The organism is Pigmentiphaga daeguensis (assembly GCF_039523035.1).
Taxonomy (GTDB): domain Bacteria; phylum Pseudomonadota; class Gammaproteobacteria; order Burkholderiales; family Burkholderiaceae_B; genus Pigmentiphaga; species Pigmentiphaga daeguensis.
On record NZ_BAAAEN010000015.1, the window covers coordinates 56,789 to 153,900 of the forward strand.

A 97,112-nucleotide genomic window follows, 5' to 3' on the forward strand; every position below is an offset into this window, starting at 1 on the left:
GTCAGCCGGATGGCGGAACTGGCGTTGCCCAGGAAGCCCTGCACGCGCTTGGACTGGATCATGCCGAAGGACGCGGCCGAATCGGCAACGCGCTCGCGGCGCACCGACTTGGGATCGATCTTGGCACGCATCAGCATCAGGTCGAGCGTGGCCTCCATCGAGCCGCCCGCCGATTGCACGCCGATGACCTTGCCCGCCAGGTCCTGGGGCGTGCGGATCGGGGCGTCCTTGGACGAGATCACCGCGAACGGCGAACGCTGCGCGATGGTGGCGATGGCAATGACCGGGGCATTGCTGTTGACGCGCGCCATCATGTAGTTGGCGCCGCCGGTGCGGCCGGTCTGCACCTGCTTGGCCGCGGTCAGCTGGACGACCTGGGCCGCGCCGCGCCCGGCCTCGATCTTCAGGTCCAGGCCTTCCTTGGCGAAATAGCCGGCCACCGATGCATACAGCACCGGCGAGAAGGCCAGCGAGAACGACGACGGCGTCAGGAAGGTCAGCTTGCCCTTGCCCTGGGCGTGCACCACGGACACGAGGCCCGGCAGCGGCAACAGCGTGGCGGCAGCGGCAGCCGCGCTGCCGAGGAATTCACGACGTTTCATGAAAGGACTCCAGTTGCGGCCACCGGCGATCGCGGCGGCCTGGCCTGGCGCGGGAGGCATCCCGCCGGCGGATGAGTGGGAGAAAACCGGAAGGTCCGGTTTGTACCATAGATAAAACGATGATTTATATATGGCATGAATACATAGTAGGTCACACTTGGAAACCGGTCTATGGGGTAAACCCGAATTCAATCAGTCGCATGAATGGTTGCCGGCGGCCCGCAATCCGTTACCGACCTGACGCGGAGCTTGCCGCACCACCGGCTCCAGACCGACTAAAATCCCGGCCATGAATATCGTATTGAACGGGGAACCGCGCACCATCGAGGCAGCCTCCTCGGTGGCCGATCTGATCCAGGCGCTGGGCTACGCGGGCAAGCGCGTCGCCATCGAGCGCAACGGCGAGATCGTCCCGCGCAGCGCGCACCAGCACACCCTTATCGCCGATGGCGACCGGCTCGAAATCGTCGTCGCCGTGGGCGGAGGCTAGGATCACGATGAACATGACCACTCCCTCTCCCGCCCTGCCGCTGCCGGCCGATCCGGCCCTGGCCGCCGGGGAACTGCCCAAGGCCGCCCGGCCGGGCACGCACATCCGCAGCTTCGTCCACCGCCGCGGCCACATCACGCTCAGCCAGAAGGAAGCGCTCGAGACACTGACGGATACCTGGTCCCTGCCCTATACGGACCGGCACATCTCGTTCGCCCAGGTCTTCGGCCGCGAGGCGCCCACGGTGCTGGAAATCGGCTTCGGGATGGGCGAAACCACGGAAAAGATCGCCTTGGCCCAGCCCGAGCGCAACTTCCTGGGCGTGGAGGTGTTCAACGCCGGCGTCGGCGCCATGCTCCGCCGCATCGAGGACTCGGCCCTGCGCAACGTGCGCATCATCCAGCACGACGCGGTCGAAGTCATGCGCGACATGATCCCGCCGGCTTCGCTGGCGGGCGTGCATATCTATTTCCCCGATCCCTGGCCCAAGAAGCGGCACCACAAGCGGCGCCTGATCCAGCCCGCCTTCGTCGAGCTGCTGGCCAGCCGTCTCGCGCCCGGCGCCTATCTGCATTGCGCGACCGACTGGCAGCCCTATGCCGAACAGATGCTGGAAGTGCTGAGCGGCGAGCCGCAGCTGTGCAATACCTGCGAAGGCTATGCCGAGCGCCCGGCCTGGCGACCCCAGACCAAGTTCGAAACCCGCGGCCTGCGGCTGGGTCACGGCGTGTGGGACCTGATCTTCGAACGGCCGCCCGTCTCCCGCTATTCTCCCCGGGCCGATGCCTGACCGCCACGCCCGGACCTGACGGGGAACGGCGCCATGATACGGTCCATAGCCCGGGGGCTGGCGGTATTGCGCGCGATGAACGGGCGCATGCACTCCACGCTGGCGGACCTGCACCGGGACACGGGCCTGCCCAAGCCCACCGTCTTCCGCATCCTGGAAACCCTGCGCGACGAAGGCTACGTGCGCGAGGTCGACGCGCGGGGCAGCTACCAGTTGACCGGCAAGGTCCGCGACCTGAGCGACGGCTGCTCGGAGCGCCTGCTCATCGTGGACGCGGCCATTCCCTGCATGATCCGGGCCACGCGCCGGATCAAGTGGCCGCTGGGCCTGTCGACCCTGGACGGCGACCGCATGGCCGTGCGCTACAGCACCATGCCCTACAGTCCCCTGGCCTACCTGCCCACCACCTACGGCCGCCGCCATCCGATGACGCAATCCTCGGTCGGCCTGGCCTACCTGGCCTTCTGTTCGGAGCCGGAACGGCGCTTCCTGCTGCCCCAGGGAGCTCCCGCCGGACTCCTGGCCGTCCTGGACGCCACGCGGACCCGCGGATACGCGGTCCGGCAGGCGACCGTGGAATGGGACAGCGCGACCTGCGCCGTGCCGGTAGCCGAGGACGGCGAACTGCTGGCCGTGCTGAGCATGACCACCTTCGGCTCCACCATGACGCAGAGCTTCCTGGACCGCCACATCCCCATCCTGCAGCAGACCGTCCTGGAGATCCTGGCCGCGCAGGCGCCCCTGCGGCACGTGGATCAGGCCGACGAAGGCCCCAGCGCGCCGCTGCCGGCCAAGGCCTCGATCTCCTCCGCCGAATAACCGGCCTCGGCCAGGATCTCGGCGCCGTGCTCGCCCAGCTTGGGCGCCGGCCTGGATGGCACGTCGTCCCGGCCGCTCATGCGCGTGGGATCGGCCAGGTCCCACATCTTTCCTTCGGTGGGATGCTCGACCTCGCGCAACAGCCCCGAGGCCACGATGTGCGGATCCGTGCGTAGGCTGTCCAGCGTGTTGTAGGGCATGGCGGGAATGTCCGCTTCCTTGAGCAGCGCCAGCCATTCGGCGGTGGTGCGCCGGGCGATCGCCTCGGCCCGGATGCTGAAATACTCCCGGCTATGGGCGGCGCGGGCCTGCTTGGTATTGAAGCGGGGATCGGTCTGCATCTCGGGATGCCCCATGACGCGCATCAGCGCGAAGGCCTGGGCATCGGTGTTGGTCGTCAGGCAGACGTAGCCGTCCGACGTCTTGACGGGACTGGCCTGCGGATCGATCAGACGCAGGTCGCCGGGCGGAGACAGCGGCGGCTCAAAGGTCGCGCCGTACAGATGCTCGCTCAGCATCAGGGCCGCCATGTTCTCGAACATGGGCACTTCCACGCACTGGCCCGCGCCGGTGCGTTCGCGCTGGAACAGCGCCATCATGACGGCGTTGAGCGCCATCAGGCCCACGGTGCGGTCGGCCACGACATAGGGCACGTAGCGCGGCTGGCCGGTCGCCATCTCGGATAGCGCGGCCACCCCCGCCCCGCCCTGGATGATGGAATCGTAGGCGGGCGTGTCGCGGTACGGGCCGGGGCCGAAGCCCACCATCGCGCAGTACACCAGCCGGGGATTCGCGCGCGCCGCGCTGTCGTAGTCCAGTCCCAGGCGCTCGACCGCTTGCGGCCGCATGTTGATCAGCAGCACGTCGGCGCGCGCGACCAGCCGCATCACGGCCTCGCGGCCCCGCGGCTGCTTCAGGTCCAGCACGATGCTGCGCTTGCCGCGGTTCAGGTGCAGGAACTTGCCCGACATGCCGGGCGTGGGGGAAGGCCCGGCGATCCAGCGGATGACGTCGCCATCGGCGGCCTCGACCTTGATCACGTCGGCCCCGTGGTCGGCCATGATCTTGGCGGCGTAGGGCCCGACCACCGCCGAGGTGAGATCGAGGACGCGAATGCCGGACAGGGCGCGCCGGGCGCCGGAAGCGGAATGATCGGACATGACGGAAGGCCGCGCTGCGCGGCCGGAAACGACGGACCTGCGCAGCATAGCCCCGCCGGACCGCGCCGTGCCGGGCTTTCTTGGGCTATTTCGGCAGACGAAACGGCGGCATCGCCGTTCCGGTCGGTTTCCCTAGTGGGCCGCCCACTGGATGGTGCTCAGGTCCACGCCGTCCTGGTACATCTCCCAGAGCGGGCTGAGTTCGCGCAGCTTGGCGACCTTGCCCTTGATCAGGTCGACGACGAAATCGACTTCCTGCTCGGTGGTGAAGCGGCCCAGCGTGAAACGGATGGAGCTGTGCGCCAGTTCGTCGCTGCGGCCCAGGGCGCGCAGCACGAAGGACGGCTCCAGCGACGCCGAGGTGCAGGCGGATCCCGACGACACGGCGACGTCCTTGATCGCCATGATGAGCGATTCGCCCTCGACGAAGTTGAAGCTCATGTTGAGGTTGTGCGGCACGCGGTGTTCGAGGCTGCCGTTCACGTAGACCTCCTGCATCTCGGACAGGCCGGCCAGCAGCCGGTCGCGCAGCTTGCCCACGCGCGCCGATTCCAGCGGCATTTCCAGCTTGGCCAGGCGGAAGGCCTCGCCCATGCCGACGATCTGGTGCGTGGCCAGCGTGCCCGAGCGCATGCCGCGCTCGTGGCCGCCGCCATGCATCTGCGCCTCGATGCGCACGCGCGGCTTGCGCCGCACGTACAGGGCGCCTATGCCCTTGGGCCCGTAGAGCTTGTGCGCGGTCACCGTCAGCAGATCGACCGGGAAGGACTGGACGTCGATGGGCACCTTGCCCGCGCCCTGGACGGCATCGCAGTGGTACAGCACGCCGCGCTCGCGACAGAGCTTGCCGATGGCCTCCACGTCCTGGATCACGCCGATCTCGTTGTTGACCAGCATGACCGAGACCAGGATGGTATCGGGGCGGATGGCGGCCTCCAGGCGCGCGAGCGGCAGCAGGCCGTCCTCGTCCACGTCCAGGTAGGTGGCCTCGAAACCCTGGCGCTCGAGCTCGCGGAAGGTGTCCAGGACCGCCTTGTGCTCGGTCTTGACGGTAATGATGTGCTTGCCGCGCTCGGCGTAGAAATGCGCCGCCCCCTTGATGGCCAGGTTGTTGCCTTCGGTGGCGCCCGAGGTCCAGACGATCTCGCGGGGGTCGGCGTTCAGCAGCGCCGCGACGTGGCCACGCGCGGTCTCGACCGCTTCCTCGGCCTCCCAGCCGTAGGCATGGCTGCGCGAGGCGGGATTGCCGAACTTCTCGTACAGATAGGGCACCATGGCGTCGACGACGCGCGGATCGACCGGCGTCGTGGCGCTGTAGTCCATGTAGACGGGAAGGCGCATGGGGGCTTGGGGCATGTTTCGCTCCTGGAACGTGCGGTATTGCGGATGGCCGCCATAGTAGCCTGCCCCTCCTTCCCATAAGGTAATACCCCGGCTGCCAGCATTGACACCCGGGCCGGCGCGCTAGCCGATGGACAACTGGGTCTTGCGGACGGCGACGAGCGGCATGAGGACTCCTGGGACGTCAGGGCATCAGGATGATCTTGCCGATGGTTTCGCCGGCATCGAGGATGCGATGGGCATCCCTGACGGCGTCCAGCGGCATGCGGGTGGCCGCAGGCGGCGTGATGCGCCCTTCGGCCATCAGGCCGATCAGGCGTTCGGTGGCTGCGCGCCGCGTGCCGCGATCGTGGTCGAAGCTATGGATGGAAAAGCAGCGCAAGGCCAGGCTGCGGCCCACCAGCTTGCGCAGCTCCCCGAAGATCTCCGGTTGCGGTGGCCCGCCCACGATGTTGTAGGACACGGCCATGCCGAAGGGGGCCAGCGCGTGCAGGCAGTCCACCAGGACGCCGGCGCCGATGTGGTCCAGGGCCAGCTCCACGCCCGCGCCATCAGTCAGCGCCATGACGCGCTCCGGGATGGATTCCCGCAGGCGATCGATTACGTGCGTGGCCCCCATGGCGGTGGCAAAGGCCGCCTTCTCGGCGGAACTGACCACGCCGATGACCTCGCTGCCTTGCTGCCGGGCCAACTGGATCACGGCCGAGGCCACACCGCCGGCGGCGCCCGTCAGCAGGACGCGCCGCGCCTGCACGCCCGGATTGCAGCGATTGAGCAGTGCATCGGCCATCAGGAAGTTGGGCAGGCTGAGCGCGGCCTCGAAAGAGATGGCCGCCGGCAGTTCGAACGGCGCATCGGCCGGCACGCAGATCGCCTCGGCATAGCAGCCACCGCGCCGGACTAGTTCCCGCGCGCTGACCAGCACGCGCCGGCCGGCCAACTCCGGCGCGACGCCTTCGCCTACCGCGTCGATCACGCCGGCCATCTCGCCTCCCGGCGTCGCCGGCAGTGGCGGCATCCATTTATAGGTGCCGTTGCGCATCAGCACGTCCGGCCGGCCCACGCCTATGGCGCGCGCCGCGACGCGGACCTGGCCCGGCCCGGGCACCGGCGCCGGCACATTGGCAATGACGAGTGCGTCGGGCCCGCCGGGCTGGTGGATCTGCACGAGTTTCACGGTTCCATGCCTTGAAGTCTGAGAGTGGGCGCAGTTTAGAGCCGGGATATGTTCTTGTCCCTCGCCACGGCCGGATAGCTCGCGACGGGTACGCCCAGGCTCCTGGATGCGCATGATGTCTGCTCCTGGTTCTTGCTGGGATGGATCGGGTGCCGGCTGCGCGGACGGCCGCACGCTAAACAAGCCCAAACACCGCTCCATGCGTTGCGCAAACGCCTCATAGAATCACGGCGCGATTGCGCATGAACCGCAGTGGGTGCATGCTCCGCGTGCTACTCGACCACTGCACGATATGGGGGATATATGAGCAAAAGGCTTTGCGCTGAATTCCTGGGTACGTTCTGGCTGGTATTGGGTGGCTGCGGCAGCGCGGTCCTGGCCGCGGCGTTTCCGGAGTTGGGCATAGGATTCGCCGGCGTCGCGCTGGCCTTCGGCCTGACGGTGGTGACCATGGCCTACGCGGTCGGACACATCTCCGGCGGGCACTTCAACCCGGCGGTCACCGTGGGCCTGGTGGCCGGCGGCCGCTTCCCCGCCAAGGACGCCATCCCCTACATCATCGCCCAGGTCGTGGGCGCCATCGCCGCCGGCGGGGTCCTGTACCTGATCGCCAGCGGCAAGGCGGGCTTCGATGCCAGCGCCGGCTTCGCTTCCAACGGCTACGGCGAACATTCCCCCGGCGGCTACACGCTGGCCGCGGCCATCGTCTGCGAACTGGTGCTGACGGCCTTCTTCCTGATCGTGATCCACGGGGCGACCGACAAGCGCGCGCCGGCCGGCATGGCGCCGCTGGCCATCGGCCTGACGCTCACGCTCATCCACCTGATCAGCATCCCGGTCACCAACACCTCGGTCAATCCCGCCCGCAGCACCGGCGTGGCCGTGTTCCAGGGCAGTTGGGCGCTGGAACAGTTGTGGGTGTTCTGGCTCGTGCCGCTGATCGGCGGCGCGATAGGCGGCCTGATCTATCGCCACCTGCTGGAAAAAGAAACCAACTGACACGGGGCGTTCTCGAAGCCCGGCGATAATGGCGGACGGGGACCTTCCCCGCCCTTCGCCTGACTCCGGACACCGATGAATCCACGCCTGACCGCCTTCGGCGGATGGAAGCCGCTATTCTGGGCGGCCGCGCTGGGGATACTCCTGCTATCCCTCCTGCCTTCCGCCACTCCCCTGCCCACCACGGGGTGGGACAAGACCAATCACCTGCTGGGCTTCGGCGTACTGGCCGCGCTGGCGCGCTTCGCCTATCCCGGCCCCGCCTGGCCGCGCCTGCTGGGCCTCCTGGCCTATGGCGCGCTGATCGAGATCCTGCAATCCCTGACACCCGACCGGTCGGCGGAATGGGCGGACCTGTTCGCGGACAGCCTGGGCATCGCGATCGGCTGGTGCGCGGCCTGGGTGGCCACGATCGGATTGCAGCGACGGGCCTGAGGCCTGGGACTTTCCCTCATTGGAGCGCCGGATTCCCTCATGGCTGGACTGGCCGTTGAGGGGCGAAAACGCATTCCTATAATGAGACACACCTTGTCCGGCATGGCCGGACTCAGCAGGGAGCGATCATGGCGATCCAGGCAGAAGGTGTGGAGCATTACCCCTCGTTCGAACGCATCATCGACATCTGGTTGTCGTTCGTTAACCCCGGCGCCGTCCATTCCGCGCAGGCCATCGCCCGGGAGTTCGGGACCTCGCGCAGTTCCACCTATCGCTACCTGCAGATCCTGCGCGAACGCGGCCTGATCGAGGACGTGGACGGAGCGGGCAACTATCGCCTCGGGTCGGCCTTCGTCAATCTCGTGCGTAGCTGCGAGGATCCCAGCACCTCGGCCTCCATCGCCGAACCCTTCGTGCACGAGCTGGCCACGACGAGCGGTGAAACGGTGCTCTTCACGACGCGCATCGGCGATCGCGTGATCTGCACGGTGGCGCTGGAAAGCCGGCAGGCCGTGCGGGTCTCGGTGGACCCGGTCCGCAACGTGCCGCTGCACCTGGGCTCCTCCGCCAAGGTGCACCTCGCCTTCCTGGAGGAACAGGAGCGCGCGCGCGTCCTGCCACGCCTGCGCGCGGCCAGGCCGGCAGGCAGGCCCATCGACCAGCAGGCGCTGGAACGGTCCCTGGCGGCCATCCGCGAACAGGGCTACGCCATCAGCGACGGCGAGATCGAAGCCGGCGTGCGCAGCGTATCGGCTCCGGCCTTCTTCCCGTCCGGCTCGCTGATCGGCGCGATCACGCTTGCCGCGCCGGCCTTCCGTCTCCAGGACAAGGCGCTGAAACAGGCCGTGCTGCACGTGGTCGCCGCCGCACGCCACATCAGCGACGCAGCCTCGGCCACGCAGTCCCGCCGCGCGTCCGCCGCCTGAGCCATCGGAGTTCCCATGAAGCGGATACTGATAGAGAACGGCGTGGTCCTGACCATGAACCAGGCCGGCGACATCCACGAGCGCGGCTGCGTGCTGGTCGAGGATTCCCGCCTGGCATACGTCGGGCCCCGGGAAGGCCTGCCCCGCGACCTGGACGCGCGGCGCCACGACGCCGCCGGCCACGTGGTGATGCCCGGACTGGTCAACTGCCATACGCACCTGTGCATGATCTTCGGCCGCACGCTGGCGACCAATACCGACCTGTTGTCCTGGCTGGACCTGCAGATGCCGCTGATGCGCGCGCTGGACGCCGAGGCCATGCTGGCCGCGCAGACGCTGGGTTGCATCGAAAACCTGAAGAACGGCAACACGACGGTGGTGGAGAACCTGTTCGCCCCCCGGTCGGACTCGGTGTCGCCGGAAGACAGCGCCTTCGCCGCCATGGAAAACACGGGCATCCGCGGCGTGGTGGCCCGAGCCTTCGAGGCGATGCGCTTCGACCCTGCCTTCGTCGAGACCCCGGCGCAGCAGGCCCAGCGGATACGCAGCCTGCATGCCCGCTGGCACGGCCGCGCGCAGGGACGCCTGGGGCTGTCCTTCGGCCCGCTGCTGCCCTGGACCCTGGACGAATCCATGCTGCGCGCCAGCCGCGCGCTCGCCACCGAACTGGGGATCTGCCTGCACATGCACGTGGCCGAGTCGCGCGAGTTCAACCGCATCATCGAACGCCACTACGGCCGGCCGGTGCGCAACGTCGAACTGCTCCACGAGACCGGCTGTCTCGGCCCCGACGTGCAGGCGGTAGGCGTATCGGACCTTGCCCCGAACGAGATCACGCTGCTGGCCGAGACCGGCACCTCGGTCGTCCTCGATCCGCAGACCCGGCTCTTCTGGGGCACCGGCTTTCCCGCGCTGACCCCGTTCCTGGAAGCCGGCATCCACTGCGGCCTGGCGACCAACGGCCCCGCCGCCAACTGCGGCCAGGATCTGTTCGAGAGCATGAAGTACGCCTGCGCCACCGCCAAGACCGCGGCGGCCGATCCCCACGCGCTGGACGCGCGGCGGGCGCTGCGCATGGCGACGATCGAAGGCGCGCGCGTGCTGGGACTGGACCGCAGGACGGGGTCGCTCGAAGCCGGCAAGCAGGCGGACCTCATCACCATCGACCTGCGGCAGCCGCACCTGGTGCCGGCCTTCGACCTGGAACCCGCCCTGGTCTTCAGCGCGCGCGGCACGGACGTGCGCGACGCGATGGTGGATGGGGAATGGCTGATGCGGGGCCGCCGCCTGACCCGGATCGACGAAGCCGCCGTGCTGGCCCGCGCCGAGGAAATGGCGGAGCGCGCCCTGGCCGGCTCCCAGGTGCGCCGGCCCCGGCACCGTACCCTGACCCCGCAAGGAACTCCCCATGATGATTAGGCTCGTTTCGATCGCGGTGGCGGTCGCGCTGTGGTGGCTGCTGTCGCTGGCCTTCCCGGCCTCGGTGCTGCCCGGGCCGTGGCTGACGCTCCAGACGCTGGCGCAGAACATCGCCGCCGGCAACGTCCTGGTCCACCTGTGGATGACCCTGGCCCGCGTGGCCGCGGGCCTTGCGCTGGCGATGCTGATAGGCGTGCCCATCGGCGTGCTGATGGGCCTGTACCGGCAGGTCGAGCGGGCCCTGGACCTGTGGGTGATGGTGGGCCTGACCGTTCCCAGCCTCTGCTATGCGCTGGTGTGCTTCATCTGGCTCGGGCTGAACGAGGCGGCCACCATCGTGGCCATCGGCATCACCGCGGCCCCCTCGATCGCCATCAACCTGTGGGAAGGGGTCAAGAACATCGACACCAGGCTCGTGGCGATGGCCCGCGTGTTCGAAGCCAGCCGCTGGACCGTGTTCCGGCGCGTGATCCTGCCCCAGGTCCTGCCCTACGTCATGGCCTCGGTACGTTTCGGCCTGGGCATCATCTGGAAGATTGCCGTGCTGGTCGAGCTCATCGGCCGCCCCAACGGCGTCGGCTTCCAGCTCTTCTACTGGTACCAGCTGGCTGACATGCCCCAGGTGCTGGCCTGGACGCTGCTGTTCACCATCGTGATGCTGATCATCGAACTGGCGATCCTCAAGCCGATCGAGCATCGACTCTTCTCCTGGCGCCCGAGGGTGGAACTATGAACAACGTCGTCTTCTCCGTCCGCAACCTGGTCAAGGAGTTCCCCGGCCGCGACGGCGCGGCACCGCTGCGCGTCCTCAAGGGGCTCGACCTGGTCGTGCACAGGAATGAATTCATCTGCATCCTGGGCCCCTCGGGATGCGGCAAATCCACCTTCCTCAACATCCTGTCCGGCCTCGACCCCCGCTACAGCGGCGAGATCGACGTGGGCGGCCGCAAGTTCAAGGCGGGCAAGCCGCCGCTGCGCATCGGCTACCTGTTCCAGGAGCCTCGCCTGCTGCCCTGGCTGACCGCCGAGCAGAACGTCGACTTCGCGATGCGCAGTTGCCGGATTCCCGCCTCGCGATGGGCCGGGCTGAAGGACCGCCACTTCCGCCTCACGCGGCTGGAAGCGTTTCGCGGCCACTACCCTCACCAGATGTCGGGCGGCATGTGCCAGCGCCTGGCGCTGGTACGCGCGCTGTGCGTCGAGCCCGACGTGCTGCTGATGGACGAACCCTTCAGCGGACTGGACGAACTGACCGCGCGGCGGCTGCGCGTGGACCTGCTGGACATCTGGCGCGACACCGGCAAGACCATCATCTTCGTGACCCACAACTCGTACGAAGCCTCGTTCCTCTCGGACCGCATCCTGATGATGTCCCAGGGCGAGGTGCAACAGGAGATCCCCATAACCGTAGCCCGGCCGCGGGACTACGACGATCCCGAGATCTTCGAGATCAACCGCCGCGTAGTGAAGCTGTTTCTCGAAGTCGCGGAAGCCGCGGCGCCCGCCACGCCCTGACCCGGGCGTATCCGCCGGCCCTGCCGGCCCATCATCTTCGTCAAGGAACTGGCATGTGGAAATCGCTGGCAATTCGCCTTTGCCGCCTGGCTTTGCTCGCCGCGGCAACCTGGTATCCGGCCGCGCAGGCCGCCGAACCGGTCACGATCCGGTTGGGCGACCTGGCGCAATCGGTCAACGGCATCGCCTCCGGGGTCATGGTGTCGCAGGGCATCGACAAGAAGTACGGGCTCAAGGTGGAGTACTCGGTCTACCCGACCCTGGACGGCCTGTTCACCGCGATCCGCGGCAAGCAGGTCGACATCGGCTTCGGCGGCTGGACGGCCTTCGCCCAGTTCCGCAGCAAGGGAGTGCCGGTGACGATGCTCTATCCGGTGGGCCGCGGCGCCTCGCTGGACGTGCTGGTCACCAAGGACTCGCCCATCCGCTCGCTGGCCGACCTGAAGGGCAAGCGCATCGGTTCGTACGCCGGCGCGGCGGGCACGGCCACGGTGTTGCTGCGGGTGCTGACCAGCAAGTATTTCGGTTATGACCCCGGCACCAGCGGCCAGTTGCAGTATGCCGGCCCCGGTCTCCTGCCCTCACTGCTGGAGAAGGGCGAGATCTCGGCCGCCCTGCTGTTCGACCCGCTGGCGGCCAAGGCGATCGCCTCCGGCAAGTTCCGCTCCATCGGCAACCTGGCCGACGTCTACAAGGAGAAGGTCGGCGAGGACTTCCTATGGACCGGCTATGCGACCAATGACGACTTCATGAAAGCCCGGCCCGAGGCGCTCGCCAATTTCGTCCGCGCCTGGATCGAGGCCGTGAACTACGTGAAGACGCATCCCGAGGTGTTCGTCGCCTACGGCAAGCAGTTCGGCTTCGACGCCGACAACGTCCGCATCCTGCAGGAACGGGTGAATGCGGACTACGTGCTGACCTGGAACGACGAATACATCCGCTACCTGGGGAACTTCGCGCGCCTGTCCAACGAGGTCATGGGCGCCGGCTTCCTCGACAGCGTCCCTCCGGCCGCGTTCACGACGCGCTTCGTTCCCAAGTGACCCCATCCTGGACCATCCCATGGCTTTCCACGACCTGCCCGCCCAATCTCCCATCTATCCCGAGGAAGCCGAGGCCTATGCCCGGCAGGCCTTGGCACTATCCCGGGAAGCGGCCGCGCGCACCCGCTGCGTGCCGGACCTGCCCTACGGCGGCGACTACTGGCAGAAGGTAGACGTCTACCAGCCCGACGCGCACCTGGACGGCCTGCCCGTGCTCGTGTTCGCGCACGGCGGCGCGTGGAGCCATGGCTACAAGGAATGGATGGGCCTGATGGCGCCCGCGATCGTCGCCACGCCGGCCGTCTTCGTCTCGGTCTCGTACCGGCTCGCGCCCGCCGTGCGCTTTCCCGCTCCGCTGGACGACTGCGTGGCGGCGCTGCGCTGGGTCCGCGACCACATCGCGGACTACGGCGGCAGTCCCGACCGCATCTACGTGGGCGGCCATTCCGCCGGCGGCCATCTGTACGCGCTGGCGACGCTCAGGCGCGACCTCCTGGAACAGGCCGGCCTGCCCGCCGACATCATCAAGGCCTGCTTTCCCGTCAGCTCGCAGTTGAACCTGGTGTTCGACGCGCCCGAACCGGGCAGCGGCGAAGCGCGCATCTACGAGATCTTCCTGGCTCGGGCCGATGACGCTCCGGCCGCCAGCCCACTGCACCAGGTGGAAGGCAACCGCACGCCCTTCTTCCTGAGCCATGGCGAACTCGACTTTCCGCGCATCATCGCGAGCAACCACCTGGCCGCCCAGGCCCTTGCGCGCCAACCCTCGGGCGTGACGAGCGAGGTCTATCCCGGACACGGCCATTTCGACACGGCACTGCGGCTGGCGGACCCGGAGCACCCATGGGTCCGGAAGGTATCGGCCTGGATGCGCGGCGGAACCGCGCCCTGAGGCCTCAATCGCGCGGCGCGTAGGCTACCGCCTTGATCTCGATCAGCAGATCGGGGTGCGGCAACTGGTGCACGGCAACCGTCGTGCGCGCGGGTCCGTCGTAGCCGAAGAACTCGTTGTAGACCTCGTTGTAGCCGGCGAAGTCGGCCATGTCGACCAGGAACGTGGACACCTCGACCAGGTCGGACAGACTCGCGCCCGCCTCCTGGAGAATGGCGGCGATGTTCTGGATGACCGCGCGGGTCTGCTGGCGAATGTCCCGGCGCACGCCGTCCGGCAGGATCTCGACGCCGGCATGGGTGTTGTCCGGCCGGCGCGAGCTGGTCCCGGACACGAACAGGAAAGGACCCGCCCGCCGGAAATGCGGGTAGCGGCCGAGCGGGGCCGCGCGGCCGGACACGACCGCGGATGAAGAAGATGCCATGAAGGGACTCTCTGCATGAAAACCCCTCGCGGCATGCCGCGAGGGGCCGGACGTACGTCCTAGTGCTGGAATTCGACGACCGCCGCGCCGCTGCCGAAGGCCGGCCCGTAGGCATGGGTGCGGGCCTTGCCGTACTGCCCGCCCAGGGCGCCCAGCACCCAGTAAAGATGCTTGAACCCCATGTCGACCCGGGCGGACTGCGCGTAGCCGGGCGCCTTCTCGCGCACCTGCGCCACATCGCCGCGCTCCAGCAGCGCCAGCATCTCGCGGTTGGCGCGATCCTCGTCGTCGTTGACGATATGGTCGGTCGCGATGTCGATGTCCTGGCGGAAGCTTGAACCCGACAGCCCCCCGACACCGATCACCGCGATGCGCTTGCCTTGCGCATCCGCCGCCTGGGCGGCCAGGCGGCCCAGGTTCTCGGTGGTCTGCCCGTCGTGATAGAGGTTGTTGGAGGTCAGCACCACCGGGATGTCCAGGCCGCGCAACAGGAAATGCGTGGCGACGATGCTGCCCGTGTCGATGGGGAAGGCATCGTAGTCCACCTCGCGCGACCGCACGCCGATCTGCGCCGTGGACGCGATGCAGGCCTTCGCCAGGTCGGTATCGACGCGGATGTCGAACGGCAGTTCGCCGTACTCGTGCCAGTTCTCGTCCACGTGCGAGCCCTGGATGCGGCCGCGCGTCTGCCACAACTGGTCCAGCACGGCGATCCATTGCGTGGAATAGATCAGCGCCACGTCGGGCTTGCTCGCGGCCAGGGCCTGGCCCGCGGCTTCATAGCCGCGGGCGATGGCCTCCCAGGGGGGGTTGTCCCGCCGCAGCAACGGCAGCGGCGTTCCCGGCACCAGAAATGCGCTTGCTATGGGCATGTTCTTCTCTCTCCAGGATTGCCTGCGTCAGGCCGCGGCCTTCGCCGGCGCATCGGCCAGACCGGCCTCGACCAGATTCCACTCCATCACGGCGTTGCCGGTGCCGATCACCGTGCCGTAGCCGTGCAGCTCGCCGGGAATGTTCGGATAGCCCATCGCCGCGAACATCCAGGTGAAGGCCCCGGACTTCACCTCGGCGAAGGCTTCCTCGATGAACTGGGGCTGCAGCTTGAAGTACTCGTCCACCTCGCCCCGGCGCAGCATGTCGATGACGCGCACGTCCCACTTGTAGCCGTCGAAACGCTCGGGATGCTCCCGCGTCATGTCCTCGGGCAGCTCCGGTTCCTCGTGGAAGTGCCAGTGCGACAGCGTGTTGGAGGCCAGCAGCACGGCGCGGCGGCCGGTCCGCTCGATGGCGCGGCGCGTGGCCTTGCCCAGGAGGTCCATTTCCTGCAGGCCTTCCTTGGTGTTCAGGTAGTACGGCGAATTGTTGGCGGACAGGCCCACGATGGGGATGTCCCACTGCGGCCGCATCATGTGCAGGGTGGTGATGGTGCCGTAGTCGACCCGGAAGTTGGGGTTGCGCATCATCTTCGCCACCAGCCCGGCCTCGCGCGCTTCCTCGCAGCAGGCCTCGGCCAGTTCCACGTCGACGTCCAGCTCGAAGCTGTAGCGGAACAGGTTGGGGAAAATGGGGTCGACCGATTTTCCGCTCAGGTGCGGCACGCCCAGGAAGTGATGGCCGACCTGGGTCATCCAGTGGGGCGAATGGACCAGCAGGACATCGGGCTTGAGCGCCTCGAGCGAGGCACGTGCCTTTTCGTACGCCCACCGCAGCGGCTCCCAGCCGCCTTGGGAACGCGGTTCGTTCTGCGGGGGGTTCTCGCCGTAGACCAGGTGTGGGGGATGCGGGGCAAGGTAGCCGCCGACGATGGAGCCTTTCATACGACCTCCTTCTTGGAACCGGCGCGCGGCGCGCGTCCGAACGGCCCATTCTTTCGCGGGCGCGTGGAAAGAACAATGCCGAGTCTGTCATGGCGGGACTGGCGTCCCGGATTCGATGCTGCGACGCAGCGTCGACGGTCATCCTGGATCCGATCTTCTTTCATACCATCTCCTTTGATTGCCCATGAAATGCCGGCAGGCGGCCGGCCTACCAGACACCGATCCGGATCCCGTGCGCCGGCTCGATGGTGTCCCGCGAGACGACGATGCGCGAGGATGGAACGGTCAGGCTGGTCTTGCGGTGCCGCAGCCAGTCGAACAGGTATTCCTTGTGCAAGGCAAGAACGCCGGCATGCCCGGGATTCGACGCCACGTCCCGCAACTCCATCGGGTCTTCCTGCATGTCGAACAGCTGAGGCGCGAACCCTTCCCAGTAGATGTACTTCCAGCGGTCGCTCCTGACCATGTAGCCCCGGCAGCGGCGGGCGTCCCGGCCCAGCAGCACCCGGGCCTCGCGAAAGGCATAGTCCAGCTCGCTCACGGCGGCGAATCGCCACGGCGCGCCGGCGCCCCCGCGCGAAAAAGGCAGCAGCGACATGCCTTCGATCACGTGGTCGGTATGGGGCACGTCGAACGCATCGGCCACCGTCGCCAGGAAGTCGATGGACTCGACGGGCCGATCCACGGTCGAGCCCCGGGTGTCGGGCCTGGCCCGGGGATCGACCATGATGAAGGGAATACGGGCGGAGGGATCATGGAAAAGATCCTTATCGCCCAGCCAGTGATCGCCCAGATAGTCCCCATGATCGGACGTGAAGACGATCAGCGTGTCCTCGTACTGGCCGGTGGCGCGCAGCGCTTCGAGCAGCCGGCCGAGATGGTCGTCGATCTGCGTGACCAGGCCCATGTAGGTGGGCTTGACGTGCGATGCCACCTTTTCCTGCGAGAATGCCGACGACTCGCCGTGCCGCAGATAGGCGCCATAGACGGGGTGGGGGTCGTCGCGCTCCGCCTCGTCGCGGCATGCCGGCAGGCAGTCCTCCGGGCCATACATGGCGTGATAGGGACTGGGAGCGATGTAGGGCCAGTGGGGCTTGATGTAGCTGACATGCAGCAGCCATGGACGCCCCTGCTGGCGGCGGATGAAGTCGATCGCCACATCCGTGGTGTAGGCCGTCTCGGAATGCCGCTCGTCGACCCGGGCGGCGTAGTGCGCATTGCGCATCTCCCAGCCGCTGGCCGGACGGCCCGCTTCGTCTTCGCCGGCGATCACGAAATCCGACCAGGGATCGGCCACGTCATATCCCGCGGCCCTGAGGTACTTCGTATAGGGATGTCCGGGGCCCGGATTGGCATGCCCCTCGTAGCGGTCGACCACCAGGAAGCCGCCTTCGAGCACCGGCGCCTCCGGCGGCACCTGCGCTCCCACGCGTTGCAGGCCGTCCAGGTCCGGCGCGAAATGCGTCTTGCCCGCCAACGCCACTTCCACGCCACGGGGCCGCAGCCAATCGCCGATCGTCGGCTGCCCGATCGACAGCGGCATGAAATTCCAGATGGCGCCGTGCGAGGTCATGGAACGCCCGGTATAGAAGGACATGCGCGACGGGCCGCACGTCGGCGCCGAGCAATAGGCCCGCGTGAACCGCACGCCTTGCGACGCCAGGGCGTCGATGTTGGGGGTCCGGATCGACGGATGGCCATAGCAGCCCAGATAGTCGGCGCGCAGCTGGTCGCACATGATGAACAACACGTTGCGGACCGGCGCCGCGGTGCTCTCGGGTCGGGTCATGGCGTTTCATCCTCGTCGGGCCGGGGGTCGAACTCCATGACGTTGCGCTTGATCGTCCGGATCACCTTCATCAGGACCGTCATTTCCGGTGGGGAAATATCGGCCAGGAATATCTGGTAATAGCCCAGCACCGCCGGCAGCGACCGCTCGAACAGGCTGCGCCCCTTCGCCGTCACATAGACCATGGTCTGGCGTTTGTCCTCGACCCCGTGGGACCGCGTGACAAGGCCGTCTTCCTCCATGGCATCGAGCAGGCGGCTCAGGTTGGAGCGCTCGATGACGGTAGTCTCGGCCAGCTCGGCCACGCTGCGCCCGTCCTGGTCGGAAAGCACGCTGACCACCCGCCACATCAATGGCGAGCAATCGAACGGCTTGAGTATCTTCGCCATGTTGTGGACGTGCTGGCGGTCGATGGCCAGCATGTAGTGCATGGGCCAATCGGCGACATGGAACAGCTCCGCTTCCGGCGTTCCCCTTCGTTCCTGCTTGTCTGGAGCGGGTATCAAGATTTTTTCCTCCGACGTGGCGGCGCGCCACTCGCTTGTTGAATCCCGGGCCCTACCTCGCCATCAGCCAACGCGGCAGCCCGGTGGCGATGTCCGGCATGAGCATGACCATGAACAGCATCAGCAGGCCGAACAGCACGTAGGGCACGGCCGCGGCGAAGATCTCCGTGGTGCGGATGTGGGCCGGGGCCACGCTGCGCATGGTGAAGAGCAGCATGCCGAACGGCGGGGTCAGCAGGCCCAGCTGCATGCATATCAGGTACATGACGCCGAACCACAGCGGATCCCATCCGAAGTGCGCCACCAGCGGCATGAAGAACGGCAGGGTCATCAGCATCATGCTTATCTGGTCGACGAAGCACCCCAGCACCAGGAGTATGCCCATCATGACGGCCAGCACGAGCCAGCTCGACAGCCCCGAGCCCTGGACCAGGCCGACCAGGCCGTTGGTCGCGCCCGAGAACGCCAGAATCTGCGAGAAAGTCGTGGCGCCGATGATGATGAAGAGGATCATGCCGCTGATGGCGGCCGTTCCGGTCAGCGCCTTGACCAGCATGCGCCACGACAGGCTGCGGTACAGCGCGCACACGAGCACGGTGCACAACGCCCCCAGCGCGGCGGATTCCGTTGGCGTTGCCCACCCGGCGGTCATCGAGGCGACGACCACCGCGAAGATGGAAACCAGCGGCGTCACGTGCACGACCAGGGGACGCCACCGCTCCCAACCCGCTACCTCTTCCCGGACGAAGCTGGGCGCGAGCTCGGGATTCATCTTTGCACGCACGACGATGTACAGCACGAAGATCGCCGACAGCAGCAGGCCCGGCAGGACACCCGCCAGCAACAGTCCCGAGATCGAGATATTGGCCAGGCTACCCAACAGCACGGTCAGCGCCGATGGCGGTATCAGCATGTCCACCGCGCCGATGGCCATGATGGGCCCCATGGCCATGCGCGGATGGTAGCCGCGCCGAAGCATCTCCGGCAACAGCAGGCTGCCGAGCAGCGCGGTCGTGGCCACCGTCGCCCCGGATATGGCGGAGAACACCGTACCGGCCACGACCGCCACGATCGACAGCCGCGCCGGAACGCGGCGCACCGCCCGGTCGAACGCGTCGATGGCCTTCATGGCCAGGCCGGTATGGAACAGCACCTCGCCCATCAGCAGGAAAAAGGGAATGGGCGTGAGCGAAAAGCTGGTGACCGACGCCACGCCGTTGCGCACCACCATCATCAGCCCAGGCGTGCCGCCGAGGTAGACCAGCGCGCCGACCAGGTTGATCGCAAGGAAGGCAAACCCGGCCGGCACCCCGACCAGCAGCAACACGGACAGCAGCCCGAACAGCAGCGTAAGACTTTCCCACCAGCTCATAGCAGGTTCTCCGGCTTGAGCAGCGAATCGCGATTCTCGGCGTCCGTCCGCTCTCCGACCACGGCCTGCCTGCCGCACTCGATGGCCAGCAGCGCGAAACAGGCGGGGAAGGGAATGTAGATGAACCATTCGGGAAAGACGATGCTCTTCATGACGACCGCTTCGGCCTCGTAGGCATCGAGCATCACCGCGACCGAGTAGCAGGCGATCACGACGCTGACGACGCAGCCGATCGCCGCCGCGATCCGGAAGATCGTGAATCTGATCCCCTCGGACAGCGTATTGAGCACATCCAGACGGATGTGCTGGCGGTTGTACATGAGCCATGGCGCGGCAATGCACGTGGCCACCGGCAGCAGATGCTCGGTAACGTCCATGGCCCCCGCGAACGACGGCAGCCCCAGATTGCGGGCGACGACGTCGTAGCTGACCAGGATGACCATGGCACCCACCAGCAATCCGGCGAGCAGGCCGAACGCATTCAAGATCCACACATAGATTTTCACGACAGCCCCTTGCCTCAGGGCGCCATCATCTGGCGCAGCTTGGCTCCGTGCCTGGGACTGGCGCTCAAGACCATCGCCCAGCCTGCTTCCTGCGACTTGGCCAGGAAAGCCGCCGAGTCCGCGTCGGACAGCCTGATGGGCTGTATGCCGGCCTCGGACTGCCTCTTGATATCGGCAGCCGCGTCGCGCAGCGATGCGTCCAGGGACATCTTCTCCAGCCAAGCCACCTGCTTTTGCAGGAAATCACGCTGCTCCGGGGTCAGGCTGTCCCACCGCCGGGCGCTGAACTGGATGCCCAGCTCGAGCGTGTAGAAACCCGGTTCCAATCGATACTTCGTCCGCTCCTGCCAGCCCAGGTCGAAGATGCCGATCGCGGGCCAGCCGTAGCCGTCCACCACCCCGCGCTCCAGGCCGGTGTAGACCTCGCCCGGCGCCATCTGGACGACCCCTGCTCCCAGCTTGACGAAGAAGTCCCGGAAGATGGGGGTGATGCGGATCTTCAGGCCGGATAGATCGGGCTTGTCTATCTTCTTGTTCAGATAGATGTGATAGGGAATGCGATCGCCGGCCGGTGCGCGCGAAGTAGTACAGCCCTTTCTGCCGCATGATCGAGTTGAGATAGTCGAGGCTGCCGTTCTTGCGGATTTCCGAGAAAGGCAGGGTCGCGTAGTTCAGCGCCAATCCCTCCGGAACGATGCTTGCCGTGAACGTGGCCGTGGTGTTGGCCAGATCGATCACCCCGTTGCGCAGCGCGGCCCCCTGCTCCATGGTCGGAATCGCCTTGGGGCCGCCTATGTACTCGATCCGGACGATGCCCTTGCCTTCCTCGTTGACCTTCTTCACGAAGCTCTCGAAGTTCCTGGAGAAGTACGTGCCCTCCTGGAAGGCGCTTACCGCCTTCAGCACGACCTCCGCCGCATGGGCGAACTTGGGTACGGTTGCAACGATCAGGCAGACGGCAAAGGGCAGTGCTCGCATCGCTTTCATGATTGCTCCAGGTCGAAACAAAAGGTGCGACTTAGAAGCCGGCAACCACCGGCTCATTTATATTTCGGTGAATTTTCACGATATTATTATTTATCAATGGCCAGCCAAGTCAATAAATCTGGCCATTATTCTGGTGAAAACACCTAGAAACCTGTGAATAATCAATCAAAATTACGTGATTATTCACGTAATTATTGAAATCACGGAGCAACGCCGGACGCGCGAACGCGAGCGCATTCCCTGGATGGGAAAGACGGTATGGGGGGGAGGGATTGGTGGGCGGTACTGGGTTCGAACCAGTGACCCCTGCCGTGTGAAGGCAGTGCTCTACCACTGAGCTAACCGCCCGAAGAGAACCTTCGGTTTGACTGCCGCATCCGCGACAGCCCATAACTATAGCATATCTTTTTTATGCAGTGGGAAGCGGTTCCCACTTCCTCCACAGGGTCTGCCCCTTGGATTCCTTGTCCAGGCCCGCCAGATAGGCCTGGTGGGCGGCCAGGTCGGCTTCGTCCACCGGCACCACCTGCAGGACCGAGGTATCGAAGGCGCCGAAGCTGGTCGTGGCCTGCCCGCCGGTATCGCCCAGGTCGATCACCAGGCTGTCCTGGCCGCGCGTCATGGCCAGCCAGACCTCGGCCAGCAGTTCCGAGTCCAGCAAGGCGCCGTGCAGCACCCGGTGGGCGTTGGAAATGCCGTAGCGGTCGCACAGGGAGTCGAGCGAATTGCGCTTGCCGGGATGCAGTTCGCGCGCATGCATCAGGGAGTCGACGACGCCCAGGCATTTGTCGCGGAAGCTGCCGCGCTGCAGCCGCGCCAGTTCGGCGTTCAGGAAGCGGATGTCGAATTCGGCGTTATGGATGATGACGTGGCCGTCCTGGATGAAGTCCAGGAATTCGTCGACCTTGTCCTCGAACCGGGGTTTGTCGGACAGGAACTCGGTGGTCAGCCCGTGCACTTCCAGGGCGCCCGGGTCGCTGTCGCGGTCGGGATTCAGGTAGGTGTGGAAGTGGCGCTGCGTGACCCGGCGGTTGACGATCTCCACGCAGCCGATTTCGATGACGCGGTGCCCTTGGAGCGGATCGAGGCCGGTGGTTTCAGTATCCAGGACGACATAACGCATGCGGGGGCACCAGAGAGAAAATTGCGGAGGCCCCCAAGTTTAGGATATTTGGCCGAGCGAGTCGTCGGTAACCGCTTGCGGCCGGCGGGGCCCCACCCCCTCAGGGGCTGACGTAGCCGGTTTCGGCTGCGCCGAAACTTCCCGCGCCAGGCAGGCAAAACGGGGCGGGCGTGAACTCGCGCGGGGACAGTCCCCCGGACTGTCCCTACTGCCGCGCTCACACATGCACGCCCTTGCTTCCCCGTTTTGCCCGCCTGGCGCGGCGGCTCCGAACAGCCCCTGAGGGGGTGGGGCCCCGCCGGCCGCAAGCGGTTACCGACGACTCTTGCTTCCCTAACCCACCGATTCCGGGGCCGGCGCAACCGGGGCGCCGTGGGGATCGGGTTCCAGCGGGTGTTCGCCCACCGGCAGCGGGCGCTTGCGCTTGCCGGCCACCAGCGCGTACACGCAGGGCACGACGAACAGGGTCAGGAGCGTGCCCAGGCTCATGCCGCCCACGATCACCCAGCCGATCTGCACGCGGGACTCGGCGCCCGCGCCCGTGGCCACCGCCAGCGGGACGGCGCCCAGCACCATCGCGCCGGTCGTCATCAGGATGGGGCGCAGCCGCAGCACGCTGGCCTCGGACACCGCCTCGATCAGCTCCTTGCCCTGGTCGCGCAGCTGGTTGGCGAATTCGACGATCAGGATCCCGTGCTTGGTGATCAGGCCCACCAGCGTGATCAGGCCGATCTGGCTGTAGATGGACAGGGTTCCGCCCGAGAACCACAGTGCCAGCAGCGCGCCCGTCATCGACAGCGGCACCGACAGCATGATGATGAACGGATTGCGCCAGCTCTCGAACTGCGCCGCCAGCACCAGGTAGATGAACGCCACCGCCATCGCGAACACGAGGTAGATGCTGCCCGACGAATCGCGGAACTCGCGCGACTGGCCGTTCAGGTCGGTCTGCGCGGTGGCGGGCAGCACGCGCGCGGCGATGCCGTTCATCACGTCCAGCGCCTCGCCCAGCGCGTAGCCGGGCGCGAGCGACGCCGAGATCGTGACGGCGCGCATGCGGTTGAAGTGGTTCAGGGTCTGTGGCGACACGCCCTCGCGGACCGACAGCAGGTTGGCAAGCTGCACCATCTCGCCACTACGGGGCCGCACGTAGATGTCGGAGATGTCGGCCGGATTGGAGCGGTCGCGCGGGATCACCTGCACCAGCACGTCGTATTGTTCGCCGTTGTCCTTGAAGCGCGTCACCTGCCGGCCGCCCAGCATGGATTCGAGCGTGCGGCCGACGCGGTCCACGTCGACGCCGATGTCGGCCAGCTTGTCGCGATTGACCTGCACCCGCAGCTCGGGCGTGTTCAGGCGCAGGTCGGTCTGCACGTTCTGCACGCCGGCGTACTTCGACAGCTCGGCCAGGAAAGCGTCGGTCATCGTGGCCAGTTCGGGATAGGACACCTGGCTCATGATGACGAATTCGATGGGCGAGGAACGCGGCGACTGGCCCAGCGACGGGGGATTGGTGGGGAAGGCCTGCACGCCGGGCAGCGCGGCGAACTTCGGCTGGAGCGAGCGGGCGACCTCCTGCTGGCTGCGGGTGCGCTCCTCCCAGGGTTTGAGCCGCAGCACGGCGTTGCCCTCGGTCACCACCGGGAAGCCGGCCACCGCCTGGTAGGCGGCCATCTCCGGGATGTCCTTGTAGATTTCTTCCATGCGCTCGAGGTAGCTGGTGGTGTAGCCGACCGTGGCGCCCTGCGGCGCGACGATCCGGCCATAGATGACCCCGCGATCCTCGACCGGAGACAGCTCGCTCTTGATGATCTTGAACAGGGGCACGCTGCAGGCGCCCACGGCCAGGCCCAGCGCGACCACCCATCCGCGATGGGACAGCGCGAAGGACAGCGCGCGGCGATAGCCGCGCGTGAGCGCGTTCAAGCCGCTCTCGATGAAGTTGTACAGCCAGCCGTGCGATTCCTGGTGGCGCAGCATGAGCGAGCACATCATGGGCGTGAGCGTCAGCGCGACGAAGCCGGACACCAGAACGGCGCCCGCCAGGGCCAGCGCGAACTCGATGAACAGGCGGCCCGTGCGCCCGGTGGCGAAGGCCAGCGGCGCGTACACGGTGACCAGCGTCAGCGTCATGGCGATGACGGCGAAGCCGATTTCGCGCGAGCCCAGCAGCGCGGCCTGCATGCGCGACTTGCCTTCCTCGATGTGGCGGAAGATGTTCTCGAGCACGACGATGGCGTCGTCCACCACCAGGCCGATGGCCAGCACCATGGCCAGCAGCGTGAGCGTGTTGATGGAGAAGCCGAACGCATACATGAGCGTGCAGGCGCCGATCAGGGACACGGGAATGGTGACGATGGGGATCAGGCTGGCGCGCAGGTTGCGCAGGAACAGGAAGATCACCAGCACCACCAGCACGATGGCCTCGCCGATGGTGTGGAACACCGACTCGATGGACTTCTCGATGAAGACCGAGGTGTCGTACGCCATGTTCAGCTTCATGCCGCTGGGCAGCGTGGCGTTCATTTCCTCGATCTCGGCCCGCACCGCCTTGGACAGGTCCAGCGGGTTGGCCGTGGACTGCTTGACCACGCCGATGTTCAGCGCCGGCTTGCCGTTGAAGCGCGAGGTGACGCGCTCGTCCACCGGCCCCAGGCCGACCGAGGCGACGTCGCCGACCCGCACGCTGTAGCCGCCGACGTTGGCGATGATGACGTTCTCGAACTGCTCCCTGGTGCGCAGGTTGGTGGCGGCGACGATGGAGAACTCGCGCGCCATGGACTCGATCCGTCCCGAGGGGATCTCGACGTTCTGCTTGCGCAGCGCGTCCTCGACGTCCTGGACGGTCAGGCGGTAGGCGGCCAGTTTCCCGCGATCGACGTTGATGCGCATGGCCGGCAGGCGTTCGCCGAACACCCGCACCTCGGCCGCGCCCGGCAGCACGGACAGCCGGGGCTTGATGAAGCGGTTGATGTAGTCCGAGGTTTCCATCGCCGACAGCGACCCAGATTCCACGGCCAGGTACATGACCGGCTGGGAGTCGGCCTCGACCTTGGCGATGATGGGCTCGTCGATCTCGTCGGGCAGGCGGCCGCGCACGCGCGCGACCTTGTCCCGCACGTCGGCCGCCGCCGCGTCGGGAGATATCGACAGGCGGAAGCGGACGTTGATGTTGCTGCGCTCGGACCGGCTGGTGGAGGTCATGACCTCCACGCCCTCGATGCCCGACAGGGAATCCTCCAGCGGCTTGGTGATCTGGGACTCGATCACCTCGGCCGACGCGCCCTTGTAGACGGTGCTGACGGACACGACCGGCTCGTCGATCTGCGGATATTCGCGCACGGTCAGGCGGGAATACGAGATCAGGCCCACCAGCAGGACCAGCAGCGACAGCACCGTCGCGAACACGGGCCGCTTGATGCAGACTTCGGACAGGACCATGTGCCGGGCCTCAGAGCGCGGACGCCGTGGCGCCGGCGAGCTTCACCGGCACGCCGTCGCGCAGCTTCTGCGCGCCGGCCACCACGATCACGTCGTCCTCGGCCAGGCCGGAGACGATCTCGACCATGGCTTCGCGCCGCTGGCCGACCTCGACCTGCACCCGCTCGGCACGCCCGTTCTGCACGCGGTAGACGAACTGGTCGTCGCCCACCGGAACCAGCGCCGCCTCGGGTACCGCCAGCGCCTGGGCAGGCGTATCCAGCAGCAGCTTCACGCGCGCGAACATGCCGGGACGCAACTGGCCGCCGGGGTTCTTGACCTGGGCGCGCATGACGATGGAACGGCCGCCCGTGTCGATGAGCGGGCTGATGGCGTAGACGGTGCCGCCGAAGGACTTGTCCGGCATGGCGTCGAGCGATATCTGCAGGGTCTGGCCGGTACGGATCTGCGACAGGTAGATTTCCGGGATGCGGAAATCCACCTTGAGCGGATCGATGGCCTCGAGCGCCACCAGGTCCTGGCCGGCGCCGATGTAGTCGCCCACCGAGACGTTGCGCAGCCCGATCACGCCGCCGAACGGGGCGCGGATGTCGTTCTTGTCGAGCCGGACCTGGGCCAGCACCATGGCGGCCTGCTGCACCTTCATGGCGTTGTCGGCCTCGTCCTTGGCCTGCTTGCTGATGAAGCCCTTCTGCTGCAGCTCGATGGAGCGGTCGTAGTTGCTCTTGGCCAGCGTGAAGTTGGCGCGGGCCTGCTCGAACTCGGCGCGCGGCACGGAGTCGTCCAGGCGGATCAGCACCTGGCCCTTCTCGACCCGCTGGCCCTCGGTGAAGCGGATCTCGCTGATGCGGCCCGCCACTTCGGGACGCAAGGTCACGGACTCGTTGGACCGCAGGCTGCCGACGGCGGTGATGCCGCGCTCGAACGGCTTGCGCGAGACCTTCTGGGCTTCGACCAGGATGGCTTGCGGCCCCTTGGCCTTGGCTTCGTCGGGCGCCGCCGCGCCCGCGGGGGCGCCGGCATGGAACAGGCGCGGGGAGAAATAGCCGACTCCCGCCCCGACGGCGAGGGCAACCACCACGGCGGGAACTAAGGAACTCTTCTGCATACTGGCGAGCGGCAAACGCAACAAGGTGTATCGCTCACTGTAGCATCGGACCATGACGATTGCGCGGGATCCTGCGCATTTCCAGCCCCGCGAAAACCCTCGCTTTCCTTCGCTACTCGACCTTGCCTATCCGGCGGACGGCCTCGGCCAGCACCTGGGCGTCGGCCTGCCAGTAGGCGGCGAATTCCGGCGCGTCCATGTACATGACCGGGCTGCCCGCGCCCTGGATGGTCTTCAATACCTTGGGATCGGCAGCCGCGGCCTTGGCGGCGGCGCGCAGGCGATCGACCACCGGCGCCGGCGTGCCGGCCGGGGCGAACACGCCGGACCACTGGGCGAACTGTACCGGGTGCCCCATTTCCGTCAGGCTGGGCACGTCGGGCAGGGACTCCAGGCGCCCGGTGCCCCAATGCGCCAGCGCCCGGACCTTGCCGCCCTTGATGTGCTGGAGCACCGAGGCCGGCCCCGTCGACAGGGCCTGGACCTGGCCGGCAAGCAGCGCCACGATGGCCGGCCCGGCGCCGGTATAGGGCACGTGCAGCAGGCGCAGGTTCGACTCGTTGCGCAGCATTTCCATCGGCACGTGCATGGTGCCGTAATTGCCCGAGGAGCCGTAGGCCACGTCGCGGTCGCCCTTCTTCTGCGCCGCGATGAACTCCTGCGCCGTCTTCCACGGACTGTCGGACCGCACCACCAGCACGGTCGGGTCGGCGGTGAAGCGCGCGATGGGGGTGAACTGGGACAACTGGTACATCGGCTCCCTGCCGAGCAGCTTGTCGGCCTCGGGCAGGATGGAGATGGACGACAGCGCCATCATGATGGTGTAGCCATCGGCCGCCGATTTGGCGACATGCCCCATGCCGACGCCGCCGCCGGCCCCTCCCCGGTTCTCGACCACCACGGCCTGGCCCAGGAAGCGGCTCATGGACTCGGCCACCGGCCGGGCAACGGTATCGGCCACGCCCCCCGGCGGGAAAGGCACGATCATGGTGATGGGCCGGGTCGGCCAGGATTCCTGCGCGGCGGCCGGCGCGCCGCCCAGGGCGGCGCAGCAGGCCGCCCAGACCAGCAAGGTGCGTTTCATGTCGTCTCCTCGTTTCCCTTCGGGTTGCGCCCGCCCCCGTGTATCCGGGGATGCCGGGCGGCGCGCGGCCTGCGCCCCGCGCCTTCAATCGACGGCGTTCTCCAGCACGCCTATGCCTTGCACTTCGATGCGGATCACGTCGCCGCGCTTGACGAAGCGGGGCGGATTGAAGCCTATGCCCACGCCCGCCGGCGTCCCGGTGGCGATCACGTCCCCGGGTTCCAGCGTGATGCCGGCCGAGATGGTCGCGATCAACGTCGGGATGTCGAAGATCAACTGCCGGGTATTGGCATTCTGGCGCAGCTCGCCGTTGACCCAGCAGCGGATGTCGAGATTGGCGGCATCCAGTTCGTCGGCGGTGACCAGCGCCGGCCCCATGGGGCAGAAACCGTCCAGCGACTTGCCCAGGAACCACTGGCGATGCAGCTTCTGCAGGTCGCGCGCTGTGAAGTCGTTGACGATGGTGTAGCCGAATACATGCTCGAGCGCGCGCTCGCGCGGGATGTTCCGGCCCGGCTTGCCGATGACCACGGCCAGTTCGGCCTCGTAGTCGAGCTGGGAAGTGACGCCCTCGTGCGAGGGAATGGCCGCGCCCGGCCCGATCACGGTGTTGTACGCCTTGGTGAACACCACGGGGGCTTCGGGCGCGTGCTCGCCCTCTTTCGCGCTGGAGTCGAAGCCCGATTTGCTGAATTCCGCGGCGTGTTCGAAATAATTCTTGCCCACGCAGAAGATGTTGCGCCGGGGGCGATCGATGGGCGCCAGCAATCGCGCGCCGGCCAACGGCCGGCCGGTGCCGCGCGGGACGAGGCTGGAACGGAACTTCCCAAAATCCTGCACCAGTTGGATCATGTCGCCGGAGAACCCGGGGACCAGGTCGGCCAACGGCCAATAGTGCCGCATGTCGGCATCGACGAGAACGATGGCGGGTTTGCCGTCGGCAATCAGGTGAGCGAATTTCATGGTGCTTGCACAGGTCCAATTGGTAAATTCATATACCAATATAAAACCAAAATGGATCTCCATCAAGCATATGGCGCTTCGATATTTGACCAATTGGTACCATTGGATTAAGGTAGCGGCAGAACGAGGGACAGCCACCATGGACGAATCCGCAGCGCACAGCCCCATTTCGCGCGCCCCTGGAGCCAAGGAGCTCATGCATCACCTGCTGGGGGAAATATCGAGCGGCCGACTGCACGTCGGCGTCAAGCTGCCGCCAGAGCGGGAACTGAGCCAGCGCTTCGCGATTTCGCGCGGATCGGTACGCCGGGTGCTGGCCGACCTGCGCACCCGCGGCCTGATCGTCCAGTCGGTGGGCAGCGGCACCTTCGTCGCCGAGGGCGCGCAGGCGCTGGCCGGCGGCCCGGCGCCCGCGCCCGAGGTCAGCACCAGTCCGGCGGAACTCATGGAAGCACGGCTGCTGATCGAACCCCTGATGCCGGCCCTGATCGCGCGCAACGCCAATGCCGCCGACTTCGCCCGCATGCAGCAATGCGTGGAGGAATCCGAGCTCGCCGCCAGCATCGAGGCTTTCGAGCACTGGGACGGCGAACTCCACAAGTCATTCGCCGAAGCCACCCACAACTCGTTCTTCCTCCAGATCCTGGAGCTGACCAACCGCGTCCGCGAGCAAGGCGAGTGGGGCCGCCTCAAGCGCCGCTCGCTCACGCCGGAGCGGCGGGCGCAGTACCAGCGGCAGCACCGCGCCATCGTCGAGGCATTGAAGGACCGCGACGCCGCCCAGGCGCGGGATCTCCTGCTGGGCCACCTGCAGCAGATCCGGCAGAACCTGTTCGACGCCTGACGCCCGCGGGCGGCTTATCGCGAAGGTTCGCGCCCGGTCCGCAGCGGATGGACCTCCCGGGCCGTGGCCACCGCGGCCCGGCGCGGCGCCTTCTGCTTTTTCCAGGCGGGGCCGATCAGCCGCATGCCCACCGTGCGCTTGACCGCGGACACCACGTACAGCCCGCCGCATACCGGCCACCAGCGCTCGCCAGCGCTTTCCATGAAGGCGTAGCGGCGCAGCCATTTCTCGGTGCGGCAGGCCGGCGCATAGATGCCGAAGCGGCCGCCCTCGACCTCGAACGACAGCAGCTTGAGCCAGTCCTTGAGCCGCGCGGGGGACAGGGGCTGGATGCCCGGCGGCAGGAAGGACCGGCGGCGGCCCAGCAGGCGGCCGGCGCCCCACAGGCTCCAGGGATTGAAGCCGGTGATCACCAGCCGCCCTTCGGGAATCAGCACCCGCTCGGCCTCGCGCAGGACCTGGTGGGGATCGTCCGAGCATTCCAGGGTGTGGGGCAGGACCAGCAGGTCCAGGCTCTGCGAATCGAACGGCAGCGCCTCCAGGTCGGCCACCACGAACACGTTCCAGCGCGCCCGCTGCGGCTCGGACGGCATCGCGCCGGCGACATAGCCCTTGAAGGGCATGCGGTTGGCGCGCAGCGCGTCCAGTTCGGCCAGGCCGGCCTGCATGGCGTGGAAGCCGAATACGTCGGAGACCGCCTCGTCCAGCCGCGCCTGCTCCCAGGCGAGCGCGTGGCGGCCGGGATCGGACGCCAGCCACGCGGCAAGCTCTACAATCGGAGAATCCTGGACGTCAGACGGCAGCATCGGAATGAAAGACTCGAAAGGAAGCAAGCGATCGGCCGGCCCGCAAGATACCGGTCCGACGGCCGGCATAACCGGCATTCCCGCCTTCAATGACAACTACCTGTGGTTGATCCGGCAGGGCACGCTGGCAGCCGTGGTGGACCCCGGCGACGCCGCGCCGGTCCTGGCCTCGCTGCAGCAGCAGCGTCTCCAGCTTCGTGCCATTCTACTGACTCACCACCACAAGGACCATGTCGGCGGCGTCCTGGAGCTGGTCGAACGCACCGGCGCCACGGTGTTCGGCCCCGCGGGCGAGAAACTGCCCCATTGCGACCGCCGCCTCGCCCAGGGCGACCGGGTCACCCTGCCCGAGCTGGACCTGGACCTGGAAGTGCTGGACGTGCCGGGGCATACCGCCGGCCACATCGCGTACGCCGGCCGCGCGGCGGGCGTCGAACCGCTGGTGTTCTGCGGCGACACGCTGTTCGCCTCGGGCTGCGGCCGCCTGTTCGAGGGCACGCCGCAGCAGATGAAGGCCTCGCTGGACAAGCTGGCCGCCCTGCCGGCCAAGACGCGCGTGTATTGCGCGCACGAATACACCTTGTCCAACCTGGCCTGGGCCGCCGCGGTCGAACCCGACAACGCCGCGCTCCAGGTGTGGCACCAGCAGGCGCGCCACCTGCGCGAACAATCCCAGCCCACCGTGCCGACCACGCTGGACCTGGAGCGCCAGGTCAACCCGTTCCTGCGCACCGCCGTTCCCGAGGTGGCGGCCGCCGCGTCGGCCCACGCCGGCAGGCCACTGGCCGACGCCGTCGAGGTGTTTGCCGCGCTGCGCGAATGGAAGAACGATTTCCGGTAGAGCGGCCGCATCTTGCCTCGATTTCCGTTCAATGCCCGCCAAAAGCTTCGAATTTGTAAAAGCGGGTTGACGGAAACCATTCTCGATTCGTACTATGCCGCGCTAAATGCACCGTGAGCCGCGCCGGTCCCCCGAGCCGGGGCCCCGCCCCTTCCCGGGATCCCCCGTGGCTCCAAATTGAAACTGCCTCGCTGGGCCCCGTCCTCCGGGACGAGGCCCAGCGAGGCATGTGGTCAAGGACACGAAACATGCTATTGCGCCCCCGCGGCGTCTGGAATCTGCGGGCGGGCGTCCGCGATGGTCGTCCAGCCTCCCTGTACAAAATCCTGATCGCCGGGTGCGTGATGGTCCTGGCGGGCTGCGCTTCGATGGAACGCCCCGCGGCAACCGGCCAAGACATGCAAGGTGTGGCGTCCGCCGCCTCCACCGGCACCGACAACCCCGCCGGCTTCTCTTCCTCCCCGCGAATCGCCCAGTCCCCCCGTACCGCCGGCCGACGCATCGACGCCCCGCTGAGCCTGCAAACGCCCGATGATGGCCTGGAGCCGCGCATGGTCGACCTGACCGTGCAGCCGGCGGATATCTGGACCCGCATCCGGCGCGGCTACGCGGTGCCCAACATTGACACGCCGCTGGTCAAGGAGTGGGAGAACTTCTACGCCTCGCGCCCGGACTATATCCAGCGCACGGCCGAACGCGCCGGCAAGTATCTGTACTACATCGTCGAGGAAATCGACCAGCGCGGCATGCCGACCGAACTGGCGCTCCTGCCCTTCGTGGAAAGCTCGTACGACCCATGGGCGCTGTCGCGCTCGCAGGCGTCGGGCCTGTGGCAGTTCATTCCCGCCACCGGCCGCGGCTTCAACCTGAAGCAGGACTGGTGGCGCGACGAACGGCGCGACCCCATCGCCTCGACCCGCGCCGCGCTGGACTACCTGCAATACCTGTTCGACTTCCACGGCGACTGGCACCTGGCGCTGGCCTCCTACAACTGGGGCGAAGGCTCGGTCAAGCGCGCCATCGACAAGAACACGGCCCGCAGCCTGCCGACCGACTACCTGTCGCTCGACATGCCGGACGAGACGCGCAACTACATCCCCAAGCTGCAAGCGATCAAGAACATCATCTCCAACCCGGCCGCCTACAACATCGCGCTGCCGTCGATCGACAACCAGCCCTATTTCGTCACCATCACCAAGAGCCGCAACATCGACGTGAAGCTGGCCGCCCAGCTGGCCGAGATGCCGCTCGAGGAATTCAAGGCGCTCAACCCGTCGTTCAACCGCGGCGTGATCCTGGGCAGCCACGAACCCACATTGTTGCTGCCGGCCGACCGCATCAGCATTTTCGAGGCCAACCTGCGCGCCTACAGCGGCTCGCTGTCGTCGTGGCACACGCATGAGCTGGCCCATGGCGAGACCCTGACCACCGTCGCCCGCAAGTACGGCACCTCGGTGGCGACGCTGCGCAAGGCGAACGGCCTGGGCACCCGCTCGCGCATCGGCTCCGGCGACATCCTCATGGTGCCCACCAGCCGCCAGGCCGAACCCACCCTGGTCGCCAGCGCCGGCATCACCCCCGTGCGCGCCACCGTCCAGAGCAACGGCCGCGCGAAAAAGACCGTCCAGGTCCGCACGTACAAGGTGCGCAAGGGCGACACCCTGAGCTCCATCGCCCGCCAGTACGATGTCTCGGTCGATCACCTGCGCGCCCTGAACCGCATCAAAGGCTCCGCCATCCCTGTCGGCCGCACGCTGAAGATCCAGTAAACTCGCACCTCCCACGCCCCCATCAGCCCCAGGCAGTTGCCCGGGCACCGTGGATCCGGCTCCGCCGGTCCACCAGTGCCGCCCCCTGGGGGCGCGCGCAGCGCGTAGGGGGGTACATTCTTTTTACAGGGACCCTCGACATGGGCTTTCTCGCCGGTAAACGCATCCTGGTCACCGGGGTGCTGTCCAATCGCTCCATCGCCTATGGCATCGCCAAGGCCTGCCGCCGCGAAGGCGCGGAGCTTGCCTTCACCTATGTGGGCGACCGCTTCAAGGATCGCATCACCGAATTCGCCGCCGAATTCGACAGCCAGCTCGTGTTCCCGTGCGACGTGGCCGACGACGCGCAGATCGAGGCCGTGTTCGCCGACCTGGGCAAGACCTGGACCAAGCTCGACGGCCTGGTGCACGCGATCGGCTTCGCGCCGCGCGAAGCCATCGCCGGCGACTTCCTGGACGGCCTGTCGCGCGAAGGCTTCCGCATCGCGCACGACATCTCTGCCTACAGCTTCCCCGCCATGGCCAAGGCCGCCCTGCCCCTGCTGCAAGGGCCGGAAGGCAACGGCACGGGCGCCGTGCTGACGCTCAGCTACCTGGGCGCCGAGCGAGTGGTCGACAACTACAACACCATGGGCGTGGCCAAGGCCGCGCTGGAAGCCGCCACCCGCTACCTGGCGACCTCGCTGGGCCCCAAGGGCATCCGCGCCAACGCCATCTCGGCCGGCCCCATCAAGACACTGGCCGCCGCCGGCATCAAGGATTTCTCGAAGATCCTGAACTTCGTCGAAACCTTCGCGCCGCTGCGCCGCAACGTCACCATCGACGACGTCGGCAATGTCGCCGCCTTCCTGCTGTCTGACCTGGCCGCCGGCGTAACCGGCGAAGTCACCCACGTGGACGCCGGCTTCTCCACGGTCGTCCCCGGTATAGGATAACCCCCCCTACGCGCTGAGGGGAAGCCCACCCCCTACGCCCTTCGGGCGCCCCCTCAAGGGGGCGGCGCTGGCGGACCGGCAAAGCCGGATCCGCGGCGCCCAGGATCAAAGCAAGAACGTGGTGCTCCGCACCGAGAACGACGATACAGACCACGACACGGTGGATCCGGCTCCGCCGGTCCACCGCCGTCGGCCCCCTGGGGGGCGCGCGTTAGCGCGTAGGGGGGGGCACATACCCCCCCCTGTCTATGCCGTGGCGTTGCAGCTTGTCGTAGAAAGTCTTGCGCGGGATGCCCAGGGTTTGCAGGGTGGCCTTGATGTCGCCCTGGTGGCGCGCCAGCGCTTCCCGGATCAGGTCGGCCTCGTAGCGCTCCACGCGCTGCGGCAGGGTCGCTTCGGTCTCGGGCGCCTCGGGCGCCGTCTCCTCCACCCCCAGCACCACGCGTTCGGCGTAGTGCATCAATTCCCTGACATTGCCGGGCCAGGCGTGGGACCGCAGGTGCTGGCGCACAGCCGGCGTGATCGCGGGCGGGTCGAGCTTGAAGCGGGCCGCCGCGCGGGAAACGAAGTACGAAAACAGCAGCGGGATATCGTCGCGGCGTTCGCGCAGGGGCGGGATGCGGACGGTCACCACGTTCAGCCGGTGGAACAGGTCTGCGCGGAACTGGCCGCGCTGCGCCGGGTCGCTCAGGTCGGTCTTGGTGGCCGCCACGACGCGCAGGTCCACCGGACGGACCTCGTTGGTGCCCAGGGGCGAGACCTCGCGCGTCTCCAGCACCCGCAGCAGCTTGATCTGCGCCGCCAGCGGCATGCTTTCGATCTCGTCCAGGAACAGCGTCCCGCCGCTGGAATGTTCGATGCGCCCGACGCGGCGGCGCTGTGCGCCGGTGAACGCGCCGGCCTCGTGGCCGAACAGCTCGCTCTCGATGACCGTATCCGGCAAAGCGCCGCAATTGAGTCCGACGAACGGCTGTCCATGCCGCGCCCCCCAGGCATGCAGGGCCTGGGCCACGACCTCCTTGCCCGCCCCGGTTTCGCCCAGCACCAGGACGTCGACGTCGGCGCTGGCCAGATGGCCCAGCGTCTTGCGCAGGCGCTGCATGACCGGCGTCTCGCCGATCAGCGGCAGGCTTTCGCCGGCGTCGCGGGCCAGCCGCTTCAGCCGCCGGTTGTCCAGCACCAGGCGCCGCTTGTCCAGGGCGTTGCGGGCAGCGGTGGCCAACCGCTCTGCCGGATACGGCTTGGCAAGGAAGTCATAGGCGCCCTCGTGCATGGCGGCCACCGCCATCTCGACATCGCCGTGGCCCGTGATCAGGATGACGGGCAGGTCCGGATCCCGTTCGCGCAGCCGCCGGAACAGTTCCAGCCCGTCGACCACCGGCATGCGCACGTCGGTGACGACCACGCCTTCGAAATCGGCCGGGACCCGCTCCAGCGCCTCGGCGGCCGAGGCGGCGGTCTCGACGCGGAAGCCGGCCAGTTCCAGGGTCTGCTGATTGGACTCCCGCATGGCGGGATCGTCGTCGACGAACAGCACGCGGTCGACGGCGGTGTCGGTGCCCGCGGTCGCGCGGGCGATGGGGAAGGAAGCGTTCACGAAACAGCCTCGGGAAGACGGATGGTGAAGCACGCCCCGCGCCCCGGCCCGGTCTGCACGGACAACGTGCCGCCGAAGTCGGCGACGATGTCGCGGCTGATGACCAGCCCCAGGCCGAGGCCGCGCGGCTTGGTGGTGACGAAGGGCGTGTAGAGGGCCGCCATGACGCTGTCGGGCAGGCCGGGGCCGTTGTCGCCGACCTCGATGGCGACCTGGTCCGCGTCGCGCACGGCGCGTATCCATATCCGGGGGCCGGGCGTCTGCTCGAGCGCCTCGATGGCGTTCTGCAGCAGGTTGACCAGCACCTGCTCCAGGCGCACGCGCTCGGCGCGCACCGCCAGGCCGTCGCCGATGCCGGCGCGTTCCAGCGCGATGCCGTGCCGGCGCATCTGCGCACCGACCAGCGTCAGCGCGCCGTCGACCACGGCGGCCACCGGCACGGGACCGGAGGAAGCGCCGGAGGATTTGCGCGAGAAGGTTCGCAACTCGTCGGTGATGACGCCTATGCGCTGGGTCAGCGCGGCGATCGACGCCATGTTGCCGCGCGCCCGTTCGACGTTGCCGCGGTCCAGGTAGGCCGCCGAGTTGTCGGCATAGCTGCGGATGGCCGCGACCGGCTGGTTGATCTCATGCGCCACGCCGGCGGTGATCTGGCCCAGGAAGGCCAGCTTGTTGGCTTGCACCAGTTCTTCCTGCAATTTGTGCAGCTCGGCTTCGGCACGGCGCCGGTCTTCCATCTCGGCCCGCAGTTGATCGTTGGCGGCGCGCAGCTCGCCCGTGCGCGCCGCCACGCGCGACTCCAGTTCCTGGCGCGCGGCCGCCTGGGCAAGCACGAGATCGTGGGCACGGTGCCGGCGATGCAGCCAGATCCCCGCCACGAACAGGGCGCACAGCACTAGCAGCGCGGCGGCCACGCGGGCCGATGCGGCCGCCCGCGCCATGGCCTCGCGGGTCGCGCCCAACAGGTGGAACTGCCACGGCGTGCCCGGAACGGGCTCCTGGACGTGCACGAACTCCTGGACGGCCTGTCCGGGCAGGCTCGCCACCACCTGCCCCGGGCGGTCCGAGGCCGCCTGCACCGGCAGGGATGCAAGCGGCGCATCGCCGAACTGCAGGCTGGTCCGCAGCGCGTCCCGCTGCGCCGCCGACAGCGTGCCGTAGACCTGGAAGCGCCAGTCGTCCCTGGACGACAGCAGCACGACGCCGTGCTCGTCGGTCACGAACACCGGATCCGGGAAGCGCCGCCAACCGGCCTCGACGCCGTCGAACTCCACTTTCACAACCACCACCCCCAGTGTCCGGCCGTCCTGCTCCAGTTGCCGGCTCAGGTACAGGCCAGGGTGATTGCTGACATTGCCGAGCGCGAAATATTCCGCCTGGCCGGCATGCGCCGCCCCCTGGAAATAGGGCCTGAAGGCATAGTCCGAGCCCACGAAACTGGTGGGCTGGTTCCAGTTGCTGGCCGCCATGCTCACGCCGCGAGGATCGAGCAGGTAGATGACGGCGGCGCCGGTATCCCGGCTCAGCGCCTCGAACTTGAGATTCAGGGCGCCATAGCGCGCCGGGTCGCCGGTGGCGAGCGCTGCCCGGACCTCGGAATCCTGCGCCAGCACGAATGGCAGCGAACGCTGCTTGTCGAGTTCGGCAGTCAGCAGCGCGACCTTCAGCGCCGCCGCGTTGCGGGCCGCCGCCGCGACCTCCGCGTAGGCCTGCTCGCGGCCTATGCCTCCGGCCGCCCACAGCGCGGCCGCCAGCAGCGCGGCGCCGATCAGGACGAAACAGGCCCATGCGCGGCCATGACCGGGAACCCGGAAGGAAGGCGACGCGGAGGGCGCGTCCGGGCGCGGCGCGAAAGACGAGGACATGGCGACGGACGGGAAGGCAATGTGCGGATTTTCGCACACCAAAACCATGAATGGGCGAAAAACCGCACAACCATCCCGGCAATAGGTGTTCAGCGGGAAAAAATATTCTATTGAATCAATGAGTTACGGATGCAAGACCGGCACCATGGGCCAGGCATGCCGATTGCATAACGAGCGTCAACGAAGCTCCAACGAGCTCGGCATCCGTTGAAAACGAGGCTGCGCGCGCCACGACACCCGGCGGGCAGGCAGCCACTGGAAGGGGACATCCCGATGATCGACATACCCGGCACGGAGCAGGCGCCCGTGCGCAAGAAGAAGTTCTACCAGATCCTGTACGTGCAGGTGCTGTTCGCCATCACGGTGGGCATCCTGCTCGGCCACTTCTACCCACAGATCGGGGAATCGATGAAACCCCTGGGCGATGCCTTCATCAAGCTGGTGAAGATGATCATCGCGCCGGTCATCTTCCTGACGGTCACGACCGGCATCGCCGGCATGCGGGACCTGCAGAAAGTGGGCCGCGTCGTGGGCAAGGCCATGATCTATTTCCTGACCTTTTCCACGCTGGCCCTCATCATCGGCATGGTCGTGGCCAACGTCGTCCACCCTGGCACCGGCCTGCACATCGATCCCGCCACGCTGGACTCGAAGGCGGTGGCCTCGTACTCGGCCAAGGCCCATGACCAGACCCTGGTCGGGTTCCTGATGAACATCATCCCGGACACGGTGGTCAGTGCCTTCGCCAGCGGCGACATCCTGCAGGTGCTGTTCTTCTCCGTGCTGTTCGGCATCTCGCTGGGCGCCGTGGGCGACAAGGGCGCGCCGGTCCTGAATTTCCTGCAATCCATCTCGTCCGCCTTCTTCAGGCTGGTCGCCATCCTGATGAAGGCCGCCCCCATAGGCGCCTTCGGGGCCATGGCGTTCACCATCGGCAAGTACGGCATAGGCTCCATCGCCAACCTGGCGCTGCTGGTCGGAACCTTCTACCTGACCTCGCTGCTGTTCGTGCTTGTGGTGCTAGGCGCGGTGGCCCGGTACAACGGCTTCTCCATCCTGAAGCTGATCCGCTACATCCGCGAGGAACTGCTGCTCGTGCTGGGTACCAGCTCGTCCGAGGCGGCCCTGCCCACGCTGATGGAGAAGATGGAACGCGCCGGCTGCTCCAAGCCCGTGGTCGGCCTGGTCATCCCCACCGGCTATTCCTTCAACCTGGACGGCACCAACATCTACATGACCCTGGCGGCGCTGTTCATCGCCCAGGCGACGGACATCCACCTGTCGCTGGTGGACCAGGTCCTGCTGCTGCTCGTGGCGATGCTCAGTTCCAAGGGCGCGGCGGGCATCACCGGCGCGGGCTTCATCACCCTGGCGGCGACGCTGTCGGTCGTGCCTGCGGTCCCGGTGGCCGGCATGGCGCTGATCCTGGGCATCGACCGCTTCATGTCCGAGTGCCGCGCGCTGACCAACCTGGTGGGCAACGCGGTGGCCAGCATCGTCGTGGCCCGCTGGGAAGGCGAGTTGGACAAGGAGCGCCTGGACCGGGCCCTGAGCGCCTCAGGCGCCCGCCAGATCGAAACCGACCTGGAAGGCGGCGACGCCCTGGTGGCCACGCACCGCTGATCGTATCGCCCCGCGGCCAGCCCGGCCGCGCCACGCAAAAGGCATGCGCGAGCATGCCTTTTTCTTTGTCCGTGACCGCCACCCGAATAATTAACGAATGAAACAATAAACACTCACCACCCCTGAATAATTCTAGGGTTTACACCTGATTCTGATTCATTTTTATTTAACTATATTAAATAAATGGCGATGAATTCCGCCATCCGCCGCGCCCCGAAGAAGCCCATCGACATTCCGCGCGGCCGCCCACGAGGAGGAGACAAGCATGAAGAAACTCTATCTGGCCGGCGGTATGCTCGCCGCCCTGGGAACGCTGCACGGCTGTGGCGGTTCCGACGATCCGGGGCCATCCGTTCAGGAACCCTCCGATCCGCCCCGCCTGGCCTGCGCCGAGATCACGGCGGCCGCGCTGGGGATCCCCCGCCTGGAACTGGACGCCCCCGAAACCGTCGCCGCGGCCGCCGCCGACAATCCCGCGCAGTCCGTTCCCGCCCACTGCCGCCTGAAAGGCCGGCTGAACCTGCGCAACAGCGACGTCGACGGCAAGACCTACGCCATCGGTTTCGAACTGCGCATGCCGGACACCTGGAACGGCCGCTTCTTCTTCCAGGGCGGAGGCGGCACGGATGGTGCCGTCAATCCGGCCCTGGGCGCGCTGACGGGGGCGGGCGCTTCCACCAACGCGCTGTCCATGGGATTCGCCGTCGCCAGCACCGACGGCGGCCATACCAGCGAAAGCGAACCCATCGTCGGCGGCTCGCTGTTCGGCCTCGACCCGCAGGCCCGCGTGGACTACGGCTATAACGCGGTCGGCACCGTCACCCCGACCGCGAAGGCCATCCTCAAGCGCTTCTACGGACGCGGCGCCGAGCACTCCTATTTCGTCGGCTGCTCGAACGGCGGCAGGCAGGCCATGGTGGCCGCCTCGCGCTTCGCCGACCAGTTCGACGGCATCGTCGCCGGCAACCCGGGCTTCAACCTGCCCCAGGCCGCCGTGCAGCACGCCTGGGACAACCAGGCCTTCGCCGCGGCCGCGCCGCGCACCGGCGAAGGCCGCCCCATCATCAGCCAGGCATTCTCGTTCCAGGACATGCAATTGGTGGCGGACCGGACGGTAGCCGCCTGCGACGCGCTGGACGGCGCGGCCGACGGCATGATCGACGATCCGGTGGCCTGCAAGGCCGTCTTCAAGCCCGAGACCCTGACCTGCGCCGGCGCCAAGACCGACGCCTGCCTCAGCGCGCCGCAGGTGGATGCGTTGAAGAAGGTATTCGGCGGCCCGAAGAACAGCAAGGGCGAGGCCTTGTACGCCGACTGGCCGTACGACGCCGGCGTGGCCACCATGGGCTGGCGTTTCTGGAAACTGGGCACGTCGACCACCGAAGTTCCCAATTCACTGATCGCGACCCTGGGCGGCGGCTCCCTGCCCTATGTGTTCACCACCCCGCCCACCCAGGTGCGCGGCACCGGCACGCAGGTCATCGACTACCTGTTGGGCTTCGACTTCGATACCGACGCGCCGAAGATCTTCGCGACCACCCCGGTCTACACCGAATCGCCGATGAGCTTCATGACGCCGCCCGATCCGACAAACCTGGGCACCCTGAAAGCCCGGGGCGGCAAGATGATCGTCTACCACGGCAACAGCGATCCGGTGTTCTCGGTGAACGACACCATCGCCTGGTACCAGGGCCTGCGCCGCGCGCACGCCGACGCCGCGGACTTCGCCCGCCTGTTCACGATACCGGGCATGAACCACTGCAGCGGCGGCCCGGCCACCGACAAATTCGACATGGTGGCGGCCATCGTGGACTGGGTCGAAAAGGGTGTCGCCCCGGCCTCGATCCCGGCCTCCGCCCGCGCCGGCTCCGACGCCCCCTGGCCCGGCCGCACCCGCCCCCTGTGCCCCTACCCCCAGCAGGCCCGCTACACCGGCAGCGGCTCGCTGGAAGATGCGAAGAACTTCCGCTGCGTCACGCCAGCCTCCTGAGCCGCACCCTGTCCCCCACAAGGGGGCCAGGCCAAAAAAAAGCCCCCACGCAAGTGGAGGCTTTCAGACCATGGGCACGGTGGATCCGGCTCCGCCGGTCCACCAGTGCCGCCCGGGGGACCCGGCGCCGGGCCATCCCAAGGCGGGTCCCCGCCCCCTCGGGGGGCTGCCGCGTAGCGGCTGGGGGCTCACCATGCCGGACGCGCGTAAGCGCGTAGGGGGACTAAACCATCAAGCCCGCTTAACTTTCTCGAGCATCTTGAAAATACCCTTCGGCGCCCCAACAAAAAGACGTTTGAAGGGCTTGCCCAGGCAACGGCGCTCAAGGGTGTTGCGGCGCGTGCGTTTCTTTTCCGCCATGTCGATCTCCAGTCATTGAATCCGGCTAACCCGCTATTCTAGCGGATTTTCTTCCGTTTCCGTCAAGCCGTTCAATGCTGGACCGCGCCGCCGGCGACACCGCCGACGACTTCCGTCGTTTTCTGCTCGGCCTTGCCCAGAACCCGCCCCAGGGCCTTTTCGGTCTGGTGCGAAACGACCCGCCAGGTATGGCCGACTTCGGGAATGGTATGGACGGCGATGGTGCCGACCGTCAGGGCAAGCGCGATGGCGACCAGCACCGCCACGCGCAGGCTGCGCGGCGGAGGCGGGACGTCGCCGAGCGTGGGCGGCGGGATGTACATCCCGGCCTCGGCTCCCAACAGGTCCAGAGGTGAGGATTTGCGCTTGCTCATAAGCAATATCGTAACCCGGCCGCCCTTTTGCCGCCGTACCTTCCTGTTACCCAATCTTGTCAAACGTTGCGATTTTCGCAGCATCCGCTAAACGGCTACGATTGAAGAATCGCCGGCCTTCTTCCGGCACGTGAAACGAACGATGTCCTCCGCCCCCAACTCCCCCGATGCCCCCCAGGAAACCGCCGCCGAACCCGAGATCCGGGTGGTTGGCGCGCGCCAGAACAACCTGAAGAACCTGAGCCTGACCATCCCCACCAACGAACTCGTGGTGGTGACCGGTGTTTCCGGCTCGGGCAAGAGTTCGCTGGTCTTCGACACGCTGTACGCCGAAGGCCAGCGCCGCTACGTCGAGACCTTCTCGCCGTACGCGCGCCAGTTCCTGGATCGCATGGACAAGCCGCAGGTCGACCGCATCGAGGGCATCCCGCCGGCCATCGCGATCGACCAGACCAATCCGGTGCGCACGTCGCGCAGCACGGTCGGCACCATGACCGAGCTGAACGACCACCTGAAGCTGCTGTACGCGCGGGCCGGCCGGCTGTTCTGCCGCCAGTGCGCACGGCCGGTGCAAAAGGACACGCCCGATTCCATCCACGCGTCGCTGGCCCGCCGCTCGGCCGAAGCCGGCGACCCGCGTCTGGTCGTGACCTTCCCGGTCCAGGTGCCGGCCAACTACAGCGAGGACGAGATCCGCGGCTTCCTGGAACGCCAGGGCTACACGCGGGTGCACGCCAAGCGCAAGGTCGGCACCGGCAAGAACGCGGTGCAACTGCTGGACGTGGTCCAGGACCGGTTCCGTTTCGGCAATGTCGAGCGGGCGCGGGTGATGGAGGCGCTGGACGCCGGCCTGCGGCTGGGAGCCGGCCGGGTGGACGTGCGCGTGGTGGACGAGGAAGGCCAGGAAACCGCGCTGTGGAAGTTCAGCGACGAAATCCATTGCGCCGACTGCGACATCGCCTATTCCACCCCGACCCCCAGCTCGTTCTCGTTCAATTCGCCGCTGGGTGCCTGCGAGGCCTGCCGCGGCTTCGGCCGGGTGATAGGCGTGGACTACGGCCTGATCATCCCCGACGAGAGCAAGACCCTGCGCGGGGGCGCCATCCGCCCCTGGCAGACCGCCAGCTACAAGGAATGCCAGGACGACCTGGTGAAATACGCCGCCCGCGCAGGCATCCCCCTGGACGTACCCTGGCGCAAGCTGACCGAGGCCCAGCGCGAGTGGGTGCTGCAGGGCACGCCCGACTGGAAGGGCGGCAACGACGCCTGGAAACACCAGTGGTACGGCGTGAAGCGCTTCTTCGACTGGCTGGAGACCAAGGCCTACAAGATGCACATCCGCGTGCTGCTGTCGAAGTATCGCGCGTACACGCCGTGCACGGCCTGCAACGGCGCCCGCCTCAAGCCCGACTCGCTGCTGTGGCGGGTGGGCACCAAGGCCGAGGCCGACCAGGTGCTGCCCGAGTCCGACGGGCGCTATACCCGCTTCCGGCCGGTGAACGTGTCCTGGAGCAACGCCACCCTGGCGGCCCTGCCGGGACTGTCCATCCATGACCTGATGCTGCTGCCCATCGAGCGGGTGCGCGCCTTCTGCGACGCCCTGCACTTCGAGGGCGTGATGGATGCGGCCACCGAACTGCTGCTGCAGGAAGTGCGCGCGCGGCTGAAGTTCCTGTGCGACGTGGGCCTGGGCTACCTGACGCTGGACCGCCAGAGCCGCACCCTGTCGGGCGGCGAAGTGCAGCGGATCAACCTGACCACCGCGCTGGGAACGTCCCTGGTCAACACCCTGTTCGTGCTGGACGAGCCGTCCATCGGCCTGCATCCGCGCGACATGAACCGCATCGTCGAGGTCATGCACCGGCTGCGCGACGCGGGCAACTCGCTGGTGGTGGTGGAACACGATCCGCAGGTCATGCTGGCGGCCGACCGCGTCATCGACATCGGCCCGGGGCCGGGCGAGCGCGGCGGCAACATCGTCTTCAACGGTTCGCCGGCGCAATTGCGCAAGGCGCAGACGCTGACCGGCGACTACCTGTCGGGCCGCCGCCACGTGGCGGCCCCGCGTCCCATGCCGGTCAACGCCAACACGCCCCGGCTGATCGTCGAGGGCGCGCGCGAACACAACCTGAAGAACGTGACGGTGGAGTTCCCGCTGGGGCGCCTGGTGTGCGTGACGGGCGTGTCGGGATCGGGCAAGTCGACGCTGATCCAGGACGTGCTCTACCCCGCCCTGCTCAAGCTCAAGGGCAAGCCCACCGAGGCCGCCGGCGCGCACGACCGCATCCTGGGCGACGACTGGATCACCGAGGTGGTCATGGTCGACCAGTCCCCCATCGGCAAGACGGCCCGCTCCAACCCGGCCAGCTACGTGGGCGCGTTCGACGGCGTGCGCAAGCTGTTCGCGCAGGCGCGGCTGTCCAAGGAGCGCGACTACACGGCCGGCATGTTCAGCTTCAACGCCGGCGACGGCCGCTGCCCGACCTGCGGCGGCACCGGCTTCGAGCACGTCGAGATGCAGTTCCTGTCCGACGTGTACCTGCGCTGCCCCGACTGCGACGGCACCCGTTTCCGGCCCGAGATCCGCGAGGTCACCATCGAGCGCAAGGGCCGGGCGGCCTCGATCTCCGACGTGCTGGAAATGACCGTGACCGAGGCCCTGGACTTCTTCGAGGGCGAGCGCGACATCCAGTACGGCCTGGCGCCGCTGGCCGACGTGGGCCTGGAATACGTGCGCCTGGGCCAGCCGGTGCCGACCCTGTCGGGCGGCGAGGCCCAGCGCCTGAAGCTGGCCGGCCACCTGGCCGAGGCGGCGCGCTCGGGCATTTCCACCATCGGCGCCAAACTGTCGAAGAAAGGCAGCCTGTTCCTGTTCGACGAGCCCACGACCGGCCTGCACTTCGACGACATCTCGCGCCTGATGGGCGCCTTCCGCAAGCTGCTGGCGGCCGGCCACACGCTGGTCGTGATCGAACACAACCTGGACGTGATCCGGGCCTCGGACTGGCTGATCGACCTGGGTCCGGAAGGCGGCGACGCCGGCGGGGAAATCCTGGCCACCGGCACGCCGCAGGCCATCATGGACCACCCGGCCTCGCACACCGGCCGCGCGCTGCGGGAATACGAAGCCGAGATCGGCAGCCTGGCCGACGCCCAGGCCGCGGCCGCCGCGCCGGCAACCGCCGTGGCCGAGCGCTTCGAACCCTATGTGGTGGCGCGCAACGACGAGCCCGCGGGCGTGCCGCTGCAGAACCTGCTGTCCCGCCGCCGCCACGCCGCGCGCGCGATCGAGATCAAGAATGCCCGCGAGCACAACCTGAAGAACGTCGACGTCGAGATCCCGCGCAACACCTTCACGGTCATCACCGGCGTGTCGGGCTCGGGCAAGTCGACGCTGGCCTTCGACATCCTGTTCAACGAGGGGCAGCGCCGCTACCTGGAATCGCTGAACGCGTACGCGCGCTCCATCGTCCAGCCGGCGGGCAAGCCGGACGTGGACGCCATCTTCGGCATCCCGCCCACCGTGGCGATCGAGCAGCGCACCAGCCGCGGCGGCCGCAAGTCGACCGTGGCCACGATGACCGAGACCCATCACTTCATGCGCCTGCTGTACATGAAGCTGGGTACCCAGTACTGCCCCAATTGCGACATCCCGGTCGAGCCCCAGACCTTCGATCTGATCGTCAGCCGCATCATGCGCGAGCTCAAGGGCCAGCACATAGGCGTGCTGGCGCCGCTGGTCAGCGCGCGCAAGGGCTATTACACCGACCTGGCCAAGTGGGCGTCGAACAAGGGCTACACCCACCTGCGCGTGGACGGCGCCTTCATCCCGACCGCGAAGTGGCCCCGGCTGGACCGCTTCAAGGAACACGACATCGACCTGCCGGTGGCCGACCTGGTGGTCGATCCGGCCAACGAGGCCGCGCTGCGGGCCGCCGTGCACGAGGCGCTGGAACACGGCCATGGCGTGATGAGCGTGGCCTGGCCACTGCAGAAGCTGCGCGTGGAGATGGCCAGCGGCGTCGAGGCGCCGGCGCCCGACCTGGAACAACGCGTGTTCTCGGTCAAGCGCGCCTGCCCCTCGTGCGGCCTGAGCTTCCCCGAGCCCGATCCGCGCATGTTCTCGTACAACTCCAAGCACGGCTGGTGCCCGTCCTGCTTCGGCACCGGCGTCAAGCTGCAGGGCTTCGACGCCGAGCAGACCGGCGAGGAAACCGCTTGGAACGCCTGGTACGAAGGCGAGGTCCAGCCCTGCGGCGATTGCCACGGGCAGCGCCTGAACCGCAACGCGCTGGCGGTGCGCTGGCGCGATCGCTCCATCGCGCAATTGTCGTCGCTGGCCGTGCGCGATGCCGGCGCCTTCTTCCGCGACCTGGAAACCTCGGGCCGCGAGGCCGACATCGCGCGGGACATCCTGGCCGAGCTGCGCAGCCGGCTGGAGTTTCTGGAAGAAGTCGGCCTGGGCTACCTGGCGCTGGACCGCGCCGCGCCGACGCTGTCCGGCGGCGAGGCCCAGCGCATCCGCCTGGCCGCGCAGCTGGGCTCCAACCTGCAGGGCGTGTGCTACGTGCTGGACGAACCGACCATCGGCCTGCACCCGCGCGACAACCGCATCCTGCTGAACGCGCTGTCGCGGCTGGAAGGCAAGGGCAACACGCTGGTGGTGGTCGAGCACGACGAGGACACCATCCGGCGCGCCGCCCACGTGATCGACATCGGCCCGGGCGCCGGGGTGCGGGGCGGCACCGTGGTCGCCCAGGGCCGGGTGCAGGACATCATCGCCAATCCCGCGTCGCTGACGGGCAAGTACCTGGCCCATCCCCTGCAGCATCCGCTCCAGCCCCGGCGCCCGGTGGGCGACGACACGCCGCGCATCGCGGTGCGCAAGGCGCGCCTGCACAACCTGCGCGACGTCGACGCCAGCTTCCCCGTCGGCCGGCTGACCGTCGTGACCGGCGTGTCGGGCTCGGGCAAGTCGACGCTGGCGCGCGACGTGCTGCTGGACAACCTGCAACGCCGCGTGGGCAAGGACGCCGCCGGGCAGAGCGGCTGGACCGGCTGCGCCGGCATCGATGGCTGGAAAGGCATCGACCGCGTGCTGGAGGTCGACCAGACCCCCATCGGCAAGACGCCGCGCTCCTGCCCCGCCACCTACGTGGGCTTCTGGGACACCATCCGCAAGCAGTTCGCCGACACGATGGAGGCGCGCATGCGCGGCTGGACCGCCGGGCGCTTCAGCTTCAACACCGGCGAGGGACGTTGCCCGGTCTGCGAAGGCCAGGGCATGCGCACCATCGAGATGAACTTCCTGCCGGACGTGAAGGTGCCCTGCGACGCCTGCAACGGCGCGCGCTTCAACCGCGAGACCCTGGCCGTGCACCTGCGCGGCAAGAGCGTGGGCGAGGTGCTGGCGATGGAAATCGACGATGCCGTCGAATACTTCGCCGCCCATCCGTCCATCCTGAACCCGCTGCAACTGCTGCAGAGCGTGGGGCTGGGCTACCTGACGCTGGGCCAGCCCTCGCCCACGCTGTCGGGCGGCGAGGCGCAGCGCATCAAGCTGGTGACCGAGCTGGCCAAGGCCAGGCTGGACGAAGGCACGATGCGCACCGGCCGCGCCTACAAGGCGCCGCACACGCTGTACGTGCTGGACGAACCCACCGTGGGCCTGTCCATGGCGGACGTGGAAAAGCTGATACGCGTGCTGCACCGGCTGGTGGACGCCGGCAACACGGTGGTGGTGATCGAGCACAATCTCGACGTCATCGCCGAGGCCGACTGGCTGCTGGACATGGGTCCCGAGGGCGGCAACGAGGGCGGCCAGGTGGTCGTGCAGGGCACGCCCGAACACGTCATGGCGCAGCGCGCGCGCTCGCATACCGGCCGGGTGCTGGCCGAGTTCATGGTGCCGCAGGAAGCGGCCGCCAAGGCGTCCTGAGCATGCGGCCGCAGTTGATCGAAACCATCCGGGTCGAGGACGACGGCCGCATGCCGCTGCTGCCCTGGCACCTGGAGCGGCTCGGCGCCTCGTGCTCCGAACTGGCCTACCACTGGTCGGTGGACGCGGTGCAGCGGGCCATCGCCCGGGCCGCCGCCGGGCTGCCCGAAGGCGTCGGGCATCGCATGCGCGTGCTCATCGCGGACAACGGCAGCGTCGAGGTCGAGGCCTCGGCGCTGCCGCCGCTGCCGCCCCGCCCCCGCGTGGCGCTCGCCCCCGAACGCCTGGACTCGGGCACGGCGCTCCTGCGCCACAAGACCACGTGGCGGCCCTGGTACGAAAGCGCGGCGGCCTGGCTGGCCGGCCACCCCGACCACTTCGACCTGCTGTACCTGAACGAACGCGACGAGCTGTGCGAAGGCAGCCGCACCAACGTCCATCTGCTGCTGGACGGCCGCTGGGTCACGCCGCCGGTATCCTGCGGCCTCTTGCCCGGCGTGCAGCGCGCCGCGCTGCTGGACGAGGAAAAGGTGGAAGAAGCCGTGGTGACGCGCGCCGACCTGGGCCGGGCGCAGGGGCTGCGGCTGTCCAACGCCCTGCGCGGCTGGTTCGACGTGATCCTGGATTAGCGCGCCGCCGGAAACACCACCCGCAGCACCTCATGCGCCGCCGCCAGCCCCATGGCGGCGGTCACGGTGACCGCCGAGCCGTAGCCCGCGCAGGACAGGCCCTGCGGCGCCCCGGCCGGCGCGTCCACGTCCTGGGACCAGGCCGCCGGAAGCCGCGCGGGCTGGTCCACCCACAGGGAACGCACCTTCATCTTCGGCACCCGGCGCGCCGGCTTGCCCGCGGCGGTCGATGCCTTGGGATAGCCGTGCTGGCGCCGGAGCTGGTTGCGGATCTTGGCCAGCAGCGCGTCGTTGACCGCTTCCGACAGGTCGCCCGCGCGCAGCGCCAGGGGATCCGTCTTGCCGCCCGCCCCGCCGCACACCACCAACGGCGCGCCGCTGCGCCGGACATGCAGGATCATGGCGATCTTGGCCGACACCTGGTCGGTGCAATCCAGCACTACGCTGGCCTCGTCCGCCAGCAGCCGCGCGACATTGCCGGGATCGAGGAAATCGTCGACCAGGTTCAGCACGCACTGCGGGGAGATGTCGCGGATGCGGTCGGCCATGGCCTCGACCTTGGACTGCCCCAGCGTGCGGCCCAGGGCATGGACCTGGCGGTTGATGTTGGATTCGGCGATGTGGTCCAGGTCGATCAGCGTCAGCGTGCCGATACCGCTGCGGGCCAGCGCCTCGGCCGCCCACGATCCCACCCCGCCCAGCCCCACCACGGTGGCGCGCGCGGCGCGCAGCGCGTCCAGGGCGCCCGCCCCGTACAGGCGGTCCAGCCCGCCGAAGCGGCGCTCGCTGTCGATGTCGCAGCTCATGACGGAAACTCCGGAAGGGGAAGGCGAGAAGGCATGGGAACGGCGCGCGCGGCCGGAACGAAGACGGCTCCGATGTTAGCAGCCCGCCGGACCGCCCTCTTCGCGGGCCCCGGGGGTTAGAATGGACCCACCACAAGAAACTGCCGCGAGACCACGGCGACATTTTTCCCGCCCCCTCCCATCTTGCCTGCACCCACGCCGCGCCAGGACGCCCCCGCCCCCGAGCCGCACGCCGCGCCGCTCGACGACCGCGGTGTCGCCGTCTTCTGCACGCTGGCGATCCTGAGCCACATGGCGCTGACCGGCGGCCGGGTGACGGTCTCGCTGGGCGCGCTGGCGCAGGGCGCCTCCAGTTTCACCGTGGGCGTGCTGATGGCGCTGTTCGCGCTGGTCCCCATGCTGTTGTCGGTCCACACCGGCCGCTGGGTCGACCACATCGGCGCGCGGCGCCCGCTGCGCATGGGCGTGGGCCTGCTGATCGCGGGCAGTCTGCTGCCCTTTCTCCTGCCCCGCACGCAGGTGCTGTTCCTGTCCAGCTGCCTGACCGGCATAGGCTGCATGGTGTGCCAGATCGCGGTGCAGAACGTCATGGGCATCCATGCCACGCCCGACCGGCGCATCCTGAATTTCTCGCGCCTGTCCCTGTCGCTGTCGATTTCCGGCTTCGGCGGCCCGCTGGTGGCCGGCCTGTCCATCGACCACCTGGGCGTGCGCTGGGCCTTCGGCGTGCTGCTGCTGTGCCAGCTGGGCGCGCTGGGATTGCTGCTGCGGCAGCAGCACCGGCTGCCGCGCGCCGCCGGCAACACCCGGCCGGCCTCGCGCGAACAGGTCAGCGACCTGCTGGCCAGTCCCACGCTGCGCCGCGTGTTGATCGCCACGGCCCTGTTGTCGGGCGCCTGGGACCTGAATTCCTTCATGGTGCCGATCTTCGGCGCCTCGATCGGCCTGTCGGCCACGACCATAGGCGTCATCCTGTCCGCCTTCGCCGTGGCCACCTTCGTCATCCGCATGCTGCTGCCGTGGATACAGCGGCGCATGGCGCCCTGGACCCTGCTGCGCACCGCCATGTTCACCGCCAGCGCGGTCTACGTGCTGTACCCGTTCTTCCGCGACGTTCCCATCCTGATCATGCTGGCCTTCCTGCTGGGCCTGGCGCTGGGCAGCGGCCAGCCCAGCCTGCTGGCGCTGCTGCACACGCATGCGCCGCCCGGCCGCGCCGCCGAGGCGCTGGGGCTGCGCATGGCGACCATCAACGGCGGCCAGTTCGTGCTGCCGCTGGCCTTCGGCAGCCTGAGCGCGCTGGCCGGCCTGGGACTGCCCTTCTGGACCGTGGCCGCCTGCCTGCTGGCGGGCGGCATCTTCAACCGCTCGCCCAAGCGCCCCGTGGCCACGCGGCGCGGCCCGGCCAACTGAGGCGCCAGGCCCGCGCCTAGGCCTGCTGGGCTCGTTGCACCATGCGCAGGGCACGCTGCCGCAGTTCGCGCGCCGCCGGCTCGATCCTGGGATCGACCATGCGGCCGCCGGTCTTCACCACGCGGCCGTCGACGATGACCGTATCGATATCGGCGGGCGTCGCCTGCAGGACCAGGGTGCCGACCGGATCCAGCATGGGGGCGGTCGCGACGCTGTCGCTGCGGATCAGCAGCAGGTCGGCCCGCTTGCCCGGGGTGATGGAGCCCGTCACGTCGCCCAGCCCCAGCGCCTTTGCGCCATCGGCCGTCGCCAGGCCCAGCATGTCGCGCGCCGACACCGCCTTGGCGGCCGGCGCCTTGCCCGTCTCGGCGAAGGACTGCGCGTTCAGGCGCGCGATCTCGGCGGCCAGGGCGGTGCGCATCTGCGTCATCATGCCGCCGCCGAAGGCCGACGGGATGTCCGTTCCCAGGCTGACAGGCATGCGGCCGCGCGCGGCCTTCCAGATTGCCGGATGCCCGTGGCCGCAGTGCAGTTCCGCCTCGGGGGTGCTGACCAGGCAGGCGCCCTGGTCCGCCGCCAGCCTGAACTCGCCGGCATCCAGGTCGTTGGCGTGCACCAGTTGCAGCCTGCCGTCCAGGAGGCCTTGCTGCGCCAGCGTGGCGATCAGCCCCTTCTTGCGCTGCGCGTAGATGGGCGCCGCGCAATGGAAGGACGTCAGTACCTGCAGGTCGCGCAGCATGCGCATGTCGGCGAAGGCGGGCTCCAGCGGCATGAAGTCGGGCCCGGGCAGGCAGGCTCCCAGCATCACGCGCCCCTGGTCGGACGACAGCCGCCCCACGCGCAGCGAACGGGCGTGCTCCAGCATGCGGCGCAGCGGCGCGTCCGAGCCCTGCGGCGTACGGGCGGCGATGGTGTAGGCGAAGATGGCCCGCACGCCGGAATCCAGCAGGCCGTCCACCGCCGCTTCCGCATGCTCGGGCGTCATGGCCTCGCGGTTCCAGTCCATCAACGTGGTGGTGCCCAGCGACATCTGCTCCAGCGCGCCCACGTACTCCGCCAGCCGCACGTCGTCCGGGCTCATGCGGTTGGAATACTTGAGCACCAGCGTGCTGTAGTAGTCCGCGAAGGTATGTTCCGTGGACACGCCGCGCTGCATGGTCTGGGCAAGGTGGATGTGGCCGTTCACGAATCCGGGCGACACGATCATGCCGGTGCCGTCGATGACCGCGGCGCCCGACGGCGCGGACAGGTTGCGGCCGACCTCGGCGATGCGGCCATCCACGACCAGGACGTCGGCCATCGGCATGTCGCCCAGGCGGGCGTCCATGGAAACCACATACCCGCCGCGCACCAGGAAATCGCGCCGGGCGGGGCGATCCGCCGCAGGGGCGGCTGCCGCCCAGGCCGGCCAGACGGTGGCCGCGCCGGCGGCGGCCTTCATGAAGCTCCTGCGTTCCATCTCCTCTCCTTTTTTTGTCTATAAGAATGATTTGCAATCGATAGCATTTATAATGCTATCGATTGCAAATGGACATCCTATCGTTTCCCCCAGCCCGCCGCCGGGCCGGCGCGGGCGGCCCTAAAATGAAGGCGTCTGCCGCCTTTTCGAACACCGCGTGTCCCCCGAGACGTTTCCCCCCGAATACCACCCGTTGCTGCTTACCGAAGCCCAGCGCCAGGCTTCCATGGACGCGGCCCTGAGCGCCTGGCGCCCGGGCGACGACGTCTGGCTGTACGCCTATGGCTCGCTCATCTGGAACGCCGGCTTCCCCCTGCAGGAACGGCGCCAGGCGGTCGTGCGCGGCTACCACCGTTCGCTGTGCCTGTGGTCGCGCATCAACCGGGGAACGGTGTCCGCACCGGGCCTGGTATTCGGCCTGAACCGGGGCGGCAGTTGCCGGGGCTTCGTGCTGCGCATCGCCGCCGCCGACGTCCGGCCCGTCTTCGCGGTCTTGTGGGAACGCGAGATGATGATGGGTTCCTACCTGCCCCGCTGGCTGCGTTGCGAGACCGCCCAGGGGCCCGTCGACGCGCTGGCCTTCGTGATCGACCGGCGCGGCACGGGCTATGCCGGCGGCCTGCAGGAAACGGAGCTGCTGGCTGCCATCCGCCGGGGCCACGGGCGCTACGGCGCCTGCGTGGACTACGTGCTGGACACCGCGCGGGCGCTGCGCACCCACGGGATACGCGATCGCGCGCTGGAACGCCTGGCGCGCCGCCTGGCCGCCACGGGCGAGGACGGCGGCGGCGACCCGGTATAGTGAGGGCTGTAGTCTTTTCTTTCCGCCGACCATGTCCATCGCCGACATCCGCCAGAACTACCAGCAGGGCGCCTTGCTGGAAGCCGACGCTCCCGCCTCGCCGTTCGAATTGTTCGGAGCCTGGTTCGGCCGCGCCGTCACCGACCAGTTGCCCGACCCCAATGCCATGACGCTGGCCACCGTGGACGAACGCGGCCGCCCGGCCGCGCGCACCGTGCTGCTCAAGGGCTACGACGAACGCGGCTTCGTGTTCTATACCAACTACCAATCGCGCAAGGGCCGGGACCTGGCCCACCTGCCCTATGCCAGCCTGCTGTTCTTCTGGCCCGTCCACGAACGGCAGATCCGTATCGAGGGCCGGGTGGAACGGACCTCGGACCAGGAGTCGGACACCTATTTCCACAGCCGGCCGCTGGCCTCGCGCATCGGCGCCTGGGCCTCGGACCAGAGCACCGAAATCCCCGACCGCGACGTGCTGCGCGCGCGGGAGACGCAATTGCGGGCCGAGCTGGGCGAGCATCCTCCGCGCCCCGCCCATTGGGGCGGATACCGCGTGGTGCCGGACTCTATCGAGTTCTGGCAGGGCCGGCCGTCGCGCCTGCACGACCGGCTGGTCTATCGTCCTCTGGCCGCAGGGGGCTGGCGCATCGTGCGCCTGGCGCCTTGATCGCCGCATGACCCCGCAGGACCAGTCTCCCGGTCCGGACGAGCCGGCGGACGACGAGAACGGCGCGCAGCGCTCGTTCTTCGACGACGCGCCCGCCAGGCCGCCCGCCAAGGCCAAGGGCCGGGCCAGGACGATTCCCGCCGCCGAGCATCCCGACGCGCTGCGCCAGCTCGGCGCCGCGATGCCCGCACAGTTGCACCTGGGAACCTCGTCCTGGGCCTTCGCCGGCTGGAATGGCATCGTCTACGGCGCCAAGGCCAGCGAATCGCTGCTGTCGCGCGAAGGCCTGCCGGCCTACTCGTCCCATCCGCTGCTCAATAGCGTCAGCCTGGACCGCACCTTCTACGCGCCGCTGACCGCCGAACAGTACGCCCACTACGCGAACCAGGTGCCCACGGGTTTTCGCTTCGTCGTCAAGGCGCCCAACCTGGTGACCGACGCCGTCCTGCGCGACGATCGCGGCGTGCCGGCCGGCCCCAATCCCAGCTTCCTGAACCCGGTGCTGGCCACCGACCATTTCGTGACGCCCTGCCTGGAGGGCCTGGGCACGAAGGCGGGCCCGCTGGTGTTCCAGTTCTCGCCGCTGCCCCCCGAGATCCTGGGCGATCCCGCCGGCTGGGTCGCCCGCCTGTCGGCGTTCCTGGCCGCACTGCCTGCGCTGCCCGCCTCGCAGGGCCACGAACGCCCGTTCTACGCGGTGGAGTTCCGCGACCCGCAGGCGGTCACGCCGCGCATGATGAAGATGCTGGCGGAGCGCGGCGTGCGCTACTGCGTCGCCATCCATGCGCGGATGCCGTCGGCGGCGCGCCAGATGCAGGCCGTGGCGGCGACCGGCCCCGGCCCGCTGGTGGTGCGCTGGAGCCTGCTGGCGGGCCAGCGCTACGAAGCGGCCAAGGCGCGCTTCTCGCCCTTCGACAAGATCCAGGTCCAGGATCCCGAAACGCGGCGGGTCCTGGCCGAAGCCGCGCTGGCCGCCCACGCCGCGGGCCAGCCGGCCTGGATCGTGGCCAACAACAAGGCCGAGGGCAGCGCGCCCCTGACGCTCGAGCTGCTGGCAAGGGAAATCGCGACACGCTCCGCGCCGCCCGGATAGAATGAGGGATTACAGCAACATCAGCCACGCAACCCGCGACCTGGGTGCGTCAGCCCTCCCCCCTGGATGCCCGCAGCTCTTCCGGACTTCGACTCCACCGCCTTCCGCTCCGCCCTGGGCCGCTTCGCCACCGGCGTGACGGTCGTCACCGCCATGGGCCCCGACGGCCATCCTGTCGGCCTGACGGTCAGTTCATTCAATTCGGTGTCGCTATCGCCGCCGCTGGTGCTGTGGAGCCTGTCGCTCACCTCCGGATCCCTGCAGGCCCTCGAAGCGGCCAGCCATTACGCGGTGAACGTGCTGGCGGCCGACCAGATCGACGTCGCCCGGCGCTTCGCCACGCGCGGCCATGCCGCCGACCGCTACGCGCACGTCACCTGGCGGCCCGGCAGGCATGGCGCCCCGCTGATAGACGGTTGCACGGCGTGGTTCGAATGCTATAACCGCAGCAGGTACCGCGAAGGCGATCACTGCATCTTCGTCGGCGAAGTCGAGCATTGCGGTCACACCGATGCCATGCCGCTGGTGTTCCATGCCGGAGGCTTCGACCTGACGCCGCAGCGCACGCGCAAGACTCCTTGACCCCATGACCGCCAGGCTTTCCATGCATCGTCGCACCGTCCTCGCCCTGCTCTGCGCCCTGTCCCTGACCGCCTGCAACGGCTATTTCGGCTCGTCCGACGATGACAGCGGCGGCGGCGGTGGAGGCGGCGGGGGCAACAGCGACGCCCAGGGCATCTGGACCGGCAACCTCACCAGCGACACCTTGTCGCTGAGCATGCTGGTCACGCCCAGCAACGAACTGTGGGCCATGTCCTGGAGCGAGGGCTTCAGCCAGGTGCGGCGCATGACCCGCGGCACCGGGTCCCTGAACGGCAAGGCCTTCACCGGCACGGGCAAGACCTTCGGCACCGGCGACACCACGGTCGAGACGGCCAACCTGACCGGGACGGTCACCAGCGCGTCCAGCTTCGACGGCAACCTGGGCCAGAACGTGACCTTCACGTCCAGCTTCAACAGCCAGTACAACGATGCCTTCGACCTGGCCAACTACGCCGGAACGTGGACGGGCCGCGACAGCACCAGTTCCGCCGTCACGATCACCGTGCAGTCCAATGGCGATTTCTCGGCCCGCTCGTCCATCAGCGGCCGGCCGGACACCTGCAACATCAACGGCGCGCTGGCCAGGGCTTCCTCGGGCAAGAACTACGCGACCACGACCTTCTCGTTCGGCAGCGCCACGAACTGCCTGAGCCAGCACGCGGGCGCCAGCATGCAGGGCGTGGCGATACGGTTGACGGAAAAGGACAAGCAGCCGCTGCTGCTGATCATGGCGACCAACAGCGGCCAGTCGGCGGGCTGGTTCGCCTACGCGCGCAAGCAGTAGATCAGGCCTCGCCCGACCCCACGGCCGCCCGTCCCAGGCGGTCGCGCACCGCCGTCCAGGCGGGCGCCGCGGGCGGCTGCTCGAACAGCAGGACATCCACTCCCTTGCCGTCCAGTTCGCGCAGGGTCGCGTACAGCGCCTGCGCATAGCGTTCGGGATCGGCGGGCGCCTCTAGCCAGCAGGCCGCGCCGCCCGGATCCTGGCGGGACCAGACCCCCGCCGAGCGGCCACGCGCCGCCTCGGCGGCGATCTCGTCCGCGAGCCGGCCGGCGTCGACCAGCCTGAGCGGCGTGCGCGGCGCATAGTGCGCCGACAGCGATCCCGATACGCGCGGCACCGGGCGTTGCGCGTCCATCTGGGCGCGGGTCAGCACGGGGCTGCCCAGCACCTCGGACAGGGCCAGGGCCGAGACATGGCCCGGACGCAGCAGGATGGGGATCTGGGTGGAGACGTCGACGATGGTCGACTCGATGCCGACTTCGCAGGGCCCGCCGTCCAGCACCAGCGGCACCGCGTCGCCGAACTCGTCGGCCACGTGAGCCGCCGTGGTCGGGCTGACCCGGCCGAAGCGGTTGGCCGACGGCGCGGCCAGGCCGCCGCCGAACGCGGCCAGGAGGGCCTGCGCGGCCGGATGCGAGGGACAGCGCAGCCCGACCGTGTCCTGCCCGCCCGTGACGGCATCCAGCACCCCGGCGGCGCGCGGCAGGATCAGCGTCAGCGGCCCGGGCCAGAATGCGTCCATCAGCCGGCGGGCGGCCTCCGGAATGCTGGCGGCCCAGCGCGACAGGTCGGCGCCGGCCGCGACGTGCACGATGACGGGATGGTCGTTGGGCCGGCCCTTGGCGGCGAAGATGCGCGCCACCGCCTCGGCGTCCGAGGCATCGGCGGCCAGGCCGTAGACCGTCTCGGTGGGCATGCCCACCAGTTGTCCGGCCTGGAGCAGCGCCACCGCTTGCGCGATGGCTTCCGGCGTGGGCGGCAGGATGCGCGCGCTCATGCGGCTACGGATAGGCGATGCCCAGCGCCGCCGCCACCTGCGCGGCACTGCGCTCGGCCTGCGCGCGGTCCGCGCCCAGGCAGGTCACGTGGCCCATCTTGCGGCCGCGCCGTGCCTCGGTCTTGCCGTACAGGTGCAGCTTGGCGGTGGATGCCTGCAGGGCCCGGCCCCAGGCCGGTTCGGCGGCCTGTTCGCCCGCCTGGAACCAGATGTCGCCCAGGATGTTGAGCATGACCGACGCGGCCAGCGCATCGGACGACCCCAGCGGCTGGCCCGCCAGCACCCGTACCTGCTGCTCGAACTGGCTGGTGACGCAGGCATCGATGCTGTAGTGGCCGCTGTTGTGGGGCCGTGGCGCGATCTCGTTGACGATCAGGCGATCGCCCGGCAGCACGAAGAACTCCACGCACAGCACGCCGCAATACTCCAGCCCGGCCGCGACCTGCAGCGCCGCGGCGCGGGCGCGGCGCACGATGTCCTCGGAAGCGCGCGGCGACGGCACGGTCGAGATCGCCAGGATGCCGTCGCGATGCACGTTCTCGGAGACCGGATAGGTCACCACTTCGCCGTCGAAGCCGCGCGCGACCACGACAGAGATTTCGAACTCCAGCGGCAGCCTGGCCTCGAGCACGCAGGGCACGTTGCCGAACGAGGCGAACGCGGCGCGCGCCTGCTCGGCCGACTCGACCCGGGCCTGGCCCTTGCCGTCGTAGCCCAGGCGCGCGGCCTTCAGGATGCCCGGATACAGCGAGGCGGGCGCCGCGGCGATGTCGGCCTCGGCGCGGATCTCGGCATAGGGCGCCACGGGCACGCCTATCGAGGCGATGTAGCCCTTCTCGGCGATGCGGTCCTGGGCGATGGCCACCGCGCCGGCAGCCGGACTGACCTGGCAGCGCAGGGCCAACTTCTCGAGGCTGGCGGCCGGGACGTTCTCGAATTCGGTGGTAACGGCGGCGCAGCGCTCGGCCAGTTGCGCCAGGCCGGCCTCGTCGTCGTAGCCGGCACGGATGTGCAGGTCGGCCACCGCGCCGGCGGGACAATCGGCGATCGGATCCAGCACCGCCACGCGGTACCCCATGCTTTGCGCGGCATGGCAGAACATCCGGCCCAGTTGGCCGCCGCCCAGCAGCCCCAGCCAGCCGCCCGGCTGCACCACGCGCGCCTTCGCCTTGCCTTCGCTCATGCCTGTCCCCCCGGAGGCAGCGCCATCGCGCGCGCGGCCTCGGTCTGGCGGGCACGGAAGGCCTCGAGCTTCTTGCGCAGCGCCGGATCGGTACAGGCCAGGTTGGCCACCGCATGCAGCGCCGCGTTGGCGGCCCCGGCTTCGCCGATGGCGAAGGTGGCCACCGGCACGCCCTTGGGCATCTGCACGATGGAAAGCAGGGAGTCCTCGCCGCGCAGGTACTTGGACGGCACCGGCACGCCGAACACCGGCACCGGCGTCAGCGCCGCCAGCATGCCCGGCAGGTGGGCCGCGCCGCCGGCGCCCGCGATGATGGCGCGCAGGCCCCGGCGGGTGGCCTCGGCGCCGTACTCGACCATGTCGAGCGGCATGCGGTGGGCCGACACCACGCGGGCTTCATGCGCCACGCCGAACTCGTCGAGCACGGCGACGGCATGCTTCATGATCTCCCAGTCGCTGGAGGAGCCCATGACGATGCCGATCTGCACCGCCTCGGGGGAAGAAGAGGAAGAAGGGGAACTGGACATGTGGGACCTTGCGGGCACCCGGCGTGCCGGGGCAGCGGGCGAGCGTCGAAAAGCGCGATTTTAACCCGCCACGGCATCGCCGCAGCGGGATGCCCGCCCCTTGGGCGATCCCGCAACAGGACCTAGCCGATCAACGCATTGACCAGCGCGCCGCCGCCCACCAGCCAGACAAACAGCAGCCCGGCCAGCAGCAGCGGGCGCAAGCCGGCGCGGCGGATGGCGCCGACGTGGGTGGTCAGCCCCAGCGCGGCCATGGCGATGGCCAGCAGCAGGGTATCGAAGTCGATCGCGGCCGACATCAGCCAGTCGGGAATCGACACCAGCGAATTGAATACCACCATGGCGATGAAGCCCACGGCGAACCAGGGAATGCACAGGCCGCTGCCCTCGCCCTTGCCGTCGGCCTTGCCGCGCGCGCACTCCCAGGCCAGCCAGGCGGACAGCCCCAGCAGGAACGGAGCCAGCATCATGACGCGCACCATCTTGGCGATCACGGCGGTGTCGGCCGCTTCGGTTCCCACCGCGCGGGCTGCGGCGATGACCTGGGCCACCTCGTGCACCGTGGAGCCGACGTAGACGCCGAAGCCGTGCGTGCCGCCCGGGATCAGGCCCCACTGCTGGTTCAGTTCGTACAGGAAAGGATAGAGGAACATCGACACCGTGCCGAACACCACCACGGTCGCGACCGCCACCGCGACCTGGTCGGCCTTGGCGCGCAGGACCGGCGCGGTCGCCATGACCGCGGCCGCGCCGCAGATGGAGCCGCCGGCGCCGATCAGCCAGGCCGACGTCCGGTCGAGCTTGAACACCCGCGTGCCCACCAGCCATGCCAGGCCGAAGGTCGACAGCAGCATGACCGCGTCGATGGCCACGCCCGCGGCGCCGACGCCGCCTATGTCCTGCCACGTCAGGCGCAGGCCATACAGGATGACGCCCGCACGCAACAGGGTCTGCTTGGCCACCCCCACCCCGGCCGCGCTGGGCGCGGCGATGCGCGGATAGACGGTGTTGCCCACCAGCATGCCCAGCACGATGGCCAGCGTCAGCGCGCTGAACCCCCGGCTGGCGAAGAATTCCCAGCCCGCCAGCCCCATCGCGGCCACCCCGATGGCCGTGGCCAGGAGGAGGCCGGGGCCCGCCTGCCGGAAGAATCCGGCCTTGCCCTGAGACGGGCGGCCGGCGGCGGCGATGGAGGTAGCAGACGAATTCGACATAAGCTAATAACTTCTGGAATGAACGCCCTCCACTCTAAGCACGCTCTTCGATCCGTCAAAACGGTTTATTTTTGTATATTCAAGCTGGAAAACCGGTAATTCGAGTTATATGGAAGCCCTGCGCCTGACCCTGCGCCAATTGCAGATATTCGCCGCCGTCGCCGACACCGGCAGCACCAGCGCCGCCGCCGCGGCCGTGGCGCTGTCCCAGTCCGCCACCAGCGCGGCGCTGAACGACCTGGAGCGGGCCCTGGACATGGCGTTGTTCGACCGGGTGGGCAAGCGCCTGGTGCTCAACGACAACGGCCGGGAACTGCTGCCCCAGGCGCGCGAGCTGCTGGACCGCGCCACCGCGATCGAACGCTGGGCCCGCGACGGCCAGGGCCACGTGGGCGTGCTGCGCATCGGCGCCAGCACCACCATCGGCAACTACGTGCTGCCCACCCTGCTGGCGGGCTTCCAACGCGACCTGGCGGACAGCGGCCAGCCGCAATGGACGGCTCATGTCGCCATCGCCAACACGCTGGCCATCGCCACCCAGGTGGTGAATTTCGAGCTGGACCTGGCCCTGGTCGAGGGGCCGTGCGAACAGCCCGAACTGACCGTCGAGCCCTGGCTGACCGACGAACTCGTGATCGTGGCCGGCGCGCGCGACCCCATCGTGCCGCCGGCGGGCGGCCGGGTCTCGACCGCCCAGCTGCGCGCCGCCACGTGGCTGCTGCGCGAGGAAGGCTCCGGTACCCGCGAGACCATACGCGAGGCGCTGACCCCGCACCTGCACCACATGAAGTCGGGCATCGAGTTCGGCAACTCGGAAGCGATCAAGCGCGCCGCCGCGGGCGGGCTGGGCATTACCTGCCTGTCGCGCTGGGTGGTCAGCGACATGCTGGCGACCGGGGAACTGGTCGAGCTGCCCACGGGGCTGCCGCGCCTCGACCGCTCGTTCTACCTGATCTCCCACGCGCGCAAGCTGGCCACGCCCGGCGTGCGGCGTCTGACGGCCTACCTGCGGGCCTTCGCGCAGGATACGGCGGCGTAGGCGCGTCGCCCCGGACAGCGCGGCCCCCCGAAGCGAAAAATCAAGCACAATCTCTTTTTGCTTACCGCTTCATAGCCATAGGATTCCCGGTATGGATGTCACGCTAGCCAATTTCGAAAGCGAGGTCTTGCAGGCCTCGCGCGACAAACCGGTCCTGGTCGATTTCTGGGCCCCGTGGTGCGGCCCCTGCCGGTCCCTGACCCCGACCCTGGAAAAGCTGGAGCGCGACTATGGCGGCGCCTTCAAGCTGGTCAAGGTCAACGTCGACGAGAACCAGCAGTTGGCCGCCCACTTCCAGGCGCGCAGCATTCCGCTGGTCGTCGCCATCCTGGGCGGCCGGCCGGTGGACCAGTTCACCGGCGCACTGCCCGAAGGCCAGATCCGCGCCTTCATCGACCGCCTGCTGCCGCTGCCGCACGAACAGGAACACCAGCAGGCCATGGCGGCCATGCAGGCCGGGGACGTCCCCACCGCCGAGAAGCACCTGCGCGCGGCGCTGGTCCTGGACGCGGCCTACGATCCGGCGCGCATGGACTATGTCGAGCTCTTGCTGACCACGGGCCGCCCCGAGGACGCCAAGGCCCAGTTCGCGCTGCTGACGCCGCAGGCCAAGGCCGACCCCCACTACGCCAACCTGGAGACCGCGCTGAACGCGGTCGAGCAGGCGCAGGATTCGCCCGAGGAAACCGAGCTGCTGGCCCGTATCCAGCAGAACCCCGGCGACCTGCAGGCGCGCCTGGACCTGGCCAACAAGCGCATCGCGCGCCGCGCCTGGGCCGGCGCGATGGACGAACTGCTGGAAATCGTCCGGCGCGACCGCAGCTTCCAGGACGAGATCGGCCGCAAGACCATGATCGCCGTCTTCGACATGGCCTCGGCCCAACCCGAGCTGGTCTCGCAGTACCGCCGGAAATTGTCGACGGTATTGTTCTGACCCCCAGGGGAAGCCCACCCCCTACCCGCTGACGCGGGCCCCCTCAAGGGGGCGGCGCTGGCGGACCGGCAAAGCCGGATCCGCGGCGCCCAGGGTCTAGTGCCAGTTTCTTGGTACGCCACACCGTTGCTACCGCGGGCAGCCAGCGATAGCAACCGTGCTTCAGTCCAAGATACTTTCTCTAGACCCAGGAAACCGCGGATCCGGCTTTGCCGGTCCGCCGGTTTCGCCCCCTGGGGGGCGCGCGTCAGCGCGTAGGGGGGGTCCTCTTCTTCTATTCGAGTTTTATGCCGGTTTCGGCCACGACCTTGCCCCAGCGCTGCGTTTCGTCGGCGACCAGCTTGGCCAGTTCGGCGGGTGACGAGGGGGCCGGGTCGGCGTAGACGCCGGACAGTTTCTCCGTCACGGCGGGCTCGCGCAGCGCGGTCGCCACCATTTTCGACAATGCATCCACGGCGGACTGGGGCGTGCCCGTGGGGGCGAACAGCGCGAACCAGCCGCCCGACTCCAGGCCCGACACGCCGGATTCGGCGAAGGTGGGAATGTCCGGCGCGAAGCGCGAACGCTGGGTGCCCGTCACGGCGATGGCCTTGATGCGGCCGTCCTTGAGCAGCGGCATGGCCGGCGGCAGGCCGGCCACCACCAGGTCCAGTTCGCCGCGCGCCAGCGCCGGCAGGGCCTCGGCGAAGCTGCGGCTGTACGGGATGTGCAGCAGCTTGAGCCCATAGTTGCTTTGCAGGTAGGCGGCGGCCAGGTGCAGGTTGGTGCCGACGCCGGGCGTGCCATAGCGCAGTTCCTTCTGCCTGGCCAGGGCCAGGAACTCTTGCGGGTTCGAGGCCGGCAGCTTGGGGCTGGCCAGCAGCACGTTCTGGATGCGGGCCAGCAGCGCGACGGGCGCGAAGTCCTTCTCGGGCTTGATGCGCCAGTCGGGATAGAGATGGGTCAGGATGCCGTGCGTGTCCTTGCCGCCCAGCAGCAGCGTATAGCCGTCGGCCTTGGCGTCGGCCACGGCCTCGGTGCCTATCTTGCCGCCGGCGCCCAGTTTGTTCTCGACCACGAAGGATTGGCCGGTCTGGCGCGACAACTGTTCGCTCACGACGCGCGCGATCAGGTCCGGCGCCGTGCCCGGCCCATAGGGCACGACCACGCGCACGGGCCGGTCGGGATAGGAAGGTTTCTGGGCCGCCGCGGACGCGCAGACGAACAGGGCGGCGAGCGCGCAACGCGCGATGGATCGGTGCATGGAAGTCTCCTCGTATACGCACGCCCGTGTCTTTCGAATGGAGGGTCCGGCATGCGCAGACTCGATGCTAAACCTCTAAAACTCAAAAATCTATACTTTTGATTTTTTGAGGTCTAGAATGGGCGCCGATGATCGAACCGCAGGAGCATCATGGCCCGCTTACCCATCACCATCGCCACCTGGGACTATGACCGGGTCCGTCCGCTGCTGGACGGCCGCGTCACCGTCGAAGGCTGCGAGGTCAACTACCTTCCCATGCCGGTGGAAGAGTGTTTCCATCGCGCCTATTTCCACGGAGAATTCGACGTCGCCGAGATCGGCTTCAGTCCGTTCCTGATCGCGCTGTCGCGCGGCATCGCGCCCTACGCCGCCCTGCCCGTCTTCCTGTCGCGCACCTTCCGCCACTCCGCCATCTACATCCGCAATGACCGCGCCATCGCCAGCGCGGCCGACCTGCGCGGCAAGCGCATCGGCCTGCCCGAGTACCAGATGTCCGCCGTGCTGTGGGTGCGGGGTTTCCTGAAGGACGAGTACGGCATCGAGGCCGCCGACATCGAATGGGTCCAGGGTGGCCTGGAACAGTACGGCCGCAAGGACAAGTTCCCGCTCAATCTTCCGCCGGGCTTCCCGCTGTCGAGCGCGCCCCAGGGCCGCTCGCTGTCCAGCCTCCTGGCCAACGGCGAACTCGATGCCGTCATCTCCGCCCGAGCGCCTTCCTGCCTGCTCGACGGCCACCCCCGGGTGCAGCGCCTGTACCCCGACTATCGCGCGGTCGAGCAGGCGTACTACGCCCGCACCGGCCTGTTCCCCATCATGCACGCGCTGGGCGTGCGTCAGGACCTCGCCCAGGCGCATCCGTGGCTGCCCTCCAGCCTGTACAAGGCGTTCGCCCAGGCCAAGGAAATCGCCGAGCGCGACCTGCGCGAAGTCACCGCGCTGAAGATCGGGCTGCCGTGGGTGACCGCCGAGCTGGAAGCGACCGAGGCGGTCATGGGCCGGGACTTCTGGCCCTATGGCGTGGAAGCCAACCGCAAGACGCTGGAAGCGATGACGCGCTATTCGTACGAACAGGGGCTGGCCGTCCGCCAACTGGGCGTGGACGAACTGTTCGCGGCCAGCACGCTCGACCCCGTCCACATCTAGGAGCCGTCCATGCCCGCGCAACTGATCTGCTGTTCGCACAGTCCGCTCATGCTGGCGGATATCGAGGCGTCCGACCCCGAGGGCCAGCGCGCCTTCTTCGACCAGATGGAAACGGTCTCGCGCGAGGTCCATGCCTTCGCGCCGGACCTGGTGGTGAGCTTCGGCCCCGACCATTTCAACGGCTTCTTCTACGACCTGATGCCGGCGTTCTGCCTGGGCCTGGCGGCACACGGCACGCGCGACTGGGGACTGCCCGGCGGCCCGCTGCGCGTGCCCACCGAGCTGGCGCTGGAGTGCGCCCGGGCGCTGCATCGGCAGGACCTGGATACCGCCATTTCCTACGACATGTGCGTGGACCACGGCAACGCCATCTCGCTGACGCAACTGACGGGCGCGCTGGCGCGCTACGACGTGCTGCCCATCTTCCTGAATTGCGCCGCCGATCCGCGGCCGTCCATGCGCCGATCGCGCCTGTTCGGCGAGGCCGTGGGCCGCTTCCTGGCCACGCGCGGCCTGCGCGTGACCATCATCGGCTCGGGCGGCCTGTCGCACGATCCTCCCACGCCGCGCCTGCGCCAGGTGCCGCACGACATCGCGCAACGGCTGGTCAAGCGGCATACCCCCACGGCCGAGGAACTGGCCGCGCGCGAGGCCCGCGTGATCCAGGCCGGCCGCGACCTGGTCGCCGGCAAGGGGCCGTGCATGCCGCCCGACCGCGACTGGGACGAGGCCTTCATGGCCAAGCTGTGCGCGTACGACGTCGATGCCCTGGATGCCATCGACGATGCCGAGATCGACCGCAAGGCCGGCTTCGGCGGGCACGAGATCCGGGCCTGGGTCGCGGCCGCGGCCGCCGCGCGCGCGATCGAGACCCATCCCATGCAGGTGCGCTACTACCGGATCATTCCCGAGTGGCTGACGGGCATGGGCATCGTCACCGCCGGCTGACCCACCGACCACGAACCGACCAGGACACACCATGGCCCCCATTGCCCATCGCACCGGCACCGCCCGCAGCGGCGACGTCGAGATCTTCTATCGCCGCTTCGGCGCCCCCGGTGCCACGCCCGTCCTCATCGCGCACGGCCTGTCCTACTTCTCGTACGACTGGACCGGCATCGCCGAGGCCCTGGCCACCGATCGCGAAGTGGTCGCCGTCGACCTGCGCGGCTTCGGCGACTCCACCCGCAGCCTCGAGCGGCACTACGACCTGCGCGACTTCGCCGGCGACCTCATCGCCGTGCTCGACCATCTGCAGTGGCCGCGCGCGGTGCTGGCCGGCCACTCCATGGGCGGGCGGATCTGCCTGTGCACCGCGCACTGGTATCCCGACCGCGTGGCGGCGCTGGCCTGCCTGGACTTCGCGCCCGACGTGGCCGCCGCGGGCCGCCGCAATGTCGCCCTGCGCATCGGCAACCAGCCAGACGTCTTCGTATCCGTGGACGAGGCACTGGCCTACCACGGCCTGCCCGCCGGCCTGCCCGCGGACGCTCCCGCCAGGAAACGCTACGAAGCTTTCCTGCGGCCCGTTCCCGGCGGCTACGAGCTCAAGCGCGACCTGCACTTCCGCGACAGTTTCCGCCAGACCCTGCAGGGCAAGCCCGCCGCGCCGGGACCGGACCTGTGGGCCATGGTCAGGGAACTGCGGATACCGGCACTGTTCGTGCGCGGCAGCCGGTCCGACATGTTCGAGGCGCCCACGCTGGACAAGCTGCGGCTGGCCAACCCGCGTTGCCGCGCGGAAGAAATAGACGGCAGCCACGACCTGGCCGGCGACAACCCCGGGGACCTGGCGCGCGTGCTGCGCGCCTTCCTGCCCGCCGGCTGAACCGGCCGCCGGCCCGATACGACACGACGACACCGAACCAGGAGGAAGACCATGTCCATCGAAAAACTGCTGCCCCGGCACCGCGACCTGTATTACGGCGGCGCCTGGCATCGCCCGGAAGGCGGCTATGCCGACTCCTTCAGCCCGTCCACCGGCGAGAACCTGGGCCCCTGCGCGGTGGCCAGCCGCGCCGACGTCGACGCCGCCGTGCGCGCCGCCCACGAGGCCTATCGCTCGTGGCGTCGCACCTCGCCCGGCGAACGCGCCACGGTGCTGCGCCGCATCGCCCAGGTCATGCGCGAGCATCGCGAGGAACTGGCCATGATCGACGCCATCGACTGCGGCAATCCCGTGTCCGCGCTGATGAACGACGTCGACATCGCCACCCAGCTCATCGACTATTTCGCGGGACTGGTCTATGAGCTGCGCGGCTCCACCATCCCCATGGGCGAAGGCGTCATCGACATGACGGTGCGCGAGCCCTACGGCGTCTGCGCCCGCATCGTCGCCTACAACCACCCCATGATGTTCACGGCCAGCCGGCTGGCGGCGGCAGTGGCGGCCGGCAATACCGTCATCATGAAACCGCCGGTGCAGGCGCCGCTGTCGGCCTACCGGCTGATGGAACTGATAGACGGCATCGCGCCGCCCGGGGTCATCAACGTGCTGTCGGGCGGGACCGAGTGCGGCCAGGCGCTGGTGGACCACCCGCTGGTGCCCAAGGTCACGCTGATCGGCAGCATCGCCACCGGCAAGGCCATCGCGCGCGGCGCGGCCGAGCACCTCAAGCACGTCAGCCTGGAACTGGGCGGCAAGAACGCGCTAGTTGTCTATCCCGACGCGGACCTGGAACGGGCGATCAAGGGCGCCGTGGCCGGCATGTGCTTCACCTGGTGCGGCCAGGCGTGCAGCTCGACCACGCGCCTGTTCGTGCACGAGTCGGTGTACGACCAGGTGGTCCAGGGCGTGCTGGAAGGCGTGCGCGCCTACCGCCCCGGCCTGCCCACCGACAAGGCCACGACCATGGGCGCCATCGTCTCGCGCGAGCAGTACGACAAGATCATGCACTACATCGAGCTGGGCAGGCAGGAAGGCGCCCGGCTGGCCGCGGGCGGCAGGCATCCCGACGGCGCCGAGCTGGCCAACGGGCACTTCATCGAACCCACCGTGTTCACCGACGTGACCATGGACATGCGCATCGCGCGCGAAGAGATCTTCGGCCCGGTGCTGTCCATTCTCAAGTGGTCGGACGAGGACGAGATGTTCGAACAGGTTAACTCGCTGGAGTACGGACTGGCCGCCGGCGTCTACACCACGCGCCTGGACACGGCCCACCGCGCCGCCGGCCGCTTCGAGGCGGGCTACGTCTGGGTCAACAACGCGGCCAAGCATTTCTTCCCCGCACCCTTCGGCGGCTACAAGCAGTCGGGCAACAACCGCGAGGAATCCTTCGAGGAACTGGTGTCCTACACGCAATTGAAGAACGTCTACATCACGCTTTGAACCAGGAAGAGACAAGCATGCAATTCGATCAGTTGAAGAACGTCAAAGTCGAGATCGCCAACGGCATAGGCTGGGTCACGCTGAACCGCCCCGACAAGCGCAACGCGATGAGCCCGGACCTGCACTTCGAGATGGTGGACGTGCTCAAGGAGCTGGCCGAGGAGCCGTCGGTGCGCGTGCTGGTGCTGACCGGCGCGGGCGACAGCTGGTGCGCCGGCCAGGACATAGGCCTGTTCTTCCGCGCGCTGGACGACAAGCCCAAGCAGCGCCACCTGGCCCGTCTGGCCAACCACGAATGGCGCTGGACCCTGCTCAGCAGCTTTCCCAAGCCCACCATCGCCATGGTGAACGGGCACTGCTACGGCGGCGCCTTCGTGCAGTTGTTCGCCTGCGATTTCGCCATTGCGGCGGACGAAGCGCAGTTCGGCCTGTCCGAGGTGAACTGGGGCATCCTGCCCGGCGGCCTGGTCGGCAAGGTCATCGTCGACGGCCTGGCCTACCGCGACGCGGTCTACTATGCGATGACGGGCGATCCCTTCAATGGCAAGGTGGCCGCGCAGATGCGGCTGGTGACCGAGTCCGTGCCGCTCGAGCGGCTGCGCGCGCGCACCGAGGAACTGGCCGCCACGCTGGCGCGCAAGAATCCGCAGACGCTGCGCACCATCAAGGAAAGCTTGCGCCTGGTGCGCGGCATGAGCGTGGACCAGGCCGCCGACTACCTGCTGGCCAAGGAACGCGAGATGCGCTTCATGGATACCGAGGGCGGGCGCGAACAGGCGATGACCCAGTTCCTGGACGAGAAGACCTATCGCCCCGGCTACGGCGAATACCGGCGGGACGCGCAATGAGCGCCGCGTCCGCGCCCGCCTCCGGCGACGTGCTGCAAGGCATCCGGGTGCTGGAGCTGGGCAACTTCATCACCGGCCCCTACGCCGGCCTGATGCTGGCCGACCTGGGCGCCGACGTGATCAAGGTCGAGCGGCCGGAAGGCGACCCCTTCCGCGCCTTCCGCGACGGCCAGTACAGTCCGAACTTCGTCGCCTTCAACCGCAACAAGCGCAGCGTCAGGCTGGACCTGGGCAGCGCGGCCGGGCGCGACGCCCTGCTGCGGCTGGTGGACACGGCGGACGTGCTGATCGAGAACTTCCGCCCCGGCGTCATGGACCGGATGGGACTGGGATGGGAAACGCTGCGCGCCCGGCGGCCGCAGCTGGTCTATTGCGCCATCGGCGGCTTCCTGCCCGGCAGCCGGCACGAGGGCCAGCCGGCCTTCGATACCATCGGGCAGGCCCTGAGCGGCATGCTGGACACCTTCCTGGATCCGTCCGATCCGCAGGTGCGCGGCCCCACCATCTCGGACCAGCTGGCGGGCATGTACGCGTGCCAGGGCATCCTGGGCGCGCTGTTCGCCCGCCAGGCCAGCGGGCGGGGCCGGCTGGTGGAGGTCAACATGATCGAAGCCTCCATGTCCTTCATGCCCGACTTCTTCGCCAGCTATACCCGCGACGGCACGCGCATGCAGTCGACCACGCGCGCGTCCTATTCCCACAGCCTGGCATTCGAGTGCGCCGATGGCGCGCGCATCGGCCTGCAGCTCTCGTCGCCGCCGAAATTCTGGGAAGGCCTGGTGCGGGCGGTGGACATGCCCGAACTGCGGGACGATCCGCGCTTCGCCACCCGCGGCGCGCGCATCGCCAACTTCGAGGCGCTGTCGGGCCTGCTGCGCGAGCGCTTCCGCACGCGGCCGCGGGAGCACTGGCTGGCCGCGCTGCGCGCCGCCGACGTCCCGCACGCGCCGGTCCTGACCGTGCCGGACATCCTGGACGACCCCGAGTTCGCGGCCGCCGGCAGTTTCCACGAGCTGCATCATCCGGAGATGGGCCCGGTGCGTGCGCTGAGCCGGCCCATCCGCTACGACGGCCAGCGTCCGCCCAGCCGCTATCCTCCGCCCACGCTGGGCGAACAAACCGCCTCGATCCTGGCCGAGGCCGGCCTGTCGGAACAGGAAATCGCCGCCGCCCGGGGACCGACCGCCTAGAGCCGTCCATTTGCAAAAGAAAAGGAGACACCCCATGCCAGACCATCGCGACACTTCCATCACCCGCCGCGGCTTCATCGCCGCCGGCGCCGGCCTGGCCCTGGCCGCGGCCGGCGCCGCGCGCGGCCAGGGCGACACCTACCCGAGCCGCGCCATCCGCGTCATCGTGCCCTTCCCCGCCGGCGCCGGGGCCGACTCCAACGCCCGGCTGGTAGCCCAGCAATTGGCGGAAAGACTGGGCCAGCCGGTGGTGGTCGACAACCGGCCCGGCGCCAACGGCCTGATCGGCACCGAGGCCGTGGCCAAGGCCGCGCCCGACGGCTATACCCTGCTGTTCGTCGACCGCGGCGCGCTGGGCATCAACCCCAGCCTGTACAAGAAGCTGCCCTACGATCCGTTGAAGGATTTTTCCTACGTAGGCATCGCGGTCTGGGGCCCCTATGTGCTGGTGGCCGGCTCCAAGCAACCCGCCAAGACCATCCAGGAGTTCGTCGCCGCCGCCCGCAAGCAGCCCGGCCGCCTGACCTATGCCAGCTTCGGCAACGGCAGCATGACCCAGCTGGGCACCGAGTCGCTGTGCTCGCTGCTGGGCATACAGCTGACCCACGTGCCCTACAAGGGCGGCGCCCCGGCGCTGACCGCGGCCATGGCCGGCGAGGTGGACATGGCCCTGGTCACGATCGGACCCGCCCTGGGCGCGATCCGCGAAGGCCGCGTGCGGCCGCTGCTGGTGGGCGGCGGCCGCCGCTTCCCGCTGCTGCCGGACGTGCCCGCCGTGAGCGAGATCGGCGGCGACGAGAACACCATCCCCAACACCTATTTCGGCTTCGCCCTGCCGGCCGGCACGCCCGCCGCGATCCGCGACCGCCTCTCGGGCACCATCCGCCAGGTGCTGGCCGATACGGCCATCCGGGCAAAACTGGCCGACAGCGGCTTCCAGCCTGCCCAGGGCACCCCGGAGGAGATGCGGTCCACGGTGGAACGCGACATCGCGGCCTTCGGCCGGCTCGCGCGCGAACTGAATATCCGGCCCGAATGATGGACGGTCCGCAGGATAATGGCGGGGATGGAATAATCGCGGTCGGCGCCCCGGCGCCGACCGCAGCTCCCGAACCAGGCTTCCGACCCATGTCCTCATTCACCGACACCACGCTCGACCGGATGGCGCGCTATCTGCAACTGGCATCGCTGTTCCGCAACAAGATCATTACAGGCGACTGGCCGGTGGGCGGCCGCATCCCGAACGTGGCGGACCTGGCCGTGGACTTCGAAGTGGCGCGCGGCACCATACGCGAGGCGCTGGGCGTGCTGGAGGACGAAGGGCTGATCGAGCGCTTCCGCGCGAAGGGCAGCTTCGTTCGCCGGACGCCCAAGGAGCGCAGCGCGCACCGGCTGGCCATCGACTGGGCCTCGCTGATCTCGGCCCACGAGGGTGCGGACATCGAGGTCCTGGAACAGCGCGAGCTGGACGAACTGCCCGCCTTCGCGACGGGCGAAGGCGAACCGGCCGAGCATTACACGATGATGCGCCGGCTGCACGCGCGCGACGGCCACCCCTACCTGGCGGCCCGCTTCATTCTGGACAGCGAGTTGTTCAGGCAAGGACCGCCTGAGCGCTTCCGGCACGAGGCCACCCTGCCCATCCTGCACGAGATCGCCGGCAAGCGCATCGCGCGGGCCAACCAGGTCATGACCCTGGGCAGCGCCGACCGCGAGATGGCCGCGCTGCTGGAACTGCCGCTGAACGCGCCGGTGGCGCACGTCGTGCGGCGCGCCATCGACACGTCGGGCAAGCTGATCTACGTGGGGGAAGGGATATACCGGGGGGATGCGGTCAGGTTGGAGATCGCGCTGATCTGATTCAGAGCAGCTTGTCGAGCACCGCCATGACGCCCACGGCCACGACCAGCATGGAACCGAGCTTGATGGTCATGCGCTGTTCCAGCAGGCGCAATTCCGAGCGAAATTCCGATCTCAGCTGACCCTCGGTGCTGATCAACCGGTTTTCCAGCGCGTGGATATCTCCTTTGAGGCTGGTTTCCACCCGCTCGAGATCGGTACGCGCTGCCAGAGAGACCCGTTCGAGATCGGCTCGCGTAGCGAGAGTGACCTTTTCAAGATCGGCCCGCGTAGCCAGCGTAACCTTTTCAAGATCGGCTCGCGTAGCCAAGGCATCCATGCCGGTTGTCAGCACCTGCGCCAGGGCCTCGGCCTGCGCATCGGCCACAGGCGCAGCCACGCCTGCCTGCTGCAGGCGTTTGGAATATTGCAAGGTGTCGAAGGCAAGAGCGGCGGTCATGGAAATATTCTATGCCATACGGTCGCGCTGAAAAACAACGGGCAGGATGTTTCCATCCTGCCCGCCGTCATCCTGCCTGGCACAAGCGCGCGATCAAACCCCGACCAGCCGGACCCGCGCCTCGCGGTACTTGTCCGACGTGCGCTCCAGCACGTTCTGCGGCAGCCTCGGCGCGGGAGCGGTCTTGTCCCAGGGCTGGGTTTCCAGCCAGTCGCGCACGAACTGCTTGTCGAACGACGGCGGGCTGCTGCCCGGCACGTAGGAATCGGCCGGCCAGAAGCGCGACGAATCGGGCGTCAGCACCTCGTCCATCAAATGCAGCACGCCGTTCTCGTCCAGGCCGTATTCGAACTTGGTATCGGCGATGATGATGCCGCGCTGGGCGGCATATTCGGACGCCAACTGGTAGATGCGCAGCGAGACTTCGCGGATCTGCTCGGCCAGTTGCGGGCCGACTTCCCTGACCACGTGCTCGAAGCTGACGTTCTCGTCGTGCGAGCCCAGTTCCGCCTTGGCCGCCGGCGTGAAGATGGGCGCGGGCAGCTTCTGCGCCTGCACCAGGCCTTCCGGCAGCTTGATGCCGCACACGCCGCCGGTGTCGTGGTAGTCCTTCCAGCCCGAGCCGATCAGGTAGCCGCGCACCACCGCTTCCACCAGCACCGGCTTGAGCCGCTTGACCACCACCGCCCGGCCCGCGACCTGGTCGCGTTCGTCGGCGGCGACGACGCTCTCGGGCTCGACGCCGGTCAGGTGGTTGGGGATGATGTTGCCGAGCCGGCCCAGCCAGAAGTTGGTGAGCGAGTTCAGCACCTCGCCCTTGCCCGGGATCGGATCGTCCAGGATGACGTCGAAGGCGGACAGGCGGTCGGTGGTGACGATCAGGAGCTTGTCGTCGCCGACGGCATACATGTCGCGCACTTTGCCTCGCGCCAGCAGCGGCAGGGAACGGATGGTGGACTGGTAGAGCGGTGCGGACATGATGCGGCCTGCTTCGACGGTTGAGGGCTTACTTGACGATCTGGGCCAGCTTGCCGGAGGCGTAGTCGGCGGCGATCTGCGACAGCGGAATCGCCTTGATCTTGCTGGCGTTGCCGGCGGTACCGAACTGGGTGTAGCGCTCGACGCAGATCTTCTTGGCGGCGGCGCGCGCGGGCTTGAGGTACTCGCGCGGGTCGAACTTCGAGGGGTTCTCGGCCAGGAAGCGGCGGATCGCGCCGGTCATCGCCAGGCGGATGTCGGTGTCGATGTTGATCTTGCGCACGCCGTGCTTGATGGCTTCCTGGATTTCCTCGACCGGCACGCCGTAGGTTTCCTTCATGTCGCCGCCGAATTCGCGGATCTCGGCCAGCAGGTCCTGCGGCACGCTGGAGCTGCCGTGCATCACCAGGTGGGTGGTCGGCAGGCGGCGGTGGATTTCCTTGATGCGTTCGATGGCGAGGATATCGCCGCTGGGCTTGCGCGAGAACTTGTAGGCGCCATGGCTGGTGCCGATGGCGATGGCCAGCGCGTCGATCTGGGTGCGCTTGGCGAAGTCGGCGGCCTGCTCGGGGTCGGTCAGCAGTTGTTCGCGGGTCATCGTGCCTTCGGCGCCATGACCGTCTTCCTTGTCGCCCTTCATGGTTTCGAGCGAGCCCAGGCAGCCCAGTTCGCCTTCGACCGAGATGCCCTGCACGTGGGCCATCTTCACGACCTGGGTGGTGACGTCGACGTTGTAGTCGTAATCGGCGATGGTCTTGCCGTCGGCCATCAGCGAGCCGTCCATCATCACGCTGGAGAAGCCCATCGCGATGGCGCCCTTGCAGACGTCGGGCGACTGGCCGTGGTCCTGGTGCATGACGACGGGAATGTGGGGATAGGACTCGACCGCCGCGGCGATCAGGGCCTTCAGGAAGCCTTCGCCGGCATACTTGCGGGCGCCGGCCGAGGCCTGCATGATGACCGGGCTGTTGGTCTCGTCGGCGGCTTCCATGATGGCCTGGACCTGCTCCAGGTTGTTGACGTTGAACGCCGGGATGCCGTAGCCGTTTTCTGCCGCATGGTCGAGCAGTTGACGCATGGAAACGAGTGCCATTGTGAACTCCTGATTGAAAGTTGTAATGCCGCGCTCAACCGTGTTGGCCGACGCGCACGATTTTTAGAGTATTGGTTCCGCCCGGCGAACCCATCGGTTCGCCCACGGTGAAGACGACCAGGTCTCCCGGCCCCGCCACGCCCTTTTCCACCAGCAGTTTCTCGGCCGCCAGCAGCGATGCGTCGCGATCGCCGGATTCTTCCAGCTGCAACGTCCGCACGTTGCGGTACAGCGCTACTTTACGCTGCGTCGCCACGCGCGGGGTCAATGCGTAAATGGGTGTTGCACTATCGTGCCGGCTCATCCACAAGGTGGTCGCACCCGAATGCGTCAACGCGCAGATCGCCTTGCAGCGCATGTGATGCGCGGTGAACAGCGCGGCGTAGGCGATGGACTGGTCCACGCGATGGAAGGTCTGGTCCAGGAAATCCTTGTCCAGCTCGAAATGCTGGGACTTCTCGGCTTCCAGGCAGATGGAGGCCATGGCTTCGATGGTCTCGACCGGGTAGCGCCCGACCGCGGTCTCGGCCGACAGCATCACCGCATCGGTACCGTCGAGCACCGCGTTGGCCACGTCCGACACTTCGGCGCGCGTGGGCATGGCGTTGACGATCATGGATTCCATCATCTGCGTGGCCGTGATGACGGTACGGTTACGCGAACGCGCCATCCGGATCATGCGTTTCTGCAGCGCGGGCACGGCGGCCGCGCCGACCTCCACCGCCAGGTCGCCGCGCGCCACCATGATGCCGTCCGAGGCGTCGATGATTTCCTCGAGCACGGCGATGGCCTCGGCCCGCTCGATCTTGGCGATGAGCTGGGGCCGCGCGCCGGTGGGGGCGCCGGCGATGGCCACCAGCTGGCGTGCCATCTCCATGTCGGTGCGGTTCTTGGGGAAGCTGATGGCGATGTAGTCCACGCCCATCTGCACCGCGGACCGGAGGTCTTCCATGTCCTTGCCGGTCAGCGCCGGCGCGGTCAGGCCCCCGCCCTGGCGGTTGATGCCCTTGTTGTTCGAGAGCTCGCCCCCGACCAGCACCTCGGTGTGGATCTCGGTGCCTGCGACGCGGATCACCAGCAGGCGGATCAGGCCGTCGTTCAGGAGCAGGATGTCGCCCGACCGCACGTCGCGCGGCAGGTCGGGATAGTCCAGGCCCACCTTGCCCTGGTCGCCCAGTTCGCAGGCGGCATCGAGGATGAAGGGCTGGCCCGGCTCGAGCTGGACCTTGCCGTCGGCGAACTTGCCGACGCGTATCTTGGGCCCCTGCAGGTCGGCCATGATCGCGACCTCGCGATCACAGGCCAGCGCGGCGGCGCGCACCAGGCCGGCGCGCGCCGCGTGGTCTTCCGCGGTGCCATGCGAGAAATTGAGCCGTACTACATCGACGCCGGCACGGATCATCCGCGCCAGCGTGTCGGCCGAGCTGGAAGCCGGCCCGAGTGTAGCCACGATCTTCGTGGCACGAGCGGAAGGTGCGTCCACAGGGTCAGGCGCCTTGAGCGGCGCGCTCCTCCAAGATGGCGACCGCGGGCAGCGACTTGCCTTCCAGGAACTCGAGGAAGGCACCGCCACCGGTCGAGATGTAGCCAACCTGGTCCGCGATGCCGTACTTGGCGATCGCGGCCAGCGTGTCGCCCCCGCCGGCGATCGAGAACGCCGGCGAGGCCGCGATGGCGCGGGCCAGCGTTTCGGTGCCATGCGAGAAGGCGTCGAACTCGAACACCCCCACCGGGCCGTTCCAGACGATGGTGCCGGCGGCCTTGAGCAACTGCGCCAGGCGTTCGGACGTGACGGGACCGATGTCCAGGATCAGGTCGTCGGCCGCGACGGCATCGGCGGACTTGGTCTGGGCCGGCGCATCGGCGGCGAAGGTCTTGGCGCACACCACGTCGGTCGGGATGGGCACGGCGGCGCCGCGCTTCTCCATGATCTCGATGATGGCCCTGGCCTCGTTCACCAGATCCGGCTCGGCCAGCGACTTGCCGATGGGCAGGCCCTTGGCCAGCATGAAGGTGTTGGCGATGCCGCCCCCCACGATGAGCTGGTCGACCTTGTCGGCCAGGCTCTTGAGGATGGTCAGCTTGGTCGAGACCTTGGAACCGGCCACGATGGCCACCAGCGGCCGCTTGGGCGCGCTCAGCGCGCGGCCCAGGGCGTCCAGCTCGGCCGCCAGCAGCGGGCCGGCGCAGGCCACGGGGGCGTAGCGCGCGATGCCATGCGTGGTGGCTTCCGCGCGGTGCGCGGTGCCGAAGGCGTCGTTGGCGTAGACGTCGCACAGCGCGGCCATCTTGCGCGCCAGCGCCTCGTCGTCTTTTTTCTCGCCCTTGTTGACGCGGCAGTTCTCGAGCAGCACGACTTCACCGGGCGCGACGGACACGCCGTCGACCCAGTCGGCCACGAGCCGCACGGGCTTGCCCAGCAGCTCGGACAGGCGCTTGGCCACCACCGCCAGCGAATCGGCGGGGGTCAGGGTGCCTTCGGTGGGACGGCCCAGGTGCGACGTCACCATGACCGCCGCGCCGGCGTCCAGCGCCAGGCGGATGCCCGGCACCGACGCGCGGATGCGCGTGTCCTCGGTGATGTTGCCCTGGTCGTCCTGGGGCACGTTCAGATCGGCGCGGATGAACACCCGCTTGCCGTCCAGTTTTCCCTTGGCCGCCAGATCGGCCAGCGTGATGACCTTGCTCATGGACTTACTTCGCCGACATCAGCGCCACGGTGGTGTCCAGCATGCGGTTGCTGAAGCCCCACTCGTTGTCGTACCACGACGAGACCTTCACCAGGTTGCCGTTGACCTTGGTCAGCGTGGCGTCGAAGGTGCTGGAGGCCGGGTCGTGGTTGAAGTCGGACGACACCAGCGGCTCGGTCGAGTAGTTCAGGATGCCCTTGAGCGAGCCTTCCGAGGCTTCCTTCAGGATGGCGTTGACTTCCTCGACGGTGGTGTCGCGCTTGGCGATGAAAGTCAGATCGACCACCGACACGTTGATGGTCGGGACGCGGATGGCGTAGCCGTCCAGCTTGCCGTTGAGCTCGGGCATCACCAGGCCAACCGCGGCGGCGGCGCCGGTCTTGGTCGGGATCATGTTCTGGGTGGCCGAGCGGGCGCGGCGCAGGTCCTCGTGGTAGACGTCGGTCAGCACCTGGTCGTTGGTGTAGGCGTGCACGGTGGTCATCAGGCCCGAGACGATGCCCAGCTTGTCGTGCAGCGGCTTGACCAGCGGGGCCAGGCAGTTGGTGGTGCACGAGGCGTTCGAGATGACGGTGTGCTCGGCCTTCAGCACGTCCTGGTTCACGCCGTAGACGATGGTGGCGTCGACGTCCTTGCCGCCGGGGGCGGAGATGACGACCTTCTTGGCGCCGCCCTTCAGGTGGGCGCCGGCCTTTTCCTTGCTGGTGAAGAAGCCGGTGCATTCCAGCACCACGTCCACGCCCAGTTCGCCCCAGGGCAGCTCGGCCGGGTTGCGGTTGGCCAGCACGCGGATCTTGTCGCCGTTGACGACCATGTACTCGCCCTCGACCGTGACGGTGCCGGGGAACTTGCCGTGGGCAGTGTCGTAACGGGTCAGGTGCGCGTTGGTCTTGGGATCGCCCAGGTCGTTGATGGCGACGATTTCGATGTCGTGCTTCTTGCCACCTTCATAGTGGGCACGCAGGACGTTGCGGCCGATGCGGCCATAGCCATTGATCGCGACACGGATAGTCATGGTGTTTCCTTTGCTTTGATGAGAAGAATCTATGACGCTGGTGGACGGCGGCCCCGCTCAGCCCACCAGTTTCCGGACGGCTTCGACGACCCGTTCGGTGGTGAATCCGAAATGCTTGAACAATACGCCGGCCGGCGCGGATTCGCCGTAGGTGTCGATCCCCACGACCTCGCCGTCCAGTCCCACATACTTGCGCCAGTAGTCGGTGACTCCGGCCTCGACCGCCACGCGCGGCAGGCTGCGCGGCAGCACGTGCTGGCGCCAGGCCTCGTCCTGCCTGTCGAAGACCTGCGTGCACGGCATGGACACCACGCGCACGAAGATCTCGTCCTTGGCCAGCGCCTCTTGCGCGGCCAGCGCCAGCGCGACTTCCGAGCCGGTGGCGATGATCACGGCGCGCGGGTTGAGCGCGTCGCGCAGCACGTAGCCGCCGCGCGAGATGTTGGCGATGGTGGCCTGGTCGCGCTCGACGAAAGGCAGGTTCTGGCGGGACAGCAGCAGCGCCGTCGGACCACCCGCATGCACGTCCATGCCGATGCTGGCCGGCCGCTCGACCGCCGCGCCCCAGGCCACCGCGGTCTCGGTGGTGTCGCAGGGACGCCAGACCGCCAGGTTGGGAATCAGGCGCAGGCTGGCCGCATGCTCGATGGACTGGTGGGTGGGGCCGTCCTCGCCCAGGCCGATGGAGTCGTGCGTGAACACGTGCACCACGCGCTGTTTCATCAGCGCCGCCATGCGCAGGGCATTGCGGGAATAGTCGGAGAAGGTCAGGAAGGTGCCGCCGAACGGCAGGTAGCCGCCGTGCAGCGCGATGCCGTTCATGATGGCGGCCATGCCGAACTCGCGCACGCCGTAGTTGATGTGGCGGCCGAACTCGATGCCGTCCTTGCCGGCGCGCACCGGCGCCACGCCCTTCCAGTCGGTGTAGTTGGAACCGGTCAGGTCGGCCGAGCCGCCCAGCAGCTCGGGCAGCATGCCGGCCAGCGCCGTGATGGCGAACTGCGATGCCTTGCGGGTGGCGACGGTTTCCTGCTTCTGGTTGGTCTCGGCCAGGAACCGGGCGAATTGCTCGGCGAACTCGGCCGGCAGGTCGCCGCGCATGCGGCGCTCGAACTCGGCGGCCTGCCCGGGGAACTGGGCGGCGTATTTGGCGAACAGCTCGTTCCAGGCACCTTCGGCCTGCGCGCCCTTGGCCTTGCCGTCCCAGAACGCATAGACCTCGGCCGGGATCTCGAAGGGCGCGTAGGGCCAGCCGATGGCTTCGCGGGTGGCGGTGATTTCCTTGTCGCCCAGCGGCGCGCCGTGGACCTTGTCGGTACCGGCCATGGTGGGCGCGCCCTTGCCGATGACGGTGCGGCACTCGATCAGCGTCGGGCCGCCGTGCTTGCCGGCCTGGGCCTTGGCCTGGGCGATGGCGGCCTCGACGGCCTTGGCATCGTGGCCGTCGACGTTGCGGATCACGTTCCAGCCATAGGCCTCGAAACGCTTGGCGGTATCGTCGGCGAACCAGTACTTGATCTCGCCATCGATGGAGATGCCGTTCGAGTCGTACAGCACGACCAGCTTGGACAGCTTGAGCGTGCCGGCCAGCGAGGCGACTTCGTGCGAGATGCCTTCCATCAGGCAGCCGTCGCCGACGAAGGCATAGGTGAAGTGGTCGACGATGGGCAGGCCCGGACGGTTGAACTCGGCCGCCAGCAGCGCTTCGGCCAGCGCCATGCCCACGGCGTTGGAGATGCCCTGCCCCAGCGGACCGGTGGTGGTCTCGACTCCCGGGGTGATGCCGACCTCGGGGTGGCCCGGGGTCTTCGAATGCATCTGGCGGAAATTGCGCAGTTCCTCGATGGGCAGGTCGTAGCCCGTGAGGTGCAGCAGCGAATAGATCAGCATCGAGCCGTGGCCGTTGGACAGCACGAAGCGATCGCGGTCGGCCCAGGCGGGATTGGCCGGATTGTGGCGCAGGTGTCCATGCCAGAGCGCGAGGGCGATTTCCGCCATGCCCATCGGCGCCCCGGGATGGCCGGAGTTGGCCTTCTGGACGGCATCCATGGACAGCGCACGGATGGCATCCGCCATATTGAGTTGAGAGGCGGCTTGATTGCTCATGAAGACACTCGTTCCGGCGGGAAAACCCGCTGCTACAAAGCTTTCGAGTTTAACATTCGTACAAGTCCCCCGCCCTTTCGGGGGCCAGGATGCTTGTCAAAAGTTACATCGCTCTCCCATCCATGCCCTTGTCCCGCTTCCACGTCGATCTTCCCCTGCATGCCGGCGCCCGGCTCGCCCTGCCCGTGCCCATCGCCCACCATGCCCTGCGCGTGCTACGCCTGCGCGACGGCGACGAGATCGTCCTGTTCGACGGCCGGGGCGGCCAGTACCCCGCCCGGCTGGAAGTGGACGGCCGGACGGCGATGGCCCAATTGGGCCAGCACGATCCGCGCGAGGCCGAGCTGCCGGGCCGCATCGTGCTGGCGCAGGCCATCCCGTCGGGCGACAAGATGGACTGGGTGGTGGAAAAGGCGGTGGAAGTCGGCGCGCATGCCATCCAGCCCCTGGCGGCCGCCCGCAGCATCCTCAAGCTGTCCGGCGAACGCCTGGCGAAGCGGGTGCAGCACTGGCAGCGGGTGGCGATTGCCGCCTGCGAGCAGTGCGGCCGCAACCGCGTCCCCACCGTGGCCGCGCCGCTGACGCCCGAGCAATGGCTCTCGCGCCCCGCGCCCGACGGCACCCGGCGGGTGTTCTGCGACCCCGACGCAGAAGTCCGGCTCACCGAATGGCTGGGCGGCCTGCCCTCCCCCCCGGCCGACCTGGAACTGCTGGTCGGCCCGGAAGGCGGCTGGTCGCCCGAGGAATACGCGCTGGCCACCCGCCACGGCGTGCGCGCCGTCCGCTTCGGCGACCGCATCCTGCGCACCGAGACAGCCGGCACCGCGCTGATCTCGGCCCTGTCCGCCAAGCTGGACTGGATCTGACGGGGGCGAGCCCCGTCAGATCACGCCGCAAGCCATGCGGGTACCGCCGCCGCCCAGCGGCATGGGGTGGTCCGCATGGTTGTCGCCGCCCTGGTGCACCATCAACGCGTGGCCCTGCACCTCCGACAGCTTCTTCAGCTTGGGTGCCAGCACCGGATAGTCCGCCTTGCCGTTGGCATCCACGTACAGCGCCGGCAGGTCGCCCAGGTGGCCGCCATCGTCCCAGGGTTCGCCGTGCTTGCCGGTTTTCTTCGGATCGTAGTGGCCGCCCGCCGCCAGCGCGGCCACCGGCTTGCCGTCCTGCTGGCCGGGGTCGCAACTGGGATTCTGGTGGACGTGGAAGCCGTGCAGGCCCGGCGCGAGACCGGTCAGCGCCGGCGTGAACACCAGGCCGTAGGGCGTTTCCTTGACCGTGACCTTGCCGATGTCCTGCCCCTTGCCCTGGGCGTCCACGGTGGTCATCGGAATGGAAAGGTCGGCCAGGGCCGGCGCGCAGAGCGTGGACGTTCCCAGGAACAGCATTGCCGCAATGTGGCGTTTCATGGATCCTCCTTACCTCGTCATGGACAAACGAATGGCGCCACCCCGCATGGGCAAGTCCGGCGGACAGCCGCGCCGCCCAGCCTAGGCCGGCGCAACCGCCCCGTCGGCCTTGTCCAGGACGAAGGTGAAGGCCTTGCCGTTCTCGCGCGCGAACTCGACCACGTCCTCGCCTACCTGGGCGATGGCCGCCGCGTGCTCGGACAGGCCGGGATCGTCCTGGTGCAGCTGGCGCAGCGCCAGCACCATGCCGGCCGGCTGATCGAGCACCGTGTCGCACAGGCAGTCGTACAAGGCATCGAGATTGCCGCCGAAATGCTCGGGGAAATCGACCGCGTTGGCGATTGCCCGCAGCACGGCGGACTTGCTCTTGGCCCGCGAACAATCGACCTCGTAGACGGCCAGCTTCAAGTGCCGCGCGGCCTGGAGCAAGGCCTTCACGTCGAGGTCCGGACCGGCCAGCGCACCGCCGGACTTGAGGCATTCGTTCAGGTTTCTCGCATTCGAGGACATGGATCACTCCTGGATGCGCCGAAACGACGCGTAGTGATCGGCGGTATACCAGTACTCTCCGCTGGTGGCGGGATCGCCCGTGTCGCCCTTGCCGGCGACGATGCGCCGCGCGCCGCGGTTGCGCGCACCGGGCGTGGGGACGGTGTACTCGGTATAGTACCCACGCGCCCGCACGGGCAAAAGGCGTTCGCGGTTATAAAACGTCACGCCGTCGCGGGCGTGGCGGAACGGCCCGCCCTGCCGGATCTGCGCCAGCACCTGGCGCGCCTCCGGCGGCAGGTCGCGCGCGTCGATCGTGCCGGGCACGGGGCCTCGGGCCCATGCGCCAGCCCCCAGCGCCAGCCACAACAGCACGATCGTGAATCCGCGCAGGAAACGGCCTAGTGTCCAAGACATCGCTATTCCTCGTCGGTACGGAAGAATGCCAGCACCTCGTCGCTGCGGATGAGCGTATCGCCAAACCCCAGGGCGATCAACTCACGCGTGTAGCCGGGCTCGAACAGCAGGTAGGACGCCAGGGAAGCGCCCGTCAGGGTATCGGGGCCGGACGAGACGCCCATGCCGCGCAGCAGCGTGCGCATCGCCGCAGGCAGGCTGTCCAGGTGGCGGCCGGCGATCTCGTCCAGGCGCTGGCTGGGAGATATCGATAGCACGCGTATGGGACGCAGCGCGCCGCTCCAGCGCTCCCCGGCCGGCAGCCGCAACAGGGTCTGGTTGATGCGCTGGATGCGTTCGATGTCGGCGTCCAGGCTGTCCAGGAAGATGTTGGACAAAGCGTGGCCGCCGATCTGCGCCAGCGTCGGGTAGGTGGCCGCCCCCGCCCTGCGCCGGGGATCCGCCTCGGAATGGCCGCCGCTGATGATCAGCACGCGGCCGGCGCCCAGGTGGATCGCGGGGCTGATGGGAGCAAGCTGCCGCATGGAACCATCGCCGCACCACTCGGGCTCTCCATGCACCAGCAGCCGGCGGGCAGGAAACACGAACGGGATCGCGCTGGACGCCAGCAGATGCTCGACGCCGATTTCGGCCCGCACCGCCACGCGCAGGGAACGGCGCCACGGCTCGATCTCGTAGGCAGACTGGTAGAAGGTGATGTGCTGGCCCGAGGTATAGCCGGTAGCGGCGATGGCCAGCGCCTGGACCACGCCGTCGGCCAGGTTGGCGTCCAGCCGCCCGAAGTCCAGCACGCCGCGCAGCAGTTCGCCCAGCGGCTGGTTGTCCAACAGCGCGGGCTGCTGGCTGCGGCCCACGCGGGCCATCATCAGCGCGAACGAAAGCATGGACAGCCAGCTTCCCCCGCCGCGCACGGTGCGCAGCGCATCGGTCCGGTAGACCTGGTCGGCGTGGAAATTCTCCCAGACGTCCAGCATGTGCTCGATCGTCTGCTGCAGGTGATGGGCGCCGCAGGCCAGCACGGCGGCGTTGATGGCACCGGCCGACGTGCCGCACAGGACATGGAAGGGATTGGCGTGCAGGCCGCCGGGACGCTCGCCCAGGATGCGGACGATGGCCTTGAGCACACCTACCTGGTAGGCCGCCCGGGCGCCGCCGCCGGCAAGCACGAGGCCGGTGCATGCGGGCCGCAGCACCGGCACGGTGGGAGCCGCACGCGCGGCCCCCGCTGCGGGATCAACGTCCGCCGCTGCCATCCAGGCGCGAGGCGTTGGCATCCATGACCGTCAGCGCGGTCATGTTGATGATGCGGCGCACCGTCGAACTGGCGGTCAGGATGTTGACCGGGGCCTTGCAGCCGAGCAGGATGGGACCGATGGCCACGTTGTTGCCGGCCGCCGTCTTCAGCAGGTTGTAGGCAATGTTGGCCGACTCGATGGTGGGGCACACCAGCAGGTTGGCTTCGCCCTTGAGCGCGCTGTCCGGCATGATGCGGTTGCGGATCGCCTCGTCGATGGCGCAGTCGCCGTGCATCTCGCCGTCCACTTCCAGCCACGGCGCGCGCTCCTGGATCAGCGCCAGCGCCTGGCGCATCTTGACCGCCGACGGCGAATCGCTGGAGCCGAAGTTCGAGTGCGACAGCAGCGCGGCCTTGGGCTCGACGCCCAGGCGCTTCATTTCCTCGGCCGCCATGATGGTGATCTCGGCCAGCTGGTCGGCATCGGGATTCTCGTTCACGTGCGTATCGACCAGCACCACCGTGCGCTGCGGCAGCACGAGGAAGTTCATCGCGGCGTAGACCTTGGCGCTGGGGTTGCGGCCGATGACCTCGTCGACGAACTGCAGGTGATTGCCGTAGGGACCGACCGTGCCGCAGATCATGCCGTCGGCGTCGCCCTGGTGGACCATCATCGCGCCGATCAGCGTCAGGCGCCGGCGCATCTCGATCTTCGCGTATTCCTTGGTGATGCCCTTGCGCTTGGTCATTTCCCAGTAGGTCTGGGAATAGTTGCGGTGGCGCTCGTCGAACTCGGTGTTGGTGACCTCGACGTCCTGGCCCAGGCGCATCCGCAGGCCCAGCTTCTCGATGCGCTTGGCCAGCACCGCCGGACGGCCGACCAGTATGGGACGGGCCAGGCCGTCGTCCACCACCGCCTGCACCGCGCGCAGCACGCGCTCGTCCTCGCCCTCGGTGTAGACGATGCGGGCCTTGCCGCCCTCGCGCACCGTGCGGCGCGCCGCGCCGTACAGCGGACGCATGAAGGCGCCGGAGTGATAGACGAACTGCTGCAGTTGCTCGACGTAGGCATCCATGTCGGCGATCGGCCGCGTGGCGACGCCGGAGTCCATGGCGGCGCGCGCCACGGCGGGCGCAATGCGCACGATCAGGCGCGGATCGAAAGGCTTGGGAATCAGGTATTCCGGGCCGAACGCGAGATCGGACACGTCATAGGCCGCGGCGACGATCTCGCTCTGTTCCTGGCGCGCCAGTTCGGCGATCGCATGCACGGTGGCGATTTCCATCTCGCGCGTAATGGTGGTCGCGCCCACGTCCAGGGCGCCCCGGAAGATGTAGGGGAAACACAGCACGTTGTTGACCTGGTTCGGATAGTCCGAACGGCCGGTGGCGATGACGGCGTCGTCGCGCACCGACTTCACGACCTCGGGCAGGATCTCCGGCGTGGGGTTGGCCAGCGCCAGGATCAGCGGCCGCTTGGCCATGGCCGCCACCATCTCGGGCTTGAGCACGCCGCCGGCGGACAGGCCCAGGAACACGTCGGCGCCCTCGATCACCTCGCCCAGCGTGCGCTTGTCGGTATCCTGCGAGAAACGCTCCTTGTCGGGGTCCATCAGCGTGGTGCGTCCCTTCCAGACCACGCCCTCGATGTCGGTCACCCAGACATTGGCCAGCGGCAGGCCGAGGTCCACCAGCAGGTTCAGGCAGGCCAGCGCCGCGGCGCCCGCGCCCGACGCAACCAGCTTGACCTCGTCGATCTTCTTGCCGACCACGGCCAGGCCGTTCAGCACGGCGGCCGCCACGGTGATGGCCGTGCCGTGCTGGTCGTCGTGGAACACGGGGATGTTCATGCGCTGACGGGCCTTGCGTTCGACCGCGAAGCACTCCGGCGCCTTGATGTCTTCCAGGTTGATGCCGCCGAACGTCGGCTCGAGCGCCGCGATGATGTCGACCAGCTTGTCGGGGTCGGTCTCGTTGACCTCGATGTCGAACACGTCGATGCCGGCGAATTTCTTGAACAGGACCGCCTTGCCTTCCATGACCGGCTTGGACGCCAGCGCCCCGATCGCTCCCAGGCCCAGCACCGCCGTGCCGTTGGAGATCACCCCCACCAGGTTGCCGCGCGCGGTGTAGCGGAACGCGGCCGCGGGGTCGTCGACGATGGCTTCGCACGCCGCCGCTACCCCCGGAGAATAGGCCAGCGCCAGGTCGCGCTGGTTGACGAGTTGCTTGGTCGGGGCAATGGAAATCTTGCCCGGACGGCCGTACTCGTGATATTCGAGAGCGGCCTTGCGCAGGTTGGGGTCGAGGGGTTGAGCCATGAAAAATAACGCCCGCAGGGCGGTCACACGAAGTTATGCGAGGTGCGGATTATCCGCTCCCGGCACGGGTTAGACAACCGACGACGGGAAAACACCGCCCGCGTCGAACGTGGCCTTGACCATGGCATCGAGCCGGTCGGCCGGGGTTTCCCGGCCCGAAGCGCGGTCTTCGCGCTCCTGGACGGACAGCACCGGGGGCGCTTCCCCGGCATCGCGCAGACGCAGCCGGAACCGCCCCGCCCAGGCCAGGGTGCCTTCGCTGCCCAGCAGGAAGTGCGCGGGGTTGGGCACCGGCTCGCCGCCCGTGGCGGCACGCGGCACGAGGGCATCGATCCGGTAGCCGGCCGGCCAGACCGGCAGCTCCAGCATCGCCGCCACGGCGGAGTCGGAAGCCAGCTGGAACAGGTCGGACACGAGACGGCTGGCCGACGTGGAGCGAAGCGGCTGGGTCGATTCGGCCCCGAAAGGGCCCAATTGTTCGAATGCGCCATCGGCCAGCAATACCTGGGCGGCCTCCAGGCCGGAATCCCGGCAGCGGCCCGGCAGCCAGCCGCGGGTTCGCAGCAGCCAGGCCCCGACCGGTTCGAGATCGGCGCCCGCGTGCCAGCGCCATGGCGTTCCCGCCAGCCGCTCGCGCAGCGCGCCCATGGGACAGCCGGCCTGCACCACGATGGTACCCGAGCGCTCGTCGAAGGCTTCGATCGCCGCCAGTTGCGAAGTATCCAGCCGCAGCCAGCCGCGCTCCGCGGGCAAGGCGGCCTCCCGCGCGCCGGGCTGCACCAGCAGCACGCCGAATTCGCGGCACAGCGCGGCGGCGTGATAGACGTCCTCTTCCCGGGCCACCACCAGGCGCGCCCGCCCGGGGGCACCGGCCTGCGGCGTCTCGTCGCTGACCTGGCCGCGGGCCATGCGCGCCAGGCGCTGGCAGAAGGCCGGCCAGGGCGAATCGGAAAGCATGCGGGGCAGGAAGAACGCGCGGCGGCCGGGTTTCATGGCAAGGGCTCCGTGCCGGGAAGAAGGCCGTACCGGCCTTCGGGCCCGGGAGGCGGAAAGGTCCGGCCAGGGAGGTGACGTAACGGGACGAGCGGTGCCATGCCGGTCATTGTAACGGCGCGGGCGGCCGAGCGGCCATCCGCGCCGGCCGCGGCGCGGCGTATCATGAATGGTTTGGAGCTTCCATCGCGCCGCGCCCGCGGCGGCGTCCTTTCGATCGTTTCCCGTCCGACCACCATGCTTCGCCTCTCTCCCCGCATCGCCCGCATCGCCCCCTTCTACGCCATGGAGGTCGTCAAGCAGGCGGCGGCCCTGCAGGCCGAGGGCCGCGACATCGTGCAGATGAGCATAGGCGAGCCCGACTTCACCGCCGTCCCGGCCGTGGTCCAAGCACTGGAACGCACGGCGCGCGAAGGCCGGACCCAATATACCGAGGCGGTCGGCATCGCTCCCCTGCGCGAGGCGATCGCCGGCTTCTACCGGACGCGCTTCGGCGTGGCCGTGGATCCGGCCCGGATCATCGTGACCGCAGGCGCCTCGGGCGCGCTGCTGTTGGCCTGCACCGCCCTGGTCGACGCCGGCGCCCAGGTGCTGATGCCCGACCCGACCTATCCGGCCAACCGCCACATCGTGACCGCGGCCGGCGGCGAGCCCGTGCTGATCCCCGCCGGCCCCGCCGACCGCTTCCAGCTTTCCGCCGAGCACATCAGGCGCCACTGGACGCCCCGCACCGCGGGCGTGATCGTGGCCTCGCCCGGCAACCCCACCGGCACGTCCATCGCGCCGGACGCGCTGGCCGGACTGGTCCGCGAGGTGCGCGGCCGCCAGGGCTTCACCATCGTCGACGAGATCTACTTGGGCCTGAGCTACGAGGGCGACCGCCGGTCGGCGCTGGCGCTGGGCGACGACCTCATCATCGTCAACAGCTTCTCGAAGTATTTCCACATGACCGGATGGCGGCTGGGCTGGCTGGTGGTGCCGCCGCAACTGATCTCGGTATTCGAGAAACTCGCGCAGAACCTGGTCATCTGCCCGTCCACGCTGGCCCAGCACGCGGCGATCGCGTGCTTCCACCCCGAATCGCTCGAGATCTTCGAAGCGCGCCGGGAAGCCTTCCGCCAGCGGCGCGACTACCTCCTGCCCGAATTCGAACGGCTGGGGCTGACGGTGCCGGTCCAGCCGGACGGCGCCTTCTATATATATAGCGACATACGCGCCCATGCGGCCGACAGCGCGGCCTTCGCCACGCGCCTGCTGCACGAGGCCGGGGTATGCACGGTGCCGGGACGCGATTTCGGCACCGCCGAGACCGCGTCCTACCTGCGCTTCTCCTATGCCACCGACATGGCGCGGCTGCAGGAAGGCGTGGCGCGCATGGAGCGGCTGCTGGGGTAGCGCGCCCGTCTGCGCGGCATGTCACATTCCCTTCTCCTGCCTTGTCATGTCTGTCCCAATGACAATGTCCCAAGGAGACGACCATGGCCTTTCCCGCAGTCGCAACCATCGCCCCCGAGGCCGCGTGCCTCACCCTGATCAATGTCTACGAAGTCGAGCCCGGCAAACAGGACAAACTGGCGCGGACCCTGGCCGAAGCCACCGAGCGCACCGTCCGGCACCAGCCGGGCTTCCTGTCGGTCTGTATACACCGTAGTCTGGACGGCCGGCGAGTGGCGAACTATGCCCAATGGGCTTCGAAGGAGCATTTTGATCGCTTCATGAAGCAGCCCGAGACCCAGGCACAGCTCCAGCGATTCGCCAGCTTGGCGAAGACAGTGGCGCCGGGACTCTATGTGGTCGACACTGTCCACGCGGCGCCCCGATCGGCGGCGGGAGCGCCGGAGAAATGAGCACGATCCCGGATAACGTCCTGTGGCCGCAGTTGCGCCCCCGTCTGGTCCGGCTGGCTTACCGGATGCTCGGTTCAGTGGCGGACGCGGAGGACGTGGTCCAGGACGCCTATCTGCGCTGGCAGGCCGCCGATCGCGACGCGGTCCGCCAGCCGGCGGCCCTGCTGCATACGATCGTCACGCGCCTGTGCCTGAACGAGCTGAAATCCGCTCGCCGCAGGCGCGAGACCTACGTCGGCCCATGGTTGCCGGAACCTGTCGTGGACACGCACGAGACCTATGCCGACGACCTCACCCTGCCCCTGATGCTGGCGCTCGAGCGCCTGTCGCCCCTGGAGCGGGCCGCCTTTCTGCTGCACGATGTCTTCGGCATGGATTTCCGGGAAGTGTCCGACGCCATCGGACGCGAAGCCGCGGCATGCAGGAAACTGGCCAGCCGTGCGCGCGACCATGTACATGCCGCGCGGCCGCGCTTTCCGGCCACGCGGGAACAGGGCATGAAGCTCGCGGCGGCGTTCTTCGCCGCATCTCGCGACGGCGACATGGAGAGTTTGCGCTCGCTCTTGGCGGACGACGTGGCCGCCTATGCCGACGGCGGGGGCAAAGTGCCCGCCACGCCGCATCCCGTGCTCGGCTTGGCCGCCGTCCTGGAAAGGCATGCACGGATGGCACGTGAGTTCGTCCACGCGCCCTCGGTGCTGATCAGGCACGCCATGCTGGATGGCCTGCCCGGTTTCATCACGATCGAGGGAGGAGGAGTCCTGCAGGCGACGGCTTTGCAGATCGAGAGAGGCAAGGTGGCGGCGATCTACGTCACGCGCAATCCGGACAAGTTGCGGCACCTGAATGCCGCGCCCGGCCGGTAAGGCCGGCGGGACGCCGCCCGGAACCGGCCTACATGACCGCGGGAGAACCCGGCTCGGCGTTCTTGACCGACACCGCTTCCGAGGACGGATCGGTGGGGATGGGCATGGGCTTGGCGGACGCCGAGCGTGCCGGCGCGGCGCCCGGCAGGTCGGCGTTGACGCCCGCGGCCGAAGCCAGGCGGCGGCGTTCGGCCAGGACCCTGTCGCCGTACGGGCTGGTGCCGTCGGGACCCACGCCCACATACATGCGCAGGCCGGCCGTCAGCGAACCGCCACGCTCGATGTATTCCTTCAGGATCGAGGCGCCGACACGGATGTTGGCCACCGGGTTCCAGGCAGCCTGGCTGCCGCCGAACGGTTCGAACCGTTCGGTGTGGACCCGGGTCAGGACCTGCATCAGGCCCTGCGCGCCGACATGGCTTTCGGCGAAGGGATTGAAGCTGGACTCGATGGCGATGATCGCCAGGAGCAACAACGGATCCAGGCCCATTTCCTGTCCCACGCCATAGGCGGTGGAAATCAGCATGCGGGTGGCCTCATTCGAGACTCGGTACTTGCGCGCGATATAGCGGCCCAGGGACTCGGCCTGCACGGCCGATACCTTGGTCGCGTGCGGCTTCGGCGCCGGCTTGACGGCATTGCTGGCCACCGAGCCCAGGAAAGAGGTCGCCTGGGCGTGCGGCTGTACGTTGTCGGCCACGGCCGCAACGGCGGCCGCCGCGGCGACGGCGGAGGCGACATCGACCTGGGCCGGCTCGGCCACAGGCGCATCGACACCGTTGAATGCGGTGAATTGCGAAGCCTGGTCACGCAGACCAGGAACGGACCATACTACGGCGGCCATGGCGAGCACGGCCAGGCCTACATAACTATTGATGGAGCGGCACCAATCCGTGACTCCGGGTCGAGGCCGGGGGTCGGGCTGCTCCGTCGACGAGCTCGACTGCGCGTCGGGCATACTTACCTCCTTGCAACGGCGGGCCACAAAAACACAGCATCCGGAAGCGATCGAGATACGACTCCGGACATCGAGGCCACAACCTGCTTGGCTGCACATCGCGCCGCTGTCAGGACGACTGGCGGCACACCTGCATGGTCGCTACCGCAGAGATAGCTCGGGACCATGCCTGTTTCGGGCAGAGGGCGCGTTCGCGCCGCTAAGAGAACTCCAGTATGGTGGGCGCCCGATGGCCCGTTAAGCAGCCCGGTGGTCTTGTCCGGCCCCACTCGGGGCGGCGATCAGGACGACGGCACCGGGCACACGCTGAAAGTTGGCGGATTGTAGAAATGCGATTTGATGTGGTCAACCGTAAAAATTCACCATTTCGGTGCATCCGGTGGACAATCGTGATCATTGGGATTTTCTATCGGTTCCTATCCGACCGTATATGGAAAGATAGATAAAAGTGAGCATACACTATCGCTGTGACCGAATCAGATTCAGAAACATATGTAAAATTTGTCTCGACCGCCCTGTTTCACGCCGCCGTGGCCCTGATCACGGGATCCGCGCCCCGAACGCCTCGATCGGCACGGCGGGTTAAAGTGACCCCTCCCCCAGCCTTCCCCATCAAGGTGCTCCGCCCGTGAAATACCGCGACCTCCGAGACTTCCTGCGCCAACTCGAAGCGCGGGGCGAGCTCAAGCGCATCCCGGCCGCCGTGTCGACCCATCTCGAGATCACCGAGATCTGCGACCGCGTGTTGCGCGCCGGCGGACCGGCCCTGCTGTTCGAGAACGCCCGGCAGCCCGGCCGCGGCAAGGCCGACATGCCGGTACTGGCCAACCTGTTCGGCACCGCCCGCCGGGTCGCGCTGGGCATGGGCGCCGAGGACGTGGGCGCCCTGCGCGACGTGGGCGAACTGCTGGCCTCGCTGCGCGAGCCCGAGCCGCCGCGCGGCCTGCGCGACGCGCTAGGCAAGGTCGCGATGCTGAAATCCGCCCTGTGGGACATGGCGCCGCGCGAAGTCCGGGGCGCCCCCTGCCAGGAAATCGTGCTCGAAGGGGACGACGTCGACCTCGGACGCCTGCCCATCCAGCATTGCTGGCCCGGCGACGTCGCCCCGCTGCTGTCCTGGGGGCTGGTCGTCACCCGCGGGCCGAACCGCAAGCGCCAGAACCTGGGCATCTATCGCCAGCAGCCCATCGGACGCAACAAGCTCATCATGCGGTGGCTGTCGCACCGGGGAGGCGCGCTGGACTTCCGCGAGCACATGCTGGCCCACCCCGGACAGCCGTTCCCGGTCGCCGTCGCCCTGGGCGCCGACCCCGCCACCATCCTGGGCGCGGTGACGCCGGTGCCCGATGCCTTGTCCGAATACCAGTTCGCCGGCCTGCTGCGCGGCGGCCGCACCGAGGTGGTCCGCTGCGTGGGCAGCGCGCTGTCCGTTCCTGCCTCGGCCGAAATCGTGCTGGAAGGCCATCTGCTTCCCTCCTCCGACCCGCGGGCGATCGCCCCCGTCCCGGCGCCCGGCGTCGCGGCTCCGCCCGACAACGGCTACGAGATGGCGCTGGAGGGCCCCTACGGCGACCACACCGGCTATTACAACGAACAGGACTGGTTCCCGGTGTTCACCGTCGATCGCATCACCATGCGGCGCGATGCCATCTACCACTCCACCTATACGGGCAAGCCGCCCGACGAGCCCGCCGTGCTGGGCGTCGCCCTGAACGAGGTCTTCACCCCCCTGCTGCGCCGGCAACTGCCGGAAATCGTCGATTTCTACCTGCCGCCCGAGGGATGCAGCTACCGGCTGGCCATCGTCTCGATGCGCAAGCAATACCCCGGCCACGCCAAGCGCGTGATGTTCGGCATCTGGAGCGTGCTGCGCCAGTTCATGTATACCAAGTTCATCGTGGTGGTGGACGAGGACATCGACGTGCGCAACTGGCAGGAGGTGGTCTGGGCGATCACGACGCGGATGGATCCGGTGCGCGATACCCTGCTGGCCGACCGCACGCCCATCGATTACCTGGACTTCGCCTCGCCGGTCTCGGGCCTGGGCGGCAAGATGGGCCTGGACGCCACCAACAAGTGGCCGGGCGAGACCGACCGGGAATGGGGGCGCCCCATCGTGATGGATGCGGATGTGAAGAAACGGGTGGACGGCCTGTGGCAGGAACTGGGGCTGCCCGGGTGAACCCGGCGGCCCCATCCGGCCCTAGCGCGGATCGGGCCGGCTACGGTCTTCCTTGATGGCCCGCCAGAGCTTGTAGGCCTGGTAGGCGGCCAGCGCACCGCCGCCCAGCTTCAGCAGCCGGAAGACGCCGCCCAGCCGCACGCGGGCCAGCACCATCGAGGCGGCCGACGACACGATCGGGTAGCGCCGCAGAAAGCGCCAGGCCTGCATGGCGGCGGCCATGCCGCCGCTGCCGCCCAGGCTGGGCAGGACCGACTTGAGCACCTGCCCCGGCGTCACGGCTTCCTTGATCTGGTGCAGATGAGCCGCCAGCTCCATGCGTTCGATGGACGAACGAGCCAGCAGCAATTCCCTGCGGGCTTCGATGTCGCCCGCCTCGCGTGCCTTGCGCCGGCTGCTCATCGCGGCCCCCGGCGGCTGTCGGAATCGGACTCGGCGACCGCGGCGAGCATGTCGCGGTCACGCTGGAGCTCGGCCAGGGTGTCCTCGAACACCAGGGGCGCATGGACGGCCTGCCGGCGCACCATGATCAGCATGATGAGGCCGACCAGCAGATAGGCCGCCCCGACCAGCGCGATGGCCAGGTGCCGGTACTCGGTATCCCAGAACACCACGACGATCAGGAACGAGAACATCATCAAGCCGAGAGTCAGGCACAGCAAGGCCGCCAGGGCGACCAGCACCATGCCCAGCAGGCGCGATTTTTCCTCGGCCAGCTCGATGGCGACGAGCTCGAGCCGGGTGCGCAGGATGCCGATGGACGTGGCAGCCAGCGCCCGGAGCGAACTCAGCAGATGCGGCGACGCGGACACGCTGCGCGGATCAGCGGCGGCTGTTGACCAGCAGGCCGGCCAGGAAGCCGACCGCCGCGGCCACGCCGATGGCGCGCCAGGGATTGTCGTGCACGAAATCGTCGGTGGCGCGGGCGGCCGCCTTGCTGCGCTCCAGCATGGAGTCCTGGACGTCCAGGAGCTTCTCGCGCGCCCGCTTGAGGGAAGTCAGGGCACGCTCGCGAAGTTCGACCGCGCGGTCGCCGGTGCTGGAAGCCGCCTGCTTGAGCAGGTCTTCCGCGTCATTGAGCACGACCTTGACGTCCGAGATGAGTTTTTCTTTGCCTGCGGTGCTGGTAGTCATCGTGTTGCGCTCCCTGCGTTGTTTTTACGATTGGACGCTCCGATGATAGCAGCCGCCCCCGCATACCGGAACCCTTGCATCCGAAGGGCAGCATCGGGTAACACCTGCAACCGGGCGCTTGCATCCTGCATCACTGGTTGACCAGCCAGGCGATGAGCCTGTCGTTGAAGCCGTTGGCCTGCTGCGCGCGTTCGTCGTTGACGACGCTGACCACCAGATAGCGGCGCCCGCTCGCCGACAGCACATAGCCCGCCAGCGCCCGCACGTCGCGCAGCGACCCGCTCTTCAAGTGGGCCAGCCCGGCGGCGTCGGAATCGCGCATGCGGCGCCTGACGGTTCCATCCGTGCCGGAGATGGCCAGCGACGAAACGAACTCCGGCATGACGGGCGACCGCCACGCGGCGGCCAGCAGGCGCGCCAGGCTGTCCGCCGAGATCCGGCCGTCGCGGGACAGTCCCGAGCCGTTGTCCAGCACCAGCTCGGGCAGCCTCAGGCCGCGCGCCGCAAGGATCCCGTCGACCGCGCGATCGCCGCTGGCCACGGTGGCCGGGCCCGGCTCGTAGGCGGCGCCCAGCGTCAGCAGCAACAGGCGCGCCATGACGTTGTTGCTCTGCTTGTTGATATGGCGCACCACCTCGGCCAGCGGAGGCGAATCATGCGTGGCGAACAGCACGGCGTCGCCCGGCACGTTGCCCTCGCGTATCCGGCCCGCCAGGCTGCCGCCCATTTCCTGCCACAACACGCGAAAGACGGCCTCGGCATGCCGCGGCTGGGACAGCGCCAGCCGGTACAGGCTGAACTCGCCGCAGCCCCCCGACACGGTTCCGGCCACCCGCAGCGACACGCCCGAGGAGGTCAGGAACGGCTCGGTCTGCACCACCGGCGAACCGGGGCACGGGTTGTCCGACCATTTCAGTCCGCCCTCGACCTTGACCCCGGGCAGGGGGGGATCCACGGTCACCCGCCAGTGCCGGCCGCGCAGGTCCGGCGTGAACAGCAGGCGCACCGCGCCGAACCCCACCATCCAGGCGTCGGGGCTGGCGTTGTAGGGCCGCGAGGGATCGCCGTCGAAGGCACCGGGGTCGATGGCCACCGGCCCGAATACCGAGCGGTCCACGACCAGCTCCGGTATCTTGCGCACGCCGCGCACGCGCAGCTCGCGCAGCAACTGCCAGAGGTCTTCCAGCTTGAAGAAGGGATCGCCGCTGGCGCGCAGGTACAGGGGACCGGACAAGGCGCCGTCGGACGAGATGGTGGTGCCCGGCTCCACCAGCAACTGGGTGCGCCAGACGTAGGCGGGACCCAGGCTGTCCAGGGCGGCGAAGGTAGTCACCAGCTTCATGACCGAAGCGGGGTTGCGCGGCTGTCCCGCGTTGACCGAGACCATGCGCGGACCGTCCACCGGTTCGACCACCACCGACAGCGCGCTCTCGGGCAACCCGGTGGCGGCCCAGGCCTCCGACAGTTCCGCGGGCAGGGCCTGCGCCCGCGCCGTGGCCACTGCCAGGCAGGCGAGCAGCGCCGCCGCGGCCCGGATCCACCCGCCGGGCGCTCCCCCGGCACATCCCCTTCCGCGCCGGCTCTCGGCCACGCCGGCTTGCACGCCATTCTGCAACAACGCCCGCTCCCTGATTCCCGTACCGTGATTCGAACAGGCTAGAGCATAGCGGTTCCCGGCTGGGCCGCCGGCAAGCGGCTCACTGATGGAGCGAGGCCTCGTAGCGCACCAGCAACTGGCGCATGTCGCCCACCGTGCCCTTGAGCGCCTCGGTGGCCTGGGCCAGGGAGGCCACCGAGGCGGAAGTGCGCTCGACTTCGCCCGAGATGCCTTCCATGCTGTCGGCCACTTCCTGCGACGCCGCCGACTGCTGCTGCAGCATGCCGGAAATGTCGCGCGCCCGCTCCACCACCAGCGACGACGAGCGGCGCACGCGTTCGAAGAAACCGGCGCTCTCGCGGATCTGCTCGCCGCTGTACTGCACCGATGCCACGGCCTCCTGCATGGAGGTCGAGGTTTCGGTGGCGAAACGGGTGATGGCCTGCAGCGCGTGGCCGATGTCGCCCGTGCTGCCGGCGGTGCGGTCGGACAGGGTGCGCACTTCCTCGGCCACGACGCCGAAGCCCCGGCCGTTCTCGCCCGCGCGGGCGGCTTCGATGGCCGCGTTCAGCGACAGCAGGCGGGTCTGGTTGGCGATCTCGCTGATGGCCTGCGTCACGCCGGAAATGGTCGAGACCAGGTCGTGCAGCGAGCCTATCTGTTCGTTGGTGCGGCCCACGGCCTCGGCCACCGAGTCCGTGCCGCGCACCGAGTCGCCGATCTTGGCCTCGGCCGTGTCGACTTCGCTCAAGGCCGATTCCGACAGGGACAAGGCCGTGCCGGTGTGCTGCGAGGCCTCGCGGATGGCCACGCTCATCTGCTCGACCGCGGCGGCGATGCGGGTCAGGCGGTCGCGCTGCTCGTCGATGACCTGGCGGATCGCGGCGATCTCGCCGTTGACGCGGTCGGCGTTGCCGTCCACGGCCTGCGCGACCTGCAGCACGTCGCACAGCGTGGAGCGCAGGTGGATGCGGGTCGATTCGATGCGCATGGGCAGGCCGCCCAGGTCGAACTGGTGGCGGCCCTCCACGGCGACCGACAGCATGCCCTCGCCCATCGCGGCCAGCGTGCGGTCGACGCGGCGCAGCGGCGCCCAGACCCGGTACCGCCATGCCGCCGCGGCTGCGCCCACGACCGCCGCCTGGCCCAGCATCCAGCCCCAGTGCGGCAGCAGCCAGGCTCCCAGCGCCATGCCCAGCGACAGCACCGCCACGCCCGCGCCCCAGGGGGTGGGGGCATGCCACCAGCGCGGACGCGGGGTGGCGGGAAACTTCGCCTTGCCCGCCGACACGTCGGCATGCAGGGCCTGGGCGGCAGCCACCTCGGCGCGGTCGGGCGCGTTGCGCACCGACATGTAGCCGACGTGCCTGCCGTTCTCGTACAGCGGCGTGACATAGGCCTCGACCCAGTAGAAGCCGCCGTCCTTGCAGCGGTTCTTGACCAGCGCCCGCCACGGCTGGCCGCGCTTGATCGTCTGCCAGAGATCGGCGAAGGCCTCGGGCGGCATGTCGGGATGCCGGACGATGTTGTGGGGCTGGCCGATGAGCTCTTCGCGCGAGAAGCCGCTGACTTCGATGAACGCGGGGTTCGCATAGGTGATGCGCCCCTTCAGGTCGGTGGTGGTCACCACGGGGCGGCTTTTCTCGACGAAGCGCTCGAGCGACGTGACGGGCAGATTCTTGCGCATGACTCTTGGTGTGGACAACGACTCATGACGGTTGACGGCAGCAAGGCGGCCGGACTTTAGGACAATTTGCCCGCGGGCCCCTCGTCGGTCCCACTACAATCGCGGGTGCATCCCCTCGATAGCCTAGGAGCAGCCCATGAAGACCAAAGCCGCGATCGCCTGGAAGGCAGGCGCGCCCCTGACCATCGAAGAAGTGGACCTGGAAGGTCCGCGCGCCGGCGA

Annotated in this window: 89 protein-coding genes, 1 tRNA gene and 1 pseudogene (1 of these 91 cut by a window edge); 42 read left to right on the forward strand and 49 right to left on the reverse strand. The window is 68.3% G+C overall.

Features of this window, described 5'->3' with window-relative positions:
* Positions 1-602: the 5' portion of an ABC transporter substrate-binding protein gene (locus ABD104_RS18360; protein WP_279818586.1), read on the reverse strand. The gene continues 415 nt to the left of window position 1, outside the view; 602 of the gene's 1,017 nt are visible here — the first part of the coding sequence; it begins with the start codon at positions 600-602; its stop codon lies beyond the left edge, outside the window.
* Positions 603-891: 289 nt separating this feature from the next.
* Here ABD104_RS18360 and thiS point away from each other — a divergent pair, with 289 nt between their 5' ends.
* Genes thiS through ABD104_RS18375 form a run of 3 tightly spaced genes read left to right on the forward strand, consistent with a single transcriptional unit; the run spans position 892 to position 2,701 of the window.
* Complete coding sequence (thiS, locus tag ABD104_RS18365) at positions 892-1,092, forward strand: sulfur carrier protein ThiS (RefSeq protein WP_132979851.1); 201 nt, start codon at positions 892-894, stop codon at positions 1,090-1,092.
* A 13-nt stretch (positions 1,093-1,105) separates the two neighbouring features.
* A complete protein-coding gene (gene trmB / locus ABD104_RS18370; protein ID WP_371695755.1) occupies positions 1,106-1,882 on the forward strand; it encodes a tRNA (guanosine(46)-N7)-methyltransferase TrmB in 777 nt (258 codons plus the stop codon).
* A gap of 33 nt (positions 1,883-1,915) precedes the next feature.
* Entirely contained in the window at positions 1,916-2,701 is a 786-nt protein-coding gene (locus ABD104_RS18375; RefSeq protein WP_132979849.1) for a helix-turn-helix domain-containing protein, read from the forward strand.
* Here the strand turns inward: ABD104_RS18375 and ABD104_RS18380 are convergent.
* The 3 genes from ABD104_RS18380 to ABD104_RS18390 all read right to left on the reverse strand — a co-directional run bounded on the left by ABD104_RS18380 (position 2,638) and on the right by ABD104_RS18390 (position 6,379).
* Entirely contained in the window at positions 2,638-3,861 is a 1,224-nt protein-coding gene (locus ABD104_RS18380; RefSeq protein ID WP_343927998.1) for a CaiB/BaiF CoA transferase family protein, read from the reverse strand. The two genes, ABD104_RS18375 and ABD104_RS18380, sit on opposite strands and share 64 nt — an antisense overlap.
* Positions 3,862-3,993: 132 nt before the next feature.
* Positions 3,994-5,217: an IscS subfamily cysteine desulfurase gene (locus tag ABD104_RS18385; protein ID WP_279818588.1), complete on the reverse strand. Its 1,224-nt coding sequence runs from the start codon at positions 5,215-5,217 to the stop codon at positions 3,994-3,996.
* A 169-nt stretch (positions 5,218-5,386) separates the two neighbouring features.
* On the reverse strand, positions 5,387-6,379 hold the full coding sequence (locus tag ABD104_RS18390; protein ID WP_243724527.1) for a zinc-dependent alcohol dehydrogenase family protein: 993 nt from the start codon (positions 6,377-6,379) through the stop codon (positions 5,387-5,389).
* A 303-nt stretch (positions 6,380-6,682) separates the two neighbouring features.
* Here ABD104_RS18390 and aqpZ point away from each other — a divergent pair, with 303 nt between their 5' ends.
* From aqpZ to ABD104_RS18430, 8 genes are all read left to right on the forward strand, one after another.
* On the forward strand, positions 6,683-7,378 hold the full coding sequence (gene aqpZ, locus ABD104_RS18395) for an aquaporin Z (protein ID WP_132979847.1): 696 nt from the start codon (positions 6,683-6,685) through the stop codon (positions 7,376-7,378).
* Positions 7,379-7,453: 75 nt separating this feature from the next.
* Complete coding sequence (locus ABD104_RS18400; protein WP_132979846.1) at positions 7,454-7,813, forward strand: VanZ family protein; 360 nt, start codon at positions 7,454-7,456, stop codon at positions 7,811-7,813.
* A gap of 128 nt (positions 7,814-7,941) precedes the next feature.
* Positions 7,942-8,739, forward strand: a complete 798-nt coding sequence (locus tag ABD104_RS18405; protein ID WP_132979845.1) for an IclR family transcriptional regulator — start codon at positions 7,942-7,944, stop codon at positions 8,737-8,739.
* Positions 8,740-8,754: 15 nt separating this feature from the next.
* Complete coding sequence (locus ABD104_RS18410; protein WP_343927999.1) at positions 8,755-10,158, forward strand: amidohydrolase family protein; 1,404 nt, start codon at positions 8,755-8,757, stop codon at positions 10,156-10,158.
* Positions 10,148-10,891: an ABC transporter permease gene (locus ABD104_RS18415; protein WP_132979843.1), complete on the forward strand. Its 744-nt coding sequence runs from the start codon at positions 10,148-10,150 to the stop codon at positions 10,889-10,891. Before ABD104_RS18410 ends, ABD104_RS18415 begins: the two co-directional genes overlap by 11 nt.
* Positions 10,888-11,673 (forward strand): ABC transporter ATP-binding protein, encoded by a 786-nt coding sequence (locus ABD104_RS18420; protein WP_343928000.1) that lies wholly within the window; start codon positions 10,888-10,890, stop codon positions 11,671-11,673. The genes ABD104_RS18415 and ABD104_RS18420 overlap by 4 nt, the downstream gene beginning before the upstream one ends.
* 53 nt (positions 11,674-11,726) lie before the next feature.
* Positions 11,727-12,716 (forward strand): ABC transporter substrate-binding protein, encoded by a 990-nt coding sequence (locus tag ABD104_RS18425; protein ID WP_132979841.1) that lies wholly within the window; start codon positions 11,727-11,729, stop codon positions 12,714-12,716.
* A gap of 19 nt (positions 12,717-12,735) precedes the next feature.
* Positions 12,736-13,608 carry an alpha/beta hydrolase gene (locus tag ABD104_RS18430; protein ID WP_343928001.1) on the forward strand — a complete coding sequence of 291 codons (873 nt, stop codon included), beginning with the start codon at positions 12,736-12,738 and terminating at the stop codon, positions 13,606-13,608.
* A gap of 4 nt (positions 13,609-13,612) precedes the next feature.
* Here ABD104_RS18430 and ABD104_RS18435 read toward each other — a convergent pair whose 3' ends face one another.
* The 8 genes from ABD104_RS18435 to dctP all read right to left on the reverse strand — a co-directional run bounded on the left by ABD104_RS18435 (position 13,613) and on the right by dctP (position 20,642).
* The gene (locus ABD104_RS18435) at positions 13,613-14,032 is read right to left on the reverse strand and encodes a RidA family protein (RefSeq protein WP_132979839.1); all 420 of its coding nucleotides are present in this window, start codon (positions 14,030-14,032) and stop codon (positions 13,613-13,615) included.
* 59 nt (positions 14,033-14,091) lie between these two features.
* Positions 14,092-14,904: a DODA-type extradiol aromatic ring-opening family dioxygenase gene (locus ABD104_RS18440; protein WP_132979838.1), complete on the reverse strand. Its 813-nt coding sequence runs from the start codon at positions 14,902-14,904 to the stop codon at positions 14,092-14,094.
* Between the two features lie 27 nt (positions 14,905-14,931).
* On the reverse strand, positions 14,932-15,849 hold the full coding sequence (locus tag ABD104_RS18445; RefSeq protein ID WP_132979837.1) for a DODA-type extradiol aromatic ring-opening family dioxygenase: 918 nt from the start codon (positions 15,847-15,849) through the stop codon (positions 14,932-14,934).
* 208 nt (positions 15,850-16,057) lie between these two features.
* Positions 16,058-17,638, reverse strand: coding sequence for a sulfatase-like hydrolase/transferase (locus ABD104_RS18450; RefSeq protein WP_343928002.1), 1,581 nt, complete (start codon positions 17,636-17,638; stop codon positions 16,058-16,060).
* On the reverse strand, positions 17,635-18,144 hold the full coding sequence (locus ABD104_RS18455) for a MarR family winged helix-turn-helix transcriptional regulator (RefSeq protein ID WP_087837905.1): 510 nt from the start codon (positions 18,142-18,144) through the stop codon (positions 17,635-17,637). The genes ABD104_RS18450 and ABD104_RS18455 overlap by 4 nt, the downstream gene beginning before the upstream one ends.
* Before the next feature lie 52 nt (positions 18,145-18,196).
* The gene (locus tag ABD104_RS18460; RefSeq protein WP_343928003.1) at positions 18,197-19,516 is read right to left on the reverse strand and encodes a TRAP transporter large permease; all 1,320 of its coding nucleotides are present in this window, start codon (positions 19,514-19,516) and stop codon (positions 18,197-18,199) included.
* Positions 19,513-20,022, reverse strand: a complete 510-nt coding sequence (locus ABD104_RS18465; protein ID WP_343928004.1) for a TRAP transporter small permease — start codon at positions 20,020-20,022, stop codon at positions 19,513-19,515. Before ABD104_RS18465 ends, ABD104_RS18460 begins: the two co-directional genes overlap by 4 nt.
* Before the next feature lie 14 nt (positions 20,023-20,036).
* On the reverse strand, positions 20,037-20,642 hold the full coding sequence (gene dctP / locus ABD104_RS18470; RefSeq protein ID WP_343928021.1) for a TRAP transporter substrate-binding protein DctP: 606 nt from the start codon (positions 20,640-20,642) through the stop codon (positions 20,037-20,039).
* An 83-nt stretch (positions 20,643-20,725) separates the two neighbouring features.
* Between dctP and ABD104_RS18475 the strand changes: the two genes are divergently transcribed.
* The gene (locus tag ABD104_RS18475; protein WP_343928005.1) at positions 20,726-21,166 is read left to right on the forward strand and encodes a hypothetical protein; all 441 of its coding nucleotides are present in this window, start codon (positions 20,726-20,728) and stop codon (positions 21,164-21,166) included.
* 116 nt (positions 21,167-21,282) lie between these two features.
* Here the strand turns inward: ABD104_RS18475 and ABD104_RS18480 are convergent.
* The 6 genes from ABD104_RS18480 to ABD104_RS18505 form a co-directional block, all read right to left on the reverse strand.
* A tRNA-Val gene (locus ABD104_RS18480) sits at positions 21,283-21,357 on the reverse strand.
* 61 nt (positions 21,358-21,418) lie between these two features.
* Positions 21,419-22,132 (reverse strand): DNA polymerase III subunit epsilon, encoded by a 714-nt coding sequence (gene dnaQ, locus ABD104_RS18485; protein ID WP_087837909.1) that lies wholly within the window; start codon positions 22,130-22,132, stop codon positions 21,419-21,421.
* A 333-nt stretch (positions 22,133-22,465) separates the two neighbouring features.
* Positions 22,466-25,573 carry an efflux RND transporter permease subunit gene (locus ABD104_RS18490; protein ID WP_343928006.1) on the reverse strand — a complete coding sequence of 1,036 codons (3,108 nt, stop codon included), beginning with the start codon at positions 25,571-25,573 and terminating at the stop codon, positions 22,466-22,468.
* Between the two features lie 10 nt (positions 25,574-25,583).
* Complete coding sequence (locus ABD104_RS18495; protein WP_132979832.1) at positions 25,584-26,681, reverse strand: efflux RND transporter periplasmic adaptor subunit; 1,098 nt, start codon at positions 26,679-26,681, stop codon at positions 25,584-25,586.
* Positions 26,682-26,793: 112 nt separating this feature from the next.
* A complete protein-coding gene (locus ABD104_RS18500; RefSeq protein WP_343928007.1) occupies positions 26,794-27,765 on the reverse strand; it encodes a tripartite tricarboxylate transporter substrate binding protein in 972 nt (323 codons plus the stop codon).
* A gap of 84 nt (positions 27,766-27,849) precedes the next feature.
* Positions 27,850-28,728 (reverse strand): fumarylacetoacetate hydrolase family protein, encoded by an 879-nt coding sequence (locus tag ABD104_RS18505; RefSeq protein WP_343928008.1) that lies wholly within the window; start codon positions 28,726-28,728, stop codon positions 27,850-27,852.
* 139 nt (positions 28,729-28,867) lie between these two features.
* Here ABD104_RS18505 and ABD104_RS18510 point away from each other — a divergent pair, with 139 nt between their 5' ends.
* Positions 28,868-29,572, forward strand: coding sequence for a FadR/GntR family transcriptional regulator (locus ABD104_RS18510; protein WP_279819868.1), 705 nt, complete (start codon positions 28,868-28,870; stop codon positions 29,570-29,572).
* A gap of 14 nt (positions 29,573-29,586) precedes the next feature.
* Here ABD104_RS18510 and ABD104_RS18515 read toward each other — a convergent pair whose 3' ends face one another.
* Positions 29,587-30,378, reverse strand: coding sequence for a class I SAM-dependent methyltransferase (locus tag ABD104_RS18515; protein ID WP_087837915.1), 792 nt, complete (start codon positions 30,376-30,378; stop codon positions 29,587-29,589).
* 4 nt (positions 30,379-30,382) lie between these two features.
* On the opposite strand from ABD104_RS18515, the gene gloB reads away from it, so the two are divergent.
* From gloB to fabI, 3 genes are all read left to right on the forward strand, one after another.
* Positions 30,383-31,219: a hydroxyacylglutathione hydrolase gene (gene gloB / locus ABD104_RS18520; protein ID WP_087837916.1), complete on the forward strand. Its 837-nt coding sequence runs from the start codon at positions 30,383-30,385 to the stop codon at positions 31,217-31,219.
* Between the two features lie 248 nt (positions 31,220-31,467).
* Complete coding sequence (locus ABD104_RS18525; protein ID WP_243724525.1) at positions 31,468-32,988, forward strand: LysM peptidoglycan-binding domain-containing protein; 1,521 nt, start codon at positions 31,468-31,470, stop codon at positions 32,986-32,988.
* 140 nt (positions 32,989-33,128) lie between these two features.
* Positions 33,129-33,923, forward strand: a complete 795-nt coding sequence (gene fabI / locus ABD104_RS18530) for an enoyl-ACP reductase FabI (protein WP_087837917.1) — start codon at positions 33,129-33,131, stop codon at positions 33,921-33,923.
* A gap of 211 nt (positions 33,924-34,134) precedes the next feature.
* Here fabI and ABD104_RS18535 read toward each other — a convergent pair whose 3' ends face one another.
* Together ABD104_RS18535 and ABD104_RS18540 are read right to left on the reverse strand one after the other, a co-directional pair.
* Complete coding sequence (locus tag ABD104_RS18535; RefSeq protein ID WP_420495740.1) at positions 34,135-35,520, reverse strand: sigma-54-dependent transcriptional regulator; 1,386 nt, start codon at positions 35,518-35,520, stop codon at positions 34,135-34,137.
* Entirely contained in the window at positions 35,517-37,385 is a 1,869-nt protein-coding gene (locus tag ABD104_RS18540; protein ID WP_087837918.1) for a sensor histidine kinase, read from the reverse strand. The genes ABD104_RS18535 and ABD104_RS18540 overlap by 4 nt, the downstream gene beginning before the upstream one ends.
* A 273-nt stretch (positions 37,386-37,658) precedes the next feature.
* Here ABD104_RS18540 and ABD104_RS18545 point away from each other — a divergent pair, with 273 nt between their 5' ends.
* Positions 37,659-39,008, forward strand: a complete 1,350-nt coding sequence (locus ABD104_RS18545; protein ID WP_132979829.1) for a dicarboxylate/amino acid:cation symporter — start codon at positions 37,659-37,661, stop codon at positions 39,006-39,008.
* A 265-nt stretch (positions 39,009-39,273) separates the two neighbouring features.
* Entirely contained in the window at positions 39,274-40,998 is a 1,725-nt protein-coding gene (locus ABD104_RS18550) for a tannase/feruloyl esterase family alpha/beta hydrolase (RefSeq protein WP_343928009.1), read from the forward strand.
* Positions 40,999-41,229: 231 nt separating this feature from the next.
* On the opposite strand, the gene ABD104_RS18555 is transcribed toward ABD104_RS18550, so the two are convergent.
* The gene (locus ABD104_RS18555) at positions 41,230-41,358 is read right to left on the reverse strand and encodes a hypothetical protein (RefSeq protein WP_254914568.1); all 129 of its coding nucleotides are present in this window, start codon (positions 41,356-41,358) and stop codon (positions 41,230-41,232) included.
* 71 nt (positions 41,359-41,429) lie between these two features.
* A complete protein-coding gene (locus tag ABD104_RS18560; RefSeq protein WP_087837921.1) occupies positions 41,430-41,732 on the reverse strand; it encodes a hypothetical protein in 303 nt (100 codons plus the stop codon).
* Positions 41,733-41,874: 142 nt separating this feature from the next.
* On the opposite strand from ABD104_RS18560, the gene uvrA reads away from it, so the two are divergent.
* Together uvrA and ABD104_RS18570 are read left to right on the forward strand one after the other, a co-directional pair.
* On the forward strand, positions 41,875-47,670 hold the full coding sequence (gene uvrA / locus ABD104_RS18565; protein WP_343928010.1) for an excinuclease ABC subunit UvrA: 5,796 nt from the start codon (positions 41,875-41,877) through the stop codon (positions 47,668-47,670).
* Positions 47,671-47,672: 2 nt separating this feature from the next.
* On the forward strand, positions 47,673-48,299 hold the full coding sequence (locus ABD104_RS18570; protein WP_343928011.1) for an aminotransferase class IV: 627 nt from the start codon (positions 47,673-47,675) through the stop codon (positions 48,297-48,299).
* Here the strand turns inward: ABD104_RS18570 and ABD104_RS18575 are convergent.
* On the reverse strand, positions 48,296-49,105 hold the full coding sequence (locus ABD104_RS18575) for a tRNA threonylcarbamoyladenosine dehydratase (RefSeq protein WP_087837924.1): 810 nt from the start codon (positions 49,103-49,105) through the stop codon (positions 48,296-48,298). The genes ABD104_RS18570 and ABD104_RS18575 overlap by 4 nt on opposite strands.
* Positions 49,106-49,288: 183 nt before the next feature.
* Between ABD104_RS18575 and ABD104_RS18580 the strand changes: the two genes are divergently transcribed.
* The gene (locus tag ABD104_RS18580; RefSeq protein WP_243724524.1) at positions 49,289-50,518 is read left to right on the forward strand and encodes an MFS transporter; all 1,230 of its coding nucleotides are present in this window, start codon (positions 49,289-49,291) and stop codon (positions 50,516-50,518) included.
* 16 nt (positions 50,519-50,534) lie between these two features.
* Here the strand turns inward: ABD104_RS18580 and ABD104_RS18585 are convergent, their stop codons facing one another.
* The gene (locus tag ABD104_RS18585; RefSeq protein WP_343928012.1) at positions 50,535-51,977 is read right to left on the reverse strand and encodes an amidohydrolase family protein; all 1,443 of its coding nucleotides are present in this window, start codon (positions 51,975-51,977) and stop codon (positions 50,535-50,537) included.
* 157 nt (positions 51,978-52,134) lie between these two features.
* Here ABD104_RS18585 and ABD104_RS18590 point away from each other — a divergent pair, with 157 nt between their 5' ends.
* From ABD104_RS18590 to ABD104_RS18610, 5 genes are all read left to right on the forward strand, one after another.
* A complete protein-coding gene (locus tag ABD104_RS18590; RefSeq protein WP_243724523.1) occupies positions 52,135-52,779 on the forward strand; it encodes a gamma-glutamylcyclotransferase in 645 nt (214 codons plus the stop codon).
* A gap of 31 nt (positions 52,780-52,810) precedes the next feature.
* Complete coding sequence (gene pdxH / locus ABD104_RS18595; RefSeq protein ID WP_087837926.1) at positions 52,811-53,446, forward strand: pyridoxamine 5'-phosphate oxidase; 636 nt, start codon at positions 52,811-52,813, stop codon at positions 53,444-53,446.
* A 7-nt stretch (positions 53,447-53,453) separates the two neighbouring features.
* A complete protein-coding gene (locus tag ABD104_RS18600) occupies positions 53,454-54,539 on the forward strand; it encodes a DUF72 domain-containing protein (RefSeq protein ID WP_425543348.1) in 1,086 nt (361 codons plus the stop codon).
* 66 nt (positions 54,540-54,605) lie between these two features.
* Positions 54,606-55,121 (forward strand): flavin reductase family protein, encoded by a 516-nt coding sequence (locus tag ABD104_RS18605; RefSeq protein ID WP_087837928.1) that lies wholly within the window; start codon positions 54,606-54,608, stop codon positions 55,119-55,121.
* Between the two features lie 22 nt (positions 55,122-55,143).
* Positions 55,144-55,926, forward strand: coding sequence for a hypothetical protein (locus ABD104_RS18610; protein WP_087837929.1), 783 nt, complete (start codon positions 55,144-55,146; stop codon positions 55,924-55,926).
* A 1-nt stretch (position 55,927) separates the two neighbouring features.
* On the opposite strand, the gene ABD104_RS18615 is transcribed toward ABD104_RS18610, so the two are convergent.
* The 4 genes from ABD104_RS18615 to ABD104_RS18630 all read right to left on the reverse strand — a co-directional run bounded on the left by ABD104_RS18615 (position 55,928) and on the right by ABD104_RS18630 (position 59,847).
* Positions 55,928-56,923 carry an L-threonylcarbamoyladenylate synthase gene (locus ABD104_RS18615; RefSeq protein ID WP_279819890.1) on the reverse strand — a complete coding sequence of 332 codons (996 nt, stop codon included), beginning with the start codon at positions 56,921-56,923 and terminating at the stop codon, positions 55,928-55,930.
* A gap of 4 nt (positions 56,924-56,927) precedes the next feature.
* The gene (locus ABD104_RS18620) at positions 56,928-58,106 is read right to left on the reverse strand and encodes a 5-(carboxyamino)imidazole ribonucleotide synthase (RefSeq protein ID WP_343928013.1); all 1,179 of its coding nucleotides are present in this window, start codon (positions 58,104-58,106) and stop codon (positions 56,928-56,930) included.
* Positions 58,103-58,633, reverse strand: a complete 531-nt coding sequence (gene purE, locus ABD104_RS18625; protein WP_165963163.1) for a 5-(carboxyamino)imidazole ribonucleotide mutase — start codon at positions 58,631-58,633, stop codon at positions 58,103-58,105. The genes ABD104_RS18620 and purE overlap by 4 nt, the downstream gene beginning before the upstream one ends.
* Positions 58,634-58,755: 122 nt before the next feature.
* Complete coding sequence (locus tag ABD104_RS18630; protein WP_087837932.1) at positions 58,756-59,847, reverse strand: YeiH family protein; 1,092 nt, start codon at positions 59,845-59,847, stop codon at positions 58,756-58,758.
* A 109-nt stretch (positions 59,848-59,956) separates the two neighbouring features.
* Between ABD104_RS18630 and ABD104_RS18635 the strand changes: the two genes are divergently transcribed.
* Both ABD104_RS18635 and trxA read left to right on the forward strand, forming a co-directional pair.
* The gene (locus ABD104_RS18635; RefSeq protein ID WP_279819899.1) at positions 59,957-60,886 is read left to right on the forward strand and encodes a LysR family transcriptional regulator; all 930 of its coding nucleotides are present in this window, start codon (positions 59,957-59,959) and stop codon (positions 60,884-60,886) included.
* 91 nt (positions 60,887-60,977) lie between these two features.
* A complete protein-coding gene (gene trxA, locus ABD104_RS18640) occupies positions 60,978-61,820 on the forward strand; it encodes a thioredoxin (RefSeq protein ID WP_087837933.1) in 843 nt (280 codons plus the stop codon).
* A 274-nt stretch (positions 61,821-62,094) separates the two neighbouring features.
* Here trxA and ABD104_RS18645 read toward each other — a convergent pair whose 3' ends face one another.
* On the reverse strand, positions 62,095-63,063 hold the full coding sequence (locus ABD104_RS18645; protein ID WP_279819904.1) for a Bug family tripartite tricarboxylate transporter substrate binding protein: 969 nt from the start codon (positions 63,061-63,063) through the stop codon (positions 62,095-62,097).
* 150 nt (positions 63,064-63,213) lie between these two features.
* Here ABD104_RS18645 and ABD104_RS18650 point away from each other — a divergent pair, with 150 nt between their 5' ends.
* The 8 genes from ABD104_RS18650 to ABD104_RS18685 all read left to right on the forward strand — a co-directional run bounded on the left by ABD104_RS18650 (position 63,214) and on the right by ABD104_RS18685 (position 71,435).
* Entirely contained in the window at positions 63,214-64,206 is a 993-nt protein-coding gene (locus ABD104_RS18650) for a PhnD/SsuA/transferrin family substrate-binding protein (RefSeq protein ID WP_343928014.1), read from the forward strand.
* 9 nt (positions 64,207-64,215) lie between these two features.
* Positions 64,216-65,154 (forward strand): 3-carboxyethylcatechol 2,3-dioxygenase, encoded by a 939-nt coding sequence (locus ABD104_RS18655; protein ID WP_087837936.1) that lies wholly within the window; start codon positions 64,216-64,218, stop codon positions 65,152-65,154.
* Between the two features lie 31 nt (positions 65,155-65,185).
* Positions 65,186-66,034 (forward strand): alpha/beta fold hydrolase, encoded by an 849-nt coding sequence (locus ABD104_RS18660; protein ID WP_087837937.1) that lies wholly within the window; start codon positions 65,186-65,188, stop codon positions 66,032-66,034.
* Between the two features lie 51 nt (positions 66,035-66,085).
* Entirely contained in the window at positions 66,086-67,537 is a 1,452-nt protein-coding gene (locus tag ABD104_RS18665; protein ID WP_279819911.1) for an aldehyde dehydrogenase family protein, read from the forward strand.
* Between the two features lie 17 nt (positions 67,538-67,554).
* Complete coding sequence (locus tag ABD104_RS18670) at positions 67,555-68,385, forward strand: p-hydroxycinnamoyl CoA hydratase/lyase (RefSeq protein ID WP_087837939.1); 831 nt, start codon at positions 67,555-67,557, stop codon at positions 68,383-68,385.
* On the forward strand, positions 68,382-69,575 hold the full coding sequence (locus ABD104_RS18675; RefSeq protein ID WP_343928015.1) for a CaiB/BaiF CoA transferase family protein: 1,194 nt from the start codon (positions 68,382-68,384) through the stop codon (positions 69,573-69,575). The genes ABD104_RS18670 and ABD104_RS18675 overlap by 4 nt, the downstream gene beginning before the upstream one ends.
* A 34-nt stretch (positions 69,576-69,609) precedes the next feature.
* On the forward strand, positions 69,610-70,614 hold the full coding sequence (locus tag ABD104_RS18680) for a Bug family tripartite tricarboxylate transporter substrate binding protein (protein ID WP_279819915.1): 1,005 nt from the start codon (positions 69,610-69,612) through the stop codon (positions 70,612-70,614).
* Between the two features lie 89 nt (positions 70,615-70,703).
* On the forward strand, positions 70,704-71,435 hold the full coding sequence (locus ABD104_RS18685; protein ID WP_343928016.1) for a GntR family transcriptional regulator: 732 nt from the start codon (positions 70,704-70,706) through the stop codon (positions 71,433-71,435).
* Between the two features lies 1 nt (position 71,436).
* Here the strand turns inward: ABD104_RS18685 and ABD104_RS18690 are convergent, their stop codons facing one another.
* The 7 genes from ABD104_RS18690 to tkt form a co-directional block, all read right to left on the reverse strand.
* Entirely contained in the window at positions 71,437-71,874 is a 438-nt protein-coding gene (locus ABD104_RS18690; protein WP_087837943.1) for a coiled-coil domain-containing protein, read from the reverse strand.
* A 93-nt stretch (positions 71,875-71,967) separates the two neighbouring features.
* Complete coding sequence (locus ABD104_RS18695; RefSeq protein ID WP_279820760.1) at positions 71,968-72,852, reverse strand: phosphoribosylaminoimidazolesuccinocarboxamide synthase; 885 nt, start codon at positions 72,850-72,852, stop codon at positions 71,968-71,970.
* A gap of 28 nt (positions 72,853-72,880) precedes the next feature.
* Positions 72,881-73,945: a class II fructose-bisphosphate aldolase gene (gene fba, locus ABD104_RS18700; protein WP_087837945.1), complete on the reverse strand. Its 1,065-nt coding sequence runs from the start codon at positions 73,943-73,945 to the stop codon at positions 72,881-72,883.
* Between the two features lie 34 nt (positions 73,946-73,979).
* Positions 73,980-75,428: a pyruvate kinase gene (pyk, locus tag ABD104_RS18705; RefSeq protein ID WP_279820757.1), complete on the reverse strand. Its 1,449-nt coding sequence runs from the start codon at positions 75,426-75,428 to the stop codon at positions 73,980-73,982.
* 4 nt (positions 75,429-75,432) lie between these two features.
* On the reverse strand, positions 75,433-76,635 hold the full coding sequence (locus ABD104_RS18710; protein ID WP_279820755.1) for a phosphoglycerate kinase: 1,203 nt from the start codon (positions 76,633-76,635) through the stop codon (positions 75,433-75,435).
* Between the two features lie 4 nt (positions 76,636-76,639).
* Positions 76,640-77,650 (reverse strand): type I glyceraldehyde-3-phosphate dehydrogenase, encoded by a 1,011-nt coding sequence (gene gap / locus ABD104_RS18715; protein WP_087837948.1) that lies wholly within the window; start codon positions 77,648-77,650, stop codon positions 76,640-76,642.
* A gap of 57 nt (positions 77,651-77,707) precedes the next feature.
* On the reverse strand, positions 77,708-79,756 hold the full coding sequence (gene tkt / locus ABD104_RS18720) for a transketolase (RefSeq protein WP_343928017.1): 2,049 nt from the start codon (positions 79,754-79,756) through the stop codon (positions 77,708-77,710).
* 122 nt (positions 79,757-79,878) lie between these two features.
* Here tkt and ABD104_RS18725 point away from each other — a divergent pair, with 122 nt between their 5' ends.
* Positions 79,879-80,622 carry a 16S rRNA (uracil(1498)-N(3))-methyltransferase gene (locus ABD104_RS18725; protein WP_343928023.1) on the forward strand — a complete coding sequence of 248 codons (744 nt, stop codon included), beginning with the start codon at positions 79,879-79,881 and terminating at the stop codon, positions 80,620-80,622.
* A gap of 15 nt (positions 80,623-80,637) precedes the next feature.
* Here ABD104_RS18725 and sodC read toward each other — a convergent pair whose 3' ends face one another.
* The 6 genes from sodC to ABD104_RS18755 all read right to left on the reverse strand — a co-directional run bounded on the left by sodC (position 80,638) and on the right by ABD104_RS18755 (position 86,619).
* Complete coding sequence (sodC, locus tag ABD104_RS18730) at positions 80,638-81,165, reverse strand: superoxide dismutase [Cu-Zn] SodC (protein WP_279820751.1); 528 nt, start codon at positions 81,163-81,165, stop codon at positions 80,638-80,640.
* An 81-nt stretch (positions 81,166-81,246) separates the two neighbouring features.
* A complete protein-coding gene (locus tag ABD104_RS18735; RefSeq protein ID WP_087837952.1) occupies positions 81,247-81,675 on the reverse strand; it encodes a barstar family protein in 429 nt (142 codons plus the stop codon).
* A gap of 3 nt (positions 81,676-81,678) precedes the next feature.
* Positions 81,679-82,071 carry a guanyl-specific ribonuclease gene (locus ABD104_RS18740; protein WP_087837953.1) on the reverse strand — a complete coding sequence of 131 codons (393 nt, stop codon included), beginning with the start codon at positions 82,069-82,071 and terminating at the stop codon, positions 81,679-81,681.
* Positions 82,072-82,073: 2 nt separating this feature from the next.
* Positions 82,074-83,345 carry a patatin-like phospholipase family protein gene (locus tag ABD104_RS18745; RefSeq protein ID WP_243724522.1) on the reverse strand — a complete coding sequence of 424 codons (1,272 nt, stop codon included), beginning with the start codon at positions 83,343-83,345 and terminating at the stop codon, positions 82,074-82,076.
* Positions 83,305-85,626, reverse strand: a complete 2,322-nt coding sequence (locus tag ABD104_RS18750; RefSeq protein WP_087837989.1) for an NADP-dependent malic enzyme — start codon at positions 85,624-85,626, stop codon at positions 83,305-83,307. Before ABD104_RS18750 ends, ABD104_RS18745 begins: the two co-directional genes overlap by 41 nt.
* Before the next feature lie 69 nt (positions 85,627-85,695).
* Positions 85,696-86,619: an FAD-binding protein gene (locus ABD104_RS18755; protein WP_087837955.1), complete on the reverse strand. Its 924-nt coding sequence runs from the start codon at positions 86,617-86,619 to the stop codon at positions 85,696-85,698.
* 237 nt (positions 86,620-86,856) lie between these two features.
* On the opposite strand from ABD104_RS18755, the gene ABD104_RS18760 reads away from it, so the two are divergent.
* The 3 genes from ABD104_RS18760 to ABD104_RS18770 all read left to right on the forward strand — a co-directional run bounded on the left by ABD104_RS18760 (position 86,857) and on the right by ABD104_RS18770 (position 89,332).
* Positions 86,857-88,014 (forward strand): pyridoxal phosphate-dependent aminotransferase, encoded by a 1,158-nt coding sequence (locus tag ABD104_RS18760; RefSeq protein WP_343928018.1) that lies wholly within the window; start codon positions 86,857-86,859, stop codon positions 88,012-88,014.
* An 83-nt stretch (positions 88,015-88,097) separates the two neighbouring features.
* The gene (locus tag ABD104_RS18765) at positions 88,098-88,466 is read left to right on the forward strand and encodes an antibiotic biosynthesis monooxygenase family protein (RefSeq protein ID WP_338616118.1); all 369 of its coding nucleotides are present in this window, start codon (positions 88,098-88,100) and stop codon (positions 88,464-88,466) included.
* Positions 88,463-89,332 (forward strand): sigma-70 family RNA polymerase sigma factor, encoded by an 870-nt coding sequence (locus ABD104_RS18770; RefSeq protein ID WP_338616119.1) that lies wholly within the window; start codon positions 88,463-88,465, stop codon positions 89,330-89,332. The genes ABD104_RS18765 and ABD104_RS18770 overlap by 4 nt, the downstream gene beginning before the upstream one ends.
* A 28-nt stretch (positions 89,333-89,360) precedes the next feature.
* Here the strand turns inward: ABD104_RS18770 and ABD104_RS18775 are convergent, their stop codons facing one another.
* The gene (locus tag ABD104_RS18775; protein WP_343928019.1) at positions 89,361-90,176 is read right to left on the reverse strand and encodes a transglycosylase SLT domain-containing protein; all 816 of its coding nucleotides are present in this window, start codon (positions 90,174-90,176) and stop codon (positions 89,361-89,363) included.
* A 742-nt stretch (positions 90,177-90,918) separates the two neighbouring features.
* Between ABD104_RS18775 and ubiD the strand changes: the two genes are divergently transcribed.
* Positions 90,919-92,472 carry a 4-hydroxy-3-polyprenylbenzoate decarboxylase gene (gene ubiD, locus ABD104_RS18780; protein WP_132979826.1) on the forward strand — a complete coding sequence of 518 codons (1,554 nt, stop codon included), beginning with the start codon at positions 90,919-90,921 and terminating at the stop codon, positions 92,470-92,472.
* Positions 92,473-92,493: 21 nt separating this feature from the next.
* Here ubiD and ABD104_RS18785 read toward each other — a convergent pair whose 3' ends face one another.
* The 5 genes from ABD104_RS18785 to ABD104_RS18805 all read right to left on the reverse strand — a co-directional run bounded on the left by ABD104_RS18785 (position 92,494) and on the right by ABD104_RS18805 (position 96,890).
* The gene (locus ABD104_RS18785; RefSeq protein WP_087837962.1) at positions 92,494-92,874 is read right to left on the reverse strand and encodes a hypothetical protein; all 381 of its coding nucleotides are present in this window, start codon (positions 92,872-92,874) and stop codon (positions 92,494-92,496) included.
* Positions 92,871-93,284 (reverse strand): phage holin family protein, encoded by a 414-nt coding sequence (locus tag ABD104_RS18790; RefSeq protein WP_165963159.1) that lies wholly within the window; start codon positions 93,282-93,284, stop codon positions 92,871-92,873. Before ABD104_RS18790 ends, ABD104_RS18785 begins: the two co-directional genes overlap by 4 nt.
* A gap of 10 nt (positions 93,285-93,294) precedes the next feature.
* Positions 93,295-93,606, reverse strand: a complete 312-nt coding sequence (locus tag ABD104_RS18795; RefSeq protein ID WP_087837964.1) for an ElaB/YgaM/YqjD family protein — start codon at positions 93,604-93,606, stop codon at positions 93,295-93,297.
* A gap of 130 nt (positions 93,607-93,736) precedes the next feature.
* On the reverse strand, positions 93,737-95,197 hold the full coding sequence (dacB, locus tag ABD104_RS18800; protein ID WP_425543349.1) for a D-alanyl-D-alanine carboxypeptidase/D-alanyl-D-alanine endopeptidase: 1,461 nt from the start codon (positions 95,195-95,197) through the stop codon (positions 93,737-93,739).
* Between the two features lie 106 nt (positions 95,198-95,303).
* On the reverse strand, positions 95,304-96,890 hold the full coding sequence (locus tag ABD104_RS18805) for a methyl-accepting chemotaxis protein (RefSeq protein WP_279820725.1): 1,587 nt from the start codon (positions 96,888-96,890) through the stop codon (positions 95,304-95,306).
* A gap of 136 nt (positions 96,891-97,026) precedes the next feature.
* Here ABD104_RS18805 and ABD104_RS18810 point away from each other — a divergent pair.
* A pseudogene (locus ABD104_RS18810) lies at positions 97,027-97,112 on the forward strand (zinc-binding alcohol dehydrogenase); the annotation flags it as partial.

Bases quoted from the DNA above. Each gene is read 5' to 3' on its own strand.
- ABD104_RS18560 (WP_087837921.1), bottom strand. From the start codon at position 41,732: ATGAGCAAGCGCAAATCCTCACCTCTGGACCTGTTGGGAGCCGAGGCC.
- ABD104_RS18770 (WP_338616119.1), top strand. From the start codon at position 88,463: ATGAGCACGATCCCGGATAACGTCCTGTGGCCGCAGTTGCGCCCCCGT.
- ABD104_RS18750 (WP_087837989.1), bottom strand. From the start codon at position 85,626: ATGGCTCAACCCCTCGACCCCAACCTGCGCAAGGCCGCTCTCGAATAT.
- ABD104_RS18570 (WP_343928011.1), top strand. From the start codon at position 47,673: ATGCGGCCGCAGTTGATCGAAACCATCCGGGTCGAGGACGACGGCCGC.
- thiS (WP_132979851.1), top strand. From the start codon at position 892: ATGAATATCGTATTGAACGGGGAACCGCGCACCATCGAGGCAGCCTCC.
- ABD104_RS18385 (WP_279818588.1), bottom strand. From the start codon at position 5,217: ATGCCCCAAGCCCCCATGCGCCTTCCCGTCTACATGGACTACAGCGCC.
- ABD104_RS18575 (WP_087837924.1), bottom strand. From the start codon at position 49,105: ATGAGCTGCGACATCGACAGCGAGCGCCGCTTCGGCGGGCTGGACCGC.
- gap (WP_087837948.1), bottom strand. From the start codon at position 77,650: ATGACTATCCGTGTCGCGATCAATGGCTATGGCCGCATCGGCCGCAAC.
- dnaQ (WP_087837909.1), bottom strand. From the start codon at position 22,132: ATGCGTTATGTCGTCCTGGATACTGAAACCACCGGCCTCGATCCGCTC.
- ABD104_RS18425 (WP_132979841.1), top strand. From the start codon at position 11,727: ATGTGGAAATCGCTGGCAATTCGCCTTTGCCGCCTGGCTTTGCTCGCC.
- trmB (WP_371695755.1), top strand. From the start codon at position 1,106: ATGACCACTCCCTCTCCCGCCCTGCCGCTGCCGGCCGATCCGGCCCTG.
- ABD104_RS18660 (WP_087837937.1), top strand. From the start codon at position 65,186: ATGGCCCCCATTGCCCATCGCACCGGCACCGCCCGCAGCGGCGACGTC.
- ABD104_RS18620 (WP_343928013.1), bottom strand. From the start codon at position 58,106: ATGAGCGAAGGCAAGGCGAAGGCGCGCGTGGTGCAGCCGGGCGGCTGG.
- ABD104_RS18745 (WP_243724522.1), bottom strand. From the start codon at position 83,345: ATGCCAACGCCTCGCGCCTGGATGGCAGCGGCGGACGTTGATCCCGCA.
- ABD104_RS18435 (WP_132979839.1), bottom strand. From the start codon at position 14,032: ATGGCATCTTCTTCATCCGCGGTCGTGTCCGGCCGCGCGGCCCCGCTC.
- ABD104_RS18785 (WP_087837962.1), bottom strand. From the start codon at position 92,874: ATGAGCAGCCGGCGCAAGGCACGCGAGGCGGGCGACATCGAAGCCCGC.
- ABD104_RS18710 (WP_279820755.1), bottom strand. From the start codon at position 76,635: ATGAGCAAGGTCATCACGCTGGCCGATCTGGCGGCCAAGGGAAAACTG.
- ABD104_RS18645 (WP_279819904.1), bottom strand. From the start codon at position 63,063: ATGCACCGATCCATCGCGCGTTGCGCGCTCGCCGCCCTGTTCGTCTGC.
- ABD104_RS18450 (WP_343928002.1), bottom strand. From the start codon at position 17,638: ATGACCCGACCCGAGAGCACCGCGGCGCCGGTCCGCAACGTGTTGTTC.
- ABD104_RS18400 (WP_132979846.1), top strand. From the start codon at position 7,454: ATGAATCCACGCCTGACCGCCTTCGGCGGATGGAAGCCGCTATTCTGG.
- ABD104_RS18540 (WP_087837918.1), bottom strand. From the start codon at position 37,385: ATGTCCTCGTCTTTCGCGCCGCGCCCGGACGCGCCCTCCGCGTCGCCT.
- ABD104_RS18415 (WP_132979843.1), top strand. From the start codon at position 10,148: ATGATGATTAGGCTCGTTTCGATCGCGGTGGCGGTCGCGCTGTGGTGG.
- ABD104_RS18630 (WP_087837932.1), bottom strand. From the start codon at position 59,847: ATGTCGAATTCGTCTGCTACCTCCATCGCCGCCGCCGGCCGCCCGTCT.
- ABD104_RS18755 (WP_087837955.1), bottom strand. From the start codon at position 86,619: ATGAAACCCGGCCGCCGCGCGTTCTTCCTGCCCCGCATGCTTTCCGAT.
- ABD104_RS18510 (WP_279819868.1), top strand. From the start codon at position 28,868: ATGGACGAATCCGCAGCGCACAGCCCCATTTCGCGCGCCCCTGGAGCC.
- aqpZ (WP_132979847.1), top strand. From the start codon at position 6,683: ATGAGCAAAAGGCTTTGCGCTGAATTCCTGGGTACGTTCTGGCTGGTA.
- ABD104_RS18675 (WP_343928015.1), top strand. From the start codon at position 68,382: ATGAGCGCCGCGTCCGCGCCCGCCTCCGGCGACGTGCTGCAAGGCATC.
- tkt (WP_343928017.1), bottom strand. From the start codon at position 79,756: ATGAGCAATCAAGCCGCCTCTCAACTCAATATGGCGGATGCCATCCGT.
- purE (WP_165963163.1), bottom strand. From the start codon at position 58,633: ATGTCCAGTTCCCCTTCTTCCTCTTCTTCCCCCGAGGCGGTGCAGATC.
- ABD104_RS18495 (WP_132979832.1), bottom strand. From the start codon at position 26,681: ATGCAGAAGAGTTCCTTAGTTCCCGCCGTGGTGGTTGCCCTCGCCGTC.
- ABD104_RS18550 (WP_343928009.1), top strand. From the start codon at position 39,274: ATGAAGAAACTCTATCTGGCCGGCGGTATGCTCGCCGCCCTGGGAACG.
- ABD104_RS18765 (WP_338616118.1), top strand. From the start codon at position 88,098: ATGGCCTTTCCCGCAGTCGCAACCATCGCCCCCGAGGCCGCGTGCCTC.
- ABD104_RS18380 (WP_343927998.1), bottom strand. From the start codon at position 3,861: ATGTCCGATCATTCCGCTTCCGGCGCCCGGCGCGCCCTGTCCGGCATT.
- fabI (WP_087837917.1), top strand. From the start codon at position 33,129: ATGGGCTTTCTCGCCGGTAAACGCATCCTGGTCACCGGGGTGCTGTCC.
- ABD104_RS18555 (WP_254914568.1), bottom strand. From the start codon at position 41,358: ATGGCGGAAAAGAAACGCACGCGCCGCAACACCCTTGAGCGCCGTTGC.
- ABD104_RS18670 (WP_087837939.1), top strand. From the start codon at position 67,555: ATGCAATTCGATCAGTTGAAGAACGTCAAAGTCGAGATCGCCAACGGC.
- ABD104_RS18460 (WP_343928003.1), bottom strand. From the start codon at position 19,516: ATGAGCTGGTGGGAAAGTCTTACGCTGCTGTTCGGGCTGCTGTCCGTG.
- ABD104_RS18615 (WP_279819890.1), bottom strand. From the start codon at position 56,923: ATGAGCGCGCGCATCCTGCCGCCCACGCCGGAAGCCATCGCGCAAGCG.
- ABD104_RS18490 (WP_343928006.1), bottom strand. From the start codon at position 25,573: ATGGTCCTGTCCGAAGTCTGCATCAAGCGGCCCGTGTTCGCGACGGTG.
- ABD104_RS18420 (WP_343928000.1), top strand. From the start codon at position 10,888: ATGAACAACGTCGTCTTCTCCGTCCGCAACCTGGTCAAGGAGTTCCCC.
- fba (WP_087837945.1), bottom strand. From the start codon at position 73,945: ATGGCACTCGTTTCCATGCGTCAACTGCTCGACCATGCGGCAGAAAAC.
- ABD104_RS18775 (WP_343928019.1), bottom strand. From the start codon at position 90,176: ATGGCCGCCGTAGTATGGTCCGTTCCTGGTCTGCGTGACCAGGCTTCG.
- ABD104_RS18610 (WP_087837929.1), top strand. From the start codon at position 55,144: ATGCATCGTCGCACCGTCCTCGCCCTGCTCTGCGCCCTGTCCCTGACC.
- ABD104_RS18795 (WP_087837964.1), bottom strand. From the start codon at position 93,606: ATGACTACCAGCACCGCAGGCAAAGAAAAACTCATCTCGGACGTCAAG.
- uvrA (WP_343928010.1), top strand. From the start codon at position 41,875: ATGTCCTCCGCCCCCAACTCCCCCGATGCCCCCCAGGAAACCGCCGCC.
- ABD104_RS18635 (WP_279819899.1), top strand. From the start codon at position 59,957: ATGGAAGCCCTGCGCCTGACCCTGCGCCAATTGCAGATATTCGCCGCC.
- ABD104_RS18690 (WP_087837943.1), bottom strand. From the start codon at position 71,874: ATGACCGCCGCTCTTGCCTTCGACACCTTGCAATATTCCAAACGCCTG.
- ABD104_RS18665 (WP_279819911.1), top strand. From the start codon at position 66,086: ATGTCCATCGAAAAACTGCTGCCCCGGCACCGCGACCTGTATTACGGC.
- gloB (WP_087837916.1), top strand. From the start codon at position 30,383: ATGAAAGACTCGAAAGGAAGCAAGCGATCGGCCGGCCCGCAAGATACC.
- ABD104_RS18500 (WP_343928007.1), bottom strand. From the start codon at position 27,765: ATGAAACGCACCTTGCTGGTCTGGGCGGCCTGCTGCGCCGCCCTGGGC.
- ABD104_RS18430 (WP_343928001.1), top strand. From the start codon at position 12,736: ATGGCTTTCCACGACCTGCCCGCCCAATCTCCCATCTATCCCGAGGAA.
- trxA (WP_087837933.1), top strand. From the start codon at position 60,978: ATGGATGTCACGCTAGCCAATTTCGAAAGCGAGGTCTTGCAGGCCTCG.
- ABD104_RS18375 (WP_132979849.1), top strand. From the start codon at position 1,916: ATGATACGGTCCATAGCCCGGGGGCTGGCGGTATTGCGCGCGATGAAC.
- ABD104_RS18735 (WP_087837952.1), bottom strand. From the start codon at position 81,675: ATGTCCTCGAATGCGAGAAACCTGAACGAATGCCTCAAGTCCGGCGGT.
- ABD104_RS18740 (WP_087837953.1), bottom strand. From the start codon at position 82,071: ATGTCTTGGACACTAGGCCGTTTCCTGCGCGGATTCACGATCGTGCTG.
- ABD104_RS18440 (WP_132979838.1), bottom strand. From the start codon at position 14,904: ATGCCCATAGCAAGCGCATTTCTGGTGCCGGGAACGCCGCTGCCGTTG.
- ABD104_RS18650 (WP_343928014.1), top strand. From the start codon at position 63,214: ATGGCCCGCTTACCCATCACCATCGCCACCTGGGACTATGACCGGGTC.
- ABD104_RS18655 (WP_087837936.1), top strand. From the start codon at position 64,216: ATGCCCGCGCAACTGATCTGCTGTTCGCACAGTCCGCTCATGCTGGCG.
- ABD104_RS18410 (WP_343927999.1), top strand. From the start codon at position 8,755: ATGAAGCGGATACTGATAGAGAACGGCGTGGTCCTGACCATGAACCAG.
- ABD104_RS18405 (WP_132979845.1), top strand. From the start codon at position 7,942: ATGGCGATCCAGGCAGAAGGTGTGGAGCATTACCCCTCGTTCGAACGC.
- ABD104_RS18525 (WP_243724525.1), top strand. From the start codon at position 31,468: ATGCTATTGCGCCCCCGCGGCGTCTGGAATCTGCGGGCGGGCGTCCGC.
- ABD104_RS18505 (WP_343928008.1), bottom strand. From the start codon at position 28,728: ATGAAATTCGCTCACCTGATTGCCGACGGCAAACCCGCCATCGTTCTC.
- ABD104_RS18805 (WP_279820725.1), bottom strand. From the start codon at position 96,890: ATGCGCAAGAATCTGCCCGTCACGTCGCTCGAGCGCTTCGTCGAGAAA.
- sodC (WP_279820751.1), bottom strand. From the start codon at position 81,165: ATGAAACGCCACATTGCGGCAATGCTGTTCCTGGGAACGTCCACGCTC.
- ABD104_RS18585 (WP_343928012.1), bottom strand. From the start codon at position 51,977: ATGGAACGCAGGAGCTTCATGAAGGCCGCCGCCGGCGCGGCCACCGTC.
- ABD104_RS18515 (WP_087837915.1), bottom strand. From the start codon at position 30,378: ATGCTGCCGTCTGACGTCCAGGATTCTCCGATTGTAGAGCTTGCCGCG.
- ABD104_RS18685 (WP_343928016.1), top strand. From the start codon at position 70,704: ATGTCCTCATTCACCGACACCACGCTCGACCGGATGGCGCGCTATCTG.
- ABD104_RS18760 (WP_343928018.1), top strand. From the start codon at position 86,857: ATGCTTCGCCTCTCTCCCCGCATCGCCCGCATCGCCCCCTTCTACGCC.
- ABD104_RS18725 (WP_343928023.1), top strand. From the start codon at position 79,879: ATGCCCTTGTCCCGCTTCCACGTCGATCTTCCCCTGCATGCCGGCGCC.
- pdxH (WP_087837926.1), top strand. From the start codon at position 52,811: ATGTCCATCGCCGACATCCGCCAGAACTACCAGCAGGGCGCCTTGCTG.
- ABD104_RS18605 (WP_087837928.1), top strand. From the start codon at position 54,606: ATGCCCGCAGCTCTTCCGGACTTCGACTCCACCGCCTTCCGCTCCGCC.
- ABD104_RS18545 (WP_132979829.1), top strand. From the start codon at position 37,659: ATGATCGACATACCCGGCACGGAGCAGGCGCCCGTGCGCAAGAAGAAG.
- ABD104_RS18445 (WP_132979837.1), bottom strand. From the start codon at position 15,849: ATGAAAGGCTCCATCGTCGGCGGCTACCTTGCCCCGCATCCCCCACAC.
- ABD104_RS18695 (WP_279820760.1), bottom strand. From the start codon at position 72,852: ATGTCCGCACCGCTCTACCAGTCCACCATCCGTTCCCTGCCGCTGCTG.
- ABD104_RS18680 (WP_279819915.1), top strand. From the start codon at position 69,610: ATGCCAGACCATCGCGACACTTCCATCACCCGCCGCGGCTTCATCGCC.
- ABD104_RS18600 (WP_425543348.1), top strand. From the start codon at position 53,454: ATGACCCCGCAGGACCAGTCTCCCGGTCCGGACGAGCCGGCGGACGAC.